The 113,427-nt window shown below is 72.4% G+C and carries 108 protein-coding genes and 2 pseudogenes (1 of these 110 only partly in view); 50 read left to right on the top strand and 60 right to left on the bottom strand.

Features of this window, described 5'->3' with window-relative positions:
• Positions 1-115: 115 nt before the first annotated feature.
• A pseudogene (locus O7620_RS12800) lies at positions 116-322 on the top strand (hypothetical protein); the annotation flags it as partial.
• 49 nt (positions 323-371) lie between these two features.
• Here the strand turns inward: O7620_RS12800 and O7620_RS12805 are convergent.
• From O7620_RS12805 to pgsA, 8 genes are all read right to left on the bottom strand, one after another.
• Positions 372-8,930: a hypothetical protein gene (locus O7620_RS12805; protein ID WP_278123191.1), complete on the bottom strand. Its 8,559-nt coding sequence runs from the start codon at positions 8,928-8,930 to the stop codon at positions 372-374.
• 566 nt (positions 8,931-9,496) lie between these two features.
• Positions 9,497-10,246, bottom strand: coding sequence for a YebC/PmpR family DNA-binding transcriptional regulator (locus tag O7620_RS12810; RefSeq protein ID WP_151488368.1), 750 nt, complete (start codon positions 10,244-10,246; stop codon positions 9,497-9,499).
• Between the two features lie 260 nt (positions 10,247-10,506).
• A complete protein-coding gene (gene pdxT, locus O7620_RS12815) occupies positions 10,507-11,109 on the bottom strand; it encodes a pyridoxal 5'-phosphate synthase glutaminase subunit PdxT (protein WP_278123192.1) in 603 nt (200 codons plus the stop codon).
• A gap of 2 nt (positions 11,110-11,111) precedes the next feature.
• A complete protein-coding gene (pdxS, locus tag O7620_RS12820; RefSeq protein WP_278123193.1) occupies positions 11,112-12,029 on the bottom strand; it encodes a pyridoxal 5'-phosphate synthase lyase subunit PdxS in 918 nt (305 codons plus the stop codon).
• Positions 12,030-12,165: 136 nt separating this feature from the next.
• On the bottom strand, positions 12,166-12,669 hold the full coding sequence (locus O7620_RS12825) for a hypothetical protein (RefSeq protein ID WP_151488365.1): 504 nt from the start codon (positions 12,667-12,669) through the stop codon (positions 12,166-12,168).
• An 83-nt stretch (positions 12,670-12,752) separates the two neighbouring features.
• Positions 12,753-13,913 carry a glycosyltransferase family 4 protein gene (locus tag O7620_RS12830; protein ID WP_278123194.1) on the bottom strand — a complete coding sequence of 387 codons (1,161 nt, stop codon included), beginning with the start codon at positions 13,911-13,913 and terminating at the stop codon, positions 12,753-12,755.
• Between the two features lie 170 nt (positions 13,914-14,083).
• Entirely contained in the window at positions 14,084-15,016 is a 933-nt protein-coding gene (locus O7620_RS12835; RefSeq protein ID WP_278123195.1) for a phosphatidylinositol mannoside acyltransferase, read from the bottom strand.
• A 49-nt stretch (positions 15,017-15,065) separates the two neighbouring features.
• Entirely contained in the window at positions 15,066-15,695 is a 630-nt protein-coding gene (pgsA, locus tag O7620_RS12840) for a phosphatidylinositol phosphate synthase (protein WP_278123196.1), read from the bottom strand.
• Positions 15,696-15,945: 250 nt separating this feature from the next.
• Between pgsA and O7620_RS12845 the strand changes: the two genes are divergently transcribed.
• A complete protein-coding gene (locus tag O7620_RS12845) occupies positions 15,946-18,102 on the top strand; it encodes an elongation factor G-like protein EF-G2 (RefSeq protein WP_278123197.1) in 2,157 nt (718 codons plus the stop codon).
• Positions 18,103-18,282: 180 nt separating this feature from the next.
• Here the strand turns inward: O7620_RS12845 and O7620_RS12850 are convergent, their stop codons facing one another.
• Positions 18,283-19,341, bottom strand: a complete 1,059-nt coding sequence (locus tag O7620_RS12850; protein ID WP_278123198.1) for an aldo/keto reductase — start codon at positions 19,339-19,341, stop codon at positions 18,283-18,285.
• A gap of 99 nt (positions 19,342-19,440) precedes the next feature.
• Here O7620_RS12850 and O7620_RS12855 point away from each other — a divergent pair, with 99 nt between their 5' ends.
• Positions 19,441-19,923, top strand: coding sequence for a hypothetical protein (locus tag O7620_RS12855; protein WP_278123199.1), 483 nt, complete (start codon positions 19,441-19,443; stop codon positions 19,921-19,923).
• A gap of 40 nt (positions 19,924-19,963) precedes the next feature.
• On the opposite strand, the gene O7620_RS12860 is transcribed toward O7620_RS12855, so the two are convergent.
• Together O7620_RS12860 and thrS are read right to left on the bottom strand one after the other, a co-directional pair.
• Positions 19,964-20,476, bottom strand: a complete 513-nt coding sequence (locus O7620_RS12860) for an HIT domain-containing protein (protein ID WP_278126984.1) — start codon at positions 20,474-20,476, stop codon at positions 19,964-19,966.
• Between the two features lie 1,583 nt (positions 20,477-22,059).
• Positions 22,060-24,069 (bottom strand): threonine--tRNA ligase, encoded by a 2,010-nt coding sequence (gene thrS / locus O7620_RS12865; protein ID WP_151491918.1) that lies wholly within the window; start codon positions 24,067-24,069, stop codon positions 22,060-22,062.
• 189 nt (positions 24,070-24,258) lie between these two features.
• On the opposite strand from thrS, the gene O7620_RS12870 reads away from it, so the two are divergent.
• Positions 24,259-25,269: a DUF1775 domain-containing protein gene (locus tag O7620_RS12870; RefSeq protein WP_278123200.1), complete on the top strand. Its 1,011-nt coding sequence runs from the start codon at positions 24,259-24,261 to the stop codon at positions 25,267-25,269.
• A 183-nt stretch (positions 25,270-25,452) separates the two neighbouring features.
• Here O7620_RS12870 and O7620_RS12875 read toward each other — a convergent pair whose 3' ends face one another.
• A complete protein-coding gene (locus O7620_RS12875; protein WP_278123201.1) occupies positions 25,453-26,373 on the bottom strand; it encodes an ADP-ribosylglycohydrolase family protein in 921 nt (306 codons plus the stop codon).
• A gap of 73 nt (positions 26,374-26,446) precedes the next feature.
• Here O7620_RS12875 and O7620_RS12880 point away from each other — a divergent pair, with 73 nt between their 5' ends.
• Together O7620_RS12880 and O7620_RS12885 are read left to right on the top strand one after the other, a co-directional pair.
• A complete protein-coding gene (locus O7620_RS12880) occupies positions 26,447-27,136 on the top strand; it encodes a response regulator transcription factor (RefSeq protein WP_278123202.1) in 690 nt (229 codons plus the stop codon).
• Between the two features lie 29 nt (positions 27,137-27,165).
• Positions 27,166-28,569 (top strand): HAMP domain-containing sensor histidine kinase, encoded by a 1,404-nt coding sequence (locus O7620_RS12885; protein WP_278123203.1) that lies wholly within the window; start codon positions 27,166-27,168, stop codon positions 28,567-28,569.
• 214 nt (positions 28,570-28,783) lie between these two features.
• Here the strand turns inward: O7620_RS12885 and O7620_RS12890 are convergent, their stop codons facing one another.
• The gene (locus O7620_RS12890) at positions 28,784-29,806 is read right to left on the bottom strand and encodes an adenosine deaminase (RefSeq protein ID WP_278123204.1); all 1,023 of its coding nucleotides are present in this window, start codon (positions 29,804-29,806) and stop codon (positions 28,784-28,786) included.
• Positions 29,803-30,597 (bottom strand): trans-aconitate 2-methyltransferase, encoded by a 795-nt coding sequence (locus O7620_RS12895; protein WP_278123205.1) that lies wholly within the window; start codon positions 30,595-30,597, stop codon positions 29,803-29,805. The genes O7620_RS12890 and O7620_RS12895 overlap by 4 nt, the downstream gene beginning before the upstream one ends.
• 83 nt (positions 30,598-30,680) lie before the next feature.
• On the opposite strand from O7620_RS12895, the gene O7620_RS12900 reads away from it, so the two are divergent.
• Both O7620_RS12900 and O7620_RS12905 read left to right on the top strand, forming a co-directional pair.
• A complete protein-coding gene (locus O7620_RS12900; protein WP_151491924.1) occupies positions 30,681-31,664 on the top strand; it encodes an aldo/keto reductase in 984 nt (327 codons plus the stop codon).
• Positions 31,665-31,668: 4 nt separating this feature from the next.
• Positions 31,669-31,863, top strand: coding sequence for a hypothetical protein (locus O7620_RS12905; RefSeq protein ID WP_151491925.1), 195 nt, complete (start codon positions 31,669-31,671; stop codon positions 31,861-31,863).
• Between the two features lie 700 nt (positions 31,864-32,563).
• Here O7620_RS12905 and O7620_RS12910 read toward each other — a convergent pair.
• The 7 genes from O7620_RS12910 to O7620_RS12940 all read right to left on the bottom strand — a co-directional run bounded on the left by O7620_RS12910 (position 32,564) and on the right by O7620_RS12940 (position 36,892).
• Complete coding sequence (locus O7620_RS12910) at positions 32,564-32,767, bottom strand: cold-shock protein (protein ID WP_007075740.1); 204 nt, start codon at positions 32,765-32,767, stop codon at positions 32,564-32,566.
• A 287-nt stretch (positions 32,768-33,054) separates the two neighbouring features.
• Complete coding sequence (locus O7620_RS12915; RefSeq protein ID WP_151491926.1) at positions 33,055-33,327, bottom strand: DUF4235 domain-containing protein; 273 nt, start codon at positions 33,325-33,327, stop codon at positions 33,055-33,057.
• Complete coding sequence (locus O7620_RS12920; RefSeq protein ID WP_151491927.1) at positions 33,324-33,665, bottom strand: DUF3618 domain-containing protein; 342 nt, start codon at positions 33,663-33,665, stop codon at positions 33,324-33,326. The genes O7620_RS12915 and O7620_RS12920 overlap by 4 nt, the downstream gene beginning before the upstream one ends.
• Positions 33,662-34,096 (bottom strand): phage holin family protein, encoded by a 435-nt coding sequence (locus tag O7620_RS12925; RefSeq protein ID WP_278123206.1) that lies wholly within the window; start codon positions 34,094-34,096, stop codon positions 33,662-33,664. Before O7620_RS12925 ends, O7620_RS12920 begins: the two co-directional genes overlap by 4 nt.
• 306 nt (positions 34,097-34,402) lie before the next feature.
• Positions 34,403-35,590, bottom strand: coding sequence for a mechanosensitive ion channel family protein (locus tag O7620_RS12930; RefSeq protein ID WP_278123207.1), 1,188 nt, complete (start codon positions 35,588-35,590; stop codon positions 34,403-34,405).
• 82 nt (positions 35,591-35,672) lie between these two features.
• Complete coding sequence (locus O7620_RS12935; RefSeq protein ID WP_278123208.1) at positions 35,673-36,494, bottom strand: DUF1206 domain-containing protein; 822 nt, start codon at positions 36,492-36,494, stop codon at positions 35,673-35,675.
• A gap of 59 nt (positions 36,495-36,553) precedes the next feature.
• The gene (locus tag O7620_RS12940; RefSeq protein ID WP_151490925.1) at positions 36,554-36,892 is read right to left on the bottom strand and encodes a hypothetical protein; all 339 of its coding nucleotides are present in this window, start codon (positions 36,890-36,892) and stop codon (positions 36,554-36,556) included.
• 109 nt (positions 36,893-37,001) lie between these two features.
• On the opposite strand from O7620_RS12940, the pseudogene O7620_RS12945 reads away from it, so the two are divergent.
• Positions 37,002-37,649 (top strand): annotated as a pseudogene (locus tag O7620_RS12945) (aminotransferase class V-fold PLP-dependent enzyme); the annotation flags it as partial.
• Positions 37,646-37,933 (top strand): GNAT family N-acetyltransferase, encoded by a 288-nt coding sequence (locus O7620_RS12950; protein ID WP_278123209.1) that lies wholly within the window; start codon positions 37,646-37,648, stop codon positions 37,931-37,933. The pseudogene O7620_RS12945 and the gene O7620_RS12950, both read left to right, overlap by 4 nt.
• Positions 37,934-37,967: 34 nt before the next feature.
• On the opposite strand, the gene O7620_RS12955 is transcribed toward O7620_RS12950, so the two are convergent.
• Positions 37,968-39,455 (bottom strand): glycoside hydrolase family 3 N-terminal domain-containing protein, encoded by a 1,488-nt coding sequence (locus O7620_RS12955; RefSeq protein WP_278123210.1) that lies wholly within the window; start codon positions 39,453-39,455, stop codon positions 37,968-37,970.
• A gap of 215 nt (positions 39,456-39,670) precedes the next feature.
• Between O7620_RS12955 and O7620_RS12960 the strand changes: the two genes are divergently transcribed.
• The 4 genes from O7620_RS12960 (at position 39,671) to O7620_RS12975 (ending at position 43,097) form a co-directional block, all read left to right on the top strand.
• Positions 39,671-39,796, top strand: coding sequence for a hypothetical protein (locus tag O7620_RS12960; protein ID WP_255421242.1), 126 nt, complete (start codon positions 39,671-39,673; stop codon positions 39,794-39,796).
• An 88-nt stretch (positions 39,797-39,884) separates the two neighbouring features.
• Positions 39,885-40,835 (top strand): TIGR03557 family F420-dependent LLM class oxidoreductase, encoded by a 951-nt coding sequence (locus O7620_RS12965; protein WP_278123211.1) that lies wholly within the window; start codon positions 39,885-39,887, stop codon positions 40,833-40,835.
• Positions 40,836-40,909: 74 nt separating this feature from the next.
• Positions 40,910-42,541 (top strand): RecQ family ATP-dependent DNA helicase, encoded by a 1,632-nt coding sequence (locus O7620_RS12970; RefSeq protein WP_151490910.1) that lies wholly within the window; start codon positions 40,910-40,912, stop codon positions 42,539-42,541.
• 52 nt (positions 42,542-42,593) lie between these two features.
• Entirely contained in the window at positions 42,594-43,097 is a 504-nt protein-coding gene (locus tag O7620_RS12975) for a hypothetical protein (RefSeq protein ID WP_151490911.1), read from the top strand.
• Here the strand turns inward: O7620_RS12975 and O7620_RS12980 are convergent.
• Positions 43,087-44,676, bottom strand: a complete 1,590-nt coding sequence (locus O7620_RS12980; protein WP_278123212.1) for an MFS transporter — start codon at positions 44,674-44,676, stop codon at positions 43,087-43,089. The two genes, O7620_RS12975 and O7620_RS12980, sit on opposite strands and share 11 nt — an antisense overlap.
• A gap of 81 nt (positions 44,677-44,757) precedes the next feature.
• On the opposite strand from O7620_RS12980, the gene O7620_RS12985 reads away from it, so the two are divergent.
• Both O7620_RS12985 and O7620_RS12990 read left to right on the top strand, forming a co-directional pair.
• Positions 44,758-45,519, top strand: coding sequence for a TetR/AcrR family transcriptional regulator (locus O7620_RS12985; protein WP_278123213.1), 762 nt, complete (start codon positions 44,758-44,760; stop codon positions 45,517-45,519).
• An 8-nt stretch (positions 45,520-45,527) separates the two neighbouring features.
• A complete protein-coding gene (locus O7620_RS12990) occupies positions 45,528-46,562 on the top strand; it encodes a helix-turn-helix domain-containing protein (protein WP_278123214.1) in 1,035 nt (344 codons plus the stop codon).
• Between the two features lie 171 nt (positions 46,563-46,733).
• Here the strand turns inward: O7620_RS12990 and O7620_RS12995 are convergent, their stop codons facing one another.
• Genes O7620_RS12995 through O7620_RS13030 form a run of 8 tightly spaced genes read right to left on the bottom strand, consistent with a single transcriptional unit; the run spans position 46,734 to position 55,190 of the window.
• A complete protein-coding gene (locus O7620_RS12995) occupies positions 46,734-47,717 on the bottom strand; it encodes a DNA topoisomerase IB (RefSeq protein WP_278123215.1) in 984 nt (327 codons plus the stop codon).
• The gene (locus tag O7620_RS13000; RefSeq protein WP_278123216.1) at positions 47,701-48,654 is read right to left on the bottom strand and encodes a glycosyltransferase family 9 protein; all 954 of its coding nucleotides are present in this window, start codon (positions 48,652-48,654) and stop codon (positions 47,701-47,703) included. The genes O7620_RS12995 and O7620_RS13000 overlap by 17 nt, the downstream gene beginning before the upstream one ends.
• A complete protein-coding gene (locus O7620_RS13005; protein ID WP_151490917.1) occupies positions 48,651-49,340 on the bottom strand; it encodes an SDR family oxidoreductase in 690 nt (229 codons plus the stop codon). Before O7620_RS13005 ends, O7620_RS13000 begins: the two co-directional genes overlap by 4 nt.
• Positions 49,337-50,785 (bottom strand): PfkB family carbohydrate kinase, encoded by a 1,449-nt coding sequence (locus tag O7620_RS13010; RefSeq protein ID WP_278123217.1) that lies wholly within the window; start codon positions 50,783-50,785, stop codon positions 49,337-49,339. The genes O7620_RS13005 and O7620_RS13010 overlap by 4 nt, the downstream gene beginning before the upstream one ends.
• 16 nt (positions 50,786-50,801) lie before the next feature.
• Positions 50,802-51,461 carry an SIS domain-containing protein gene (locus tag O7620_RS13015; RefSeq protein ID WP_151490926.1) on the bottom strand — a complete coding sequence of 220 codons (660 nt, stop codon included), beginning with the start codon at positions 51,459-51,461 and terminating at the stop codon, positions 50,802-50,804.
• Positions 51,458-52,675, bottom strand: a complete 1,218-nt coding sequence (locus tag O7620_RS13020) for a glycosyltransferase (protein ID WP_151490919.1) — start codon at positions 52,673-52,675, stop codon at positions 51,458-51,460. Before O7620_RS13020 ends, O7620_RS13015 begins: the two co-directional genes overlap by 4 nt.
• Positions 52,660-53,634, bottom strand: coding sequence for a glycosyltransferase (locus tag O7620_RS13025; protein WP_278123218.1), 975 nt, complete (start codon positions 53,632-53,634; stop codon positions 52,660-52,662). Before O7620_RS13025 ends, O7620_RS13020 begins: the two co-directional genes overlap by 16 nt.
• Positions 53,631-55,190 carry an HAD-IIIA family hydrolase gene (locus O7620_RS13030; RefSeq protein WP_278126987.1) on the bottom strand — a complete coding sequence of 520 codons (1,560 nt, stop codon included), beginning with the start codon at positions 55,188-55,190 and terminating at the stop codon, positions 53,631-53,633. The genes O7620_RS13025 and O7620_RS13030 overlap by 4 nt, the downstream gene beginning before the upstream one ends.
• 260 nt (positions 55,191-55,450) lie before the next feature.
• Here O7620_RS13030 and O7620_RS13035 point away from each other — a divergent pair, with 260 nt between their 5' ends.
• The 3 genes from O7620_RS13035 to O7620_RS13045 all read left to right on the top strand — a co-directional run bounded on the left by O7620_RS13035 (position 55,451) and on the right by O7620_RS13045 (position 57,798).
• The gene (locus tag O7620_RS13035; protein WP_151490922.1) at positions 55,451-55,891 is read left to right on the top strand and encodes an SRPBCC family protein; all 441 of its coding nucleotides are present in this window, start codon (positions 55,451-55,453) and stop codon (positions 55,889-55,891) included.
• A gap of 2 nt (positions 55,892-55,893) precedes the next feature.
• A complete protein-coding gene (locus O7620_RS13040; protein WP_278123219.1) occupies positions 55,894-56,895 on the top strand; it encodes an SDR family oxidoreductase in 1,002 nt (333 codons plus the stop codon).
• Positions 56,896-57,030: 135 nt separating this feature from the next.
• Positions 57,031-57,798 carry a polyprenol monophosphomannose synthase gene (locus tag O7620_RS13045; protein WP_139586273.1) on the top strand — a complete coding sequence of 256 codons (768 nt, stop codon included), beginning with the start codon at positions 57,031-57,033 and terminating at the stop codon, positions 57,796-57,798.
• 162 nt (positions 57,799-57,960) lie between these two features.
• Here O7620_RS13045 and O7620_RS13050 read toward each other — a convergent pair whose 3' ends face one another.
• On the bottom strand, positions 57,961-59,568 hold the full coding sequence (locus tag O7620_RS13050; RefSeq protein ID WP_278123220.1) for an NAD(P)/FAD-dependent oxidoreductase: 1,608 nt from the start codon (positions 59,566-59,568) through the stop codon (positions 57,961-57,963).
• Positions 59,569-59,640: 72 nt separating this feature from the next.
• On the opposite strand from O7620_RS13050, the gene O7620_RS13055 reads away from it, so the two are divergent.
• Entirely contained in the window at positions 59,641-61,074 is a 1,434-nt protein-coding gene (locus O7620_RS13055) for an aldehyde dehydrogenase family protein (RefSeq protein WP_278123221.1), read from the top strand.
• Between the two features lie 55 nt (positions 61,075-61,129).
• On the opposite strand, the gene O7620_RS13060 is transcribed toward O7620_RS13055, so the two are convergent.
• Positions 61,130-61,531, bottom strand: a complete 402-nt coding sequence (locus O7620_RS13060) for a ChaB family protein (RefSeq protein WP_151489738.1) — start codon at positions 61,529-61,531, stop codon at positions 61,130-61,132.
• Positions 61,532-61,701: 170 nt separating this feature from the next.
• On the opposite strand from O7620_RS13060, the gene O7620_RS13065 reads away from it, so the two are divergent.
• The 4 genes from O7620_RS13065 (at position 61,702) to O7620_RS13080 (ending at position 64,093) form a co-directional block, all read left to right on the top strand.
• The gene (locus O7620_RS13065; RefSeq protein ID WP_278123222.1) at positions 61,702-62,688 is read left to right on the top strand and encodes a YihY/virulence factor BrkB family protein; all 987 of its coding nucleotides are present in this window, start codon (positions 61,702-61,704) and stop codon (positions 62,686-62,688) included.
• A 100-nt stretch (positions 62,689-62,788) separates the two neighbouring features.
• Positions 62,789-63,205, top strand: a complete 417-nt coding sequence (locus O7620_RS13070) for a DUF2795 domain-containing protein (protein ID WP_151489740.1) — start codon at positions 62,789-62,791, stop codon at positions 63,203-63,205.
• Positions 63,206-63,254: 49 nt separating this feature from the next.
• The gene (locus tag O7620_RS13075) at positions 63,255-63,716 is read left to right on the top strand and encodes an SRPBCC family protein (protein WP_278123223.1); all 462 of its coding nucleotides are present in this window, start codon (positions 63,255-63,257) and stop codon (positions 63,714-63,716) included.
• Positions 63,717-63,829: 113 nt separating this feature from the next.
• Entirely contained in the window at positions 63,830-64,093 is a 264-nt protein-coding gene (locus O7620_RS13080; protein ID WP_151489742.1) for a hypothetical protein, read from the top strand.
• Here O7620_RS13080 and O7620_RS13085 read toward each other — a convergent pair.
• Together O7620_RS13085 and O7620_RS13090 are read right to left on the bottom strand one after the other, a co-directional pair.
• Positions 64,048-64,197 carry a hypothetical protein gene (locus O7620_RS13085; protein WP_278123224.1) on the bottom strand — a complete coding sequence of 50 codons (150 nt, stop codon included), beginning with the start codon at positions 64,195-64,197 and terminating at the stop codon, positions 64,048-64,050. The two genes, O7620_RS13080 and O7620_RS13085, sit on opposite strands and share 46 nt — an antisense overlap.
• A gap of 5 nt (positions 64,198-64,202) precedes the next feature.
• Positions 64,203-64,445 (bottom strand): hypothetical protein, encoded by a 243-nt coding sequence (locus tag O7620_RS13090; RefSeq protein ID WP_278123225.1) that lies wholly within the window; start codon positions 64,443-64,445, stop codon positions 64,203-64,205.
• A gap of 354 nt (positions 64,446-64,799) precedes the next feature.
• Here O7620_RS13090 and O7620_RS13095 point away from each other — a divergent pair, with 354 nt between their 5' ends.
• Positions 64,800-65,006 (top strand): hypothetical protein, encoded by a 207-nt coding sequence (locus O7620_RS13095; RefSeq protein ID WP_151489744.1) that lies wholly within the window; start codon positions 64,800-64,802, stop codon positions 65,004-65,006.
• On the opposite strand, the gene O7620_RS13100 is transcribed toward O7620_RS13095, so the two are convergent.
• The gene (locus tag O7620_RS13100; RefSeq protein WP_151489745.1) at positions 65,003-65,452 is read right to left on the bottom strand and encodes a hypothetical protein; all 450 of its coding nucleotides are present in this window, start codon (positions 65,450-65,452) and stop codon (positions 65,003-65,005) included. The two genes, O7620_RS13095 and O7620_RS13100, sit on opposite strands and share 4 nt — an antisense overlap.
• Positions 65,453-65,612: 160 nt before the next feature.
• Here O7620_RS13100 and O7620_RS13105 point away from each other — a divergent pair, with 160 nt between their 5' ends.
• Entirely contained in the window at positions 65,613-65,966 is a 354-nt protein-coding gene (locus tag O7620_RS13105) for a DUF6401 family natural product biosynthesis protein (protein WP_278123226.1), read from the top strand.
• Positions 65,967-66,035: 69 nt separating this feature from the next.
• Here O7620_RS13105 and O7620_RS13110 read toward each other — a convergent pair whose 3' ends face one another.
• Entirely contained in the window at positions 66,036-66,845 is an 810-nt protein-coding gene (locus O7620_RS13110; protein WP_151489747.1) for a hypothetical protein, read from the bottom strand.
• A 198-nt stretch (positions 66,846-67,043) separates the two neighbouring features.
• Here O7620_RS13110 and O7620_RS13115 point away from each other — a divergent pair, with 198 nt between their 5' ends.
• The 3 genes from O7620_RS13115 to O7620_RS13125 all read left to right on the top strand — a co-directional run bounded on the left by O7620_RS13115 (position 67,044) and on the right by O7620_RS13125 (position 71,311).
• Positions 67,044-69,173: a SpoIIE family protein phosphatase gene (locus tag O7620_RS13115; protein ID WP_278123227.1), complete on the top strand. Its 2,130-nt coding sequence runs from the start codon at positions 67,044-67,046 to the stop codon at positions 69,171-69,173.
• 58 nt (positions 69,174-69,231) lie between these two features.
• On the top strand, positions 69,232-69,909 hold the full coding sequence (locus O7620_RS13120; RefSeq protein ID WP_278123228.1) for an HAD family hydrolase: 678 nt from the start codon (positions 69,232-69,234) through the stop codon (positions 69,907-69,909).
• 106 nt (positions 69,910-70,015) lie between these two features.
• A complete protein-coding gene (locus tag O7620_RS13125; protein WP_278123229.1) occupies positions 70,016-71,311 on the top strand; it encodes a cation:proton antiporter in 1,296 nt (431 codons plus the stop codon).
• Positions 71,312-71,324: 13 nt separating this feature from the next.
• Here O7620_RS13125 and O7620_RS13130 read toward each other — a convergent pair whose 3' ends face one another.
• Complete coding sequence (locus tag O7620_RS13130; RefSeq protein ID WP_278123230.1) at positions 71,325-72,284, bottom strand: FAD-dependent oxidoreductase; 960 nt, start codon at positions 72,282-72,284, stop codon at positions 71,325-71,327.
• A 236-nt stretch (positions 72,285-72,520) separates the two neighbouring features.
• On the opposite strand from O7620_RS13130, the gene O7620_RS13135 reads away from it, so the two are divergent.
• Complete coding sequence (locus O7620_RS13135) at positions 72,521-73,852, top strand: hypothetical protein (protein WP_278123231.1); 1,332 nt, start codon at positions 72,521-72,523, stop codon at positions 73,850-73,852.
• Between the two features lie 96 nt (positions 73,853-73,948).
• On the top strand, positions 73,949-74,107 hold the full coding sequence (locus O7620_RS13140; RefSeq protein ID WP_278123232.1) for a hypothetical protein: 159 nt from the start codon (positions 73,949-73,951) through the stop codon (positions 74,105-74,107).
• A 58-nt stretch (positions 74,108-74,165) separates the two neighbouring features.
• Here the strand turns inward: O7620_RS13140 and O7620_RS13145 are convergent, their stop codons facing one another.
• The gene (locus O7620_RS13145) at positions 74,166-75,995 is read right to left on the bottom strand and encodes a glycoside hydrolase family 15 protein (protein WP_278123233.1); all 1,830 of its coding nucleotides are present in this window, start codon (positions 75,993-75,995) and stop codon (positions 74,166-74,168) included.
• A 121-nt stretch (positions 75,996-76,116) separates the two neighbouring features.
• On the opposite strand from O7620_RS13145, the gene O7620_RS13150 reads away from it, so the two are divergent.
• The gene (locus O7620_RS13150) at positions 76,117-76,704 is read left to right on the top strand and encodes a general stress protein (protein WP_278123234.1); all 588 of its coding nucleotides are present in this window, start codon (positions 76,117-76,119) and stop codon (positions 76,702-76,704) included.
• Positions 76,705-76,748: 44 nt separating this feature from the next.
• Here O7620_RS13150 and O7620_RS13155 read toward each other — a convergent pair whose 3' ends face one another.
• Positions 76,749-77,336, bottom strand: a complete 588-nt coding sequence (locus O7620_RS13155) for a DUF1684 domain-containing protein (protein WP_278126988.1) — start codon at positions 77,334-77,336, stop codon at positions 76,749-76,751.
• Between the two features lie 223 nt (positions 77,337-77,559).
• Positions 77,560-78,129 (bottom strand): TetR/AcrR family transcriptional regulator, encoded by a 570-nt coding sequence (locus O7620_RS13160; RefSeq protein WP_278123235.1) that lies wholly within the window; start codon positions 78,127-78,129, stop codon positions 77,560-77,562.
• Between the two features lie 60 nt (positions 78,130-78,189).
• On the opposite strand from O7620_RS13160, the gene O7620_RS13165 reads away from it, so the two are divergent.
• Positions 78,190-78,678 carry an FBP domain-containing protein gene (locus O7620_RS13165; protein WP_278123236.1) on the top strand — a complete coding sequence of 163 codons (489 nt, stop codon included), beginning with the start codon at positions 78,190-78,192 and terminating at the stop codon, positions 78,676-78,678.
• A gap of 11 nt (positions 78,679-78,689) precedes the next feature.
• On the opposite strand, the gene O7620_RS13170 is transcribed toward O7620_RS13165, so the two are convergent.
• A complete protein-coding gene (locus O7620_RS13170) occupies positions 78,690-79,220 on the bottom strand; it encodes a GNAT family N-acetyltransferase (RefSeq protein WP_278123237.1) in 531 nt (176 codons plus the stop codon).
• A gap of 158 nt (positions 79,221-79,378) precedes the next feature.
• On the opposite strand from O7620_RS13170, the gene O7620_RS13175 reads away from it, so the two are divergent.
• Entirely contained in the window at positions 79,379-79,861 is a 483-nt protein-coding gene (locus tag O7620_RS13175) for a MarR family transcriptional regulator (RefSeq protein WP_278123238.1), read from the top strand.
• Between the two features lie 9 nt (positions 79,862-79,870).
• Positions 79,871-80,857 (top strand): pirin family protein, encoded by a 987-nt coding sequence (locus tag O7620_RS13180; RefSeq protein ID WP_278123239.1) that lies wholly within the window; start codon positions 79,871-79,873, stop codon positions 80,855-80,857.
• Between the two features lie 55 nt (positions 80,858-80,912).
• Here O7620_RS13180 and O7620_RS13185 read toward each other — a convergent pair whose 3' ends face one another.
• Complete coding sequence (locus tag O7620_RS13185; protein WP_278123240.1) at positions 80,913-81,104, bottom strand: DUF397 domain-containing protein; 192 nt, start codon at positions 81,102-81,104, stop codon at positions 80,913-80,915.
• Complete coding sequence (locus O7620_RS13190; protein WP_278123241.1) at positions 81,101-81,862, bottom strand: DUF5753 domain-containing protein; 762 nt, start codon at positions 81,860-81,862, stop codon at positions 81,101-81,103. The genes O7620_RS13185 and O7620_RS13190 overlap by 4 nt, the downstream gene beginning before the upstream one ends.
• Positions 81,863-82,186: 324 nt before the next feature.
• Between O7620_RS13190 and O7620_RS13195 the strand changes: the two genes are divergently transcribed.
• Positions 82,187-82,561: a hypothetical protein gene (locus tag O7620_RS13195; protein WP_278123242.1), complete on the top strand. Its 375-nt coding sequence runs from the start codon at positions 82,187-82,189 to the stop codon at positions 82,559-82,561.
• 258 nt (positions 82,562-82,819) lie between these two features.
• Here O7620_RS13195 and O7620_RS13200 read toward each other — a convergent pair whose 3' ends face one another.
• Positions 82,820-83,905, bottom strand: a complete 1,086-nt coding sequence (locus O7620_RS13200) for a trypsin-like serine protease (protein WP_278123243.1) — start codon at positions 83,903-83,905, stop codon at positions 82,820-82,822.
• Positions 83,906-84,264: 359 nt separating this feature from the next.
• Here O7620_RS13200 and O7620_RS13205 point away from each other — a divergent pair, with 359 nt between their 5' ends.
• Positions 84,265-85,854: a phospholipase D-like domain-containing protein gene (locus O7620_RS13205; RefSeq protein ID WP_278123244.1), complete on the top strand. Its 1,590-nt coding sequence runs from the start codon at positions 84,265-84,267 to the stop codon at positions 85,852-85,854.
• Here O7620_RS13205 and O7620_RS13210 read toward each other — a convergent pair.
• A complete protein-coding gene (locus O7620_RS13210) occupies positions 85,803-86,558 on the bottom strand; it encodes a hypothetical protein (protein WP_151489764.1) in 756 nt (251 codons plus the stop codon). The genes O7620_RS13205 and O7620_RS13210 overlap by 52 nt on opposite strands.
• 379 nt (positions 86,559-86,937) lie before the next feature.
• On the opposite strand from O7620_RS13210, the gene O7620_RS13215 reads away from it, so the two are divergent.
• On the top strand, positions 86,938-87,762 hold the full coding sequence (locus O7620_RS13215; RefSeq protein ID WP_151489765.1) for a SigB/SigF/SigG family RNA polymerase sigma factor: 825 nt from the start codon (positions 86,938-86,940) through the stop codon (positions 87,760-87,762).
• 95 nt (positions 87,763-87,857) lie between these two features.
• On the opposite strand, the gene O7620_RS13220 is transcribed toward O7620_RS13215, so the two are convergent.
• Genes O7620_RS13220 through O7620_RS13230 form a run of 3 tightly spaced genes read right to left on the bottom strand, consistent with a single transcriptional unit; the run spans position 87,858 to position 90,630 of the window.
• Positions 87,858-88,448, bottom strand: coding sequence for a GNAT family N-acetyltransferase (locus O7620_RS13220; protein WP_278123245.1), 591 nt, complete (start codon positions 88,446-88,448; stop codon positions 87,858-87,860).
• The gene (locus tag O7620_RS13225; protein WP_278123246.1) at positions 88,445-89,956 is read right to left on the bottom strand and encodes an APC family permease; all 1,512 of its coding nucleotides are present in this window, start codon (positions 89,954-89,956) and stop codon (positions 88,445-88,447) included. The genes O7620_RS13220 and O7620_RS13225 overlap by 4 nt, the downstream gene beginning before the upstream one ends.
• A 47-nt stretch (positions 89,957-90,003) precedes the next feature.
• Entirely contained in the window at positions 90,004-90,630 is a 627-nt protein-coding gene (locus O7620_RS13230) for a GPP34 family phosphoprotein (RefSeq protein ID WP_278126991.1), read from the bottom strand.
• A 187-nt stretch (positions 90,631-90,817) separates the two neighbouring features.
• On the opposite strand from O7620_RS13230, the gene O7620_RS13235 reads away from it, so the two are divergent.
• From O7620_RS13235 to hrpB, 3 genes are read left to right on the top strand one after another with little or no spacing between them, the layout of a single operon-like run.
• Positions 90,818-91,642, top strand: coding sequence for a helix-turn-helix transcriptional regulator (locus O7620_RS13235; protein WP_278126993.1), 825 nt, complete (start codon positions 90,818-90,820; stop codon positions 91,640-91,642).
• A 41-nt stretch (positions 91,643-91,683) separates the two neighbouring features.
• Positions 91,684-91,884: a DUF397 domain-containing protein gene (locus tag O7620_RS13240; RefSeq protein WP_278123247.1), complete on the top strand. Its 201-nt coding sequence runs from the start codon at positions 91,684-91,686 to the stop codon at positions 91,882-91,884.
• Between the two features lie 28 nt (positions 91,885-91,912).
• Positions 91,913-94,477, top strand: a complete 2,565-nt coding sequence (hrpB, locus tag O7620_RS13245) for an ATP-dependent helicase HrpB (RefSeq protein ID WP_278126995.1) — start codon at positions 91,913-91,915, stop codon at positions 94,475-94,477.
• A 7-nt stretch (positions 94,478-94,484) separates the two neighbouring features.
• Here hrpB and O7620_RS13250 read toward each other — a convergent pair whose 3' ends face one another.
• The gene (locus O7620_RS13250; protein WP_151491890.1) at positions 94,485-95,210 is read right to left on the bottom strand and encodes a protein phosphatase 2C domain-containing protein; all 726 of its coding nucleotides are present in this window, start codon (positions 95,208-95,210) and stop codon (positions 94,485-94,487) included.
• Positions 95,211-95,461: 251 nt separating this feature from the next.
• Here O7620_RS13250 and O7620_RS13255 point away from each other — a divergent pair, with 251 nt between their 5' ends.
• Together O7620_RS13255 and O7620_RS13260 are read left to right on the top strand one after the other, a co-directional pair.
• The gene (locus O7620_RS13255) at positions 95,462-98,071 is read left to right on the top strand and encodes a glycoside hydrolase family 9 protein (RefSeq protein ID WP_278123248.1); all 2,610 of its coding nucleotides are present in this window, start codon (positions 95,462-95,464) and stop codon (positions 98,069-98,071) included.
• Positions 98,072-98,249: 178 nt separating this feature from the next.
• Positions 98,250-98,816 carry a hypothetical protein gene (locus tag O7620_RS13260; RefSeq protein ID WP_278123249.1) on the top strand — a complete coding sequence of 189 codons (567 nt, stop codon included), beginning with the start codon at positions 98,250-98,252 and terminating at the stop codon, positions 98,814-98,816.
• Here O7620_RS13260 and O7620_RS13265 read toward each other — a convergent pair.
• From O7620_RS13265 to O7620_RS13285, 5 genes are read right to left on the bottom strand one after another with little or no spacing between them, the layout of a single operon-like run.
• On the bottom strand, positions 98,792-99,049 hold the full coding sequence (locus tag O7620_RS13265; RefSeq protein WP_151491892.1) for a UBP-type zinc finger domain-containing protein: 258 nt from the start codon (positions 99,047-99,049) through the stop codon (positions 98,792-98,794). The two genes, O7620_RS13260 and O7620_RS13265, sit on opposite strands and share 25 nt — an antisense overlap.
• Entirely contained in the window at positions 99,046-100,620 is a 1,575-nt protein-coding gene (locus tag O7620_RS13270) for a Na+/H+ antiporter (protein ID WP_151491893.1), read from the bottom strand. The genes O7620_RS13265 and O7620_RS13270 overlap by 4 nt, the downstream gene beginning before the upstream one ends.
• A 37-nt stretch (positions 100,621-100,657) precedes the next feature.
• On the bottom strand, positions 100,658-101,623 hold the full coding sequence (locus O7620_RS13275) for a TIGR03885 family FMN-dependent LLM class oxidoreductase (RefSeq protein WP_278123250.1): 966 nt from the start codon (positions 101,621-101,623) through the stop codon (positions 100,658-100,660).
• A 47-nt stretch (positions 101,624-101,670) separates the two neighbouring features.
• Complete coding sequence (locus tag O7620_RS13280) at positions 101,671-103,086, bottom strand: NADP-dependent succinic semialdehyde dehydrogenase (protein WP_278123251.1); 1,416 nt, start codon at positions 103,084-103,086, stop codon at positions 101,671-101,673.
• Positions 103,087-103,098: 12 nt separating this feature from the next.
• Positions 103,099-103,362: a DUF6343 family protein gene (locus tag O7620_RS13285; protein ID WP_151491896.1), complete on the bottom strand. Its 264-nt coding sequence runs from the start codon at positions 103,360-103,362 to the stop codon at positions 103,099-103,101.
• 123 nt (positions 103,363-103,485) lie between these two features.
• Here O7620_RS13285 and O7620_RS13290 point away from each other — a divergent pair, with 123 nt between their 5' ends.
• Positions 103,486-104,079: an antibiotic biosynthesis monooxygenase gene (locus O7620_RS13290; RefSeq protein WP_151491897.1), complete on the top strand. Its 594-nt coding sequence runs from the start codon at positions 103,486-103,488 to the stop codon at positions 104,077-104,079.
• 119 nt (positions 104,080-104,198) lie between these two features.
• The gene (locus O7620_RS13295; RefSeq protein ID WP_151491898.1) at positions 104,199-105,050 is read left to right on the top strand and encodes a GDSL-type esterase/lipase family protein; all 852 of its coding nucleotides are present in this window, start codon (positions 104,199-104,201) and stop codon (positions 105,048-105,050) included.
• Between the two features lie 8 nt (positions 105,051-105,058).
• Here O7620_RS13295 and O7620_RS13300 read toward each other — a convergent pair whose 3' ends face one another.
• The 3 genes from O7620_RS13300 to O7620_RS13310 form a co-directional block, all read right to left on the bottom strand.
• Positions 105,059-105,814: an EcsC family protein gene (locus O7620_RS13300; RefSeq protein WP_151491899.1), complete on the bottom strand. Its 756-nt coding sequence runs from the start codon at positions 105,812-105,814 to the stop codon at positions 105,059-105,061.
• 49 nt (positions 105,815-105,863) lie between these two features.
• Positions 105,864-106,010, bottom strand: coding sequence for a hypothetical protein (locus tag O7620_RS13305; RefSeq protein ID WP_192580470.1), 147 nt, complete (start codon positions 106,008-106,010; stop codon positions 105,864-105,866).
• Positions 106,011-106,116: 106 nt separating this feature from the next.
• Positions 106,117-106,980 (bottom strand): peptidase M23, encoded by an 864-nt coding sequence (locus O7620_RS13310; protein ID WP_278123252.1) that lies wholly within the window; start codon positions 106,978-106,980, stop codon positions 106,117-106,119.
• A 422-nt stretch (positions 106,981-107,402) separates the two neighbouring features.
• Between O7620_RS13310 and O7620_RS13315 the strand changes: the two genes are divergently transcribed.
• The 3 genes from O7620_RS13315 to O7620_RS13325 are packed head-to-tail and all read left to right on the top strand — an operon-like array spanning position 107,403 to position 109,504.
• The gene (locus tag O7620_RS13315) at positions 107,403-108,323 is read left to right on the top strand and encodes a PAC2 family protein (protein ID WP_151492631.1); all 921 of its coding nucleotides are present in this window, start codon (positions 107,403-107,405) and stop codon (positions 108,321-108,323) included.
• A gap of 37 nt (positions 108,324-108,360) precedes the next feature.
• Positions 108,361-109,158, top strand: coding sequence for an exodeoxyribonuclease III (locus O7620_RS13320; RefSeq protein WP_151492630.1), 798 nt, complete (start codon positions 108,361-108,363; stop codon positions 109,156-109,158).
• 28 nt (positions 109,159-109,186) lie between these two features.
• A complete protein-coding gene (locus tag O7620_RS13325) occupies positions 109,187-109,504 on the top strand; it encodes an antibiotic biosynthesis monooxygenase (protein WP_151492629.1) in 318 nt (105 codons plus the stop codon).
• Between the two features lie 304 nt (positions 109,505-109,808).
• On the opposite strand, the gene O7620_RS13330 is transcribed toward O7620_RS13325, so the two are convergent.
• Both O7620_RS13330 and O7620_RS13335 read right to left on the bottom strand, forming a co-directional pair.
• Complete coding sequence (locus O7620_RS13330; RefSeq protein ID WP_278126997.1) at positions 109,809-110,486, bottom strand: class F sortase; 678 nt, start codon at positions 110,484-110,486, stop codon at positions 109,809-109,811.
• 274 nt (positions 110,487-110,760) lie between these two features.
• Complete coding sequence (locus O7620_RS13335) at positions 110,761-111,363, bottom strand: hypothetical protein (protein ID WP_278126998.1); 603 nt, start codon at positions 111,361-111,363, stop codon at positions 110,761-110,763.
• 208 nt (positions 111,364-111,571) lie between these two features.
• Between O7620_RS13335 and trmB the strand changes: the two genes are divergently transcribed.
• On the top strand, positions 111,572-112,192 hold the full coding sequence (gene trmB, locus O7620_RS13340) for a tRNA (guanosine(46)-N7)-methyltransferase TrmB (RefSeq protein WP_225854781.1): 621 nt from the start codon (positions 111,572-111,574) through the stop codon (positions 112,190-112,192).
• A 76-nt stretch (positions 112,193-112,268) separates the two neighbouring features.
• A protein-coding gene (locus tag O7620_RS13345; RefSeq protein WP_278123254.1) for a DEAD/DEAH box helicase crosses the window boundary here: on the top strand, positions 112,269-113,427 show its beginning. 1,355 nt of this gene lie beyond the right edge of the window; the window shows 1,159 of its 2,514 coding nt (coding positions 1-1,159); its start codon is at positions 112,269-112,271; its stop codon lies beyond the right edge, outside the window.

A 113,427-nucleotide genomic window follows, 5' to 3' on the forward strand; every position in this document is an offset into this window, starting at 1 on the left:
ACGTCGTTGACTTTCACCACCGGAACACCTGCCCCAGGTGTGCGCTGGACGGGAGTTGCCCTCGGCTTGAAAGGGCCGGGAAGACCCTGCGGGCATGGCGAGAGAGGAGAGACCGATGAATCCCCGGTCCGGTGACCTGCTCCACATCACCTCCGCCGCATCCGTTCAGTTCTCCCGACCGATCGTCTTTCGGGTCATCCGGGTTCTCGACTGGATCAGCTATGACCGGTGGATCTGGCTTGAGGGATACGAACTGAACGCCAAGGGTGAGGCCGTAGCCCGGCGCTCCATCTTCGTTCAGGCGCAGGGACTGCGGCGACTCACGTCCTCGGGGGCCGCCCCGCCGAGCTGCGATACGGGTCGAAAGATATCTACGCCACACGCCGGTTGGGCACGCCGCGCACCACTCCGTTGGTCGCCACCACGGGCCGGTACGTCCGCTGCGATGTGCTCGACATGTACTCCATACTCGACGTGGCGTCGCCTGCCGGCCTCTGCGGCTCACCGTACTGGGAGTTGAGTTGAGCCACCGCCGCAACGGTAAGCCGGTGCGGCTGACCCACGGCAGGTTGCGGCCGCGCTACATCACGTGTCCGCTCGTCCCGTATTGTCTCGTCGTCGCCCGATCCGCCTTCGAAGGACGGCACCAACGGGATGGTCGAGGGAGCGAAGGCCACCTCGGGCGCGCCGGAGGCTGCGGTTTGCGGCGCACCCTGTGGCTGCAGCGTCTCGCGCTGACCTGCGCCCCCGAGCCGCACGACCCGCCCCTCGGGGTCGATCCGATGTCGGGAAACGGTGCCGTCGACGGCGGTGTGCTCGATGTCGACGTAGGTCTCCAACTCGTGCGCTACCTGCCGGCCCACCTGCACCGGACTGAGGCCGACCGGGGGCAGCGTCCGTCGGCCGACGGCCTCCTGCCAGTTGTCGCCGTGCAGCGCGATAACCCGGTTGGTGATTCCGATGTCGATCTTCTGGGCTTCGGTCAGCCGGCGGGCCGCCACCGCGCTCGGCTGCCCGTCGGCCAGCCTCCGCAGCTCGGCCAGCTGCTGCTGCTCGTGTCGCACCGCGGCGAGCTCCGTGGCGGCCCCCAGGCCGGTCAGCTCCTGTTCCGCCCACGCGAGGGTGGCCTCGAAGGTGCGCACGATCGCATGGCCCTCCCGACTGGTCAGCACCAAGCCGGAGGGCGGGCGGCCGGACGACGATCGAGGCCCGCCGCCGACGTCGGCGCGTAGCCGTTGCGCCACCTCGCCCGCCGCCGCGAACTGGTCGTAGCCGTCTCGCCCTACCCTGTCGAGCTGGTCGATCAGGTCGCGTCGCGGGGTGCCCGCCCGAGGGCCCGGCCAGGTGGTCGGGTCGGTGGCGGAGGCCGCGCGCGGCGGCAGCTTCGCCATGCGCTGGCGCAGCTCGTGAACCTCGCCGGCGGTCAGCAGGGCGTAGACGTCGCCGCTGAACGGGTCGCTCCACTTCCAGTTGCCGGACTGGTCGGGCAGCACGATGTTGGCGACCGTACGGCGGGCCACCAGCCGGAACTTGCCGCGCATCTGCACCAGGTAGGTCGGGCCCTGCTGCTTGACGTGCTGCTCGCGGCGGTAGTTCTCGGTATGTGCGGTGCCCTGGTTGTGGGTGTGGTCGGCGCCGGTGCCGGCCTCGCCGGTCGCCGCGTCGCTGTTCCACGGACTGGTCTGGTGGGCGAAGTCCTTGATATGCGTGGCGCCGCCGCCGTCCGCCCCGAGACTCCAACCGGTCCGGGGCGAGTCGGTGGAGTGGGCGAACGACGTGCCGTCCTGGGTCTTGCGTAACGCGCCCGGGCCGTTGCCGCTGATCGGCGCGACGATCTGTAGGTTGGCCAGGTCTCCAACCAACGACATCCGCACCCGGTCGCTGCTGCGACCGGGCAGGAAGATGTCATTGCCGAGCGGATACTCCTTGCCGCCGATGGCCTCGTGCAGGTGCCCCTGCAGGTGCGTGCGGGACAACTCGATTGGCAGCGAGAGGCTGGACAGGAAGGCGGGGTCGTCGGCTTCGCTTCCGACCAGGTCGGCCAGCAGCTTGCGGGCCACGGCCGGTGCGTCATCGAGCAGCGACGCCTTCAGGTAGCCGTCGCCCGGCCAGTCCACGAGCGCCCGGTAGTCCGGCAGGTGCGGGCCCGCCATGGGCCGGGCGTCGCCGATGCTGCGCGGGATCTTCAGCACCGTGGTGCCGGTGAAGGAAGCCCGCACCGGCTGCGCGTGGCCGGCCAGCAGTCGGTAGGTGGCGGTGAGCGGTCTGTTCAGGAACTGCCCCGCCAGGTCGACCCGGCGGACTTCCACATCCAGGCGGTGTCGAACCTCTGCGCGGTAGTCCCCGTTCCAGTCGTAGACGGTCTGCTGGTTGCTCTCGGTCTGCGCGCGGGTCACGCTCGTGTGGCTGCCCGTGCCCACCCTCGCGCCGAGGCCGGCGCCCAGGTTGCCCCGGGGCAGATCGTTCGTCGGGTCGCTGGGATTGTGATGGCCGAGCGACCCCCGGCCGGTCAGCCCGGCGCTCGCCGAATAGCCGAACTCCCGCGACTTGCCCTCGCTGCGGCCGTTGTAGCCATGCGTGTAGTTCTCCAGGCCGGTCCCGGGCACGAAATCGTTCACTTCCGGCCGGGAGACCAACCGGTACTTCAGGTTCACCAGGACGGCGTCGTGCAGCACCCCGCCGATCCGGTTGGCCAGCACGAGGCTGACGCCGTCCTTGTGCAACATGTCCTCGACGAGCGGTTGCTCCCGCCCGCCGGAGAGCAGCGCCTGCAGGGCATCGATGCCGCCCTGTAGCCGTCCGAGGACGGGGCCGTCGTCGTCCCCCCACTCCTCGGACCGCTTTGCCAGCAGGCCGGGCGCGGCCCGTTCCACCATGGCGTGCACGAACGAGAATGCGCTCGAACCCGCCGGGATGCCACGGGCGGGATCGCCATCGAACTTCAGCTCCTGGATGCCGCTGTGCCCCAACGCCTTCGGGCCGGTTCGGGTCAGATAGGGCGGGATCCACCGGTCGGCGAACGGGTTGATACCATGTCCGACGGCAAACCTCGGGAACATTTCGTTGAAGCGCGCCGCGGCGTCTCCGGTGATGTACAGCTCGCCGTTGTCGTGCTTGGCCTTCACCATGCTCGCCCAGACGGCCAGCGGAACCCGGCTCCTCTCCTGGCGCCATGCGCCGAGCTCGGGACGTGACCACATGTCCGCGAACCGGCGGGCCAGCAGCCCTGCGACGGTGTTGCCGCTGAGCTGCAATGTGCCGTCGCCCCAGGACGTCAGGGCGTTGACCAGCAGTTCGTCAGGGACGGGCACCCTGTCCTTGGCATAGGCGGTCAACGCGTCGGGCTCGGAGAGGAGGTACAGCATCGCCTTGTCGGCGAGCGTGTCCTGGCCGGGTCTGCGGATCGACGCCCAGGCCAGCTTGCCGTGCTTCTCGTGCACGGCGTCAACGGTGAAGTCCAGTGTGGTGGCGAACGCGTAGGCACGGCGGAAGTCCAGCTCCAGGAACTCCTTCGCCGCGGCTCGGACGCTGGACTCAGACCGGGCCACGCCCCACCACATGGTGCCACCGGCCGACCCGCGCAGGTCGAGGTTGTCGCTGCGGCGCGACGAGCCGCCAGCGGCGAACGGCAGTGGGTCGAGGTTGTCGCTGTGAGGCGACGGCGACGAGCCGCCAGCGGCGAGCGACAGTGGGATGATGCGGAAGCCCTGGGAGCGGTTCGCCGTCTGGGTCGCCTGGGAAAGCCAGAGTTTGATCTTGCCAAGAGTGAACTGGTCGGCGGTGGAGCCGGCGAAGCGGCTCGACCGCATGGTGGCACCCAGCGCCGCCGACGCGGTGCCGTCGCGCCATATCCCCGGGTCGAACAGGTGGTCGGTGGTGTACTCGCCGTAGAGGATTTCCTTGAGGTGCGAGCGGATGAGTATGTTGCCGCCGAACTTGCTGATCGCGTCGTCGTTGATCTTACCTGGGCCGTGTAGATCCGGCAGGAGCGCGCGGAGCGCGCTGGTCACGCCAGAGCTGTCCACGTACAGGATGACCGCCTGATCGATGACGTCCCTGGCGGTCGGCTGGGCAAAGATGGCCTGGCCGCCCCGGGCAGGATTGTTGAAGGCGGACACGAGGTGCACGGTCGCCATCGCGTTCCTGACCTCGATGGTCCGTGGCATGGTGAGGCTGCTGCTGCTGTAGTCGATGGTGACCGTGTAGTGGCTGGGCAGCCGGAAAATGTCCGCTGGGCCGGGATGCGCCAGCAGCTCAGGCCGGTTGACCATGAGGAAGAGACCCTCGCTGGCGCTGACTTTGCGGAAGTACTCGATGCCCATGGTGTAGCCGCGGAACCACTTGTACCGTGGTTTGTCGCCGTTGTAGCCCACAGTGACTGTGAAACCGGTGCTGGCGCCCTTGCCGCCCCCAGCGCCAGGCGCCGCCCAGTCCATTCCCATGGCCAGGTTCACGCTGTCGTACTCGTTGGTGCGCCGCACGTGATACGGCGAGTGCCGGTTGCCCTCGTGGTCCTCGTAGCCCTGCAGACGCTGCCCCGCCTTGATCGTGATCCGGGCGTGGGAGGTGAAGCCACCCTTGTGGCGCAGAGTCAGGGTGAAGGCCATGCCGTCCTGATGGATCGGGTCGTAGTGGGAGTCGAAGCCGGCCTCCGAGACCTTCTTGTCCAGCAGGTGCGCGTTGTCGACACGGCTGTCCCGCTTGCCCTCACCCGCTGCGAACGGGTGCTCCTTGTCAGGTGCCAGAAATCCGGTGCGCCGCAGTTCGGCCTCTAACCTGGCCTTGATGTCGTTGATCACGGCCTCGTCCACCTTGATCAAGCCGTGGCCCACGCCCTTGCCGTTGAGCACGTGCAACGGCAGCGGCGCCGCGACCGGGTCGTCCGGCTGTGGCGCGGTCCCGCGGACAGCGCCCGGGGCCGGAACGGTGGCGGACTTATCGGTCAGCGCATCCTCGTCGACTGGGAAGCCGTGTGTGAAGGCGTCCGGCTCGGCCATTCGTAGCAGCGCGCTGCCGCTGACCTCCCGTACCGGCCGAGGGGCGGCCTGCGGGCTGTTGGCGACACTGACCGTAGCCTTGTGCTTCAGCCGTACCTGATAGCCGTTCGTGAAACCGGTGTAGCGGCTGACGAGAACCCACAGGCCGGTGCGACCCGAGCCGAGGCTCGTCGAGGTCGACGAGCTGAATGAGGCGTGCGCCATGGCGGTCATCTTCAGCAGCGTCGTCGGCACCAGGTCGGCACCGCCGCTGACGCTCCCCTTCGTCTCCTGGGAGATCGCCTGGTTGCCGCTGACTCCCTCAATGGCGGTGCGAACCTCCTCGATGGGGGCCTCGTTGGTGGTCGCGCCGACCTGCTCGATCGCGGTGTCCCGAGTGGTGCGGACGGTGACCTCGGCGAGTTCGTGCCCGCGGTCGGCGATCGTGAAGCGGTAGCCGTCCTTGTGGTTGACGGCCTTTTTCAGGTTCGTGTCGAGATTCGACAGCTTCTGCCACAGTTGGCTGCGCTGTGGACTGCCGATCGGCAGGGCGAGCCCGGCCTCGCGCAACTCCGCGACGATGTTGTCGAACAGCTTCGGCAAGTCGGTGAGCCCGGCGGCGGCGAGGGTGTCGGGCAGCCGCCCCTGGCGCGCGACGTGGTTCTTCAGCAGGTCGAGGTGCTCGTTGTGCCGATGCAGGTCGGCATGGTGGCGGCCGAGCTGTTCGTAGTACCGGCGCTGCGCGTCGTTCCAGGCCCGGAGGTCGGTCTCGTGCTGCATGGTCTGCTGGGGCGTCGGGTTGTCGGGCAGTGCCGGCCTCGGCGCCGCAGGTCTACCCGGTGCCACCGGCGCCGGCCCAGCGTCGTCGCCAGCCGAGGGCGACCGCACGGTCACCGTTTTGTCCGGCGCGGCGCTCAGGTAGTGGTCGTTGACCCACAGCAGCAGCTTTTCCTGCGCCGGGCCGTCGACCGCGTGGTGCGGGACGTCCTCCCAGCGCACGGTGGGGTCGGTGCGCAGCTGCACCCGCCAGTTCGGCACGTAGGCCAGCAGCGTGGAGGAACCCCGGTTGATCTCCACCATTCCGGTCTCGGCGTCCTCCACGGTGGTGAGGGACTTCGACACCTTGTTCATTGTCGCGTTGAGCGCCACGCTGACCTTGGCTACCTGCGCCGGGCCCGGGCCGACGCCGAAGCCACCGCTGATTGCGGCGTTGGCGTTGGTGACGCCCATCGTGCCGGAGTGCGTGGTGCTGTGGGTGCCGGTGAGGAAGCGGCCGTTGATCGTCTCGTTGCTGTGGAAGCCGCCGTCAGGCTTGGCCGGTGCTCCACCGGCGCCTTGCGCCCCGCCTCCGGTGGCCGATTCCTCGGTGCCGCCGGGAAAGGCGCCGCTCTGCGACGAGGGACGATCGAAGGAGCCCGAGGGGTTGGCGACCTTCCACGGGTGCGTCGGGTCTATGGTGATGAGCGCCTCGGCCCGACCCAGTCCGATTATCGCCCCGCCGACCAACTGCGGATAGTTGTTGAGCAGTTCCTGGCCCAGGATGCGCAGCCGCTCGGGCGGCACGGTAACCCCCGCAGCCGCGCCCAGGTTCTTGACCATCTCGTTGACCTGCGCCAGATGTGGCAGGCCGGCCTTCGGCACTCCGAGGGCACGCACCGCGGAATGCGCCTGCACCGGCTCGGCCAGGCCCACCATGACCTGGTCGCCACCATGGACGAGCACCGAGGCGAGCACCGCCGGGGCCGCCCGCCCGGGCGACGCCACGGCTGCCGCTGCCGGTTCGACGGCATGCCGGATCGCCTCGCCGGCGCCCATGCGCATCCGGACTGGGATCGGGAATGCCATCCTGTATGTACTGCGGCCACCGGGGCCAAGCGGCTGATGCTTCCCGTCGACGCGCTGGATCTCCAACCGGACCCGGGTGTCGTAGACGCCGTACCGGCCGGAGTCGTCGCGCATCAGCGTGTCGCCCGAGCGGAACAGGTTGCTGAACACCGAACCGGCCCACCCGCTCACGTCACCGCTCGGGGCGGTGGTGGGGGCCTGCGGGCGGACCGGAGGCTGCTCGCTGGCATGTGCGAGCCGGCCACTCTCGGCGATCGCACGGATCCGCACACCGGGTGGGTTGGTCCCCGGCACGTCCGTCCAGCCGGCCAGCATCTGCGGCAGATGCTCGGTGAGCCGGTGGGCGAAAAAGTCGTACAGGTTCTGGTAAGTCGGGCTCGCCGCGGTGAAGTCCGGGAAGACCGACTGGACCAGTTCGGCGGCGCCGTGCAGCGGCGCGCCGGCGCCCTCGACCTCCACGACGCCGAGCGGCTGCTGCTCGGTGAAGACCAGATCCGTCGGTAGGCCGCGGCGGTTGTGCGGAGCCGTGTAATCGTCGGAGAGGTGCCATTGCAGGCCATTACGCACGGTGAACCGGGCGCCCGGAGTGCCCGTCGACGGGTTGTGCACGTCGGTGACGTCGGTGACCGAGAAATGCACATCGTCGATGTGCCGGACCTTCGGCTGCACCGGCCGGTGCAGGGTGAGCGCCTCCCTGGCAAACGCGCTGATGGTCGTCCCGAGCTGCGGACGCTGCGTCGGCGCGAGCGAATAGCGGCTCCAGTCGCCGTAGTTGACGGCCCGCACGATGATCTCGCGCGGTACACCGTTGCGGGTGAACCGCAGCCAGTAACCCTCGCCGAAGAACTGCTCCGGCTGGTTTCGCAGCGCCGCGGCGAGCGCGTCGAGCGCAGGGCGGGGCAGCCCGCCCTGCTCGCCGATGTGCCGGGCGATCGCGTCCACCAGCTTGAACGCGGGCCGGTCGCGTCCGGGCGTGACCGGCATCGCCTTCGGCAGCATGCGCTGATCGCCGAACCTGACGGTGCCCGTCGGCACGGGCGGCCGCGACGTGTCCTTCTCCAGCCACGGGCGGCGGTCCTGGCTGGCCAGCCTCGACTCGCGCACGGGTGTCGGCAGGTCCGCGTTCTGCTCCGGTGGGTTTGGGATGGCCCGGTTGCGCTGCTCCAATCGGCGCAGGTAAGCCCACTTCTCCGCCGTGGTCGGCCTGGGGTTGCCCGGCAGCGCGGTGCTGCTTTCGGCCCAGACGCGTGCCTCGTCCAGGGTCAGCGGCCGGGTCCGCTGCCCGGTGAGGTCGCGCAGCGGACCCGCGAACTGCTCCTGCTCCATCCGGGTAACCAGCTCGGTGACCCGGCCCACAGCCGGCATGCGCGGCTCGGGCAGTCGCTCGACGACGGGTTCCGACGGCCGGGGCGCCGGCCCGGCGTCGCGGCGAGCCTCGATCAGGCTCTCGACCAGGTCGAGGTAGCGCTGCCGGAGCCCGCCACGCGGCTCGGCGGCGGCCTCCGCCGGAACTGGGTCGTCGAACGTGCCCATCAGCGAGCCGGGGATGTGCAAGAGCCCTTCCGGCTCGCCGGGGTGGCGGTTCTCCTCGCGTAGACCTAGCTGGTGGCCGAGCTCGTGCGCGTAGGCCTGGCCGGTCAGGCCGGGCCGCCATCGACTCTGCGTTACCTGCTCGTGCCGGTGCGACAGGTCGACCTGCAGGTGCGCCGGCCCCTCGGTGACCGGTTCGACGCTGACCTTCAGCGTGCCGTGCCTGCGGAAGCGGTGCTCGGGCCGATTGAAGTGCTCCTCCACGCCGTTGCGCACCGACCGCCAGGTCTCGGCCAGCTCCGCCGCGCTGACGGTCGCGTCCGGCACCATCCGCACCTTCACCGTCAGCTCGCTGACCGGCCGGCCGTGCTCCGTACGAAACACCGCGTCGAACGCCGCGCGGGTCCGTACGCCGGTAAGCGGGTGCACCCACACGGCATCGACGTCGAGCACCTCGGTCGGTTGCTCCTTCTGCCGCCCGGCCAGGGTGTCGGCCACGGCGCCCTCGGCGATGACTCGCTCGACGGTCGGGTCTGATGGGGGCGGAGACAGCCCCAGCGTCGGTCGATAGTCAGTCATGAGTGCGACGGGGGCGGGGGCTCACCTGATCCACTCTGGTTCCTAAGGTCGCACCGACAATGTTTCGCCTATGTTACGCCTATGTTCCTCAGCAAATAAGTACCCTTCAGGAGGTCAATGGCGAGCATGAGGTGCCGACCAGGCGGCGGACCCGTCGACGCTCACCGGTCTACGCGGTGCTGGTCGGGGGGCGTGCCCGTTCGCCGCGATCGCGACTGGGCCTGGAAGCTGGAAGCTGGAAGCTGGAAGCTGGAAGCTGGAAGCTGGAAGCTGGAAGGGCAGGTCAGCGCCCGGGCACCCGATCGAGAGCCCCACGCCCCACGCCCGCTCAGCGCGAGGCAGACGCGCCACGTGCCGCACGAGTTCTCCGGGCACGGGGGAGCCCTCTCGGAGACTGATTCCGTAGCAAGAACCTGTCTACCGAGAGCTCCGCGTCCTCACACCACGCTGTCCGCTGTGGACGCTGCCCGCGCCATCCCGTACCGCGTTCGCATCCTCGAACACACCGCACTGCCCGACCATCTGTCGCAGCTCGGTCGCAGTCGTGCCGGGCAGGTCGCAGTCACTCAGCCGATTTGTGCGAGCGTCTCGTCGGAGACGTCGAAGTTCGCGTAGACGTTCTGCACGTCGTCGCAGTCCTCCAGGACGTCGATCAGCTTGAAGATCTTGCGCGCGCCCTCCTCGTCCAGCGGCACGTTCATGCTGGGGATCAGGGAGGACTCGGCCGACTCGTACTCGATGCCGGCGTCCTGCAGGGCGGTACGAACCCCGATCAGGTCGGTCGGCTCGGAAACCACCTCGTACGCCTCACCGAGGTCGTTGACCTCCTCGGCGCCGGCGTCGAGGACGGCCAGCATCACGTCGTCCTCGGTGGTGCCCTCCTTGGGGACGATCACCACGCCCTTGCGGGAGAACATGTACGACACCGAGCCGGCGTCGGCGAGCGACCCGCCGTTGCGGGTGAGCGCGGTGCGCACCTCGGTCGCCGCGCGGTTGCGGTTGTCGGTGAGGCACTCGATGAGCATGGCCACGCCGTTCGGGCCGTACCCCTCGTACATGATCGTCTGCCAGTCGGCGCCGCCGGCCTCCAGGCCGGAGCCGCGCTTGACGGCGCGGTCGATGTTGTCGTTCGGCACCGAGCTCTTCTTCGCCTTCTGGATGGCGTCGTAGAGCGTGGGGTTACCGGACGGGTCTCCGCCGCCGGTCCGCGCGGCCACCTCGACGTTCTTGATCAGCTTGGCGAACATCTTGCCGCGCTTGGCGTCGATGACGGCCTTCTTGTGCTTGGTCGTCGCCCACTTTGAGTGGCCGGACATCTTCTACCTCCGTCTGTCATTCCACGCCTGCGTCGACTGCCGCACCGATTCCGCGCCTAATCCGGCGATCCGGCGGCCGGTCGGTCCCGCGGGAGATGCCCGCGCCGGGCCACGGCCCTGCCGAACCGCGGCAATCTTACCGAGGTCGGACCCCGGCATGTCACACCCGGGACCCGCCCGGGGCGGCGGCACGGCGCCAGGGCACCCTCAGACCAACGGCCCAGGCGCCCGATCCATGCCCGCTGGCCGGAGTCGGCCGCTCAGGCGGCGCGGACCAGCTCCGCGAAGTACGCGTGCACGCGCAGGTCGCCGGTCAGCTCGGGGTGGAACGAGGTGGCCAGCAGATTGCCCTGCCGTACCGCCACGATCCGGTCGGCGGCCGGGCCGCCGGTCACCGTGCCGATCACCTCGACACCGGCGCCGACCCGCTCGACCCACGGCGCCCGGATGAACACCGCGTGGAACGGCTCGCCTGGCACCCCGTCGATCCGCACCGGCGCCTCGAACGAGTCGACCTGGCGACCGAACGCGTTGCGTCGCACCGTCATCTCGATGCCGGCGAAGCCGCGCTGGTCGGGGCGGCCGTCCAGCACCTCGGAGGCCAGCATGATCATGCCGGCGCAGGACCCGTAGACCGGCATCCCGTCGGCGATCCGCTTGTCGATCGGCTCGCGCAGCTCGAAGATGTCGGCGAGTTTGCTGATCGTGGTGGACTCGCCCCCGGGGATCACCAGGCCGTCTACCGCGTCCAGCTCCCCCGGACGGCGGACCGGGCGGGCGTCCGCACCCACCGCGGTCAGCGCCGCCAGATGCTCGCGGACGTCCCCCTGAAGCGCGAGCACACCGATGGTGGGACTGCCCATGCTCACCAACCCCGTTCGGCCAGGCGGTGCGGCTGCGGGATCTCGTCCACGTTGATGCCGACCATCGCCTCGCCCAGACCACGCGACACCTTCGCCAGCACGTCCGGGTCGTCGTGGAAGGTGGTGGCCTTGACGATCGCGGCGGCCCGCTGGGCCGGGTTGCCGGCCTTGAAGATGCCGGAGCCGACGAACACGCCCTCCGCGCCGAGCTGCATCATCATGGCCGCGTCGGCCGGGGTGGCGATCCCGCCCGCGGTGAACAGCACCACCGGCAGCTTGCCGCTCTCGGCGACCTCCTTGACCAGCTCGTACGGCGCCTGCAGCTCCTTGGCCGCGACGTACAGCTCGTCGGCCGGCAGTGCGGAGAGCCGGCGGATCTCCTGACGGATCTTGCGCATGTGGGTGGTGGCGTTGGAGACGTCACCGGTGCCGGCCTCGCCCTTGGAGCGGATCATCGCCGCGCCCTCGGTGATCCGCCGCAGCGCCTCACCGAGGTTGGTCGCGCCACAGACGAAGGGGACCGTGAACGCCCACTTGTCGATGTGGTTGGCGTAGTCGGCCGGGGTCAGCACCTCGGACTCGTCCACGTAGTCGACGCCCAGCGACTGGAGGATCTGCGCCTCCACGAAGTGCCCGATGCGGGCCTTGGCCATCACCGGGATGGAGACCGCCTCGATGATCCCGTCGATCATGTCGGGGTCGCTCATCCGCGACACGCCGCCCTGCGCGCGGATGTCCGCGGGCACCCGCTCCAGGGCCATCACCGCGACCGCGCCGGCGTCCTCAGCGATCTTGGCCTGTTCGGCGTTGACGACATCCATGATCACGCCACCCTTGAGCATTTCGGCCATGCCGCGCTTCACACGAGCGGTGCCGACGACGGGGGTGGTGCCGGTGGTCGGTGCGGTGTTTTCGGGCACGGGTCATCGCTCCTCGAACGCGCTGTGGGGGTGGCAGCGAAAATGCTACGCGTGGCGCAACGCCGCGCCGACAGCCAATCAGACCCCCGGTGGCCTGCGGTGTGGCACTGCTCACCGGTCCGCCGCGACCGCCGGGTCAGCTCGCGGGCACGTCCGTGGGCACCGTCAGGGTCGGGTCGTCGATGTCGAAGTACCGCGGCCACTCCCGGCCCCGCCCCATCCGCAACAACCGCACCAGCGGGCGGCTGCGCGCCGAACGGGCGTCGCGGACCAGGTCGGTGTGCACCTGCCGGGACAGCGCCAGCCGGCGACTGGCGGCGATGACGGCCCCGCAGTCCGGATCGGCCGGGTCCAGCCGTACCGAGCGCAACTGGCGGGTCAGGTCGTTCTCCGCCGCCTCCCGCTCGTCCGGGTGGGCGTCCAGGGCGATCCGGGCCGCCGCGTACAACTCGACCCCGAAGCGCCGCTCAGCCAGCACGGCGGCCGCCGCCGCCCGGCGCAACAGGTGGGCGTCGAGAGCCCGCGCCGCCAGCTCCGCGCGGCCCTGCAGCCGCTCGACCCGCCCGGCAGTCCAGATGAGGTACGCCGCGACCAGCCCCACGACCACGCTCGCGGCCACCACCCACCACATGTGCGGCATCGTAGTGCTGCTCCGTTTCGCCTCCGATTGGGCGCGGCCCCGCCGGTCCCCCGGTCACCGTCCGCACCATGCGTCACACCGGCTCAGCTCAGCCCCACCCATTCCTGGTCGATGACCCGCCCGTCGGTTGCCTCGATCGCCGCTGCGTATACCTCCATCACGCGGCGGGCAACCACCGGCCAGTCGAAATTCGCCACCACCTGATCACCGCAGGCGCTCAGGGTGGCCCGGCCGGCCGGATCGTCGAGCAACTCGGTCAACGCGTCGCGCAACCCCACCGCATCCCCGGTCGGGAAGAGCCGCCCGGCCCGGCCGCCGTCGAGCACCCGCCGGAACGCGTCCAGGTCACTGGCGACCACCGTCGTACCGGCCGCCAGGGCCTCGGTGAGGATCATGCCGAACGACTCGCCGCCGGTGTTCGGCGCCACGTAGAGGTGCACGCTGCGCAGCATGCGCGCCTTGTCCGGTTCGGTGACCAGGCCGAGGAACGTCACCCGCTCGTGCAGCTCCACCGGGAACTGGTCGTACAGATCGTCGGGGTCGCCCGGGCCGGCGACCAGCAGCCGCAGCCCGGGGCGGCTGTCGGCCAGCGCCACGAACGCATCCCGCAGCACCGGGAAACCCTTGCGGGCCTCGGTGAACCGGCCCAGGAAACCCACCGTGCCGCCGGCACCCGGTGCGCACTCCCCCGGCCAGCCCGGCAGCGGCTCGGCGTCGGCGAACTTGGCCACCGCCACCCCGTTGGGGATCTCCACCGCGCCGCCGTCCATGTGCTCGACCTGGACCTTGCGGGCCAGCGCGCTCACCGCGATGCGGGCGGTAATCCGCTCCAGCACGATCTGGAGTACGCCCTGCGCGGCGGCCAGCACCCGCGAACGGGTCATCGCGGTGTGGAACGTGGCCACCACCGGCCCCCGGGCGGAGAGCACGGCCAGCAGCGACAGGCTCAACGTGAGCGGCTCGTGTACGTGCAACACGTCGAAGTCGCCGTTGGTGATCCACCGCCGCACCCGGGCCGTGGAGACCGGCCCGAACGCGATCCGGGCCACCGAACCGTTGTACGGCAGCGGCACGGCCCGCCCGGCGGACACCACGTACTCCGGCAACGGGGAGTCCTCGTCGGCCGGGGCGAGCACGCTGACCTCGTGGCCGAGGGTGATCAACGCCTCGGCGAGATCCATCACGTGGTTCTGCACGCCGCCGGGGACGTCGAAGGAGTACGGACACACGATGCCGATCCGCATGCGTCAGCGACCCCCGTCCGCGACAGCGGGACACCACCTCACGGCGCCCACCTCGCTCGCGACCGTGGGGCTCCGCCGCGCTGCGCTCCTCGCGCTCACCGTGCCAACCTCGCTCGCGACCGCGGGGCTCCGCTGCGCCGCGTTCCTCGCGCTCACCGTGCCCACCCCCTCTAGGCCCGACCGGAGGACGGCGTGGGCGACCCCGTGCCGCCGGCCGGCGCCCGCTGGTCCAGCCACATCCGCTGCAACATGTGCCAGTCTTCCGGATGGCGGGCGATACCCGCCGCCAGACGGTCGGCGATCAGCTGCGTCAATGATCGGACGCGCTGGTCCAAAGGCCCCACCTCGGGACTCTGAACCGGCAGCGGACCGGCCAGCGACGCGCACGCCGCGTCCGGTTCGTACCACATCGAGGCCACGTAGAGCGGCGCGCCGGTGTGCAGCGCCAACAGGGCCGGACCGGCGGGCATCCGGGTCTTCCCACCGAAGAAATCCACCTCCACGCCCCGGGCGGAGAGGTCACGGTCGGCCAGCAACGGCACCACCGCACCGGCACGGAGGCGGTCCAGCAACACGTCGAACGCCGGCCGCGGTCCCCCGTGGGTCGGCAGGATCTCCATCCCGAGGACCTCTCGGAAGGCCGTGAACCGCTTGTAGACGCCCTCCGGTTTCAGCCGCTCCATGACCGTGGTGATCGGCCAACCGGTGGCCGCCACCCAGGCACCCGCGGCATCCCAGTTGCCGGCGTGCGGCAGCGCCACCACCGCGCCCCGGCCGGCGGCGACGTCGGCGGCGAGCAGGTCGGCGCCGTCGAGCCGGAACCCGGACAGGATCTGCGACCGGCTCAGGGCGGGCAGCCGGAACGCCTCCATCCAGTACCGGGCGTACGAGCGCAGGCCGCGCTTGACGAGATCGTCCAACTCGGCCTCGGGCAGCTCCGGGCCGACCACCCGGCGCAGGTTCGCGCGCAGTCGAGCCGTACCCTTGCCGCCGCCGCGATGGGCGCGGTCCGCGCCCGCCTGGAACGCCGCCGCCACCAACGGCCGGGGTAGCGCGCGGACCACCCGCCACCCGGCGACGTAACCCAGCTCGGTGAGGTTCACGCGACCGGGCCGCCGGTCGCGCGCCGAGGCGCCGTGTGCGCCCGTCCCCTCACGCCTGGCCGTCCGGCTGGAGCTGCTGCGCCTGGCGGTAGACGTGTGCCATCCGCTGCCCCACCGTGAAGATCGACACCGCGGCGAGCAGCCAGAGCGCGATCTCCAGCGCCGGCTTCACGCCCACGCCGGTGAGGATTCCGCCGACGCCGACGATCAGCAGCCGCTCGGTGCGCTCGGCGATGCCCACGTTGCAGGTCATGCCGAGCCCCTCCGCGCGGGCCTTCACGTAGGAGACCAGGCTGCCGGCGGCCAGGCAGACCAGCGCGGCGGCCACCCCGGAGTGGTCACCCTCGGTGGCCAGCCAGTACGCGACCGCGCCGAAGACGGCACTGTCGGCGACCCGGTCCATGCTCGAGTCGAGGAACGCCCCGAACCTGGTGGAGCCGCCGCTCATCCGGGCCATCGTCCCGTCGAGCAGGTCGGTGAGCGCGAAAACGGTCACAATCAACGCGCCCGCGAGCAGGTGGCCGCGAGCACCGAAGCCGAGCGCGCCGACGAGCACACCAACGGTGCCCGCGACGGTGACGGCATTGGGGGTGACGCCCGCGCGCAGAAGGGCACGGGCAATCGGCTCGACGACGCGGGTCATCCCCGCGCGGGCCGACACTTGGAAGATCTTCGCCATGGCGGTCCCCACGATAACGGTCTGCCCAGGTCCGGCGATACGGCCGCCCCTCCGACCCGCCCGGGGCAGGCTTGTGCCTACCCGACAACGGGTGTGAGATCGAGCCGGGTGGGTGAGCCAGCTCACCCACCCGCCCGTTGAGTTCTCGCTGTGCAGCAGACCACCGGAGGATATCGCCGCGCACTCGCCCCGGGCCGCACCCCGTCGCGCGGCGGTCGCCACCCACCACCGGCTGAGGGAGGTGCGCCCCATGGCGCAGAAAAATCAGGAAAAGGGGTCCACCGGCGGCACGCCGGTGGTGACCGAACCCGACCGGGTACGCAACGTGGTGCTCGTCGGGCACTCCGGAGCGGGCAAGACCACCCTGGTCGAGGCGCTGCTCGCCGCCACCGGCACCATCGGCCGGGCGGGCAGCGTGGTCGACGGCACCACCGTCGGCGACCACGACCCGGCAGCGGTACGCCAGCAGCGCTCCGTGAGCCTGTCCTGCGCGCCCCTGCTGCACAACGGCATCAAGGTCAACCTGCTGGACACCCCCGGGTACGCCGACTTCGTCGGCGAACTGCGCGCCGGGCTGCGGGCCGCCGACGCCGCGCTGTTCGTCGTGTCCGCCGCCGGTGGCATGGACGCGGCCACCGTGGCCCTGTGGGAGGAGTGCGCGGCGGTCGACATGCCCCGCGCCGTCGCGGTGGCCCGACTGGACCAGCCCCGCGCCGACTTCGACGAGACCGTGGCGCTGTGCCAGCGGGTCTTCGGCGACAACGTCATGCCCCTGTACCTGCCGATGCTCGGCGACGACGGCGTCTCCACCGAAGGTCTGCTCGGCCTGGTCACCCGCCGCGTCTTCGACTACACCGCCGGGCTCCCCGCCGACGTGCGCGACCCCGACCCGGAGCACCAGCCCGCCATCGACGAGTCCCGCAACGAGCTGATCGAGGGAATCATCGCCGAGAGCGAGGACGAGACCCTCATGGATCGCTACCTCGACGGCGAGGAGATCAGCACCGACGTGCTCATCGACGACCTGGAGAAGGCCGTCGCCCGCGGCCACTTCTACCCCGTCGTACCGGTCTGCGCCGAGACCGGCGTCGGCCTGGACGCGCTGCTGGAGGTGCTGACCGCCGCGTTCCCGTCGCCGCTGGAACACGAACTGCCGGCGGTCACCGGTGTGGACGGCTCACCCCGGCCCCCGCTGACCTGCGACCCGGACGGGCCGCTCGTCGCCGAGGTGGTCAAGACCACCGTCGACCGGCACGTCGGCCGGGTCTCACTGGTCCGGGTCTTCTCCGGCACGCTGCGCCCCGACCAGACCGTACACATCTGCGGGCACGGCATGGCCGAGCGCGGTCACCCCGACCACGACGCCGACGAGCGGGTCGGGCACCTCTACACCCCGCTGGGCGCCACCCTGCGCGAGGTGTCGCTCTGCGTCGCCGGCGACATCTGCGCGATCACCAAATCGGGCAGCGCCGAGACCGGCGACACCGTCTCCGCCAAGGACGACCCGCTGCTGATCGCACCGTGGGAGATGCCGGAGCCTCTGCTGCCGGTCGCGATCGTCGCCCACAGCCGCGCCGACGAGGACGCGCTCGCCCGCAACCTCGCCCGACTCGTCGCCGGCGACCCCACCCTGCGACTCGAACGCAACTCGGAAACCCACCAGCTGGTGCTCTGGTGCATGGGCGAAGCCCACGCCGACGTGGTACTCGACCGGCTCCGCGCCGGCGGTGTCGAACTGGACACCGAACCGGTCAAGGTGTCACTGCGCGAGACCCTCACCGCCCCCGCGAAGGGCCACGGCCGGCACGTCAAGCAGTCCGGCGGCCACGGCCAGTACGCGGTCTGCGACATCGAGGTCGAGCCGCTGCCCCGCGGCGGCGGCTTCGAATTCGTCGACCGGGTCGTCGGCGGCGCCGTGCCGCACAACTACATCCCGTCGGTGGAGAAGGGCGTCCGCGCCCAACTGGAACGCGGCCTGGTCGCCGGCCACCCCGTGGTCGACCTGCGGGTCACCCTCGTCGACGGAAAGGCGCACAGCGTCGACTCGTCCGACGCCGCCTTCCAGACCGCCGGCGCGCTCGCGCTACGCGACGCCGCCGAACGCGGCCAACCGGCACTGCTGGAGCCGATCGACGAGGTCACCATCCGAATCGCGGACGGCTCGGTAGGCACCGTGATGGGCGACCTGTCCGGCCGGCGCGGCCGGGTGCTCGGCACCGAACCCGACCCGGACACCGAGGGTCGCACCCTCGTCCGCGCCGAGGTGCCGGCCATCGAACTGCTCCGGTACGCCGTCGAGCTGCGCTCGATGACCGCCGGCACCGGCACCTTCCGCCGCCACTTCGTCCGCCACGACCCCATGCCCACCCACCTGGCCGACCAGGCCCGCAAAGAACAACTCCCCTAAATCCCACAGCCCCGCCCGCAACCCCGGCTCGGCCCGGCGCGGGTCGGGTCGGGTGAAGCACGCGTCGATCATGGAATCGTGGTGGGCGGAATGTTCATCTGAGCCCTATTTGTGAGGCACCACAACTCCATGATCGACGCGGACGGGCGTAGGGCGCGGGCGGGCTTGCGGCGGGTTGGGTTACGGGTGGGTCAGGGGGTGGGTGGGGCGCGGCCAGTGGGGGCGGTCGGCGTCGCGCAGGGCTGCGGTGCGCAGGGCGGCGAGTTGACGTTCCACCTCGACGAACTGGTCCGCCGGCAGCGGGCCGCGGTGAAGAGCGGCGGCATTCTCCTCGACCTGGGCGACAGTACGGCAGCCCGGGATCGGGATGGTGCGCCCGCTGCGCGCCCAGATCCAGCCCAACGCTCCCTGGGCGAGGGTGCGCCCGTCGGCGGTGAGCGCGGCGCGGACCGCGCCGACGCGGCGCAGCCACTCGGGTGCCGGTCGGCCACCACGGAACCACTCCAGCCAGCCCGGCGCCAGCCCGCGTACGTCGTCTCGGGGAAGCGTCGACGCGGCCGTGTACTTGCCGGTGAGCAGGCCCATCCCGAGTGGCCCCCGGTTGATGCTGGCCAGGTCGTACTTGTCGCAGACCGCGAGCAGGTCGGGGGCGTCGCGGAGCACCGACAGGGTGTGCTGCACGGCGGTGGCGCCGGTCGCGCCGTGCCCGAACGCGGTGGCCCGGTCGGGGCGGTCGGTGCTCCAGCCGTACGCCCGGATGAGGCCCTCGGTGATCAGGTCCTCGCAGGTGCCGACCAGCGCTTGCGCCCGGGGGACCGACAGGTCGGCGAGGTGCAGCTGGTAGAGGTCGATGTGGTCGGTGTCCAGCCGGCGCAGCGAGTCGGTCACGGCACGCCGCAGGTACGCGGGTGACGCGTCCTCCCCGGTGGCCTGGCGGCTCGTCTCGTCGAACGTGTACCCCCACTTGGTGGCGATCACGGCCTCGTCGCGGCGGCCGGCGAGGGCACGGCCGAGCACCCGCTCGCCGTGCCCGGCACCGTACGTGTCGGCGGTGTCGAACAGGGTCACGCCCATGTCGAGCGCTCGGCGTACGGCCCGTACCGACTCGTCGTCGTCGACCGCGCCCCACCCGAGCGGCTGGGTCCCCTCCGCCCAGGGGCCACCGATCGCCCAGCACCCCATGCCGAGGGCGCTGACCTCGATGCCGCTGCGCCCCAACGTCCGTGTCGTGACTGCCATCGGCCGATCGTGCCACCTTCACGGGGTTGGGGCGTAGCAACTCCCGGGGGCGGAAACGCGGGTGCCCGTGAGCGGTCACGGTGCGGCATGATCGGCGGCATGCGACGGCTGGGTGTGGACATCGGCGGCGTGATCATCGAGTCGGCCGACGAGGACGCCGACACGTCCTTCTTCGGCGCGCACTACCTGCGCACGCCGGCCGTCGACGGCGCGTTCGACGCGCTCGCGGCGCTCGGTCCGGCCTTCGACGAGGTGCACCTGGTCTCGAAGTGCGGCGAGGCCACCGAACAGCGGACCAGGGAGTGGCTCGCCCACCACGACTTCGCGGCCCGCACCGGCATCCCGGTCGAGCGGGTGCACTTCTGCCGCACCCGGCCGGACAAGGCGCCGATCGCCCGGCGACTCGGCTTGACCCACTTCGTGGACGACAAGTTGGAGGTGCTCGGCTACCTCGAATCGGTGCCGCACCGCTACCTGTTCCGGCCCCGTCCGGCGCAGGTCGCCACGTACGCCGCGGTGCTTCCACGCGTACACCGGGTGGAGAGCTGGCCGGAGCTGACCCCACTGCTGCTCGCCGACTGACGCCGACCGGCGCGGACGCCGCGCGGGCCGGGCCCGCGGGTCAGGACGGCCAGGCGCGGGCGAGCAGGTCGCGGGTATCGTGCAGTAGCTGCGGCAGAACCTTGGTGCGGCCGATCACCGGCATGAAGTTCGCGTCGCCGCCCCAGCGAGGCACGACGTGCTGGTGCAGGTGCGCGGCGATGCCTGCGCCGGCGACTCCGCCCTGGTTCATGCCCAGGTTGAAGCCGTGCGCGTTGCTCACCTTGCGGATCACCCGCATGGCGTTCTGGGTGTACGAGGCCAGTTCGATGGTCTCCGGCACGTCCAGGTCGGTGTAGTCGGCCACGTGGCGGTACGGGCAGACGAGCAGGTGGCCCGGGTTGTACGGGTAGAGGTTGAGCACCACGAACACGTGCTCGCCGCGGGCCACCACGAGGCTCTCCTCCGGAGGCAGGCCCGGAGCGAGGCAGAACGGGCAGCCGGTGGGCTTCTCGTAGCCGCCCTCGGGCCGGTCCTCCCCGGAGATGTAGGTCATCCGGTGCGGCGTCCAGAGCCGCTCCAGGCCGTCGGCCATGCCACCGCTGTCCGTGTCCCGATGTGCCCCAGTCACGAGCCGATCCTACGGAGCCGCCCGGGCGGGCCGCGACTCCGCCGTCGGGAAACTCCTAGCTACACGTGTTGATGGATTGCTGGTGGACCACGAAAATTGCGGTGGACGGCGACATGATCCGACGGCTCGGCACGTTTCCTCGCGGCACGCCTGCGGCGACGTTCCCATCACGATCAGCAGCAGCTTCCGCAGCTACGCCTGCAGCAGCGCGGTCGGCGGGGCGTCGAACAGTCGGCACCTGCACGGCGCCGCGTGGACCTGATCGGATCCCATCGTTGCGCCGGCTGGCCCAGCAGGCCCGCAACCACGGCTTCGGGCAGTTCCTCGGCTCTGACCGTGAACCTACGGAAGAGCCCTCTCGTTGTATTGCTGTAAGCCTCACCAGCAGCATCGGTAGTCGCGATGACTATTCGCCGAGGAGTTGTAGTGCCCGAAAACAAATTTTCCGAATCGCAGCCCGCCGTCCCGCGGACGAACTTGCCGCAGTCGGCGAGGGCGCAGCGACAGCAGTCGCTGACAGCGCCGGAGTGGGAGTGGATGAGGCGGGGGTCGTACCCGGAGCCGCCGCCGCACCAAGATCCGGCTCCGAGCCAGCGCCCCCGGGAGCTGGCGGCGGGGCAGCCAAACGGGGAGCGGCAACCGCCGCCGCCGCAGCGACAGCAGTCGCTGCCAGAGCCGGAGTGGGAGTGGAGGAGGCGGGGGTCGTACCCGGAGCCGCCGCCGCACCAAGATCCGGCTCTGAGCCAGCGCCTCCGGGAGCTGCCGCCGGAGCAGCCGCTAACGGTGTGGGACCGGGAGCCGCCGCAGCCAAACGGGGAGCGGCAACCGCAGCCGCCGCAGGCGCAGCCACGGCAGTCGCAGTGGCAGTCGCTGCAGACGCTGTCGGGGCAGCGGCAGCAGCCAGTGCGGGGGCGGACGGCGCCGCCGCCGCCGCCGACGCTGCCGCCGCCGCCGCCGCCGCCGACGCCGACGCTGCCGACGCCGCCGCTGACGCCGCCGCTGCGTCAGGCTGCTGCGGCCATGCGTTCGCCCGCCCTAAGAGGGAGGCCGCAACCGGATCAGCGCGGGTTTGGAGGGGAGAGTTCGGGGCGGTACCCGACGAGTTCCGCGCCCCAGCTGGGGGGTAGCGGGTACGCCAAGGGCCCTGGTGCAGCTCCTGGGCGCTGATCCTTCAGGGGTCAGGTCCAGGCGTTGGATCGCCGAGGTACAAGCCGCAGGCGCAGTCGATAGCCCCTTCCGGGGTGCCGACGGGTTGGCCCCTGGGTAGGACGGAGTTTCGTAGCGGTCGTGGCTGGCGAGTTGGCAGTTGTTCGCCCAGGCCGGCCGCGGCTCAGACGTGCCGTCGTCTGCGGATCGTACGGTCCGAACACTGTGGGGTGGCTGCCCGTTGGTAGCCCGATCCGTGGACCAGAGCGGCGAACTGGACGAAGACCGGTTCGAGCAACGACGACGAGGTGGTGGCCTCCCGCGCCGGGGAGGCCACCACCTCCTGGTTCGCACGATCTTGCCGGGCGCGACGGCCCGCGGGCCGCGCGGGCACTTCCGCGCTACTCCGCGGCGGCCGAGGGGCCGATGTTGGTCCGGGTGGTCACCACGTCGAGGACGTGGGTCACCGCCTCAGCGATCGGGACTCCGTTGCGCTGGGAGCCGTCGCGGTAGCGGAAGGAGACCGTGCCGGCGGCCACGTCGTCGTCGCCGGCGATCACCATGAACGGGATCTTCTGCTGCTGGGCGGTGCGGATCTTCTTCTGCATCCGGTCGTCCCCCGCGTCCACCTGCGCGCGGATGCCCTCGGCGCGCAGCGCCGCGACGAAACCGTGCAGGTAGTCGGTGTGGTCCTCGCGGATCGGGATGCCGACCACCTGCACCGGCGCCAGCCAGGCCGGGAAGGCGCCCGCGTAGTGCTCGGTGAGCACCCCGAAGAACCGCTCGATCGACCCGAACAGCGCCCGGTGGATCATGACGGGTCGCTGCCGGGTGCCGTCGGCGGCCTGGTACTCCAGACCGAACCGCTCCGGCTGGTTGAAGTCGACCTGGAGGGTGGACAACTGCCACGTCCGGCCGATCGCGTCGCGCGCCTGCACGGAGATCTTCGGCCCGTAGAACGCCGCGCCGCCCGGGTCGGGCACCAGGTCCAGGCCGGAGGTCTCGGCGGCGGTCCGCAGCGCCTCGGTCGCCTCGGCCCAGTCCTCGTCCGCGCCGATGAACTTGGGCGAGTCGTCGCGGGTCGACAGCTCCAGGTAGAAGTCGTCCAGGCCGTAGTCGCGCAGCAGGTCCAGCACGAAGCTGAGCAGCGTGGTCAGCTCGCCGGCCATCTGCTCGCGGGTGCAGTAGATGTGCGAGTCGTCCTGGGTCAGGCCCCGGACCCGGGTCAGGCCGTGCACCACGCCGGACTTCTCGTACCGGTAGACCGTGCCGAACTCGAACATCCGCAGCGGCAGCTCCCGGTACGACCGCCCGCGCGCCCGGAAGATCAGGTTGTGCATCGGGCAGTTCATGGCCTTGAGGTAGTAGTCCGCGCCCTCCAGCTGCATGGGCGGGAACATGGTGTCCGCGTAGTACGGCAGATGACCGGAGGTCTGGAACAGCTGCGCCTTGGTGATGTGCGGGCTGTTGACGAACTCGTACCCCGCCTCCTCGTGCCGCCGCCGCGAGTAGTGCTCCATCTCCCGGCGGATGATGCCGCCCTTGGGGTGGAACACCGCCAGGCCGGAGCCGATCTCGTCGGGGAAGCTGAACAGGTCCAGGTCCGCACCGAGCTTGCGGTGGTCGCGCCGGGCGGCCTCCTCCAACAGCTTCAGGTACGCCTTGAGCTCGTCGCGGGTCGGCCACGCGGTGCCGTACACCCGCTGCAGTTGGGGGTTCTTCTCCGACCCGCGCCAGTACGCGGCGGCCGAGCGCATCAGCTTGAACGCGCCGATCAGCCGGGTGGTCGGCAGGTGCGGGCCACGGCACAGGTCCGACCAGCAGACCTTGTCCTCCTTGGCGTCGAGGTTGTCGTAGATGGTCAGCTCGCCGCCGCCGACCTCCATCACCTCGTCGGTGTCCAGGCCCTCGCCCTTGACCTCGATCAACTCCAGCTTGAACGGCTCGTCGGCCAGCTCGGCGCGCGCCTCGTCCAGGCTGCCGAAACGGCGACGGCGGAACCGCTGCCCGCTCTTGATGATCTCCTGCATGCGCTTCTCGAGCTTGCTCAGGTCGTCGGGCTGGAACGGCTTGTCGACGTCGAAGTCGTAGTAGAAGCCGTTCTCGATCGGCGGACCGATGCCCAGCTTGGCCTCGGGGAAGACGTCCTGCACGGCCTGCGCCAGCACGTGCGCGGTGGAGTGGCGCAGCACGTTGAGCCCGTCGGGCGAGTCCAGACTGACCGGCTCGACGACGGTCTCCTCGGTCGGCGTCCAGTCCAGGTCGCGCAGCTGACCCTGCGGGTCGCGGACCACGACGATCGCCTTGGGGCCGTTCGCGGGCAGTCCGGCCGCGGCCACCGCGTCGGCCGCCGTGGTCCCGGCGGCGACGACGACGGGGTCGGCCACGGCGGGGGTACGGGGTGCGGACACGGTGACTCCTCCAAGCGGTACGAAACGGTGCCGATCCTCGGCTCCTGCCGATGCTATCGGTCGCCCCGCCGCCGATCGGGAACGGCACCTTCCCAACGACCGACGTTGAACCTTTCGCGCCTCGCAGCCGAACTAGAAGGTGTGGCCGGAAACCGGTGCCGGCCGCGTCGACACGGATGGGGGCACGAGATGGCGAGCACGTACGGCGGTGGCCGCCGGCGGCGGATCGTGGCGGCGACCGCGTTGACGGCCGCTGGGCTGCTGCTCTGGCCCGCGACGGCGTACGCGGCGGACGTGACGACCACCCCGACCGAGGCCCGGCAGGGCGACGCCGTACGGCTGGAGTTCAGCGTGCCGGAGGAGCGGGCCGGGACGAGGACCACGCAGGTCGAGGTCCGGTTGCCGGCCGACGCGCCGGTCGCCGAGGTCTACCCGATGTCGGTGGACGGCTGGGCGCCCCGGATCAGCTCGCGCACCCTGGACAAGCCGGTGGCCGGCATCCACTCCTCCGGGGTGAGCACAGTGACCACCGCGGTGACCTGGGTCCGCGTCGGTGCGGGCGCGCCCGGCCCGGCCCGGCTGGCGCTGTCCATGGGGCCGCTGCCGCAGGCCGAGAAGCTCACCTTCGAGGTCGTCCAGACGTACGCCGACGGCACCGTGGTCCGCTGGGCGGACCCGGGCGGCGCGCACCGGGCCCCGGTGCTCACCCTGCTGCCGGCGGCGGCCGGTGCGCCCGGCCCGGCGGCGCACGGCGGCGGGCACGGCGGCCCGGCGGCCGGTGCGGCGCCCGACGCCGTGGGTGATGCCGGTGCCGCGCAGGCGGACGGCGCTAACGGGGAGTCCGGCAGCGCCGACGCGATGCTCGCCGCCGGGCTGCTGGCCGGCCTGGGCGGCGGCGCGGCGATCGGCTGGCTGGTCAGCCGGTGGCGCCGACGCGACCCGGCCGAGGACGCCGCCCTCGCCGAGGTGACCGGCGACCCGGCCAAGGACACAGCGCCCGCCGAGGTGACCGGTGACCCGGCCGAGGACACAGTGCCGGGCGAAGTGAATGCCAACCCGCACAAGCCCACGACGCCCGCCGAGGTGACCAGCAACGCCGACGAGCGGGCGACCCCCGCCGACCCGACGCCCGCCGACCCGGCGCCCGCCGACCCGGCGCCCGCCGACCCGGCGCCCGCCGTTTCCGCGGCGGCTCGGTGATCCACTCGGGTTCCTGGAAACCGCGGCATCCCCGCCCCAGCCGGACAGCCCGGTGTCCAGGAACCCGAGTCGATCATGCCCAGCGCCGCCGCCAGGACAGGGCCGCTGCGGTCAGAGCCGCCAGGGCCGGGCCGCAGCCAGGGCCGGGCCGCCGCCAGGGCCGGGCCGCCAGGGCCGCCGCGGTCAGGGGGCCCAGGTGGGTAGCGGCTCGCGGGCGGCCAGCCACGACTCGGGCACGCCGCCCGGAGTTCCGACGCCGGTGTACGCCGCCACCACCGCCCCCGCGATGGCGGCCGTGGTGTCCACGTCCCCACCGGCCCGCACGCACGTCCGGATCGCCGCCGGATAGTCGTCGAGGTGGGTGGCGGCGACCCAGAGGGTGAACCCGACGGTGTCCTGGGCGGTCACCCGGGAGCCGTTGCCGAGCGCCGCCACCACGTGCGGCAGCGGTCGGCCGAGCAGTCCGGCTGCCCGGGTCACCCCGCGGTGCACCTCGGTGCCCGGGTCGACCGCGGCGGCGATCCCGGCGAGCAGCCGCTCGGGGGCGGGCCGGTGCCCGTCGAGGCGGGCACGGGCGGCCAGCGCGGCGGCGACCGCCACGGCGACCGCGCCGGCGATTCCCTCCGGGTGCGCGTGGGTCACCTCGGCCGACGCGCGGGCCTGCGCGGCGGCGCGGCCGGTCGAGTCGGCGAAGTAGGCGCCCAGGGGGCCCACCCGCATCGCCGCGCCGTTGCCGCACGAGCCCTGGCCGTCGAAGGCGGACGCGGCGGCCAACGGCCACGGCGTTCCGGTACGGATCAGCCGCAGGATCATCATCGCGCCGGCGCCGTAGCCCCGCTGCGGGGCGCAGCGCTCGGCGAAGGCCAGCGCCAGCCGGTCCCGGTCGATGCCGCCGGACTCGGCCAGCTCGGCGAGGACCGAGCAGGCCATCTCGGTGTCGTCGGTCCACTCCCAGGGTGCCGGGGGCAGCGCGTCCGCGTCGAGATCGGCCGGGGGCGCGCCGGGCAGGAAGTACCGCGCGCCGAGCGCGTCGCCGGTGGAGAGGCCGGCGAGGCTGTCCCGGGCGAGCGCCAGGCGGGCATCGACGAACAGGGTGAACGACATCGTCGTTCCAGCTTGCCCGCTTCCCAGGTACGTCGCAACGCGATCAACTTGCCAGGCCAAGTACGGTCTTGTCGTGGCCTCCGTGCTCCTGGTCGAAGACGATCACGTCGTACGCGGCGCGATGCTGCGGTCCCTCACCGACCGAGGGCACGCCGTGCACGCCGTGGGTACGGCGCTGGACGCCCTGCGCCGGGTCGCCGCGGAGACACCCGACCTGGTGGTGTTGGACCTGGGTCTGCCCGACCTGGACGGCTCGGATGCGCTGCGGATGCTGCGCGGCATCACCGATGTGCCGATCATCATCGCCACCGCCCGTGACGACGAGCAGTCGGTGGTGAAGCTGCTGCGCGCCGGCGCCGACGACTACATGGTGAAGCCGTTCACCGGCGCGCACCTGGACGCGCGGATCACCACCGTGCTGCGGCGGGCCGGGCGGGCGAGCCGTACGGTGCAGCCCGCGGTGCACGTCGTCGGCGGTCTACGGGTGGACGTCGGTGAGCGCAGCGCACAGCTCGACGGGGAGCCGCTGGCGCTGACCCGCAAGGAATTCGACCTGCTGGCGTATCTCGCCGCACGACCCGGGCGGGTAGTGTCCCGCCGGGAGCTCTTGGAGGAGGTATGGCGTCAGCCATCGGTCGGCGAGGATCAGACCATCGACGTTCACCTGTACTGGCTGCGCCGAAAGATGGGCGAGTCCGCGGCGAAGCCACGCTACCTGCGCACCGTGCGGGGGGTCGGGTTCCGGCTGGTGGCGCCGGACTGAGGTCGGCGCTGGCCCTGCTCACGGCCGGCATGTGCAGTCTCGTCGCGCTCGCCTTCCTGATCCCCCTGGGGCTCAGCCTGCGTGAGCAGAGCCGCCAGGAGGCGATCGCCGAGGCGGCCCGACGCAGCGCGCTGGTGACCGGTGCGCTGGCGGTGAGCATCGACCCGGCGGTCGTCGAGCGGGCCGTGGTGGCCAGCGCCGAGGGCGCGCCGACCCGGCCGGTGGTGCACGGGTTGGGGCTGGACGAGTCCGCTGGCCGGGCCGACGGCACCGACCTGGACCAGGCCCGCGCCGACCGGCGTTCGCTGGTCGCCGACGTCGACGGCGGGGTGGTCCGGCTCGACCCGGTGGTGCTGGGTGACCGGACGGCGGTGGTCGAGGTGTTCGTGCCCGACTCGACGCTGGACGAGGGTGCCGGCGGCACCTGGCTGTTGTTGTTCGCGGTGGGTGCGGCGATGGCCGGCGCGGCGGTGCTGGTGGTCGACCGGGTCGCCGCCCGTGCGGTGGACTCGACCCGTGGGCTGGTGAAGGCCGCCCTGTCGATCGGCGACGGCGACCTCGGGGTACGCGTGGAGCCGACCGGCCCACGGGAGCTGGCCGAGGCCGGGCACGCCTTCAACCGGATGGCCGACCGGCTGGACGCGGCGCGCACCGACGAGCGGGAGCTGGTGGCCGACCTGTCGCACCGGCTGCGTACCCCGTTGACCGTGCTGCGGCTGGACGCGGAGGCGTTGGAGTCCGACGACACGAGCGTGGGTTCGTTCTCCGAGGCCGAGCTGGACCGGCGGCGCGGGATCCGGCGGATCCGGCAGGCGATCGTCACCCTGGAGGGTGAGATCGACGTGCTGATCAAGACCACCCGCAAGGCGGTGGCGCACGAGGCCGGGCCGGCGATGTGCGACGTCAGCGAGGTGGTCCGGGACCGGATGGTGTTCTGGGCGGCCCTGGCCGGTGACCAGAACCGGCCGCAGCGGGTGACCGGCGCGCAGCTGCGTATTCCGGCGCCGGTGCCGCGCGCCGAGCTGGCCGCCGCGCTGGACGCGGTGATCGGCAACGTGTTCCGCTACACGCCGCAGGGCACCGCGTTCGAGGTGGCGGTGTCCCGCCGCGACGGGTACGTGGCGATCCGGATCGACGATGCCGGCCCCGGCATCGCCAACCCGGACCGCGCGCTGCGGCGGGGGGCCAGCGACCAGGGTTCGACCGGGCTCGGGCTGGACATCGCCAAACGGGTGGCGTTGCAGGCCAACGGATCGGTGAGCATCGACCGGGCCCGCCTCGGCGGGGCGAGCGTGGTGATGCTGCTCGCCGACCCGGAGGCGACACCACGGCAGGTCAGCCGCTTCGGCCTGGTGGGTCGGATGGCGCGGGACGTTCGGGAGCAGAAGGCCAGTGGCCGACGCTGGCCCCGGCAGCGCCCCACCGACGGCTGAACCCCCGGGCTGTGCCCCGGCGCAAGTCTTCCTTAGATCGCGGTTAACGACCGAGGTGGATCAGCCGCGAGCTGACAGGATCAACGCACGAACCCACCAGTTCCACCGACCACCGCACCGTGCACCCACCGGTCGGTGGAGCCGCGCGCGCGGCGGGAGTCACAGGTCCCCCCACACCCATGCTCCCGCCGCGCGCCCTGCTCCCTCGACCCGCTCAGCCGGCGGTGGTGAGGTACGCGTCGATCTCGTCGGTGATCCGCTGCTTACCGGCCGGGTCCAGGAAGGACGCGGTCACCGCGTTGCGGGCCAGCCCGGCCAGCCCCTGCGGGCCCGCGCCGAGCAGCCGGGCCGCCACCGCGTACTCGTCGTTGAGGGTGGTGCCGAACATCGGCGGGTCGTCGGAGTTGATGGTGACCAGCAGGCCGGCCTCGACGAGTCGGGGCAGCGGGTGCTCGTCGAGGCTGGCCACGGCCCGGGTCCGCACGTTGGAGGTCGGGCAGATCTCCATCCCGATCTGCCGCTCCGCGAGGTACGCGAGCAGCTCCGGATCCTGGGCGGCGGAGATGCCGTGGCCGATCCGCTCGGCGCCCAGCTCGCGCAGCGCGTCCCAGACGGTCTGCGGGCCGGTGGTCTCCCCGGCGTGCGGCACCGAGCGCAGGCCGGCCGCCCTGGCCTGGTCGAAGTAGGGCCGGAACTGCGGCCGGGGTACGCCGATCTCCGGGCCGCCCAGTCCGAAGCTGATCAGCCCGTCCGGGCGCTCCTCCAGCGCGATGCGCAGCGTCTCCTCGGCCGCCGGCAGGCCGGCCTCGCCGGGGATGTCGAAGCACCAGCGCAGCTCGATGCCGAAGTCGTCCAGGGCGCGCTTGCGGGCGTCCTCGATCGCCTCGCAGAACGCCGGTGCGGGGATGCCCCGACGCACGTGCGAGTACGGGGTGATGGTCAGCTCCGCGTACCGGACCTGCTGGCGGGCCAGCTCCCGGGCGACCTCGTGGGTGAGGATCCAGACGTCGTCGGGGTCGCGGATGAGGTCGACGACGCTGAGGTAGACCTCGATGAAGTGCGCGAAGTCGCGGAACTCGAAGTAGTCGACGAGCGCCGCCGGGTCGGCCGGCACCGGGGTGCGGCCCTCGTGCCGGGCGGCCAGCTCGGCGACGATGCGGGGCGAGGCGGAGCCGACGTGGTGCACGTGCAGCTCCACCTTGGGCAGGCCGGCGATGAAGGTGGGCAGGTCGGTCACAGATTCTCCTCGGCACGGTCGCCGGTGTGCGCGACGACGAAGACGCGGCGGAACGGGAAGTACACCTGACCCTGCCGTACCGGGTAGGCGGCGGTGAGCCGTACCCCCAGCTCGGCGCGGAAGGCCGACCAGCCGGCGGCGTCCAGCGCGGCCCGGACCGGGCGCAGCGCGGTGCCCTCCATCCAGGCCAGCACCGGGTGGTCGGCGGCAGGCGGGGCCGGCAGCAGGTGCACGTAGGTAGTCTCCCAGGCGTCCACGGAGCAGCCGGCGGCGGTCAGGAGCGCGGCGTAGTCGGCCGGGTCGTCGACCGGGTCGGCGCGCTGCAGCGGGGCCAGCTCGGCGCGCCAGGCGGGGAGGTCGGCGACCTCGCGCAGCGCCCGGTGGGAGGGGGCGTCGAAGTTGCCGGGGACCTGCATGGCGAGCCACGCGCCGGAGGGTAGCTCGGCGGCCCAGCGGCGGAGCAGCTCCTGATGGCCGGGCACCCACTGGAGCACGGCATTGGTGAGCAGCACGTCCTCGTCGCCGGCCGGCCGCCAGTCGCGCACGTCGGCGACGGCGAAGTCGACCGGGGTGTCCAGGGCGGCGGCCCGGTCGATCATCTCGGGCGAGGAGTCGAGGCCGATCACCCGGCTCGCCGGCCAGCGCTCGGCGAGGGTGGCGGTGAGCTGGCCGGGGCCGCAGCCGAGGTCGACGACGCTGCGGGGTCGTTCGGCCGGGATCCGGGCGACCAGGTCGTGAAACGGTCGGGAGCGCTCGTCCGCGTAGCGCAGGTACGTCGTCGGATCCCACATCGTCGCCTCCCAAACCGTACGTCCGTCTTGCTTAAGGTACGGCTCACGTGGCAGCCCGGCAAGGTGATGTCTAGGCTCGGGGAATGGAACAGCGCAGCTTCAACCGGCTCGGCCGGACCGTCGGAGTGGTCGGCCTGGGCGCCTGGCAGCTCGGCGCCGACTGGGGCACCGTCAGCGAGGCCGACGCGATGGCGGTGCTCAGCGCCGCCGTCGACGCCGGAGTCACCTTCCTCGACACCGCCGACGTGTACGGCGACGGCCGCAGCGAGCAGCTCATCGGCCGTTTCCTGCGCTCCCGCCCGGACGCCGGACTGACCGTCGCCACCAAGATGGGCCGCCGCGTCGAACAGCGGCCGGAGGCGTACACCCTGGCCAACTTCCGGCAGTGGACCGACCGGTCCCGGGCCAACCTCGGGATGGACACACTGGACCTGGTCCAGCTGCACTGCCCGCCCACCGCCGTCTTCGCCTCCGACGAGGTCTTCGACGCCCTGGACACCCTCGTCGCCGAGAAGGCCATCGCCGGGTACGGGGTCAGCGTCGAGACCTGCGACCAGGCGCTCACCGCCATCGCCCGACCGGGCGTGGCCAGCGTCCAGATCATTCTGAACGCGGTGCGCCACAAGCCGCTGGAGCGTGTCCTGCCGGCGGCCTCGGCGGCCGGGGTCGGCATCATCGCCCGGGTGCCGTTGGCCAGCGGCCTGCTCTCCGGCCGCTACGACGAGCACACCGAGTTCCCCGCCGACGACCACCGCAACTACAACCGGCACGGTGCGGCGTTCGACGTGGGCGAGACGTTCTCCGGCGTCGACTACGACCGGGGCCTGGCCGCCGTACGCCGGCTCGCGCCGCTGGTCGACGCGGACCGCACGATGGCGCAGTTCGCCCTCCGCTGGGTGCTGGACCAGGCCGGGGTCACCGTCGTCATCCCCGGCGCCCGCGACGCCGACCAGGCGCGACGCAACGCCGCCACGGCGGCCCAGTCGCCGCTCACACCCGCTCAACTGGCCGGGGTACGCGAGGTCTACGACGAGCTGATCCGCCCGCAGGTGCACGACCGGTGGTGACGCGATGAGGGGTTGGCTGACGCTCACCCTCGGCCTGCTGGCGGTCGTGATCGGTGCGGTGTGGACGGTGCAGGGTCTCGGCTACGTCAGCGGCAGCGTGATGACCGACGAGCGGCTCTGGGCGCTGCTCGGCCCGGCCGTGGCGCTGGCCGGGTTCGTGGTGATCTGGCTCGGCCTGCGGTCACGCCGTCGAGGCTGACGTCGCGCCGTCGAGGCTGACCTGGGCCGGCGGGCTCGGCGAGCGCGACCGGTGAGGGCTCGTTCGGTGCCTGTCGAGCTGCCCCGGATGTGGGGCACCGGCGGCGCGTGCGGCAGGGCCGGCACGGTCCCGCCGCCGGGAGGCGGTGGGGTTGCGATACTTCGGCACGGGCGACGCGGCAGCACGGGCGACGCGGCAGCACGGGCGACGCGGCAGCACGGGCAGCGCGAGCAGCACGGGCGACGCGGCAGCACGGGCAGCGCGAGCAGCACGGGCAGCGCGAGCAGCACGGGCAGCGCGAGCAGCACGGGCAGCGCGAGCAGCACGGGCAGCGCGAGCAGCACGGGCAGCGCGAGCAGCACGGGCAGCGCGAGCAGCACGGGCAGCGCGAGCAGCACGGGCAGCGCGAGCAGCACGGGCAGCGCGAGCAGCACGGGCAGCAAACGGCACGGGGCGACGCTTCGGCACGGGCGACGCGGGCAGCGGGGGTGTCCGCTGTCCGGCCGACGATGGGGTGCCTGCCGTGTCCGCCCGGTCCCGCCCCACCTGCGGGGCAGCTCGACAGGCACCGAGGGACACCTTGGCTACCCGGGGCACGACGGCGGACGTGGAACAGCCCCGCATCCCTCACGGGATGCGGGGCTGCACAACGACCCCTGGCCGGATCGTCCCACTGGCCGGCGGGGGCCGGCCACACTACTCAGATGGGACGGACCTGCTCAGCCTGCGGGCCCTTCTGACCCTGAGCGATCTCGAACTCCACCCGCTGGTTCTCCTCCAGCGTGCGGTAGCCGCTGGTCTGGATGGCCGAGAAGTGGACGAACACGTCAGCACCCCCGCCGTCGACGGTGATGAAGCCGAAGCCCTTGTCAGCGTTGAACCACTTCACGGTTCCCTGCGCCATGTGTATCTCCTTCTAAAACTGGCGGCCGTGCACGCCGTGCGGCCGATTGGCCGTTTTCCGAGCAGCGGTGTCTGAGGCGGCCCCACAAAGGAGACTTCTCTCAACCCACGCCATCTCGCAACAGCGGGGACAGCAAATCACGTACGCAAAAACTCTGCACGACCTCTCCGACGAATTTCTCCGACATGTGACCTGACGGATGCCCGAGATCGCTGGGCGTCGTGCTGCGCCGTGCGAAAGGCCCCCTTCCCGTCGATGCGGGAAGGGGGCCGATGTCGATGCGTTGGTCAGTCCGGCCACTGGCCGGTCATCCGGCGGACGCCGACCGCTCCGCCCCGGTCCACGGCTGCCCGGACCACCGCGAAGATGGCGCCCTGCAGTGCCGCGGCGGCCAGGATCTCGCCCCAACCGCGGTCCTCGTCAGTGGCGTTGGGTGCCTCACCATCGCCCGCGGTCACCTTCCAGACCTGCCGGAAGATCGCGCCCGCCACCGTACCCGCGGCGATGCCCAACAGGACGCCGACCGGCCGGTACGCGACCCTGCCGATGCTCTTGCTCACCTACGCCTCCCCCGCACGATCATCAGCACCACCACGGCGGCCACCGCTCCGGCGGCGATCGTCGCCCACGGCACCGGGTTACGCCGAACCATCCCGCCCTTGTCGTACGCCTGCGCCCGCACATCCTCGGCGTGGCGCACGGCCTGCCCGCGGACCCGGGCCACGGTCTGCGCCGCCTGCTCGCGCACCCGCTCCCGTGCCTGACCGGCGGACTCCTTCAGGCGCGCCTTGACATCCGCCTTGGCGGCCAGCGCCTCCATCGTCTCGCCCAACTCCACCCGGGTACGACGGATCTCCTCACGGAGCGCCTCCGTGTCGCCGGTCCCGTTGCCCGTCATGCCCGACCCCTGTCCTTCACCGCGGCAGCGACAGTGTCCACGTCTGCCCGCAGGCTGCGCACCGTCGCCGCCGGGACCGGCGGGACCGCGCGGCTGACCTGCTTCTTGCCCACCAGGGCGAGGATGCCGGCGACCAGGAAACAGGCCACCGCCACGATCAGCGCGGCGGCCCAGGCGGGCAGCACCAGGTCGAGCAGCAGGATCGCCGTGGCGACCAGCGCGCCCAGGCCGAAGAACGCCAGCGCTCCGCCGCCGCCGAACAGGCCGATGCCGATGCCGGCGTGCTTGCCCTTCTGGGTCAACTCCGCACGGGCCAGCGTCAGTTCGTCCCGGATCAGGCGGGAGACCTGCTCGGTGGCTCGCTGCACCAGCTCGGCGGTGGAGGGCTCGCTCCCGTTGCGGGATGTGCGGGCGTTCGCCACGTCAGCCATGCTGTCCTCCTTTCCTCATCACCGCGCTGTATGCCCGGAGTCGCCGCCCGTCAATCCTAAAGCGCGCCGAGCAGCTCGCCGTCCCTGTCGTCCGGTCGCCGCGCCGCCAATCCGACGGCGGCCTCCCGACCGGAGAAGAGATGACCGGCAGCAGATCCCCCGCCCAAGCGAGCCCAAACCTCCCACCCCACCTCGACCAGGGCGGTTGATCATGAGGTTGGCGGGCGTGACACGCCGAGGCGGACCTCGTCAACCTCATGATCAACGCGGGCCCGGGGGCGGGGTGGGGTGGGGTGGGGTGGGGGGTTAGGGGCGGGTTTCTTCGGGGCCTACGAAGGCTTCGCTGCGGGCGTCGCCGTCGTCGCTGCCGCCGAAGACGCGGGCGTCGTCGGGGGCCTCGGTGTCGGTCGGGCGGCGTGCCGGCAGCCTCGGCTGCACCCACTGCCAGGGCAGGTTGCTGCTGGCGTCGCCGAGTTCGGTACGCATCCGGGGCATCGCGGTGGGACGGTTGTCCCGGATCCAGCCCACCAGGTGCTCGCGGACGAGGGCGCGCAGGTCCCACAGGCTGCCCGCGTCGGCGGCGCTGACCAGCGCGCGCATCCGCACCATCCCGCCGGTGGCGTCGGTGACCTGCAGGACGCAGACCCGGCCGTCCCACAGCTCGGTGCCCTCCACCAGGCGGCGCAGTTCCTCCCGCATGGCCTGCACCGGCACCGCCCAGTCGACGTCGAACTCGGCGGTGCCGAGCACTGCCGCCTCGGTACGCGTCCAGTTCTGGAACGGCTTGCTGGTGAAGTACGAGGTGGGCAGGATCAGCCGCCGGTCGTCCCAGATCTGCACGACCACGTAGCTGAGGGTCAGCTCCTCGATGCGACCCCACTCCCCCTCGACGACCACCACGTCGTCGAGGCGGACCGCGTCGCTGAAGGCGAGTTGCAGGCCGGCGAAGACGTTGCCGAGCAGGCTCTGCGCGGCGAGGGCGGCCACCACACCGACCACACCGGCGGAGGTCAGCACGCCGGCGCCGATGCCGCGCACACTCGGGAACGTCATCAGCATCACGCCGACGGTCAGGATGACGATCACCGCGATGGTGAGTCGGCGCAGCATCACCACCTGGGTGCGTACGCGCCGGGCGTGCCGGTTGTCCGGTACGTCGACCCGGAACCGGGCCAGCGCGGTGTCCTCCACGACGATCAGCAGCGAGGCGACCAGCCAGGCCGTGGTGGCGATGACGGCGAGGATGAGCAGGTGCAGCGTCAGCCGGCGCCAGCTGTGGCCGACCGCGTACCCGGTGCTGAAACGGACGGCGAACTGGACGGCCAGGACCGTCGCGGCGACCTGGAACGGGCGGTGCGCGTGGTCGGTCAGCTCGGTCATCAACAACGACCGGCGGCCGAACCGGCGGGTGAGCCGGTGGACGACCTCGACCAGGAAGAGCGCGACCGCCGCCGCGGCGAGCGCGGCGACGGCCGTCGTCAGGTAACTCTGCACGGGTTCGGTGCTTCCCTTCGACCAGGCGGCGGCGCTTCGGGCAAAAGCCCAATAGTGCCCCGCGCCCGCGGAATCGACCAGCTCAGACCTTGCGGTACCGGGACTGGAGGAAGCAGAAGAGGCCGAAGGCGGCGATGCCCAGGGCGACCAGGGTCAGCAGGAACGTGCCGTACGACTGCTCGCGCAGCGTGTGCAGCGCGGCGTCCAGACCACGGGCCTTCTCCGGGTCGTAGTTCACCGCCGCCACGATGATCAGCAGGCCGGAGATGCCGTACGCGATGCCCTTGGCCACGTACCCCGCCATGCCGAGGCGGCGGGCGAGCGTGCGGGTCTTCGGGCTCATCTCGCCGGTCTTGAGGTGCTTCTCGAACCGCTTGACGATGCCGTAGATCACCAGACCGACGCCGATCGCGGCGAGCACCAGCCCGGCCAGGCCGACCAGCCAGCGGCCACCGCTGGAGGTCATCAGCTTGCCGGTCAGCGCCTCCTGCTGGTCCGCGCTGTTCGACCCGGCGTCGGAGAAGACCTTGAACGCGGTCCAGGCGAAGTAGAGGTAGACGATGGTGCGGCCGGCCGAGGCGAGCCGCTCGACGACCCGCTCCCTGCCCCGCTCGGCGCGGTGCCCGACCGCCGCCTCCAGCGCCTGCCAGATCGCCATGGCGAGCAGGCCCACCGCAGTGGCGATGACCAGGAACTTGCCGAGCGGTTGTTCGGAGAGGGTCCGCAGCGCGCCGGACTGGTCGCCGTCGTCGGACGACGTGCCGAACGCGATCTGCAACGCCAGCCAGGCGAAGAGCAGGTGGACGATGCCGTAGCCGATGAAGCCGGCCCGGGCGAGAAATTCCAGCCACCGGCTGTCCGCCGTACGGGAGGCGGTGGCTTCGGCGCTACGGGTGAGTGACATGGCGCCACAATCTCCGAATTTGTTGATCCCCAAACGTCGGCCACCGCCGCCCGACCAGGTCAGTTGCCCGGATTGCGGGAAACGCGGATCTTGACCTGCTGGTCGGTGACGCTGTCCAGCGTGACCGCGAAGCCGCCGGCCTCGGTGGCCTGCTGCCCGGTGGTGAGGGTGAGCTGCTCGCCGGCGACCTCGACGGTCACCTGGTCACCCTCGGCGCCGACCAGCTTGGCCTCGACGCCGAGAATGGTGGCGCTCGCGTCGACACCCCGCTCGAAGGTGACCGTGCAGGCGTCCAGCCCGCAGTCGGTGGAGGCGCCCTGGGAGCTGCAGCCGGCCAGCACGGCGAGGCCGAGCGCCAGACCGGCGAACAGGCCGGCGGCGCGGCGGGCGGGGGGCATCGGGATGGTGGCGGGTCGGTTCGTCACCTCGCCAAGGGTACGAGACGTCCGCGACGCCCAGCCACCAGTGAGCGCCGAGCAGCGGACGCGAACCACCGGCTAGGGTCCGGGGGTGCACTCGGTGCCGCACGGACCGACCGATCTGGCCTCGCTCGGCGCCGACGTGCTGGTCACGAGTGCCTACAAGTGGTCCGGGCCGCACCTGGCGGCGATGGTGGCCGACCCGGCCCGCTGGGCGGCATTGCGGCCGGCGAAGCTGGTGCCGTCGTCCGACGCGGTGCCGGACCGGTTCGAGTACGGCACGCCGAGCTTTCCGCTGCTGGCCGGTGTGACCGCCGCCGTGGACCACCTGGCCGGGCTGGACCCGGACGCGGTCGGGGACCGGCGGGCGCGCCTGCGGGCCGGGCTGGCCGCCGCCCAGGCGCACGAGGAGGCGCTGCTGCGGCGGTTGCTCGCCGGGCTGGCGGAGCGGCCCTACGTCACCGTCTACGGTTCACCGGCCCGCCGCTGCCCGACGGTCTCGTTCCGGGTCGCCGGGATGTCGCCGGCGGCCACCCAGGAGGCGTTGGGCGCCGCCGGGTTCTGCCTCTCGGCCGGCGACTACTACGCCTACGAGTACTTTCAGCTGATGGGGCTGCGCGACAGCGGCGGCGCGGTGCGGGCCAGCATCTACCACTACAACACGGCCGACGAGGTGGACCGGTTGCTCGCCGAACTGGACGCGGTCGCCGACCGGCGAGGGAGAATGGCCCGGTGAGCACCCTGGTCGAGGACAACCCCGCGAAGCACCGCTTCGAGATCCTGGTCGACGACGCGTTGGCCGGCTTCACCGCGTACGTGCCCCGGGGGGAGGTGCTGGTCTTCACCCACACCGAGGTGGACCCGGCCTTCCAGGGCAAGGGCGTGGCCAGCGCGTTGATCCGGGGCACCCTGGACGAGATCCGGGCCCGTGGTGGCCGGCTGGTTCCGCAGTGCCCGTTCGTGTCCGCGTTCATCGACAAGCACCCCGAGTACGCCGACCTGGTCGCCGAGCAGCCGTAGCGCGCGCAGGGCGCTCAGCGCGTTCGCGGGGCGGTCAGCGCACCCGGCCGGTGAGCGCCTCGGCGGCTGCCCACCCGCTGGCCCGGGTGGCGCCGTGGGTCGCCACGTGCACCGCCCCGGTGACCAGCTCGGGCACGCCCAGCTCGACGACGACGGCGTCCGGGCGGGCAGCGACGGCCCGCCGCACGGCGGCACGCATCCAGTCGTGCCGGTGCAGGTCGCGGACGACCAGCACCAGTGGACGGTCGCCCGCGGCGGCGCCCGGGTCGGCCGGCACGTCCGGCTCGGCGTAGCGGACCGTGCTGGTGCCGGGCAGCAGCTCGCCCAGCGGCTCCCCGAGGCCCCATGGCGTCTCCGCGCCGATGGCGATGTTGCGGGGCGGCTCGAACTCGACCACGTACGCCGGGCGGGTCAGCGGCAGCACGGTCTCCGGCCGCGCGGTGGTGACCCGCACGGCGCGGCGGGCGGCGACGAGCCCGACGTCGGTGGCGTCGCGCGCCGTCGACCGGGCGGTACGGGTGGCCACCGTCCAGGCGGCGAGCTGACCGACCCGCTTGGCGGCCTCGGCGAGGCGTTCCTCGGGCAGTTCACCGGAGATCACGGCGGCCACGATGGCGTCGCGCAGCTCGCGGGCGTCCTGCTCGCCGGCGCGTTCGCCGCCGATGCAGATCGCGTCGGCCCCGGCGGCGAGGGCACGGACCGCCGCCTGCGCGAAGCCGTACCGGTCGGCGACGGCACGCATCTCCACCGCGTCGGTCACCACCACGCCGGAGAAGCCCAACTCGTCGCGGAGCAGGCCGCCCAGGATGCGCTGGCTCAGCGTGGCCGGCAGGTGCGGATCCAGGGCGGGGACCAGCAGGTGGCCGGTCATCACCGCCTGCACCCCGGCGGCCACGGCGGCCCGGAACGGGGCCAGTTCGCAGGCGTCGAGCCGGTCCCGGTCGGCGGTGATCCGGGGCAGGTCGTGGTGGGAGTCGACCCGGGTGTCGCCGTGGCCGGGGAAGTGCTTGGCGCAGGCGGCCACGCCGCCGGCCTGGAGTCCGCGTACCCAGGCGGCGGTGTGCCGGGCGACCAGGTCCGGGTCGGCCCCGAAGGAGCGGACGCCGATCACCGGGTTCGCCGGGTTGGAGTTGACGTCGGCGTCCGGGGCGTAGTCGAGGGTGACCCCGGCGGCGGCCAGTTCGGCGCCGAGATCACGGGCGACCGCCTCGGTCAGCGCCGGATCGTCGACCGCCCCGAGGGCGAAGTTGCCGGGTCGGGAGCTGCCCCGGCCGGATTCGATCCGGGTGACGTCACCGGCCTCCTCGTCGATCGCCACGATGACGTCCGGGCGTTCGGCGCGCAGCGTCGCCGTGAGGGTCGCCACCTGCTCGGTGTCGACGACGTTGCGGGCGAAGAGGACCACCGAGCCGAGCCCCTCGCCGAGCCAGCGACACACCCACGGCGGCGGGGTGGTGCCGACGAATCCGGGTTGCAGGACGGCGGCGGCGAGCGCCGGAAGGTGCCCGACGGGCGCGGTCACGCGTTCTCCTCGCGGTGCTGGGCGTCGGTTCCCGGCGTCGGCGCGTTCACGCCGACCCGCTGGTTGCGCTCGCTCATGCGGCCCCCGTACCCCATCTCTCGCGCGCCTGGGGCGCACCGCCCGGGCAGGCGGTGCTGCCATGGTCACACCGAGCGATTGAATAGTCAATAAACCTTACAGTTGCCCGACGGCCCGGTCCCGGGGAGAGTTCGGGGATGGATCCCGCCCTGCTGGCCGACGCCACGAGCCCGGCCGACATCCCCGGCGTACGCCTGCTCGGCCTGGTGGTCGGCGCCCTGCTGCTGCTCGCCGCGATCCGGGCCATGTTCGGCCGCCGCTGACACCGGCTCCGGCACCGGCAACCGGTGTGACCGACGGCGGCCGGGGTACCGCAGTCCCCATCAGCAGGTACGCGCCGAAGGGGACCTCATGAAGATCGGTTACTTTCTGTCCAGTGAGGAGTACACGCCCGCCGAGCTGCTGGAGCAGGCGCGCGGTGCGGAACAGGCCGGCTTCGAGGCGCTGTGGATCTCCGACCACTACCACCCGTGGGTGGACGCCCAGGGTCAGAGCCCGTTCGTCTGGTCGATGATCGGCGCGCTCAGCCAGGTCTGTTCGCTGCCGGTGACCACCGCGGTGACCTGCCCGACGGTGCGCATCCATCCGGCGGTGATCGCGCAGGCGACGGCGACCAGCGCGGTGCTGCACGGCGGGCGGTTCGTGCTCGGCGTCGGCACCGGCGAGGCCCTCAACGAGCACATCTTCGGCGACGCGTGGCCGCAGGCCGACGTCCGGCTGGAGATGCTCGAAGAGGCCGTCGAGGTGATGCGCGAGCTGTGGCGCGGTGACTTCGTCAACCACCACGGCAAGCACTACACCGTGGAGAACGCCCGGATCTACACGCTGCCGGACACTCCCCCGTCGGTCTACGTCTCCGGTTTCGGCCCGAAGGCCGTCGACCTGGCCGCCCGCATCGGCGACGGCTACGTGAGCACGATGCCGGACGCCGAACTGGTCCGCCGTTTCCGGGAGAACGGCGGCGGCGACAAGCCGTGCCAGGCCGGCTTCAAGGCGGCGTACGCGGACAGCGAGGACGAGGGCATGCGGATCGCGTACGAGCGGTGGCCCAACGCCGGGGTGCCGGGTGAGCTGTCCCAGGTGCTCCCCTCGCCGCGACACTTCGAGCAGGCCGCCGAGTTGGTCAAGCCGGAGATGATGAAGGAGGCGTTCGTGTGCGGCAACAGCGCCGACGCGCACCTGGAGATGATCGACCAGCACGCCAAGGCCGGCTTCGACGAGGTGTACGTGGCCAACACCGGCCCGCACTACCAGGGCCTCTTCGACCTGTACCAGCGTGAGGTCCTGCCCCGCCTGCGCTGACCCGCCGACCCGACGAGCCCATGATCGTCCGAACGCGTTTCGGCGGTCATGGGCTCGGGTACCTCCGGCCCTCGATGAAACTGTCCACGCACTCGATGTCGTTGCGCCGCGCGGCGCGCAGCCTGTTCGGCTGGAACGCGCTGCGGCCCAACCAACTCGCCGCCATGCGCGCCGTCATGAAGCGACGCGACGCCCTGGTGGTGCTGCCCACCGGTGCCGGCAAGTCGGCGATCTACCAGATCCCGGCGAGCCTGATCCCCGGCCCCACCGTGGTGATCTCCCCGCTGCTGGCCCTGCAACAGGACCAGATCGCGGCCCTCAACGAGCGCCAACGCCCCGAGTTGCGGGCGGTGCGGATCAGCTCGAACGAGTCACCCACCCAGCAGGCCCAGGCGATCACCGAGATCCGCGAGGGTCGGGCGGAGTTCCTGTTCATCACCCCGGAGCAGCTGAGCAACCCCGACCGGATGGCCGAGGTCGCCGCGCTGAAGCCGGCGCTGGTGGCGATCGACGAGGCGCACTGCATCTCGGCGTGGGGGCACGACTTCCGCCCCGACTACCTGGCGCTCGGGCACCTCATCGAGGGCATCGGCCGCCCGCCCGTGGTCGCGCTGACCGCCACCGCCTCCCCGCCGGTACGCGACGACATCATCGCTCGGCTGCGGCTGCGCAAGCCGGAGGTGGTGGTGTCCGGACTGGACCGGCCCAACCTCTTCCTCGAGGTGGCGCACTGCCCCACCGAGGACTACCGGTGGCGGCGTCTGGTCGCGTTGCTGCGCGACGACGAGCGGCCGGGGATCATCTACGTGCCGACCCGCCGCGCCGCCGAGGAGCTGGCCACCCGGCTGACCGACGCCGGCTTCCCGGCGCAGTTCTACCACGGCGGGATGGCGGCCGGGGCGCGCGCCGAACTGCACGAGGCGTTCCTCGCCGACCAGGTGCCGATCATGGTGGCGACCTCGGCGTTCGGCATGGGCATCGACAAGCCGAACATCGCCTGGGTGGTGCACATGGCGCTGCCCGACTCGCCGGACAGCTACTTCCAGGAGATCGGCCGGGCCGGGCGCGACGGACAGCCCGCGCGGGTGCTGTTGCTGTGGCAGGCCGAGGACGTGGGCCTGCAACGCTTCTTCAGCGGCGGCCTGCCCGACGAGACCGAACTGCGTGACCTCGCCGCGCTGCTGCGCCGCAAGCCGGCCACCAAGACCGAGCTGCGCGAGGCCACCGGCCTCGGGCCGCGCAAGCTGGGCCAGTACCTCTCCCTGCTGGAGCAGGTCGGTGCCGCCGAACCGCGGGCCCGGCAGCGCATCGGCGCGCCCCGCTACTCGCCCACCCCGACCGACGCCGCCGCCGCCGCGCTGGCCGAGGCGGAACGGCAGCAGACGGTGACCCGTTCCCGGACCGACATGATGCGGGCCTTCGCCGAGACCAACGCCTGCCGGGGGCAGACCCTGCTGGCCTACTTCGGCGAGCAGATGACCAAGGTCTGCGCGCACTGCGACAACTGCCACAACGGCACCAGCGTCGCCGACCAGGGGGCGGTCGGTCCGTTCCCGGTGCACAGCCAGGTGCGCCACCCGGAGTGGGGCAACGGCATGGTGCTCTCGTACGAGGACGACAAGATGACGGTTCTCTTCGATGAGGTCGGGTACAAGACGTTGTCGGTGCGCGTGGTGTCCGAACAGGGCCTGTTGACGCTGGACTAGCCTGACCCGGGCACCGATTGACCACACCAAGCAGGGCGGAAGGGGCGTTGCCGTGATCGAGCAACCGGCGTACACCGGTTTTGGTTTCTCCGACGGGGAGTGGGGGCTGCTCGCCGGCCTGCCGCAGTCGGTGCTGACCGCGGCGAGCGCCGCCGAGTCCGACGGCACCCGCCGGACCATGGCGGAGAACGCGGCCGGGTTGGAGACCATCGCGGCCGGACGGGAGTCGGCCAGCCCGCTGGTCGCCGCCGTGGCCGGCGAGATCGTGACCCGGGTCGGCGACCCCGAGACCGGCGAGGAACTGCCGGTCATCGCGCCCGCCGACCCGCGGGCGTACATCGACGACGTGTTGCTGCGGGCCGGTGAGGCCGCCGCGCTGCTGGCGGCCCGGGTCGACGAGGGCGAGGCCGGCGCGTACAAGCACTGGCTGGTCACCATCGCTGAGCAGGTGGTGGGTGCCGCCTCCAGCGGTGGCCTGCTCGGCCTCGGCGGTGAGGCGGTCAGCGACTCCGAGCGGCGCTTCCGCGACCGCCTCGCGCACGTGCTCAACGACTGACCGACGGCATCGGCGTACCGGCCGGTCCGGTCGGCTCCGCGACCACCACCGCGGGGTCGGCCGGACGGACGCCGCGCAGCGCCATCAGCGCGGTCACCGCCCCCAGCAGCATCGCCACCATGGCGGCGTACGCGGCGAGGTGCAGCCCGTCGGTGAACGCGTACCGGGCGGCGTGCAGCACCGCGTCGCCGAGTTCCGCCGGCAGCCCCTTCGCCACGGCGAGGGCGCCGCCCAACGTCTCCTGGGCCGCGTCGCGGGCGTCCACCGGCAGGTCGGCGGGCAGGCCGTCGACGACCTCGCGGTGGTAGACCGCCGCGCCCACGCTGCCCAGGATCGCCATCCCGAGCGCGCCGCCCAGCTCGCTGCTGGACTCGGTCAGCGCGGAGGCGACACCGGCCTGCTCCGGCGGTGCCGCGCCGAGCACCAGCTCGGTGACGAGCGACATCACCATGACCAGGCCGCCCGCGTAGACGCTGGCACCGGCCAGCAGGAGCCACAGCGGCGAGTCCGGCGTGACCCGGGTCAGCGTCAGGAAACCGAGCACGGCGATCCCGAAGCCCGCGCCGATCAGGTACGCCCGCTCGACGCGCTGGGCGAGCGCGGCCGCGGCCGGGGCGACGCCGCCCACCGCGAGCGACGGGACGAGGCTCCACAGTGCCGCCCGCAGAGGGCTCATCCCGAGCACCAGCTGGAGGTGCTGGGTGGTGAAGATGGCGAAGCCGACCAGCACGAACATCGCCAGCAGGTTGACCGCGAGCGATCCGGCGAAGCCGCGGCGGCGGAACAGCGCCAGGTCGATCATCGGGTACGCCCGGGTGCGCTGGCGGTGCAGGAACAGCGCTCCGATCAGCACGCCGGCGACGACGGCCAGCACCCGGGCCACGTCGACGCCGTCGCGGGCCATCTCCTTGATGCCGTAGATCACCGGCAGCAGCGCGCCGAGCGACAGCACCGCGCTCACCAGGTCGAACCGCCCGGCGGCCGGGTTGCGGAACTCGGGCACCAGGACCGGGGCGAGCAGGAGCAGCATCAGCATCGCCGGGATGTTGATCAGGAAGATGGAACCCCACCAGAAATGCTCCAGCAGGACGCCGCTGAGCACCGGGCCGATCGCGATGCCGCCGGTGAGCGTGGCGGTCCAGATGCCGATCGCGGTGCCGCGTTGCCGCGCGTCGTGGAACATGTTGCGCACCAGGGCGAGGGTGGAGGGCATCAGGGTGGCCCCGCCGATGCCGAGCACGGCGCGCGCGGCGATCAGCGTCGCGGCGCTGTCGGCGTACGCGGCCAGCAGGGACGCCGCGCCGAACGCGGTGGCGCCGAGCAGCAGCAGCCGGCGCCGGCCGATCCGGTCGCCCAGCGCGCCCATCGTGATCAGCAGCCCGGCCAGCACGAAGCCGTAGATGTCGAAGATCCAGAGCTGTTGGGTGGCGCTGGGGCGCAGCTCCTCGCTGATGAAGGGGACGGCGAAGTAGAGCACCGACACGTCCATCGAGACCAGGAGCAACGGCAGCATCAGCACCGTGAACCCGATCCACTCCCGTCGGCCCGCCCGCGGTACCGGTGTGATCGTCGTCGTCATGATCAGATCCTTTCTGCGTAGGGCGTACGCTGTGATGCGTAGACCATACGCAGAACTAAGATGGCGAGGTAAGGAGGAAAAGTGGCGGCGAAGACGGACGACAGCGGCCCGGTGATCCCACCGGCCATCGAGAGCGCCTGGGGGCTGCGCGAGCGCCCACCCAAGGGGCCCCGGCCGGGGCTCACCGTGCCCGGCATCGTGGACGCCGCCGTCCGGGTGGCCGACGCCGACGGGCTGAGCGCCGTCTCGATGAGCCGGGTGGCGAAGGAGCTGGGCGCCGCCACCATGGCCCTCTACCGCTACGTCGGCTCGAAGGACGAGCTGCTCCTGCTCATGGTCGACACGGGCTACGGGCCACCGCCCGGGCCACCCTCCCCCGGCGACGGCTGGCGGGCCGGGCTGACCCGCTGGGCCCGGGCCGAACACGACGTGCTGCGGCACCGGACCTGGCTGCTGCACGTGCCGATCACCGGCCCACCGATCACCCCGCAGCAGCTCGGCTGGCTGGAGGACGGGCTGCGCTGCCTCGACGACACCGGGCTGGCCGAGGCCGAGAAGATGTCGGTGATCCTGCTGATCACCGGCTACGTCCGCAACGAGGCCACGCTCACCGCCCAGATCGCCGAGGGCAGCCGGGCCGCCGGCATCGACCCCGGCGAGCTGATGCCCGCGTACGGCCGCACCGTGGCCCGGCTCATCGACCCGGCCCGGTACCCGGCGCTGCACCGGGTGCTGACCTCCGGCGTCCTCAACCAGGACGACGACCCGGACGACGAGTTCACCTTCGGCCTCGACCGGATCCTCGACGGCATCGAGACACTCGTTCGTCGACGGGCGTCGTAAGGAGTCGGATGCTGCACCACAACGCCATCGACACCACCGTCCTGCCGCCGGGCGAGCGGTTCGGCATGTGGCTGGACCTGGTCGCGCGCACCTCGGCGCCGCTGCGGATCCAGTCCGCGCACGCCGACGACTTCGCCGCCCGGGCCGACTTCTTCGACCTCGGCCCGATCCAGCTGGTCGGATACCAGTACCCGTCGCTGGACGCCACCCGCACCCGCAAGCTGGTCCGCCAGTCGGACCCGGAGCTGTACGTGCTGGCCCTCACCACCGGCGGCATCGGCACGTCCAGTCAGGACGGTCGCCGCAGCGAGATCCTGAGCGGGGAGTTCACCTTCTACGACGCCTCCCGGCCGCACGACGTCTGCCATCACGCGACCGAGCCCGAGCGAACCCAGGCGACCTCGATCATCACGCTGATCCCGCACGCCGCGCTGCCGCTGCCACCACAGCGGATGGCCACGCTCTACGGGGGCCGCATGTCCGGCACCGAGGGCATCGGGGCGCTGCTGGCGCAGTTCCTGCTCCGGGTCGCCGGGCATCCCGAGCAGTATCATGCCGCCGACGCCGGTCGCCTCGGCGCGGTGGGACTGGACCTGGCCACCACCATGCTCGGCCGACACCTGGTCGCCGAGGACGCGGTGCCGACCGAGGTACGACGTCGTGCGCTGGTCACCCAGGTGCAGGCGTACGTGCACCGACACATTGGCGACCCGACGCTCACCCCGCAGGTCGTCGCGGACGCCCACCACATCTCGCTGCGTTCGCTGCACCGGTTGTTCGAGGCCGAGGAGACCACGGTGGCGTCGTACATCCGCGACACGCGGCTGGCCGGGTGCCGGCGCGACCTCAGCGAGGCGGCCCTGCGAGCCCAGCCCGTGCAGGCCATCGCCGCACGGTGGGGGTTTGCCGACAAGGCCCACTTCAGCCGGGTGTTCCGGGCCGCGTACGGCACCAGCCCCCAGGCGTACCGGGAATCCACCTCGGATCCGGCACGGATCGTCAACCGCCCGGCGTCCACGGTCAACTCCCGGCGGGCAGACTGACACCAACGCGACCGACCACCGCCCGCACAGCGGGCCCGTGCGAGGCCGCCAACGGGGGCCGTGGCGAGGCGCCCGCCGCCAGCGGCGGCGGGCGGCCGCCCGGTGCCAGCCTCGACCGGCCGAGACCCCGGTCCCGTCAGTCTCCCCCCCCAGGATCGTTGGCGGGGCCGGTCAGGCTTTCTCCAGCAACGCCAGCACGATCCGCTCGGCCTCCTCGCGCGGCGCCCCCGGCTCGACCGGCACCACCACCCCGTCGTGGTAGAGGTCGACGACCCGCGGGTCCACGTACGACGTCCGGGCCACCGTGGGGGTGTTGCCCAGCAGGTCGGCGACCTCGCGCATCACGGCCGCCACGGCCCTACGACGCGCGGTCACCGAGCGGGCCAGACCGACGGTCGCCAACTCGGTCGCGGCGAGCACGGTGGCGTGCCAGGTGCGGAAGTCCTTGGCGGTCATCTCCCCGCCGCTGGCATCGCGCAGGTAGCCGTTGACCTCGTCGCTGCGCACGTCACGCCACTCCCGGCCGTCCCAGTAGCCGAACAACCGGTCCGCCTGCCGTCGGCGACGCCGCAGATTGACCAGCACCCGGCACAGCTCCGGGTCCTCGATGCGGCGCACCTGCTCGATGCCGCCCTTGGCGGGGAACACGAAGACCACACAACCGCCCCGCGACCGGGCGTGCTCGGGACGCAGGGTGGACACCCCGAACGTCGGGTCGTCGCCGGCCGCGTACTGGTCGCTGCCGACCCGGAACATCCCCATGTCCAGCAGCCGGGCCACCGTGGCCAGCACCCGGTCCCGACCGAGTCCCCGGCCGTCCAGGTCCCGCCCCACCCGCTCCCGCAGCGCCGGCAGCCGCCGGGCCACCTCCAGCAAGCGGTCGAACTTCGCCTCGTCCTGCTTCTCCCGCCACAGTGGGTGGTAGACGTACTGCTTGCGCCCGGCCGCGTCGATGCCGGTCGCCTGGATGTGCCCGTTCGGGTACGGCGAGATCCAGACGTTCTGCCAGGCCGGCGGGATGACCAGCTCGCGCAGCCGGGCCAGGACGTCGGCGTCGCGGACCGGCGCGCCGCTCGGGTCGAGAAAGAGCCAACCCCTGCCGCGCCGGCGACGCCCGTATCCCGGCCGGCCCGGATCACTACGCCGCAATCGCACCGGAGACCCGCACCACCCGTTCCACCTCAGCCACGGCCGCCAGCACCTCGTCAAGGTGCAGAGCGGCCAACGTCGGATGGCTTCCTACCCCGTCCCACCTGGGCCAATCCCCCTCGCCGGCCCAGAGCACCCGATGCCGGGGACGGTCCGGCGGCGGCCCCCAACGCGCCGGCGGCACCGGCCCGAACAGCACCACCGACGCGGTGCCGTACGCGGTGGCGAGGTGCGCCACGCCGGTGTCCCCGCTGACCACCAGCCGGGCGTCGGCTACCAGCGCGGCGAGCGCGCCGAGGTCGGTCCGGCCGGCCAGCACCGCGCCGGAGGGCAGTCCGGCGTCGTCGGCCACCCGCACGGCCAGAGCCCGTTCGTCGGCCGACCCGGTGAGCAGTACCCGGTGCCCCTGGTCGGTGAGCGCACGGGCCAGCGCCGCGAACCGCTCGGCCGGCCACCGCTTCGCCGGGATCTTGCTGCCCGGATGGAGCAGCGTGGCGCCGGTGGGCAGGCCCCTCGGCGCGGGCCGGCGCAGGCCGAGGTCGGCGCGGTCGGCCGGGATGTCGTACCAGGACAGCAGCCGGCACCACCGGTCCACCTCGTGCTCCTGCTCGACCCAGCGGGGGCCGTCGGAGAAGCCGGCGTCGCCGCTGGCGAAGGCGAGCAGCCGGGCGGGTCGGGTGGCGGCCAGCAGCCGGTGTGACCGTGGGCCGCGCCCGTGCAGGTTGACGGCGACCCGCGGCGCCGACCCGACCCGGACCGGCCGGTCCAACCCCGACGTGTCCACCAGCCGGTCGACGCCGCCGACCAGGTCGACCAGCGGGGCCAGCCAGGCCGGCGCGGCCAGCGCCAACTCCCGACCGGGGTACGCGGCCCGCAGCGCCCGCACCGCGGGCACGGCGGTGACCAGGTCACCGACGCCGAGCGCGCGCAGGACCAGGATCACGGGTACGAGGTCTCCTGCTCGGCGCAGACCACCAGTTCACGAACCGCGCAGCCGGCCGGCTGGCTGAGCGCGAACATGATCGCGGCCGCGGTGTCGGCCGGGTCGTTGAGGATGGCGTCCGGCCCCGGCTTGTACGCCGGGTCGCGCTCGTCGAAGAACGCGGTCCGCATCCCGCCGGGAATGAGCAGGGTCACGCCCACCTGGCCGGCGAGTTCGGCGGCGAGGGCGCGGGTGAAGCCGACAACGCCGAACTTCGCCGCGCAGTACGCGGTGGCGTCGCTGACCGCCTTGACACCCAGGGTGGAGGCGACCGTGACGACCCGCCCCCGGGAGATGAGCAGGAACGGCAGCGCGGCCCGGATCACGGCGGCGGTCGCGAGCAGGTCGACGGTCACGATCCGTTCCCAGGTCTCCCCCGGCACGTCGGCGAGCCGCCCCGGCACGTCCATGCCGGCGGCCGTGACCACCGCGTCCAGGCCCCCGGCCTGCTCGGCGAGGTGCCGGGTGGCGACCTCGGCGGCCCGGGTGTCGGCCAGGTCGCACTCGGTCCAGGACACCCCGTCGGCCGGCGGCTGCCGGTCCAGCACGAGCGGCCGGCCACCGGACGCGGCCACCGCGGCGACCACCGCCGCGCCGAGCCCGCTGGAGCCGCCGGTGACCAGGACGCTCGGACCGGTGCCGGTCATCGGACCCCCTCCCGCGTCGGCGTCGGCGCGACGGAACGGGCGATCATGTCGGTGGTCGACCGACCGTCCAGGTAGGGCACCACCACGGTGTTCCCGCCCCACCGGCGCAGGACCTCCGCCTCGGGCAGGCTCGTGGTGTCCCCGCCGCCGGTGGCGTAGTCCCCGCCCTTGACCCAGATGTCCGGCCGCAGCCAGGACAACGCCGCCTCGGGGGTCGGCTCGTCGAAGATCATGACCGCGTCCACGCAGCTCAGCGCGGCGAGCAGGCGAGCGCGGTCACCCTCGGACATCACCGGCCGGTCCGGCCCCTTCAACCCGGCCACACTGGCGTCGGAGTTGAGGCAGACGATCAGGCAGTCACCGAGCTGCCGGGCGGCCTGCAGGGTGGCCACGTGGCCGGCGTGCAGGAGGTCGAAGCAACCGCCGGTCGCCACCACCGTGCCGCCCGCGGCGCGTACCTCGGCGAGCAGCGCGGCGACCGGGGCGATGCCGACCCGGTCACCGCCGGGGCCGGCCAGACCGGCGCGTACCGGTTCGCGGCGCGTCCCCACCGGCGGCGGCAGGGCCGCGGCCACTCCCCCGCCGGCCACGTACGCGGACGCCTCGGCGACCGCCACCTGCACCGCCTCGGAGACCAGCGCGCCCTGGGCCAGCGCGAGGCTGGCGGCCGCCGCGAACCGGTCGCCGGCGCCGCAGGTGTCCCCCTCGGCGCTGCCCGGCGTGGGCACCACCAGCGGCGTCGACCCGGCGTGGCAGAGCAGCGCGCCGTCCCCGCCCAGGGTCACCGCGACCGCCCCGGCCCGCCAGCGTCGGCGCAGTCCCTGTGCGCCCCGGGACGCGGCGGCCAGCCGGGACGTCCCGGGCAGCGCCGGGACCAGTTCCCGCACCTCGGACTCGTTCGGGGTGGCCAGGTGCACGCCGGGCACCGCGGCCGGGCCGCGCGGGTGCGGATCCCACACCACCGGTGCGCGGGTGGCGGCCAACGCGTCGCGCAGCGCCGGCTGCCGGGCCACTCCCCGGCCGTAGTCGCTGACCAGCACCGCCGACGCCGCGCCGATCACCCGCAACACCTCGTCGGAGGGCTGGCCCGGTTCGCCGGGCACACCGCCCCGGTCGTGGCGCAGCAGCACCCGGCCCCGGGCCCGCAGCCGGATCTTCTCCGGAGTCGCCCCGGACAGCGGCAGCGGGTACACCAGCACACCCGCGGCGGCGAGCAACGCGCTCAGCCGGGCACCGCCGGCGTCGTCGGCGAGCGCGGTCACCAGCACCACCTCGGCGCCCTGCGCGGCGGCGAAGACGGCCGCCAGGCCGGCGCCACCGGGCCGGTCGGTGGCCGCCGTCTCGTCCAGCACCGGCACCGGTGAATCCGGGCAGAGCCGGTTCACCACCCCTTCCACGTCCCGGTCGAGCAGGGTGTCCCCGACCACCACCACGGGTCCCCTCACGCTGTCCTCCTCGTCCTCACGCGTCGACCTGCTGTCCGGTCCCGCCGTCGAGCACCACCTCGACCCCGGTCCGGACCGGGGACGGCGTGACGGCGGCAGCCGGCGCGGGCAGTTCCTGTTCGAGGTACTCGCAGATCAGGTGACTCGTGACGAGGTGCAACTCCTGGACGACCTGGGTGTCGGCCGACGGCACGGCGAGCACCTCGTCGCACGCGTCGGCCAGCGCGTTGGGGGCCGGTCCGGTGAGCGCCCACGTGGTGAGGCCGGCGTCGCGGCCGGCCAGCGCGGCGGCGAGCAGGTTCTCGCTGGCGCCGCTGGTGCTCAGCAGGAGCAGCACGTCACCCGGCCGTCCGTGGGCACGGACCTGCCGGGCGTAGACGTCGGTGTAGCCGTAGTCGTTGGCGATGGCGGTGACCGCGCTCGTCTCGGCGTGCAGGGCGATTGCCGAGAACGGCTGCCGGTCGTCGTGCAGCTTGCCGACCAACTCGGCGGTGAGGTGCTGGGCCTCGGCGGCGCTGCCACCGTTGCCGGCGACCAGCAGCCGGCCGCCGGCCGCCAGGCGGTGGGCCAGCTCGGCACCCCAGCGCGCCACCAGCGGCTCACATTGCCGGTACGGCACCAGCGCCGCGGCGAGGTTCGTCAGGTGGGTGTCGAGCAGGCTGCCCGCCGGCATCAGGCCACCACCCGGGTGGGCCGGCGCACCGCGGCCACCTCGCCGTAGACCTCCGCCAGCCGCTCCGCGGTCGCCGCCCACGAGTACCGCGACCGGGCCCGCTCCCGCGCCGCCGTGGCGTACGCGAAGCGCCGGATCCGGTCGTCGAGCAGCCCCTGGATGGCGGCGGCCAGCGCCCGCGGATCCCGCGCCGGCACGAGGTCGCCGGTCGTCCCGTCGACCACGGTGTCCCGGATGCCACCCACGGCGGTGCCGACGACCGGCACCCCGCAGGCCATCGCCTCCAGCGGGGTCAGACCGAACGGCTCGTACCAGGGGGCGGCGACGAGCAGGTCCGCCGAGCGGTACCAGCGGCCCATCTCCTCCCGGGGCACCGCGCCGACCAGGTGCACCCGGTCGGCCACCCCGCACGACTCGGCCAGGGCCCGCAGCCGCCGGGCGTACGGGTCGGTCTCCAGCAGCCCCTCGGGCGGGCCGCCGACCACCACACACTCGGCGTCACCGACCAGCGCCATCGCGCGGACCACCGTCTGGAAGCCCTTGCGCTCGACCAGCCGACCCACGGTCAGGATCCGGGCCCGGCCGGGCTCCCGGTCGGCGGCCGGCCCGAGCGGGGCGAACGTGGAGAGGTTGACGCCGGAGGGCACGACCGTCATCCGGGACCGGGGAACCCCCATCCGGACCAGCTCACCCACCTCGTCGCGGCACTGCGCGACCACCTTGTCCACCGAGCGGCCCAACTCCCGCTCGTAGGCGATCCGCCGGGCCGGGCTGGTGTCCTGCACGCCCTGGTAGCGGCGCTTCACGGTGCCCAACGCGTGGTACGTCTGCACCACCGGCACCCCGGTCTGCCGGCCGGCGGTCAACGCGGCGAGGCCACTCATCCAGAAGTGCGCGTGGATGACCTCGGGCGTCCAGTCGCCGCCACGCCACCGCTCGACCAGCCACCGGCTGAACTCCCGCATATGCGGCAGCAGCGCGTCCTTCGCCACCGGCTCGGCCGGGCCGGCCGGTACGTGCACCACGTCGTACCCGTCCGGGCTGCGGACCGTCACCGGCAGGTCGAGCGCGTCGCGGCGGGTGTAGACCCGCACCTCGTGCCCGGCGGCGGCGAGCGCGGCGGACAGCTCCGCGACGTGCGTGTTCTGGCCGCCGGCGTCCTCCCCTCCGAGGATGGCGAGCGGGCTGGCGTGCTCCGAGATCATCGCGATCCGCATACTTCCTCCTCCAGCAGCCGGTCCCAGTCAGCGAGGAAACGGTCGAGGCCGTATCTGTCCCGTACGGCGGTCCGTGCCGCCACGCCGGCCTGACGCGCGGCCTCCGGTTCGGCGATGAACCGGCGGGCGGCGGCGAGCAGGGTGTCGGTCCGGGTGGCCAGCGCCCCCGCCTCCGGGGGGACGGCCGTCACCGCCTCGGTGGTGGCGAGCGCGACGACCGGCATGCCGATCGCCATCGCCTCGATGAGGCTGAGCCCCAGCGAGGTCCAGCGGCACAGGTGCAGGTACGCGCGCCGACGCGCCAGCTCGGCGTGCATCCGGTCCTGGGGTACGTCGTCGTGGCTGGTGAGCCGGTCGGCGGGCAGGCCGAGGTGGTCGGCGAGGCCGGCGACGCCCATGCCGAACACGTCCAGCGGCGCGATCTCGGCGAAGCGGGGCAGCAGGTCCGTGCCGGTGACCCGGCCCCGCCGGACCGGCTCGTTGATCACCACGGCGAGCCGGTCCAGCTCACCGGTGTAGGACACGGCGGGAGCGACGATGCCGTGGTCGACGACGGTGGTGCGGGTGGTGCCGGTGTCCCAGAAGATCTGGTTGAACCCGGTGACGTGGGCGATGAGCAGGTCGTCGCGGTCGGCCATCGGGTGGCGGGTGTTCGGCACGTCGCCCTTCGGCGTGTTGTGCTCGACGTAGATGGCGGGCACGTCGCGGCCCGGACGGCGGCCCAGCCACCGCGCGGCGAGGTCGATCTCCTCGGGCCGTTGCAGGATGACCAGGTCGATGTCGGTGGTGGGCAACTCCTCGGGGGTGACCTCGACGGCGCTGTCCGGCCAGGGGTAGGTGCGGGCCCGACCGAGGCCGTCGGGACCGCGATCGGGTGTGGTGGGGATCAGGTAGCGGTGCCGGCCGTGCACGAACGACGTGGTCCACGAGCCGTGCACGTGCCAGAGAAGGACGTTCATCGGCCGCCACCACCGGGGACGGCGAGCACCCGCAGCGCCTCGACCACCTCGGCCGGCTGGACGCCGCTCAGGCACGGATGCCCGGGGACCGGGCAGCTGGCGGCCCGGGTGTCGCGGCAGAGCGCGGCGGCGTCACCGAGCCGCACCGTGGGCACCCGGTACGGCCCCCACTGTCCGAACGGGACGGTCGGCGCGAAGAGGCTCACCACCGGCACCCCGGCGGCGGCGGCCAGGTGCGCGGGCCCGGTGTTGCCGACCACCACCGCACCGGCGTCCGCCACGATCGCGGCCAGCCCGGCCAGGTCGGTCCGGCCACCCAGGTCGGTGCCGCCCGCCGCCGCGACCCGGGCGGTGACCGCACGCTCGTCGGGGCCACCGGTGACCAGCACCCGGTGCCCGGCGGCGGACAGCGCACCGGCGATCCGGGTCGCCAGCTCGGGCGGGCAGGCCCGGCTCGACGCGGCCGAGCCGGGGTGCAGCACCACGTACCCGGGGTCACCGAGATCCGCCGGGCGCGGCGGCACGGCGTCCGACCGGAGCCGGAGAACGGGTTCGTCGCCGTCGGGCAACCGGTGGCCGGCGGCGGCGGCGAGGGAGAGCGCGCGTTCGGGTTCGGGGACGCCCACCGGCACCCGGTGCCGAATGTCCAGCAGGGAGCCCGGATAGTCGTCGCTGATCGCCGCGATCCGGCCGATCCCGGCCATCCGCAGCAGCAACGCCAGCGGCAACGCCGACTGGTGAAACGAGGTGAACACCACCGCCTGGTCCGCGCCGACGGCGGCGAGGCGCGCGGTCAGGCCACGCACGGCGGCCGGGTCGACCGGCGCCGGAGTCGGGTCGATCCACGGCAGCGGATGCTCGATGATCTCGTCGACGCCGGGCAGCAGCTCGGCGGCGGCCCGTCCGCGCGGGCCGCACAACAGCACCACCCGCTGCGCGCCGGCCGCGACAGCGCGGATCGCCGGGCCGGTGACCAGCACGTCCCCGGCCGAGTCCGAACGCACCACCAGCGCCGTCCCCACCCGCTGATCGACCGGCGCGGGCCGTACCGCCTGCTGGCGGCGCAGGATCTCCTGGACCGCCGAGGGCAGATCAGTGGCCACCCATCCGGCGGCGGCGATCTCCTCCGGCCGGGTCACCGGCGTGGGCACCAGCACTCCCGCCGCACCGGCGGCCAGAGCGGCGGCGACGTCCCGGCCGATGTCGCCGATCATGACGCACCGCGACGCGCTCGTGCCCAGCTTCCGGGCGGCGGCGTGCACCAGGCCGGGAGCCGGTTTGCGGCAGTCGCACCCGTCGGCGTCGTCGTGCGGGCACACCAGCCACGCGTCGAAGCGGCCCAGCAGCTCCTCGACGCGGGCGTGCACCGCCCGCATCTGCTCGTCACTGAAGTAGCCGCGGGCCAGGCCCGACTGGTTGGTCACCACCGCCAGGCGCAGGCCGGCCGCCCGCAACCGGTCCAGCGCCGCCCGCGCGCCCGGCACCGGCCGCACCTTCTCCGGGTCACCGTTGTACGGCACGTCCTCGATCAGGGTGCCGTCCCGGTCGAGCAGCACCGCGTCGTACAGGGCCCCCCGAGGATGCCCGGACAAGGCCCGGTCAGCACCGGCGTACACCCGGGCTGACCTGCGCTGATCCGGATCCTCCTGGTCCTGTCGCACAGCCGGCGGGTTCCCTGCGCCCCGAGGAGTAAACGTCGGCGCCGGCGCGGTGGGCCAGCACCGCCAGCGGTGCCCCGGATCGGCCTTACCCGCCACTCCGAAGAAGCTAACCCGCGGGTCGTTAGGCCCCAGCATGGCGCGGGTATGTGAGCCCAGTGGCGATTGTGGAGAAAGTGATCGACGCTCCCCCGCAGCAGGTCTTCGCCGTCCTGGCCGACGGGTGGACGTACAGCGACTGGGTGGTGGGCACCGCGCACGTGCGGGACGTCGACGACGCGTGGCCGCGGGTGGGCAGTCAGCTGCACCACCGGGCCGGCCCGTGGCCGTTCTCGTTGCAGGACGCCTCGACCGTGCTGGTCTGCGAACCGCCACACCGGCTCGTGCTGCGGGCCGGTCTGTGGCCGGCCGGCGAGGCCGTCGTGGCCTTCACCCTGGAACCGGTCGGCGACGGCGCCACCCGGGTCCGGCTCGGGGAGGACTTTGCCGCCGGCCCGCTGCGCTGGGTGCGCAACAAGGTCAACGACCTGGTGCTGCACATGCGCAACAGGGAGACCCTCGAACGGCTCTCCGACATCGCCAAGCGGCAGAAGGGGTGACCGTGGCGCAGACCGTGGTGGTGACCGGCGCGAGCGCCGGCGTGGGCCGGGCGGTGGCGCACGCGTACGCGGCCCGGGGCGCCCGGTTGGCCCTGCTGGCCCGGGGCGAGGCGGGCCTGGCCGCCGCCGAGCGGGACTGTCGGCTGCGCGGCGCCGCCGACGTGCGCGTCTACCGGGTCGACGTGGCGGACGCCGGCGCGGTGCAGCAGGCCGCCGACGACGTGGTGCACCGGTGGGGTGGCATCGACGTGTGGATCAACAACGCGATGGTGTCGGTGTTCGCACCGGCGTGGGAGATCCCGGCACGCGAGTTCCGCCGGGTCACCGAGGTCACCTACCTGGGCACCGTGCATGGCACCCTGGCCGCGCTGCGACACATGCGCGCGCACGGGCGGGGTGCGATCGTGCAGGTGGGCTCCGCGCTGGCCTACCGGGGCATCCCGCTCCAGTCGGCCTACTGCGCGAGCAAGCACGCCGTTCAGGGGTTCAACGACTCGCTGCGGGCCGAACTGCTGCACGACTGCCCGGGGGTGAAGCTGTCGATGGTGCAGCTGCCCGCGGTGAACACGCCGCAGTTCTCCTGGGTCCGTACCCGGCTGCCTCGGCATCCGCAGCCGGTGCCGCCGATCTTCGCACCGGAGCTGGCGGCCCGTGCGATCGTCTGGGCCGCCGACCACGGCACCCGGGAGCTCAACGTCGGCGGCCCGACCTTGCGGGCCCGACTCGGCGACATCCTGATCCCCGGCCTGCTCGACCGGAAGCTGGCCCGCGACGGGTTCGACAGCCAGCAGACCGGCGAGAAGATCGACCTCACCGCCTGGCGAGACAACCTCGACCACCCCGGCGACGAGGACCGGGACCGGGGTGCGGCAGGCGTGTTCGCGGACCGGGCGCGGGACCGCTCGGCAGCGTTGTGGGTCGGCACCCACAAGCCGGCGCTGTCCGGTCTCGCGCTCGCCGGTGTGGCGGTGGCCCTGACCGCCGTGGCCCGGCGTCTGCGCTGACCCGACCCGGGTGCGGGCGGTCGTCGGCATGGGACGACCTCGTCCGCAACGCCCGGAAGGGGAGCGTTTTCCACTCCGACGGGGCAACTGGATACCCTCTCAGGTAGCCCTGTCCGCAAACCGAGGATGTCCGACATGATCGAGCCCGTGCAGCTGCCGTCGCCGTGGCGGGACGCACGCCTGACCGTCGTGGTGCCCACCTACAACGAGGCGGGCAACCTCCCGGCGTTGGTCGAGCGGCTGCTCGCGCTGCCGCTGCCGGGGCTGCGCATCCTCGTCGCCGACGACAACTCTCCCGACGGCACCGGCGAGGTGGCCGACAAGCTGGCCATCGAGCACCCGGACCGCATCGAGGTGGTGCACCGGGCCGGCAAGGAGGGCCTGGGCCGGGCCTACGTGGACGGGATCGGGCGTGCGCTCGACGGTGGCGCCGAGTACGTGGCGCAGATGGACGCCGACCTGTCGCACCCGCCGGAGGCGCTGCCGGGCATGTTGGGTGCCCTGCTCTCCACCCAGGCCGGCGTGGTCATCGGCTCCCGGTACGTGCCCGGTGGCGAGCTGGACGAGAACTGGCCGCTGTACCGGCGTGCGCTCAGCGGCTGGGCGAACCTCTACGTGCACACCCTGCTGCGGGTCCGCATCCGCGACCTGACCGCCGGCTTCAAGATCTGGCGCGCCGACGCTCTGCGCGACATCGGCCTGGACCGGGTGCAGTCCAACGGCTACAGCTTCCAGGTGGAGATGCACTACCTGGCCACCAAGCTCGGGCACACGATCCTGGAGGTGCCGATCCGCTTCGAGGAGCGGCGCGACGGCGAGTCCAAGATGACCACCGCCACCAAGATCGAAAGCGCCCTGATGCCGTTCCGCCTCCGCAACAAACACCGCAACATCACCCGCTAAAACCCACCCCCACCCCCACTCTCCCCCTCCCCTCCCACCGACCTCCCACCCCGGTGATCAAGAGCTTTGCGTCAAAATTCGGCCCGCCGATGACGCAAACCTCTTGATCACCGGGGGCAGTGCGGGGGGCGGCGCGGGGGGTGGGGGCGGTAAGGGGGGCGGTTAGGTGGGGTAGACGGTTTGGTGGGCTTTGGCGATGGCTGCCGCGTAGGCGCGGCCGGTGAGGGCGCGGTCGCGGGCGAGGGCCGCGCGAGCCGCGTTCGCGCCGGGTGCGCCGTGCACGCCGCCGCCGGGGTGCGCCGACGCGCTGGCCAGGAAGAGCCGGTCCACCGGGGTGTCCGCCCGCCCCAGGCCGGGGATCGGGCGCAGGAACAGCTGCTGGTACGCCGCGGCGGTGCCACCGCCGAGCGCGCCGCCGACCAGGCTCGGGTTCGCCTTCTCCAGCTCGGCCGGCCCGGCCACGTGCCGACCGACGATCAGTCGCCGGAAGCCCGGGGCGGCCGCCTCCAGCACGTCCTCCATCCGCTGCACGTGCCCGGCGACGTCCTCGGCACGCCAGTCCCGCCGGAACGGCAGGTGGGTGTACGCCCAGAGCGACTCGGTGCCCGGCGGGGAGTGGCTCGGGTCGGCCACCGACATCTGCCCGACCAGCAGGAACGGGTCGCGGGGCAGCTCGCCACGGGCCAGCTCCCCGGCATAGTGGGTGAGCCCGTTCAGGTCCGCGCCGAGGTGCACGGTGCCGGCACCGGCCACCTCCCGGTTCGTCCACGGCACCGGCGCGGAGAGCGCCCAGTCCACCTTCAGCGTCGAACCGTCCCACCGGAAGTGCGCCAGGTCCTCGACCAGCCGGGACGGCAGCGCGGCAGCGCCGACCAGGTCGAGGTAGAGGGCCGGCGCCGGCACGTCGGCGAGCACGGCCCGCCGGGCCCGCCACAGCGTGCCGCCGACGGTGCGCACGCCCATCGCCCGGCCCCGGGCGGTGAGCACCCGGTCGACCTGGGCGCCGTAGAGGATCGTCCCGCCGCGTTGTTGCAACCGGTCGACGAGCGCGTTGGTGATCTGCTGCGCGCCGCCGTCGGGCACCGGCCAGCCGACCTGCTGGCCGAGCATGGCCAGCAGCCACCCGTACACTCCGGAGCCGGCCTCCTCCGGGGACAGGTCGGTGTGCAGGGCGCAGCCGGCCAGCAGCGCCGGTCCGCCGGGGCCGTCGAACAGTTCGTCACCGAGCTTGCGCACCGGCACGACGAGCCGCCGGGCCAGCCGTAGCGCGCCGGCGATCCGCAGCCGGCGCAGCAGACCCAGCCCGCCGCGAATCGGCGGGAACGGCGTGGTGATCGTGTCCAGCATCGGCTCGGCCACCTCGAGCCAGTCGGCGTACGCGTTGAGCCAGCGTCTGCCGTCACCGGGAGCGAACTGCTCCAGGGAGGCGGCGGTGACGTCCGGATCCCGGTTGATCACCGCGGCCCGACCGTCGGGCAGCAGGTGCGCCAGGACGTCCGGGGAGTGCCGCCAGGACAGGCCGTGCCGACCCAGGTCGAGCCCGCGCAGCACCGGCGAGGCGTACCCCAGGGGGTAGAACGAGCTGTAGAGGTCGCTGAGGTAGCCGGGCGCGGTCACCTCGGCGGAACGGACGGCGCCGCCGGGCACGGCGGTCGCCTCCAGTACGACCACGTCCCACCCGGCGTCGGCCAGCAGGTTCGCCGCGACGAGGCCGTTGTGACCGGCGCCGACGACGACGGCGTCCGCGCTCTGGGCGCCGGTGGTGTTCATCCGATCCGGCTACCCGGCGCGCAACCGGGCGAAACGCGTTTGCCGCGCCGGGGCCGGGGCATCCAGCGCCGCATGTACACGGTTGCGCAGCTGGTGGGCGGGGTGTGGGGTGCGGGCGGCGACGGCGGTGAGCTGGTCGTCCACGACCCGGCGGACGGTTCGCCGGTCAGCACGGTGCCGGTGGCCACGGCCGACGAGGTCGGCAAGGCGGCCCAGGCGGCGCGCGGTGCGGCCGCGGAGTGGGCGGCGACCGCGCCGGCCGCGCGGGCTGCGGCGCTGCACCGGGCCGCGGACGCGGTGTCGGCGGTCACCGACGAGCTGGCCGCGGCGGTCACCGCGGAGATGGGCAAACCCCTGGCGGACGCCCGTGGGGGCGTCGAGGCGGGCATCGGCACCCTGCGACAGTACGCGGAGCTGGCCCCGCTGCGCGGCGGGCGGACGCTCAACGGTGCGGGGGACGCGCTGGACTTCATGACCCCGCAGCCCCGGGGCGTGGTGGCCGCGATCACCCCGTGGAACGACCCGGTGGCGGTGTCCTGCGGGCTGCTCGGGGCGGCTCTGGTCACCGGCAACGTGGTGCTCTACAAGCCCAGCGAACGCACCCCGGCGACGGGTTGGCTGCTGGCGCGTGCGCTGGACGGGGCACTGCCGCCCGGTGTGCTGTCGTTGCTCACCGGCGGAGCCGAGGTCGGGGCGGCGCTGGCCGCCCAGGAGGTCGACGTGGTGGCCCACGTGGGCGCCACAGCGAGCGGGCGGGCCATCGCCGCCGCGGCGGCCCGCACCGGAGCGAAGGTGCTGTTGGAGAACGGCGGCAGCGACCCGCTGGTCGTCGACGCCGGCGTCGACCCGGAGTGGGCGGCGGAGCAGGCCGCGCTCGGGGCGTTCGCCAACGCGGGGCAGATCTGCGTCGCGGTGGAGCGGATCTACGTGCACCGGGACGTGGCCGAGGACTTCGTGGCGGCGCTGGTGCGACGGGCCGGCACGCTACGGATGGGGCCGGGCCGGGAGCCGGGCACCGAGCTGGGTCCGCTGGTGGACCGGCGGCACCGGGACCACGTGCACGGGCAGGTGGCGGCCGCCGTGGCGGCGGGGGCGCGGGTGCGTACCGGTGGGGAGGTGCCGGACGGGCCGGGAGCGTTCTACCCGGCCACCGTGGTCACCGACTGCCGGCACGACATGCCGCTGGTGCGGGAGGAGACGTTCGGGCCGGTCGCCCCCGTGGTGGTCGTCGACTCGTTCGACGAGGGTCTGCGCTGCGCGGCGGACTCCCCGTACGGGCTGGCCGCCACGGTGCTGACCGCGTCGATGAGCCACGCGCAACGGGCCTGGCGGGACCTGCCGGTGGGCACCGTCAAAATCAACGCCGTGTTCGGCGGGGCACCGGGCGGCGCCGCGCACCCGCGGGGCGCGAGCGGGCAGGGCTTCGGGTACGGCCCGGAGCTGCTGGACGAGTTCACCGCCACGAAGGCGGTGCACATCGAGGCGCCGGCTGGCGGGCACTGGTGACACGGAACGGGCGGGCGCCGGGGTGCCGCGTCCGCCCGTACCGTCGTCTGCTGGGTCAGTCGCCGCGAGCCTTGCGGGTGGCGCGGTCGTTGGCCTTCTCGATGGCCGTGACCAGCTCCGGCTTGGTCATGCTGGAGCGACCGGGTACGTCCAGCTTGCGGGCCACCGACATCAGATGGTCCTTCGTGGCGTTGGCGTCCACCCCACCGGCGGTGGGTGCGCGCCGCTCCGGCCCGCCTCCGGCGGCCTGGGCGTCGCTCGGACCCTTGCGGCCCTTCGGCTCCCAGTGGTCGCCCACCTTCTCGAACTGGTGCTTCACCGCGGCGAAGGCGGTGCGGTGCGACCGCTCCCCCTCGCCGTAGGTCTCCACCGCCGAGTCGTGCGTCTTCTCCCAGGTGCGCTGCGCCTTGTCCGGGGAGCGTCGCAGCGTGCTGGGCATGTCCTCGCGCGCGGGCATTCTCGTCCTCCTCCGCGTCGACAGGGTTGTCGGTGAGCGTTCCCCGGCAGCGGGCCGGCAAACCATCCGCGCCGGACGGACGGGTTTGTCGATTTCGCGGCGCGGGTACCGGCCGGGCAAGGCCCGACCGGACGACCGGTCATCCGGCGGCCGGGGCACAGGGAGCGGGCATGACGACCACGGAGCCCGGTACGACGCTCGACGGCACGCCGGGCGCCCGGCTGCCCCGGCGGGTACGGCAGCTGAACTGGCGGACCTGGCGGGGCGTGCTGGTCCGCAGCGTACAGAACTTCGTCACCGACAACTGCTCGGACTGGGCTGCCGCGCTGACCTACTACGGGGTCCTGGCGCTCTTCCCGTCCGCCATCGTGGTGGTGGCCCTGGTCGGCCTGGTGTCCTCCGGCGAACAGACCGTCGACACGGTGGTCGACCTCGCCAACCAGGTGGGCGCCGGTTCGGTGCTGACCGACGACGAGGGTGGCGTGGTCGGGGTGATCCGTTCGGTGGTGCTCGAGCAGAGCAATCCCAAGCTGCTGCTGAGTTTCGGTCTGCTCGGTGCGCTGTGGTCGGCGTCGGGCTTCATCGGGGCGTTCACCCGGGCCTCCAACGCCATCTACGGGGTGACCGAGGGTCGGCCGGTGTGGAGGCTGCGGCCGTTGCAGATCGGTCTGGCCGCGATCACGCTGGTGCTGCTCGCGGTGGTCGCCCTCGGGCTGATCGTCAGCGGCCCGGTCACCGACGCGGTCGGCGATCTGGTCAACGCCGGCGGCCTGGCCCGTACGGTGTGGAGCGTGGCGAAGTGGCCGGTGCTCGCCATGATCATGATGGTGCTGTTGTCGCTGCTGTTCTGGATCGCCCCGAACGTGCGTCAGCCCCGGTTCCGCTGGCTCACCCCCGGCGGCGCGGTGGCCCTGCTCGCCTGGGCGGTGGTCTCCTTCGGCTTCGGTCTGTACGTGGCCAACTTCGGCTCGTACGACGCCACCTACGGCAGTCTGGGCGCGGCCATCGCGTTTCTCGTCTGGCTCTACCTGTCCAACTCGGCGCTGATGCTGGGCGTGCAGATCAACGCCGAGGTACAGCGCGGACGGCAGTTGCAGGCCGGCGACCCGGACCCGGAGGAGCCGGTGTTGCCGCCCCGCAAGCCCGCCGACACCTGAGCACCGCCGTGGGCCGGATGTCCGGTCCCGGGGCCGGCCGAGGGCCGGTTCGTGGTCCGGTGCCGGTTTACCGGCCCTGCCCTCGGGTAGCGCAGAAGACATGGAGCGTGGCAACAGCAAGCACGGACCGAGGATCGACGAGCAGATGAGCCAGGAGGTCAGCGGCCTCGTACAGGGGCCGGGGACCGGTGGCTCCCGCGTCGAGGAGTCGCGCGTGCCGGAACCGGCAGGCGAGGACCAGCCGGAGACGACGACCGCGCCGGCCGGCGACCTGCGCACCGGCACTCCGCAGGGGATGAGCTCCACGGATGTCGAGCAGCGCAGCCGGCTCGGCCGGTTCATCTCGATGAGCGCGCTGCCCGGCGACCGCCTGGTGCTCATCGCCAGCGCCCGGGAGAACGAGGCACCGGACGACATCCTCGCGGCGCTGGAACGCCTGCCGGAGGGCACCGAATACCAGACGGTGTCCGAGGTGTGGGCCGCGCTCGGCCACAAGAACGAGACAACCCGCTGGTGAGCGGATCGCCCCCCGATCCGATCCATCACCGGCCGAAGGAGGTTCCCACATGAGTGGCGTTACCGAACACGTCGACGTTGCCGTACCCGTCCGCACCGCCTACGACCAGTGGACGCAGTTCGAGGAGTTCCCCCAGTTCATGGAGGGCGTGCAGGAGGTCCGGCAGCTCTCCGAGACGATGACCCACTGGACGGTGGACATCGCCGGGGTGAAGCGGGAGTTCGACGCCGAGATCACCGAGCAGCTGCCCGACGAGCGGGTGGCCTGGCGGTCCACCGGTGGCACGCAGCAGGCCGGCGTGGTGACCTTCCACCGCCTGGACACGGACAAGACCCGGGTCACCCTCCAGCTCGAGTTCGAGCCGCACGGGGTGGTCGAGCAGGCCGGCGACAAGCTCGGCATCGTCGACCGGCGGGCCAAGGGCGACCTGGAGCGCTTCAAGACCTTCATCGAGCGGCGCGGTCAGGAGACCGGTGCCTGGCGCGGGACGGTGGACCGCCCGCAGCCGTGATCCGGAGAGCACCGCACCACGGATGGCCGCCGGAGTTCCGGCGGCCATCGCCGTGTCCGAGCCCGCCCGCGCGGCGTCGTTTGCGATCATCGCGCCCGGGTACGGCTGAAGACATGACCGACGACAAGATCAGGGTGTGGCGGGACGAGGAACGGCTTCCGTTGGAGGAACTGGAACGCGCCGTGTCGGGTTCCAGCCTCGACGGGCAGTCCGACGACGTGACCGGCAACGACGCCGGTGAGGAAGCCGCGTTCGGCCACGGGCCGGCGGCGGCCGACCGCGCCGGGCAGGCCCGGGGTACCGGCCGGGAGCCGACCGACCCGGAGCGCGCCTACCGCCCGTCGACGACCGGCCGGACCGGGCCGGACAACGGCTGAGCGGGGTCGCGCCGGACGGGCCGGCGGGCACCCAGCTCGTACAGCACGATCAGCGCCAGCGCGAGCACGACCAGGGCCGGGCCGAGCACCTGCACCGACAGCATGTCGATCAGGACGCCGAGCCCACCCGGGACGAGCGCCGCGCCCAGTCCGGCGGCACCGATCTGCAGGCCGATGGCGCGGTCCGCGTGGGCCGCGCCGACCCTCCGGCGACCGCGGCGCCGAGGCCGCGCCCCTCGGTGAGCAGCAGGAACGCCCACAGCCCGGCGGACACCTCGATCGCCACGTACAGCGCGAAGCCGGCCGCACCCGACCAGACCGCCGGCAGCAGCAGCGTGCTCCGGACCGGCACCGGTGGCGTGCTCGGTGCGGGCGGCCGACGGTGCCGGCGGTGAGCAGCAGTCCGACCGCCTTGGTCGGTACGTCGAAGTCCGCCCGGATCGAGGGCCAGGCGACGCCGAGCAGGCCGTCGGGCAGGCCGAGACTGACGAACGCGAGATAGGCCAGCAGGAGCAGTGCTGCGCGGGGCGGCGCGGTCGGGGTGGACACCAGACAGATCCTGCCGCAGCCGCACCTTACCGTCGTCGCCGGCCGTTCGCCCGCCGCGACAAGAAGTGGTGTCCGGACGGTCGAGAAAACGGACAGCTCATCCAGAATCGGCCGATCGGAGGACGGCAAGCCGGCCAGTTCGCGTAAGAATTTCGGAATGCATCATGGCTCCGGAATCCTCTCCACGCGTCAGCGCCGGCTCGCCTGGCTCGGCTTCCTGCTCGCCGCGCTGCAGGCGCCGGTCTCCGCCCGGCTCGTCTCCGACGAGTCCTGGCTGTTCAGCCTCTGCGTCGCGCTGATGGTGGCCACCGTGATCATCGCGGACGACGCGGCCCGACGGCGGCCCGCCGACGCGACCGACTAGCTGCCGCTGGCCGGCCGGGCCTCGTGCCCCGGCCGGCCCCGGCTGCGGCGGCGCTCCTTCATCTCCGCCTCGTAGAGGTGCCGCCGCCCACCCACCAACTCGTCACGGGCCCGCTGGTCCAGCTCCCGGAACAGCGCGTGGTAGCCGTCGTCGAAGTCCTCGACGATCTGGAAGGTCCACCGCCCGGCGATGACGTTGCGACCCACCAGTTCGGTGTCGATCCGATCGGCGAGCTGCTGGTGCCCGGCCGCGCGGAACTGCTCCACGGCGTCGCCGAGCATCAGGTCGGCGTGCCCGATCAGCTGGTGCAGCGAGTACAGGTGCCCCCGGGCCCGTTCCACGCACTCCAGCGCCTCGCTGAGCTTGCCCAGCGCGGCGACCGTCGCGTCGCTCACCCCGTCCGGCCGGCGGTGCTGCTCGTCCGGCCCGTCCAGCTGCTGTCCCATCGCTCCTCCGTGCTCTGTGCCTGCGTGTGCCGCGATTCTCCTGCTGCCCCGTCTGTGCCGGATCAACCCTCGCGGTCAGCCCCGGGTCGTCCGGTGGCGCAGCTGACACCCCCGAGCGGCCGAGGCCGGCCCGGTCACCGGTCGGTTAGCCTCGGTCACCATGCGTGTGCCGTTCACCCGGGTCGCCCCCCGTACCGCCGTCGACTCGACGCGGTCCACCCTGGCCGCCCTCACCGTCTCCGTCGGCACCGTCGGGCTCGCCGCCGCCGCGACGCGACCCGGGCTGCTCGCCCTCGTCGACCAGCACGCCGCCGCCGTACGGGACAGCCTCGACGGCGACCGACGGCCCCTGACGGCCGCCACCCTCGCCGGCTACGCCGAGGGGCTGCGCGAGGCGGCCCTGGAACACGGGTGGGCGCCGCCGCGTGGCCCGGTGGACTGGGACGCGCCGGAATGGCCGCACGCCCGGCTGCTCGCCGTCTGCGCGCTGGCCCGCACGCTCGACGAGACCTGACCCGCGCACGAGGGCGCCCGCGCCGAAGCGCGAGCACCCTCTTTCCGTACGACCCTGTCGTCCCGCCCGCTACGCGCGGTACTGCGGGGCCTCGTCCACCCGGGGCATGGCCTGGGTGCGTTCGCCGCCACGGTCGGCCATCTGCCGCTCCATGTCGCCGCGCCCGGCCGCGGTGGCCCGCCGGTGCTCCTGCACCGCCCGGGCTTCCTGGGCCGCCCGGTCCAGCCAGCCGTCCCAGCGCCTCTGCATCGGCTTCACCAGACCGCCACCGACACCGACGATCAGGATGCCGGCCACCGTGGCGAGCACCGCGATCAGCACCGGTGTGGTCACCGTCGTGGCGATACCCACCTGGTTCAGCGCGGCGATCACGCCGAGCGCGATGATGAAGATCGCGGTCAGGTCGGCCAGGACCTTGCCGTACGAGAGACCGCCCAGCGCCCCGGTGACCAGATCCCGGACGGCGTTGGCGATCGCGGCCGCCACCACCACGATGACGATCGCGACGAACGCACGCGGCAGCCAGGCCACCACGCCGCTGATCAGGTCACTGATGGCGTTGGGTCCCCAGACCCCGAACGCGAACTGCAGCGTGAACAGCAGTACCGCGTAGTACGCCAGTCTGGCCAGGATGTCGCTTGCGTCGTACTTCGTTCTCTCCAGCGCGCGTTTGATGCCGCCGCGTTCGACGGCCTGGTCGAAGTGCACCCGTTCCAGGACCGCATCCACGATCTTGAGGACCGCTCTGGCGATGAGCCAGCCGACCACGAGGATGACGATGAAGGCCACTGCCTTCGGGATGAAGAGCAGCACCGACCTCCACGTGTCGGCGATGGCATCACCAATGTCGGCCTGCCGGACCGCGAGGGTTTTCAGCATGACGTCCCTCCTGTCGCATGGACTGCGTCGGGCGCATACCCGGCCGACGGTGCGGCAGTCCGCGCGGCTCGCGGAGTTTTTTCCGACAAGCCGCCGAAGATGGGCCGTGAACTGCCCGAACAGTCACCGCCACGATGCCGGCGGCGACCCGCCGCCATGATCGGATGCCGATGTCGGGGGGCCGGATAGGCTGCGGACATGCCAGGAACGGTCGGGCGAGTCCCCACGCCAGCAACCCCGGTGCCCGGCGCATCCACCGGGGCGGAGCCGGACGCCGCCGCCGTGCTCGCCCACGACTGGGCCAACACCTCGCTCGGCCCGCCCGAGGCGTGGGATCCGGCGATCCGTGCCGTGGTCGAGCTGATCCTCGCCTCGCCGATGCCGATGGCGCTGGCGTACGGCGACGACCTGGTGCTGCTCTACAACGCCGGGTACGCCGAAATGCTCGGCAGCAAACACCCGGACGCCCTCGGTCGACCGGCCGCCGAGGTGTACGCGGAGATCTGGACGCTGCCCGGCGTCGGTGAGGTGATCGAGCGGACCTACCGGCAGGGCGTGCCGTTCCTGGAGAAGGAGTCCACCCTCCCCCTGGTCCGTGAGCAGTCCGCCGTGGTGGAGCAGGCGGTCTTCACCCGGGGTTACTCGCCGGTGCGCGACAGCGCCGGTCAGATCGTCGGCATGCTGACGGTCGCCGCCGAGACCACCCACGTCACCGAGCAGTTGCAGAGCCTCAGCGAGGTCGCCGCCGCGCTGGCCGGCACGCTCACTCTCGACGACGTGGCCCGGGTGGCGCTGCGGCACACGATCACCACGTTCGACGCCGACCAGGTGGCGTTCTCGGTCGACGAGGGCGGCGGCGGTTGGCGGACGGTACGCCGGGTCCGCGGCGAGTTGATGGACGAGGCCGACGAGCGCCTCCCGCCGTTGTGGCGACGCGTTCCGGCGGACTGGTCGGCCCCGGTGGTGCGGGTGGCCCGGTCGGGCGATCCGTCGTTCACCCGCGACGGCCAGCCGCTGCGGGACGCCGCGGTCGACCGCCACGATCAGAAGATCCGTTCGATGGCGGCCCTGCCACTGGGCACCTCGGTGGTACGCGGCGGGCTGGCGGTCGGCTTCCAGACGCCGCACGCCTGGTCGGCCGCCGAGCGGGCGTTGCTGGCCGCGTCGGGTGAGCTGATCGGCCAGGCGGCGGAGCGGGCCCGCCGTTTCGAGACCCAGCACGGCACCGCCCAGCTGCTGCAACGCAGCATGTTGCCGGAGCATCTGCCCGACCTGCCCCGGCTGCGCGTCGCGGCCCGCTACGACCCCGGGGTGGACGGTAACGCCGCCGGTGGAGACTTCTACGACGCGTTCCTGCTGCCCACCGGCGGGCTCGGCGTGGTGTTGGGCGACGTTGCCGGGCACGACGTGCAGGCGGCGGCGCGGATGGGGCAGGTCCGTGCGGCGCTGCGGGCGCTGGCGCTGACCGACCCCACCCCGGACGCGGTGCTGGCCGGCCTGGACCGGCTGGTCACCAGCCTGGGCGCGGAGGCCGGTACGCACGAACTGTTCGTCACGGTGGTGTTCGGGCTGGTCGACGCGGACCGCCGGGAGGTGACCCTCGCCAGTGCCGGTCACCCGGCTCCGCTGATCCGGCGCAGCGGCCCCGACGGTCGTTCCCACGCCGAGTACGTGGACCTGCCGGCCGGCCCTCCGCTGGGGCTCGGCGGGCGGGCGGTCACCACCACCGTCGCGTTCCGTCCCGGCGACACCCTGCTGCTCTTCAGTGACGGCGTGGTGGAGCGCCGGCGGCAGAGCCTCACCGCCGGGCTGGACGCCCTCGTCGACGCGGTCGCCAAGGCCAGCAGCAGTGACCCCCGCGCGCTCTGCGCGGTGGCCACCGCGGCCGTGTCCGGCGGCACCGAGGACGACGTGGCCGTCCTGGCGGTCGAGCACGCGCTCAAGCCGAGCCGTTCGGCGAGCATGGAGGTGCCGGCGGAGCCGACCGCGCCCAGCCGGGTCCGGCACTGGATGACCGGCCAGCTCACCGAGTGGCAGGTGCCCGAGTCGGTGATCGGCGCGGCGGTGCTGTGCACGAGCGAGTTGACCACCAACGCCCTCCTGCACGCCGGCACCGCCGCCCGGGTGGAGATCGACCTCAGCCCCGAGCGGCTGCTGGTGTCGGTCGCCGACTCCGGCACCCGCGGCACCGTGACCCGTACCCGGACCGACACGTTGAGCAGTCGTGGGCGCGGGCTCGGGCTGATCGAGCAGCTCAGCGACGCCTGGGGCACCGATCCGACGGTTCGCGGCTCCACCGTCTGGTTCGAGATCCTCGTGCCGTCCTGACGCCTTTCGCCCGCGCCGGCACGAATCAGTCGACCGCACAGCGGGTAGGAGGACGCGCATGGCCACCGACCGACCCGCTGGGATCCTGTTCGACGTCGACGGCACCCTCGTCGACACCACGTACCTGCACACGGTGTGCTGGTGGGAGGCGTTACGCCAGACCGACCAGCCGGTCCCGATGGCGACCGTGCACCGGTCGATCGGCATGGGCGCGGACAAGCTCCTCGACCACCTGCTCGGCCCGGAACGGGACCGTGACGCCGACCAGCGGCTGCGCGACGCGCACGACACCCTGTACGGCGAGTACTGGGAACGCCTGACGCCGCTGCCCGGGGCGGCCGACCTGCTGCGCGCCTGCGCCGAGCGGGGCCTGCGGGTGGTGCTCGCCACCAGCGCGTCGGAGCAGGAGGTCGGCGCACTGCGCCGGGCGTTGGGCGCCGACGACGTCGTCGACACGGTCACCTCCTCGGCGGACGCCGAGCAGAGCAAGCCGGCCCCGGACATCCTGGTCGCCGCGCTGGAGCAGTCCGGACTGGACGCCGAGCGGGTGGTCTTCGTCGGCGACTCGGTCTGGGACGTCGTGGCGGCCGGCAAACTCGCCATCCCCTGTGTCGGCCTGACCTGCGGCGGCACCAGCCGCGGTGAGCTGGCCGGCGCCGGCGCGGTGGCGGTCTACGACGACCCGGCGGCCCTGCTGGCGGAGCTGTCCGACTCGCCACTCGCCCGCGTGGGGTGAAGCCCACTCCGGTTGGTCGACACGTGTACGCATAGCCGGAGCCCTCCCGGGGCATGGACTGTCACCACCTGCCCGCAACCCGTGGGCGCGGCCGGAAGGTGGCACGGTGGAGCCGGTAGACGTGGCGTTCGCGCTGGTGGGCCTGGGCGCCCTACTCGCAGGCATCCTGCCCCGGGTGCTGGAACGGCGTCCGCTGTCCATGCCGATCGCCTTCCTGGCCCTCGGCATGCTGGTCTTCCTGCTGCCGGTGGGTCTGCCGACACCGGATCCGCTGGCCCACCCGGAGCTGACCACCCACCTCACCGAGATCGGGGTGATCGTCGCCCTGATGGGTGCCGGCCTCAAGATCGACCGACCGTTGAGCTGGGCCCGCTGGTCGTCGACCTGGCGGCTGCTGGCCATCGCGATGCCGCTGAGCATCGCGGCGGTGGCGCTGCTCGGCTGGTGGTGGGCCGGGCTGGTGCCAGCAGCCGCGCTGCTGCTGGGCGCCGCGCTGGCTCCGACCGACCCGGTGCTCGCCGCGGACGTGCAGGTCGGCGAGCCGACCGATGTGGAGGACTCCGAGGACGAGGTCCGCTTCGCGTTGACCTCCGAGGCCGGCCTCAACGACGGCCTGGCGTTCCCGTTCGTCTACGCGGCCATCGCCATCGCCTCGACGAGTCTCGCCCCGCGCGACTGGCTGGCCGAGTGGTTCACCGTGGACGTGCTGTGGAAGGTGTCCGTCGGCGTCGGCGGCGGTCTGCTCATCGGCTGGCTGCTCGGCAAGCTGTTCTTCCGGGCGCCCAGCAAGCTGCGGCTGGCCCGGCACGCCGAGGGTTTCCTGGCCCTGGCCGCCACCTTCCTGGCGTACGGGCTGGTGGAGGTGGTCGGCGGGTACGGCTTCCTGGCGGTGTTCGTGGCCGCCCGGGCGATCCGCGCGGCCGAACGGACCCACGAGTTCCACGCGGTGCTGCATGATTTCGCCGAGCAGATCGAACGACTGCTCACCCTGGTGTTGTTGCTGCTGCTCGGCGGCGCGATCGTGGGCGGCCTGCTCTCCTCGCTGACCTGGTCGGCGGCGGCCGTCGGGCTGGCGCTGGTGTTCCTGATCAGGCCGTTGATGGGCTGGGTGTCGCTGCGCGGGGCACCCGGCCGGCCGGCCGAGCACTGGGTGATCGCGTTGTTCGGCATCCGCGGGGTGGGCTCGTTCTACTACCTCGCGTACGCCACCACGAAGGCGGACTTTCCGCAGGCGGAACTGCTCTGGGCCACCGTCGGCCTGGTGGTGCTCGTGTCGGTGGTGGTACACGGCATCACGGCGACGCCGGTCATGCAACTGCTGGACCGCGAGGGCGAACGGACCTCCGACCCGGCCGAACGCGACGCCTCCGCCCAGCCCGTGGCCGTCGCCGGCCACGCCTGAGCGCGCGTACTCCTCAAGCGAGGCGGGCGGCCAGCGCGTGGCCGAGGTCCCGTCCGGAACGCCAGGCGCTCTGCACCCGGGGCTTGCCGAACGCGTCACCGGCCAGGCCGATCCCGTCGGCATCCAGGTGATAGGTGTCGCCGCCCGCGCCGCCCGTCGGCTTCGCGTACGTCCAGCGGTGCACGTGCACGTCGGCGGCCTGCTCGGGCAGGCCCAGCAGATCCTGGACGGCCTGCGCGATGGCCGGGCCGGCCCCGGTGGGCTGGGCCAGGTGAGCACCGGCGAACTCCGGCACGGTGTGCGCGACCAGCACCGGTGCGGCGTCCCCGCGCCGGTCACCGTCGTCGCAGACGAGGTTGAGCACCGGATGGTCGTTGACGAACGCGCCGCCGAAGTCCGGCCAGCGCCGGTTCGGAAAGCGCAGTACGCCGGCAAGCGACGGCGCCCAGTTCTGCGCCTGCACGACACCGGTGGCGGCGGCCAGGGCCGGGTCGAGCAGCAGGGCGGCCTGCGGGCCGGGCATGGCCAGGACGACAGCCGCGCACGGCTCACCGTCGACGATCGGCCCCGGTTCGACGGTGAGCACCAACCGGTCGACGGTCAGCGGCAGCGGGGCGGCCAGGTGTTCGACCAGCGAGCGGAGTCCGCGCGGCGCGGCGAAGCGCATCGGGCCGGGCACCTCGTGGCGCCCCTCCCGGTCGTACGACTGGAACGTGTCGGTCCACTCGCGGACCAGGCCGGCGGCGCGCCACCGCTCGACCACGACGGCGAAGTCCGGGTCGCTGACGGTGAAGTACGCGGCGCCGATGTCCGCGGGGCGACCCGCGAAGCGTTTGCTGGCCATCCGGCCGCCGCACACGTGCCCCCGCTCGCGGACCTGCACCGGCACCCCGGCCCTCGTCAACTCGACCGCACAGGCGACCCCGGCGATGCCCGCCCCGACCACGACGACACTTGACGAGTCCACGCTCATCCGGTGATCGTAGGCGGCGGCCTGGCGCTTCGGTGGTTGCTCCCAGGACCGCGGCGATGGAATTGCCGAACGCCGTGGCTGAACCTTTCGTTGTTCGCGAACGTTCCCATCGGTGAGCGGGTGTATCAACTGATTGAGGTGCCCCTACGCTCCGTGAATCATCCGAGAAAGGTTCTTCCGTCCGGGATGCTTTTGTCCGAATAGGAGTTGACATGCAAAATTCTACAAGCCGAAACATGCCAGAAACTCTGGCTCCTACAATCGAACGGCCGACTGACACCGACTCCCTTCGCCGTCTGGAGGAGGGTGACAGCGGGTGGACGGGCCTCGATCCGGCGGAGAGCCGAAGGATCGGCGCACGGCTGAAAAGTGTGTTCAGCGACCCTCAGCCGCTCGCCAACGCGCTCTACTTCGGCGCGCTCTTGAGCGACGGCATCGGGCGTAAGGCTGTATCCAGAGACGCCCTCGCGGCGGGCGCGATAATCATGTTTGCCACCGACGGCGTGCAGGCATTGTGGGAGCCTGCGGCTAAGCAGTTGGAGAACATCCGGACGAAACAGCCCCTAGAGTACGCGAAAATACTTTCGGGCCTGTACGACATGGCCAGCGCCGTTATTCCGGTGGGAATGCCTCTTCAGACGATCAAATCGATCGATAGAAGTAATCATGACCCGAAGATTGTCAAGCTGAACCGAGAGGAACTGGGATACGGGGGCTACTACGCGTTAGCGGGCAGTGCGACCAATCTGGCCGCTTTCGCCCGGAGCGCATGGGAGCGGACGCCCGTGCCGAGCGATGGCGAATCGCGAAGCGCTTTCCGTCGAGGACTCGAGGGGGCTCGACGGGCTTTTGGAGATGACGAGAGCCGCAACAAGATCGTGGATTCGCTAGCATTATTCACCGAATATTACGGGCGAAAGCATCAGCTTCCTTGGCACGTAATCGTGGGCACTGGCGTGCTGTTGGGGCACCGCGCCCTCTCGGCATGCTGGGCCAACTACAAACAGAAGGACGTGCCTTACGAAAGCTATGTCCTTTCTGCCATGAAAGTGGTCGGGGCAGCCGCATATACGACGACGGTCGGCTTTACGTGGACCTCACTCAAAGAAATCGCGCATGATCCGCACACTCTCGTGGCGGCCCGCGCCGACATCAAGCGCGGACACATGTCCTCCTGGACCGCCGCCGGCGCCTCTTTCATCGCCGCGGCTGCCTCGACTGTCAGCGGGTGGCGGTCGACGCCTCCACCTCCTGCGGCTACGCCCGCGCTGGGGAGTACGACGAATTCCCCTCGGGCCGTTCCCGGCCCAGGACTGGCGGCGGCCCCCGAGGTCGCCAACCCAACGGCTTCCCTCGCCAGCCTCGCCAGCCGGCGCGACATCTCACCCATCATCGCCCCGACCACCCCGCAGTCAGGACAGGCAGTGGCCCCAGGAGCCGCCAACTCAACGGCTTCCCTCGCCAGCCTCGCCACCCAGCACGACATCTCACCCATCATCGCCCCGACCACCCCGCAGCGCACCACATCCGGAACTCCTGGCGCACCGAGCCACGCCAGGGCTCGCTGATGCCGCACCGGAACCCCGGGCCTTGAAAGCGGCGGTGGACCGGCATGAACCACCACTGATCGGGGGGTACTGGCACACCTGTTCGAAGAGAGGGCGATGACGATGACGGACCGCAGCAACGAGCAGGTCGGCCCGCGTGGCGCGATCAAGGACCCCGACGGGTGGAGGGTGATGCGAGGGCCGCACCGCCCCGGGCGGGGCGAGGCAGAGTGCGGTGAGGACGGCGAGCAGGGTGGCGGGTGGTGGCACCGATGACCGATAGAGCGTCGATTCAGGCAAGCGCCAGTTGTCACGATTCCGATAAAAGTGCGGCTCAGGGACGTACCGGGCTGAGGTGCGCCGGGGGCATACCGAGGCCGCGCAACTCCGGGTCCTGCTCGACGTCGGTCAGCACACCGGCGGCGTTGATCAGGCCGATGTGCGAGAACGCCTGGGGAAAGTTGCCCAACTGCTCACCGGTCAGCGGATCGATCTGCTCGGCGAACAGGCCGAGGTCGTTGACCCTCCCCGCCAGCGCCCGGAACAGCTCGTGCGCCCGGTCCCGCTCACCGGCCAGCGCCAGGCAGCACACCAGCCAGAACGAGCAGATGACGAACCCGGCCGGGTCGCCGTCCCAGCGCCGCAGCAGGCCGTCGTGCGACAGCCGCCGCTGCACGGCGCTGATCGTCGAGCGCATCCGCGGATCGCCGGCTGGGAGAAACCCGACCAGCGGCATCACCAGCACCGACGCGTCCAGCTCGTCGGATTCGAAACTGCCGGTGTACGACTGCAGCCGGTCGCTCCACCCCCGTTCGAGCACCTGGGCGCGCACCTCGTCGCGGGCGGCCGCCCAGCGGGCCAGGTCCCGCGGTTCACCGAGCCGGTCACCGAAACGGACCGCCCGATCCAGAGCCACCCAGCACTGCACCTTCGACGACACGTGGTGGTGCTGGACGCCGCGCTCCTCCCACATCCCCGCGTCGGGCAGCGTCCAGTCCCGCACAGCCTGGTCGGCGAGCACCCGGAGGACGTGGTGCACCTCCGGATCCAGCGGCTCCAGCTTGTCGCGCATCAACCAGGCGGCATCCATCGCCTCGCCGAAGATGTCGGTCTGCCGCTGTTGCCAGGCGTTGTTGCCGATCACCACCGGCGGGTTGTCGCGGTATCCGCCGAGCTGATCCAGGCGGTGCTCGGTGAGGTCGCGTTCCCCGAGCACGCCGTACATGATGGGCACGGGTTTGTCGTCGACGCGGCCCATCGCCCGGCCCAGCCAGGCGAACTGCCGCTTCACCTCGTCGAGGCACGCCGTCCGCCACAGCGCGCGCAGGGTGAGGCTGAAGTCGCGCACCCAGACGTAGCGGTAGTCGTAGTTGCGGTCCCCGCCGAGTTCCTCGGGCAGGGAGGTGGTCACCGAGGCCACCACCGCCCCGCTGGGCCGATAGGTCATGCCCTGGACCACCAGCCGGCTGCGCCGCACCTGCTCGGCGTAGAGCCCCTGGTAGTCGTGCTCGGAGGTCCAGGACCGCCAGCCGGCGACGGTGTCGGCGATGGTCTGGTCGGCGTCCGGCACCTCCGGCAGGGGGGCGTCGTAGGTCGGGGCGTACCCGAGGGTGAAGTTGTGGGTCGTGCCGGCGCGGGCGGTGAACGACGTGTGGGCCTCGCCGTCGCCGCACCGCAACCGCACGCTGCCGCGCAGCGTGAGGCGAGCGGCCCCGGCGATGGCCTCCAGCCGGTCGCCCCGCTCGATCATGTACGCGATGGTGCGCCCGTACTCGAAGCGGGGCCGGTAGAGCAACCGCATCGGCACCTCACCGGACAGCCCCTGCACGCTGCGGACCAGGACCTGCGGGGAGTGCATACCGATGTCGTGTCCACGGGCGCCCGGCTCGAAGGCGAGCGCGTCGGTCAGCGCCACCTCCCCGTGCGCCGTGCGGAACACGGTCCGCAACACCAGGGTGTCCTCAAGGTAGGAGCGGTCGACGGTGAAGTCGCCCTCCGGTTGGATCGACCAGTGTCCCGCGCTGTCGTCGAGCAGCCGCCCGAACACCGACGGGGCGTCGAACCGACCCGGACACCACCAGTTCACCGAGCCGGCGCGGTCCACCAGCGCCGCGCTGCGGCCATCGGCGAGGAAACCGTAGTCGCTGATCTGTCCGCTCTCCACCTGACTGTCTACCCGACCCGCCCGTGCGCATGCCCCCGCAGCGGGAGGGCACCTGCCACGGCGACGGGCGTTACCGGCCGGCGTGGGCGGGAACCCGGGAAGCCGACGAGGGAGGATGCTCATGACGTCAGCTTCGGGGCCGACCGCCGCCTGGCGGCCCGGCACACAGGGTGGCGACCTGCTTCCATCCGGACCGGCCGGCCGCATGTCGACACCGGCCGGGGACGGGCACGGGCCGGAGTCCGGCCCACCCACCGTGACCATCGGCTCGTATCCGGACTATCCGTCCGCGCAGCGGGTGGTGGACCATCTCGCCGACAACCGCTTCCCGGTGGAGCACAGCGCCATCATCGGCACCAACCTCACCCTGGTGGAGACGGTGCTGGGGCGGATGACCACCGGTCGGGCCGCCCTGCTCGGCGCCGGGACAGGCGCCTGGTTCGGGCTCTTCACCGGCCTGTTGTTCGGCATCTTCACGGTCGGCAACTGGCTGGCGGTGATTCTGGTCGGGCTGGTCATCGGCGCGATCTGGGGTGCCGTGTTCGGTGCGGTCGCGCACGCGATGACCGGCGGGAGGCGGGACTTCACCTCCGCCAGTTCCCTGCAGGCCGGCCAGTACGCGGTGACCGTCGACGCGCAGCTCGCCGACCAGGCCCGGCAGTTGCTGGGCCGGATGCAGATGGGCGGTCCGGCCACCAACGCCGGCTGAGCCACCGGCCGACCGGCCGTCCCGGCAGCACGCCGGGGCGGCCGTCAGCCGTGGTACGCCAGCTCGCCGGCGCGCAGCGGCACGTCGACGCGGTTCTCCGGCGGCGCGAGCGGGCAGGCCCAGCGATCGTCGTAGGCACAGCTCGGGTTGTAGAGATAGTTCGCGTCGAGGCGGACCCGGTCGCCGGGCAGCAGCTCGACGCCCCGGCCGAAGGTGCCCTTCACGGTGTCGGTGAGGTAGCGGCCTCCCCCGTAGCTCTCGCGCCCGCAGGTGCCGTCGCGCAGCGGGACGAACAGCCCACCTCCGTACGCCTCGATCCACCACAGGGTCAGCGGCCCCCACGGCGTCTCGGCCACCGCCACCCGCCGGTACGCGACGACCCCGTCCGGGCCGCCGGTGTCGATGCGCAGCTCGCCGTCGGCCGCCCGCAGCGGCGCCTCCACCACGGCATCCGGGTTGGCGGGGAAGTACCGCACCCCGGTGAAGCCGGACCGCTGCGCCGCCGGGATCGGGCTCTGCGGGTGGGCGGCGAAGAGGTCGTCGCGGCCGGCGCGGAACCCGGCCAGGTCGACGTCGGACAGGTACAGCCGGGCCACCCGCTCCCGCCAGTCGGCCAGCTCCAGGTCGGTCAGCATGCCGGGGACTCCTCATCGAACGACAGCTCGCCGGACCGGACCGGCTCACCACAGGCGCGACAGCGCACGTCGGCGACGAACCCACACTACGCCGCCTGGTTCCTGTCGGGCCTCGCGCTCGTTCTGCTGCGACAGCGGACCACGCGGCGACGCCCGCTCGCGCACGAGACGGGACGATGACCGCCTCGTGGGTACGGACAGGACGGACGCCGTCCTTGAGTCAGCGCTGCGGCCAGTTGCTCAGGACGGCGTCGAGGGCGTCCAGGGTCCGCGCCCACGACTCGTCCGCCGGGCGCGGGGTGTGCCGGAAGCCGCCGGTACGCTCCAGGCTCACAAATCCGTGGAACGTGCTGTGCATCATCCGCACCGCGTCGGTCTGGTCCGGCTCGGCCAGCCGGTAGCCGCGCAGGATGGCCCGGGTCATCTCGGCGTGCCGGACGCCGGCGCTCGCGGCCGCCGTCTCCGGGTCGAGGTCGACCTGCATGGCCGCGTACCGGCCCGGGTGTGCCTTGGCGTAGTCCCGGTACGCGGTGGCGAAGGCCACCAGGGCGTCCTTGCCGGCGCGGCCGGCGAGTGCCGACGCGACCCGGTCGGCGAGTTCGGCCAGCGCCAACAGCGCCACCCGGACCCGCAGGTCGTGGGCGTTCCTGATGTGGAAGTACAGGCTGGCGTCCTTGACCCCGAAGTGGCGGGCGAGCGCGGCGACGGTGACGTTCTCCATCCCGATCTCGTCGGCCAGCTCGGCCGCGGCCAGGGTCAGGCGTTCGGCGGTCACCCCTGCACGTGCCACGCGGCACACTCCAAATCTAATCGTGTTAATTGCTTGCCTAGGGTGGCTAGGCTAATACCTATGTTAGTCGCAACCGAACCCGCCATCCGGGCGTCCTTCGTCAACTGCACCCAGGGCGAGACCAAACGGATGGCCGTACCCAACGATCTTGAGATGCGCCTCTGGCACGACCTCGACTTCTTCGGCTGGCGCGACCCGGCGGCGCCGCAGCGGGCCTACCTGGTCGCCGAGTCCGGCGGCGGGCTGATCGGGGTGGCGCTGCGTGCCGCACCGCAGCAGACCGGACGCGTCCGCCGCAGCATGTGCTCCCTCTGCCTGACCACGCACACCGGCGAAGGCGTCTCACTGATGACCGCCCGCAAGGCCGGCCCGGGTGGTCGGCAGGGCAACTCCGTGGGCCTGTACATCTGCTCCGACCTGGCCTGCTCGCTCTACGTGCGGGGCAAGAAGCACGCCGGCCCGCGCATGCACGAGACCCTGACCCTGGCGGAGAAGATCGACCGCACCACGACCGCCCTCACGGCGTTTCTCCGCCGGGTCACCGAGTAGCAGCGCGCGCGTCAGCGGTCGGTGGCCAGGCGGGCGTGCAGGTGCTCGTCGTAGCGGCGGCCGTCGCCGTACTGGTACGACTCGCGCAGCGTGCCCTCGGCGGCGTAGCCGGCCCGGTCGGCGACCCGGCAGGAGGCCGGGTTGGCCACCGCGTGGCACAGCTCCACCCGGTGCAGCCGCAGGTCGGTGAACGCCCAGTCGGTGAGCCGGACGACGGCGCGTACCGCCACCCCGCGCCCGCGCGCCGCCGGCACCGTCCAGTAGCCGATCGAGGCGTCACCGTGGTGGATGTGGTGCAGCGACACCGAGCCCAGCAGCTCACCGCCGGCGTCGGTGATCGCCAGGGAGACGTGGTCACCGCCGGACCAGTCGGCGCGGCGGCGGACCCAGAGCAAGGCGTACTCGTCGTCGACCGGGCCACCGGACTGCGGGTTCCACTGGGCGATGGCCGGGTCGCGCAGGGCGCCACGGACCGCGGGGGCGTCCGCGTCCCGCCAGGGGCGCAGCAGCAGGTCGGCGGCGGCCAGCTCCACGTGTTCCACGAGGGCGGAGTCTGGCACATCGCCGCCGGCACCCGCCGCCGGATTACGGTCCGCTTCCTTCAAAACTGGACGAAGTCGACTCGTCGACCGCTCTGACGTGATCCAGACGACGTTCAGAGACACTAGTTAAATTTTTAAAGAGTGCTATCGTCGTGGACGTGACAGAGAGCCTGGACAGCACCCGAGAGGCCGCCTGGCGCGCCTACATCGAGGCCAGCCAGCGTCTCTACACACAGTTGGAAGAGGACCTGCGGGCCGACAGCGACCTCAGCTTCGCCGACTACCACGTCCTGGTCGTGCTCTCCGAGGCCCCGGGCCAGCGACTGCGGATGGGCGAGCTGGCCAGCCGACTGATCTTCTCGCCCAGCCGACTGACCTACCAGATCTCCTCCATGCAACGCCGCGGCCTGGTCAGCAAGGAGCCCTGCCCGGACGACCGACGCGGCAGCGAGGCGGTGCTCACCGCCGCCGGGCTGCTCGCCCTGTCCGAGGCCGCACCCCACCATCTGGCGTCGGTGCGTACCCACCTGATGGACGACCTCGACGACGCCGAGGTCGCCTGCCTCACCCGGGTCTTCGGACGGCTCGGCGACCGCCTGCGGGCGGCCCGGTCCGCGTCGACCACCAACGCCACGAGTTAGGAGCCCCCGATGCCCGCGATCACCGTTGACAACGTCCTCGTCCTGCCCCGCCTCCCGCGCCTCGACGAGACCGCCACCATCCGCCCGGTCCGCACCGTGACCACGGCGCCCAGCGGTTTCGAGGGCGAGGGCTTCCCGGTCCGCCGGGCCTTCGCGGGCGTCTCGACGACCGACCTGGACCCGTTCATCCACCTCGACCAGATGGGCGAGGTGGACTACGCGCCGGGCGAGCCGAAGGGCACCCCGTGGCACCCGCACCGCGGGTTCGAGACCGTCACCTACATCATCGACGGCGTCTTCGACCACCAGGACTCGCAGGGCGGCGGCGGCACCATCACCGACGGCGACACCCAGTGGATGACCGCCGGCAGCGGACTGCTGCACATCGAGGCGCCGCCGGAGCACCTGGTGATGAGCGGCGGCCTCTTCCACGGCACCCAGCTCTGGGTCAACCTGCCCCGCTCGGCCAAGATGAACCCGCCCCGCTACCAGGACATCCGGGGCCGGGAGTCGGCACTGCTCAGCACGCCCGACGGTGGCGCGCTGATCCGGGTCATCGCCGGTGAGATCGCCGGACACCGTGGCCCGGGGTCGACCTTCACCCCGATCACCATCACGCACGTCACCGTCCAGCCGGGCGCCCAGGTGGACCTGCCCTGGCGGCCGGAGTTCAACGCCCTCGTCTACGTGCTGGGCGGGCGCGGCACCGTCGGCACCGACCGGCGGCCGGTGCGTACCGGTCAGCTCGCGGTACACGGTCCGGGTGACGCGCTGCGCTTCAGCGCGAACCCCACGCAGGACAGCAACACCCCGGCTCTGGACCTCTACATCATGGGCGGGCAGCCGATCCGGGAACCGGTGGCACAGTACGGCCCGTTCGTGATGAACACCCGCGACGAGCTGGTCCAGGCGTTCGACGACTTCAAGGCCGGTCGGCTCGGCGTGATCCCGACCGAGCGGCTGCCGCACACCGGTGGCCAGGGCTCCCGGCCCTGACCCTGACCATGCGAAAGGCCCCCGGTGCGAGCCGGGGGCCGTTGCGTAGTACTGGTCAGGCCGCTTGGTGGGCCTTCACCATGTCGACGAAGCCCTGCCACTGCGCCGGCCCGAAGACGAGCGTCCCGCCGTCGCGGTCCTTCGTGTCGCGGACAAGGACGACACCGGCAAGGTTGTCGGCGACCTCGACGCACGCGCCGCCGTTGCTGCCGCTCTTCGTGCTCTTGCGCCACTGCGCGCCGATCATGTCCATGATGATGCCGCTTCCCTGATGAGGTCGAGAGACTGCGTCCTGGGTAGAGCATCGCCAACTATGCGCGCCCACCGCCGTTCGAGGGTAGCAATTTCCGCCGCGTCGTCTGTGATGTGCGCCTTGACCTGGCCATCTTGGTGCCCCACTCGCGTGCCGTCGGGCACGTCGGCGAGGATGAACGGGCCGCCCATTCCGAGGTACATCGGGTTGTCACGCGGAATCACATGGACCTGCACCAGCTCGGCGCACACGGCGATGTGCTCACACTGCTCGCGCATGACGACACCGTTGAGTCCGACCCGCCGACGTAGAGCGGCCTCGTCCATCAGCACCACCACGAGTGGGGGCCGCGACCGGCGGAGGATGGCCTGTCGCTGCATACGTGCCGCCGTCAGGTCGTCGACCTCGTCAGGGCTGAAGGATTCGATCTCAAGCGTGGCCCTGGCGTAAGCCTCCGTCTGTAGTAGACCGGGGACCCATGCCAGCTCGAACCATCGAATGACGGTGGCCTCGTGTTCGATCTCGGCCCATTGACGGAACCACGACGGTTCACGACGCTTGAGTACGTCCGGCCAAAGGTCCCCTACGTCCCGGACGAGAAGCGTTGCTATCTGGGAGCGGTGGCGCGGACGCGGCACGCGTCCCGGGTTGACCCACCGCTGCGCCGTCTTTGGGTCGACACCTACCTGAGCAGCGAGAGATTCCGCTGTCTCGCCCGCCTCGGCCATGGCCGCGATGAGTCCGTGGTTCACCGCACACCTCCCATGTGGACGTCCGGTACGCCCACAACACCTTAACCAACGCTGTGTATAAGTCCCAATACTCTCGGCAGGGTTAGGTCAGACGGCGCGGCCGGTAGGGACCCGAACCCGGCGGGCGCGTTCGTACCGGGGCCGCCCCTGACGGGCGAGCACTCGCGGGGGCGGCCCCTTCCCACGACAGCGCCAAGGAGGCACCGTGCGCTTCACGTTCTGGCACAGCGAACCCGTCCCGCATCGTCCCGCTTGGGCGACAGCTCCCACCGAGGCGTTGCGGGTGAAGGTCGGCCGGGCAGGTCACCTGATCCAGTCAGAGGAGTGTCGGACGATCGGGGGTCGGGCGTGATCTCCGCGCAGGTCGCCGTACCCGACCACGGGCCGGTCGCGGACCGACCGCGCCGGCACGGCCAGGCCCCGCCGCACACGCCCCTACGGCCGCACTGGACGTGCCGCGCCGACGGCCGGCCGTGGCCGTGCCCGACCGCGCGCCTCATGCTCAAGGCCGAGTACGAGAGCAAGATGCCGAGCCTGTCGATCTACCTGGCGGGGCTCCTGTACGAGGCGATGCGCGACCTGTACCACCTGAACCCCCACGACGGTCCGAGCCCGCGAGCGCTGTACGACCGGTTCGTGGGCTGGGGGCCGTTCCGCAGGCCGATCGTCGAGCCCGCGACCCCGCATCGCGATACCTAGATTTCCGCTGGCCGCCACCCCTTCCGGCCGGCGGAGCCGGGCGCAGAGGGGGCAACCAGCGCGGGGAACGAAGCCTCCGGCGTCCACAGCCACTCAGGGTGCCGGGCACGTACCTGCCGCACGGCGCGGCCAGCCACGACGGTCCCGGCCGGTGGACGAGATCCACGGACTCCCGCGGGCCGACCGCCGGGCGACTCACGATCAGCGCCGCCTCGCCGGTCGACCCTACCCGGGTCAGCCCCTGGTCCCACGCGAGATTCAGGCGCCTACCCGGGCTCGCTGGGCGCGGTCATAGAGTGGCTTGGTGATCGCCGAGGTGAACTGAGGGCCGACGAGGTGACGGGCACAATTCTCGTCATCGTGCTCACACACCCGGCGCGTCACACCATCCATGTATTCGGCCCAGGTGTTGACGCCCACCACGGTTCCCAGGCCGGACAGGGGGTCGAACGCGGCGATACGCGGGCCGCCGCTGGAGCCACCGCCCATGACGCAGGCAGCGCCCCACTGGCCCTTGGGAGTGGGCCAGTCGGCAGAGCCACGAGCCTCCCGGGCCTGACCCGTACAGTAGGCGAGCTGTCGCCCGGTGTACTCCGGAAGGCCAGCCCTGGCCTGGTCTGACGAGCCGCGTGGGTATCCGAACTGGAAGACAAGCTGCGCGCCAGGCAGGTCGAAGCCGACATTCTGCGCCGCCCCGACTACCTCCTGGACCGTCCGGCCTCGTTCATTCTTGTTGAGGACCACAAATGCCTGGTCATACGAGTCGAATTTCGTATCTTGAGCATTATTCTGCAACCAGGTCGAGTCGGCGACGCCCATGCGTCCGACGAACTTGCCGTAGGGTGCCCGACCGTCAGTGTAGCCAGGTACGAACATCACATTCGTCGCCCATTGGCCATCCTCGCCGAGCAGATCGGTGCTGAACACACAGTGCCCGGCCGTCACCACGGTGCTCAGATTGGCACTGCCGACTACCGTCGCCGTGCAACTGGAGTCGTCTCCTTGGTTGGTGAAGAAGAGCCGGCCCACTGTCGGTGCCAGGGCGTTGGACCGGGTCCAGGGAGCACCGTCCGGGCCACTCGTCGGGGCGTTGCCGGACAAGGGCTCGTTCAGCGCCGCGATCCGCTCCGCTGTCCAGTAGTCGAGGACCGCCTGCCGCTCGCCGACGCTGACCGCCTGCTCATGGGTCGCCACATTTGGTGCCTTGCCGACCGCTGGAGAAACCGTCGCAGCGGCGGCCGCGCCCGGTAGGGATATCGCGGTTCCGAGAACAAGCATCGCCGACGTCAGCATGATCGAGGCACGTCGACTCTCGCCCCACCAGCGGCGTTTCGTTGTCGTCATACGCGACAACCTAGCGATCGAGTGTTAGGAACCTGTCAGAATGCTCTGTTGATGTTCCAGCGTGAATGTCCGAATAGCTGGATGGCAGCTCCGTCGCCTCAGGAGACCGCAAAGATCCCAGCCACCCCCAAAATCACCATCACCAACACCGCTACCAGCGCACCCCGTTCGCTCTCCACCGCCGGCTCGCGGTACTCGGTCACGGGGTTCGTCGTTTCGCGGGGCATAGTGCGGCCTCCTCGTTGGTGTCACGTCGCCGTCGATGGCGTTGGCCAGGTCACCGGTCTGCCGGGCTGGCGTGCGGACCCGCGTCGGGGGTCCTACCGTGAGGACGTTGTCGACCTCCGGGGGGCTGGACGTTGCCGTTGCAGGACTGGTTCCTCACCGCACAGGAACGGGCCAACCCGGTCTCTGGGTTACCCGTCTGGACCAGCGGAAACCTCGCCGAGCCGTTGATTCACGGCGCGGCGTACTTCGACCGCCTGGTCGACGAGGTGCAGGCGCTCAGCGCCGGTGATCACCTCTTCTTCACCGACTGGCGGGGTGACCCCGATCAGCGGTTGCGCCCGGACGGCCCGACCGTCGCCCAGCTCTTCGCCCAGGCCGCGCAGCGCGGCGTGGTGGTCAAGGGGCTGATCTGGCGCTCACACCTCGACGTGTTGGCCTACAGCGAGGCGGAGAACCGCGACCTCAGCGAGACGATCTCCGCCGCCGGTGGCGAGGTGCTGCTCGACCAGCGGGTCCGCCGCGGCGGCTCGCACCACCAGAAGCTCGTCGTGCTGCGCCACCCGGACGCACCGGAGCGGGACATCGCGTTCGCCGGTGGGATCGACCTGTGCCACAGCCGCCGCGACGACGCCGCACACCACGGGGACCCGCAGCCGGTGCAGATGTCACCCCGCTACGGCCCTCACCCGCCGTGGCACGACGTGCAGCTCGCGGTGCGCGGCCCGGTGGTCGGCGCGCTGGACACCCTGTTCCGGGAGCGCTGGACCGACCCGATGCCACTGGACTCGGAAAACCCGATGGCCTACCTGCGGGACCGGCTGCGCGGCGCGGACCTGCGCCCCGATCCGCTGCCCGAGCAGCCCGCCGACCCGCCGGCCTGCGGGCCGCACCAGATCCAGGTGCTGCGCACCTACCCGGCCGTCCGGCCCCGCTACTCTTTCGCACCCGACGGCGAGCGGACCGTCGCCCGCGGTTACACCAAGGCGGTGCACCGGGCGCGCCGGCTCATCTACCTGGAGGACCAGTACCTCTGGTCGACCGAGGTGGCGGACCTGTTCGCGCGGGCACTGCGGGACAACCCCGAGCTGCACCTGGTTGCCGTCGTACCCCGGCATCCGGACGTGGACGGCCGGCTCGCTCTGCCGCCGAACATGGTCGGCCGCGAGCAGGCGCTGTCGTTGTGCGAACGGGCCGCACCGGACCGGGTGCACGTGTTCGACGTGGAGAACCACGCGGGTGACCCGGTCTATGTGCACGCGAAGGTCTGCGTGGTCGACGACGTCTGGGCCAGCGTGGGCAGCGACAACTTCAACCGCCGGTCCTGGACCCACGACAGCGAGCTGTCCTGCGCCGTCCTGGACGAGACCCGCGACGAGCGGGAGCCCGTCGACCCCGCCGGGCGCGGCGACGGGGCGCGGGTCTACGCCCGGGACCTGCGGCTGCGGCTGTGGCGTGAGCACCTGGACCGCGACCCGGACGGTGGCGACGACGCCGACCTGCTCGACCCGGCCGACGCCGTCGCGGCGGTCACGGCCGCCGCCGACGCCCTGCAACAGTGGTACGACGACGGCCAGGTCGGGAAACGCCCGCCCGGTCGGCTGCGCCCGCACCACCCCGAGCGGCTGCCGTGGTACACCCGTGCCTGGGCGTCGCCGGTGTACCGGCTGGTCTACGACCCGGACGGCAGGCCGCTGCGGGCGAGGCTGTCGGGCACCTGGTGAACCGATCGGGCCGGCTCCGGCATGCTGGACGAACCCGGATGCACGGCCAGCCCACCGGGGTAGGCGAACGAGGAGCGTGGGGAGAAGTAGCCGAAGCCGATGGTCAGCGGGTTGGCCGGCCGCAGCGCGTACAGCGGGTGCCGAGGCTGGAGGAACTCCACCGACTCGATCTCGAACGGCGCGACCGGCTCCGCCACGAACGGGTAGACCGAGCTGAGGAGTTGATCGTCGCGGCGGGTGAAGTAGCGGTGGTGCCCGCTGCTGATCACGTGCCCGGTCTCGCCCACCCGACATCGGGCCCGCACCAGCGGCACCCCGTCGATCTCGGTCTCCGAGAGCAGGTTTTCGCCGTCGACCTCGATGCGGGTGCGTCCGGTGAGCGCCGGGGCGCCACGCGCGGCGGCGTACTCGCGTACGCGCCGGCTGGAGGTCACGTAGTGGGTCCACCAGCCACCCGGGTTGAGCCCTCCGGGCGCGTCCACGCCGGTCAGTGACACGCCGAGGTAGGTCAGTGAGTACGCGCCGAAGCCGGAGGTCTGCGTCTCGTCGTCGACGACGTACTGGTTGAGGAACACCTGGCGGTCCGGGCGGGGGCAGAGCCCGACCGGGACGAGGGCGGCCACCGCATCCGGGTCGGCCGGCAACCAGCTGAAGTAGAGCGTGCGACTGTTCACGACGAGCTGGGGAGCGGCTGGATCGAGCACGGTGCCTCCGAACCGGGTACGTACAAGCGACGCTACGGCCGGTCCCACCGGCGGGACAACGACGGATAGTCGACACTGCTGCCCTGATGTCGGATTTCATGTTGACCGCTCGGCGGCCCCGGTCGACCGTCCGGCCCGGGGTCGGATGGGGCGACCGGATCGCGGGGCATGGGCCGGAAGACAGGTAAGACGCCTCACACCCGGTACAACTCCCGCCCGATTTAGGTGTTTCATGACTTGAAATACCTTAAGTGCATCAGCCTTTCGGCTAGATTTCCTCAAGACGATCAGGCTAAGGTGAGTCCCGAACGGCCCATACGAAGCTAAACCAAAAAGCGTCACGTCTTTTGTCCGCGGACGAGGTGCAGGGAGGACCACCATGACCGCGCCAACGATCACCGAGCAGCCGGACACCACGGCCAAGACCACCACGAAGCTGGACCCGCGCGCGCTCACCGACAGCGCTGCCGACCTGCTCAACGCCATGGCGGCGCTGCCGGCCAACCACCCGTCGCGCGCCGCGCTGCGTGATCGGGCGATCGAGGCCTGGCTGCCGCTGGCGAACCACCTCGCCCACCGCTACAGCGGGCGGGGCGAGCCGACCGACGACCTGGCCCAGACCGCCGCCGTCGGCCTGATCAAGGCCATCGACAAGTTCGACCCCACGCGTGGCGTCGACTTCGCCGGTTACGCGATCCCCACCATCATCGGCGAGCTCAAGCGGCACTTCCGCGACCGCACCTGGGACATCCGGGTGCCGCGTCGCCTCCAGGAGCTGCGGCTGGCCATCTCGGACGCCAACAGCTCGCTCCTGCAGACTCTCGGCCGCTCGCCGACGGTCGCCGACATCGCCGCCCACCTCAAGCTCACCGAGGAAGAGGTCCTGGAGGGCCTGGAGGGTGCCCGCGCGTACAACGCGGTGTCGCTGTCCACCCCGACCGGCGACGGTGACCGGGCCACCGAGCTGGGCGACATGCTCGGCGGCGAGGACAACGAGTTCGAGCTGGCCGAGCTGCGGGTCGCCCTCGGCCCCGCGCTGGCCACCCTCGACGAGCGCGAGCAGAAGATCCTCACCCTGCGGTTCTACGGCAACCTGACCCAGTCGCAGATCGCCGACCAGATCGGCGTCTCGCAGATGCACGTCTCCCGGCTGCTCGCCCGGGCGCTGACCAAGCTGCGCGGCCAGCTCGACGGCACGTACTAGGTCGTCTCACGACAGCGGGGCCGGGTCCGTGGACCCGGCCCCGCTTCATATGAGATGTGACCGTCCGTCACGCGAACGTGACAGTTCCGGTCTCGTCAGCCAGCCGCCGGCTCGCGCCACATCGGCCAGAACGGCGTGCCGTCGGGCACCCGGAACGGCTCCCCGGCGCGGTAACCGTGCTTCGCGTACAGGTCCCGGCTGCGCGGACTGCTCGCCTCCAGGTACGCCGGCATCCCGTTGGCGTCCAGCCACGCGTTGTGGTGCTCCAGCAGCGCGGTGCCCAGTCCCTGCCCCTGACGCTCCGGCTGGGTCGCCAGGAACGCCAGGTGGTGGTGATCGGAATGCGGGTGGTTCGCCGCGAACAACTCGTCGAGATGGCGGAACCGGTCGGTCCACTCGCCACACGCGGCGGCGAGCCGGGCGTCGTAGTCCGCCGGCGGCGGAGGCTGCTCGCCGACCGACGGGAACCAGACCGCCACCGAGGCCCGGTCCGCGGTGGCGTACACCATGCCGTGCCGCATCGCGTGCTTGACCAGGATCTCGAAGTCCCCGGCCAGGACGGCCTCCCGCTTGCTCGCGTCCGGCACCAACCAGTACGTCACCCTCAACTCGGTGAACGCCTCGGCGATGCGGCCGGCCACCAGGGCGGTGTCCTCCGGCCCGAGCCGGTCGATCCGCACGCTCATCGCGTCGCCTCCACGCTGGCCGGCGCCTCCGCCCGGACGGCGGCGGCGGCGCTCGCCGCGCCGAGCCCGATCCGGGCGTACGTGTCCGGCCGGCTGTTGCGCAGCACCAGTCCCCAGATCACGCCCAGCGCGGCCGCCACCGGGTACACGGCGGGCAGCGCCCAGCGCAGGGTGGAGTCCGGCGCCACGCCGAGCAGGTTGGCGAAGTTCGACACGGCCAGCCAGATGATCACGACGAGGGCGATGGTGGCCAGGCCGGGTGCGATGGCCCGCCGCCAGAGGTTCTCCCCGCCGCCGGAGCGGGCGAAGTAGGCGATCACCGCGACCGAGGTGGTGGCGATCAGCAGCAGCACGCCGAACCCGCCGGTGGTGCCACCCCAGAAGAACAGCTGGACCACCGGATCCCAGCCGTTGACCGCGTACAGCAGGATGACCAGCAGACCGAGCACGCTCTGCGCCAGCGAGGCGGCCCGCGGCGCGCCGGAGCGTGGCGAGGTCTGCCCGAACACCGCCGGCAGCACCCGCTCGCGGCCCAGGGCGAACGTGTAGCGCGCCGTCGTGTTGTGGAACGAGATCATCGCGGCCAGCACCGAGGTCAGGAAGAGCACCTGGCCGATGGAGACGGCAGTGTCGCCGAGGTGCGCGGCGGCCAGGTTGAAGATCAGCCCGACGCTCTGCTCGCCCGCCTCGGCGACGATCCGGTCCGGCCCGACGGCGACCGTCATCGTCCAGGACGACAGCGCGTACAGCGCGGCGATGATCGCCACCGACAGGTAGGTGGCCAGCGGCACGGTCCGCTTCGGGTCCTTGCTCTCCTCGCTGAAGACCACCGCGGACTCGAAGCCCACGAACCCGAGGATCGCCAGCACCAGGACCGCGCCCACGCCCGGCACGAAGAGGTTGTCCGGTGCGAACGTGGCGAAGCTGACCTGACCGTCGGCCGGGTTGCCGAGCTGACCGAGGTCGAAGACGAGGATCACCACGATCTCGGCGACCAGCAGCGCGGCCAGCACGAGGCCGTTGACGTCCACCCGGAGCAGGCCGAGCAGGCCGACCAGCGCCCACGCCACCAGGGCGACGATGGACCAGTGCGGGTGGCCGCCGAAGAGCCGGTCGAGCACCGGCTCGGCGGCGACGCCGATGGTGCCGTAGAGCCCGACCTGCAACGCGTTGTACGCGACGAGCGCCACCCAGGCCGCGCCCACACCGGCCGGTCGGCCGAGGCCCCGGGAGATGTATGCGTAGAAGGCGCCGGCGTTCTCGACCTGGCGCGACATGGCCACGTAGCCGACCGAGAACAGGGCGAGCACCGCGGCGACGACCAGGAAGGCCAGCGGGATGCCGGTCACCCCGATGACGCCGTAGCCGGTGGTGACCACACCGGCGACCACGGTCAGCGGCGCGGCGGCGGAGAGCACGAAGAAGATGACCGAGGGGATGCCCAGGCGACCCCGGGCGAGGGCTTCGGAGACGTTGCTGGGTCGGTCGACTGTCGATGTCGGGGGCATTCGACTACTCCGGTTGTCGAGGGGGGTGTAGGGGGTTACCGGGTGGTTCAGGGGATGCCGCGCAGCACGGCGGCGCCGACGGCGGCCTCGGTGTGCCCGACGAGTTCCTTCAGGGGGGCCGGCAGCGCGGGGATGAGGACGTTCAACCGGTGGTGGGCGCGGGGGCCGGCGCTCCACAGGACCTCGCGGGTCAGCCCGGCGGCCACGACCAGGCCGAGCAGCAGCGCGTCCGGCACGCTCGGCGGGTCGGGCCGGTCCAGCAACGCCCGCAGCCGGGTGGCCGGCCAGGCCACCGCGTTGAGGTCGATCGGCAGGTAGGTGACCGAGGTACGCAGCAGTCGGCGGCTCTCCTGGCGGCGGAGCACCCCGGCGCGGGCCAGCCGCTCCCCCACCGAGGTCGTCGCGCTCTGCGCCAGGAAGCTGAGCCAGGTGTTGACCGCCTGGTGCTGGGACTCCCCGATCAACTGATCGAGGACGGTGTGCGCCAGCGCGTCGGCCGGGGGACGCCGGTCGATGACGGTCACCTGTCCGCCCAGAACGGTGATGTGTCCATACAGGATCAGCTCGCCCAGGAGGCCGCCGGCCAGCCCGAGCCCGGTCGCCGCCGGGTGCAGTTTGGCCTTGCCGCGGCTGTCGTTGTGAGCGATCAGGAAGAACTCGTCGGCGATGAGCAAACGGTCCTCCCGTACGGGTGTGTCCACAGTGATCGCAACAACCGGGAAAGGATGCACCGACAGCTACTGCAATGCAACTCCCAGATTTGAAAGTTGCACTCCGTGCAGGCGCGACCTGCGAATCTCCTCATGCCAGACTCGGACGGTGACCGCCACCCCCGCCATCCGACCCACCGCCAGCCCGACCGTGCGCCGTCGCCGCATCGCCAGAGAGCTCCGCCAGCTCCGGGAACGGGCGGGCATGACCCTCGATGTGGCCGCCCGCCAGCTCGACATGTCCAAGAGCAACCTCTCCCGGATCGAGACCGCGCAGATCGGCATCAAACCCCGGGACGTCCGCGCGGCGCTCGCCCTGTACGAGGTGACCGGGGCCGACGCCGAGGCGTTGATCGAGATCGCCCGGGGCGCCCAGCAGCGCGGCTGGTGGCAGAACTACAGCGACGTGCTGCCCGAGTGGTTCGAGTTCTACGTGGGACTCGAGGCCGAGGCGGCGGCGCTGCGCACGTACGAGGCCGAGTCGGTGCCCGGGCTCCTACAGACCGAGGCGTACGCGCGGGAGATCTACCGACGCACCGCGGGCGAGGACGGCCTGGAGCGCAAGGTAGCCGCCCGGCTGCACCGGCAGGAGGTGCTGCGCCGCGACGACCCCGTCCACCTGTCGGTCGTGCTCAACGAGGCGGTGCTGCTGCGCCCGGTCGGCGGCATCGCCGTGATGGCCGAACAGGTGGACCACATGAGCCGGGTCGCTCAACTACCCAACGTGACAATCCAGGTACTTCCGTTCGCGGCCGGCGGGCACCCCGCGATGAGCACCCCGTACGTGATCCTCAACTTCGCCGACGCCGCCGACGCCTCCGTGGTTTACCTGGATAACCTCACGATGGGATTGGCTCTGGAGGATGCCGACCAGGTGCTCGGGTATAGCCTTCTGCACGAGGAGCTGTGCCGGATGGCGCTCGATCCGGCGGCGTCGATGACCCGTCTGGAGCAGGCTTCTCGTAACTTTGCGTGACCGCGTCTGCGGCACGCCGACGCAGACGAGAGGTTCCGCGGATGACGGCGCACGACCGGACCGGGGCGGACTGGCGCACCAGCACGCGCAGCAGTGGCAACGGCAACTGCGTGGAGGTCGCGACAGTCGACGGTCAGGTCGCCGTCCGGGACAGCAAGGACCGCTCCGGCCCGGTGCTCGCCTTCGCGGCGTCGTCCTGGCGGAGCTTCGTGCACGGCGTGAGTGACGTCCGCCGCCGGTGAGGCGTCCGGGCCGGTGCGAGACTGGGCCGTGCTCTCCGACGTAACCCTGGACCTGCCGGTCCGTCCGGTGCTGCCGGCGCTTGTCGCGGCGCTCGACGCGGCCGGCGCCGGGGTGCTGGTGGCCCCGCCCGGCACCGGCAAGACCACCCTGGCGCCGCTGGCCGTGGCCGACCGGGTGACCGGCCGGGTGGTGATCGCGCAACCCCGTCGGGTGGCGGCACGCGCCGCCGCCCGTCGGATGGCCGAACTGCTCGGCGAACGGGTCGGCGAACGCGTCGGCTACGCGGTCCGCGGCGAACGACGGGTCGGCCCGTCCACCCGCGTCGAGGTGGTGACCACCGGCCTGCTGGTCCGTCGGCTGCACCGCGACCCGGAGCTGCCCGGCACGGGTGCCGTGCTGCTCGACGAGTGCCACGAACGGCACCTCGACGCCGATCTGGCCCTGGCGTTCACAGTGGAGGCGCGGGCCACCCTCCGGCCCGACCTGTGGTTGCTGGCGATGTCCGCCACCCCGGACACCGACCGGTTCGCCGCGCTGCTCGGCGGCGACACCCCGGCCCCGGTCGTCCGGGCCGAGTCGGCGCTGCACCCGGTGCGGCGGATCTGGGCGCCACCACCGCGGCCGGTCGCACCGCCCGGAGCGGGACCGGTCGACCGGGCTCTGCTCGACCACGTGGCGGCCACCGTCCGGCGGGCGTTGCGCGAGCACGACGGCGACGTGCTGGTCTTCCTGCCCGGCGCCGGCGAGATCGCGGCCGTCACCGGTCGGCTCGCCGATCTGCGGGACACCGTCGCGCTGCTGCCGCTGCACGGTCGCCAGCGCGGCAGCGAGCAGGACGCCGCCCTGCGGCCCGCGGACCGACGGCGGGTCGTGCTGGCCACCGCGTTGGCCGAGACCAGCCTGACCGTCCCGGGCGTGCGGGTCGTGGTGGACGCCGGGCTGTCCCGGGTGCCCCGCATCGACCTGGCGCGTGGGCTCGGTGCGCTGGTCACCGTGCCGGTCTCCCGGGCCGCCGCCACCCAGCGGGCCGGCCGGGCCGGCCGGGAGGCCGCCGGTGCCGTCTACCGGTGCTGGTCCGCCGCGACGCATGAGCGGCTGCCCGCCCGCGCCGAGCCGGAGATCGCCACCGCCGACCTGACCGGCTTCGCGCTGGAGCTGGCCGCGTGGGGCCGGCCGGACGGCGTGGGGCTCGCGTTGCCCGACGCGCCACCGGCCGCCGCGCTGACCGTGGCCCGGGACACCCTGAAGACGCTGGGCGCGGTCGACGCCGACGGTCGGATCACCGCGCGGGGGCGGGCGATCGCCGCCGCCGGCGCGCACCCACGGCTGGCGCGGGCGCTGCTCGACGGCGCGGTCCGGGTCGGCGCGGACCGGGCGGCCGAAGTGGTGGCCCTGCTCGCCGAGGAGAGCGCGGTCGGCCCGGGCGACGACCTGGTCGCCGGGTGGCGCCGCCTGCGCACCGGCGTCGACGCGGGAGCGACCGCCCGCTGGCGCACCGAGGTACGCCGGCTGCGCGCCGTCCTGCCCGTCGACGCCCCGTCCGAGGGGCGCGGCGGAGCCGATGCGGCGGCCGGCCCGGGAACCGCGGGACGGGCGGGATCCGCCGAACTCACCGACGATCTCGCCGCCGGGCTGCTGGTCGGCCTGGCGTACCCGGAACGGCTGGCGCGGGTGCGACGACCGGGCGGGTCGGCGTACCTGATGACCGGCGGGACCGCCGGGGAGCTGGCGGCCGGGTCGGGGCTGGCCGGTTCCGACTGGCTGGCGGTCGCCGTCGCGGACCGCAGGCCCGGCGCGCCGTCGGCGCGGATCCGCCGGGCCACCCCGGTGGACGAGGCGACGGCCCGGGAGGCGGCCGGCCCCCTGCTGTCGACCCGCCGGGAGGTCGGCTGGGCCGATGGGGACGTGGTGGCCCGGGAGGTGACCCGGCTGGGTGCGATCGAGCTGCTCCAGCGCCGGCTGGACCGCCCGGACCGCGCGGAGGTGGCCGAGGCGCTGCTGACCGGCCTGCGCCAGGAAGGGCTGACGCTGCTGCCCTGGACGCCGGCCGCCCGGTCCCTGCGGGAGCGACTGGCGTTCAGCCGGCAGCACCTCGGCGCCGAGTGGCCGGACGTCGGCGACGACGCGCTGCTCGACGCCGCACCGACCTGGCTCGGCCCGGAGCTGGCCAGCGCCCGACGCCGCGCCGACCTGGCCCGGGTGGACGTGGCCTCGGCGCTGCGCCGGCTGCTGCCGTGGCGGCAGGCCGCCCGCCTCGACGAGCTGGCCCCGGAGCGGATCGAGGTGCCCAGCGGCTCACGGATCCGGGTCGACTACACCGATCCGGCGGCGCCGGTGCTGGCGGTGAAACTCCAGGAGACGTTCGGCTGGCCGGCGGCTCCGCGCATCGCCGACGGTCGGGTGCCGGTGCTGCTGCACCTGCTCTCCCCCGCCGGGCGGCCGGTCGCGGTCACCGCCGACCTGGCGTCGTTCTGGCGCACCGGCTACCCGCAGGTGCGCTCGGAGCTACGCGGACGCTATCCGCGGCACCCGTGGCCGGAGGACCCGGGCACCGCGACACCCACCCGCAGGGTCACGCCGCGCCGGCGCTGAGCGCCGGTCACTCCTCCACCACGTCGGCCACCACCACGGTCACGTTGTCCGGTGCGCCCGCGTGCAACGCCAGGTCGATGAGCTTACCCGCGCAGGCGGCCCGGTCCGGGTAATCGGTGAGCACCTCGGTGAGGGTGTCCGGACGGACCACGTTGGAGAGACCGTCGCTGCACAGCAGCCACCGGTCGCCGGCGCGGGGCACCATCGTCGCGTACGACGGGGAGACGTCCTCGCCCTGCAACGCCTGGGTGACGACCGCCCGGCGGGGATGGCTGCTGGCCTGGTCCGCGGTGATCACGCCCTGGTCGACCAGCAGCTGGACGAAGGTGTCGTCGCGGGTGACCTGCTTGAGCACACCCTCGCGGAACAGGTAGGCCCGGGAGTCGCCGACGTGGGCGAGGGCCAGGCAGCTGCCGGTACGGGCGAAGAGCAGGGCGGTCAGTGTGGTGCCCATGCCCTGGCGCTCGGGATCCTCGTTGACCGCCTGCCGGATCCGGGTGGTGGCCAGGGCGATGCCGCCCTGGAGCGCGGCCACCAGGGCGTCCTCGGGTGTCTCCACGTCCAACGGTGCGACCGCGTCGATGGTGAGCGCGCTGGCCAGGTCGCCGGCGGCCATCCCGCCCATGCCGTCGGCGACGGCGACGAGCCAGGTCCCGGCGTGCAGGGCGTCCTGGTTTCCGCTGCGGATCAGCCCACGGTCGCTCGTTCCCACGGAACGCAGCTTCAGGGTCATGGGAGGCAGCCTGCCAGGCGGAGGGCGCAGTTGTCTCTAGGAGATCAGGACGACGGTGCGTGGCGCGGCGAATCTCACGTCTCGCACTCGGCCGTGTCGCGGGCCTCCCGGCCTCGTCGCACGGCACATCCCATCCAACCAGATCAATTGACAGGACGTACCGTCACTGGAAATATCGGGTCCATCTCTGGGAGCGCTCCCAGCATTCGGTCACCACCACCGTCCCACTTCCCGTCCCGGAAGGACTCCCCGTGACGACATCCCGACGCCGCCTCCTCCTGGCCGCGGCGACCGCCCTGGCCCTCACCGGCGCGGGCGCCGGCGCGGCCCACGCCGACCCACCACCGGACGCCCCCGAACAGATCGACAACGGCGACTTCAGCGCGGGCGTGAGCCCCTGGTTCTCCTACGGCACGGGCGCACTCGCGGTCACCGACGGGCGGCTCTGCACCACCGTTGCCGGCGGGCTCGCCAACCCGTGGGACGCCGGCATCGGCCAGGACGCGGTGCCGCTGGTCGCCGGCGCCGAGTACACCCTCGGGTTCAGCGTCTCCGCCACACCCGGCACCGCCGTCAAGGCCGTGCTCCAGCTGGGCAGCGCCCCGTACACCACGTACGCCGCCGTGGACGCCGCCGCCACCGGCACCGCCCAGCGCGTCGAGCAGACCTTCACCGTCCCGGACGACAACCCCGGCGCCCAGCTGATCTTCCAGGTCGGCGGCTCCCCCGACACGCAGACGATCTGCCTCGACGACGTCTCGCTGCGCGGCGGCGAGCCGCCCGAGCCGTACGAGCCGGACACCGGGCCACGGGTGCGCGTCAACCAGGTCGGGTACCTGCCCGGCGGGCCGAAGAACGCCACCGTGGTCACCGACGCCACCGAGCCGCTGCCCTGGCAGCTGCGTACGGGCGCCGGCGCCGTCGTGGCCAGCGGCACCACCACCACGCGCGGTGTCGACGCCGCCTCCGGGCAGAACGTGCACTCGGTCGACTTCTCCGGCTACCGCACCCCGGGCACCGGGTTGACGCTCACCGTCGACGGCGAGACCAGCCACCCGTTCGACATCTCCGGCACCCTCTACGACCAGCTGCGCTCCGACTCGTTGCAGTTCTTCTACGCGCAGCGCAGCGGCATCGCCATCGACGGGGACCTGATCGGCGACGAGTACGCGCGCCCCGCCGGGCACCTCGGCGTGGCACCCAACCAGGGCGACACCAGCGTGCCCTGCCAGCCGGGCGTCTGCGACTACTCGTTGGACGTGCGCGGCGGCTGGTACGACGCCGGCGACCACGGCAAGTACGTGGTCAACGGCGGCATCGCCACCTACCAACTGTTGAACACCTTCGAGCGGACCAGGACGGCGGCCACCGCCGACGGAGGCGCCGGGCTCGCCGACGGCACGCTGCGGGTGCCCGAACGCGACAACGGCGTGCCGGACATCCTCGACGAGGCCCGCTGGGAGCTGGAGTTCCTGCTGCGTATGCAGGTGCCGGCCGGCAAGCCGCTCGCCGGCATGGTCCACCACAAGATCCACGATCGGAACTGGACCGGGCTGCCGCTCGCCCCCCACGAGGACCCGCAGCCGCGCGAGCTGCACCCCCCGTCGACCGCGGCCACCCTCAACCTGGCCGCCACCGCCGCCCAGTGCGCGCGGCTCTTCGCACCGTACGACGCGGCGTTCGCGGCCCGCTGCGGCACCGCCGCGAGCACCGCCTACGCCGCGGCGAAGGCCCACCCCGCGGTGTACGCCAGCCCGGCCGACAGCACCGGCGGCGGCGCGTACGACGACACCAACGTCACCGACGAGTTCTACTGGGCGGCAGCCGAGCTGTACCTCAGCACCGGGGCGCAGACCTACCTGACCGACCTGACGGCCTCACCGCACCACACCGGCGACGTGTTCGACCCGCGGGGCTTCGGCTGGCAGAGCACCGCCGCACTGGGCCGCCTCGACCTGGCCGCCGTGCCGAACGGGCTGCCCGCCGCCGACCTGGCCCGCGTCCGCGCCTCGGTCACCTCCGCCGCCGACGCGTACCTCGCCGAGCTGCGACGACAGGCGTACGGGCTGCCGATGCCCGGGGACGCCAACAGCTACTTCTGGGGCGGCAACAGCAACATCATCAACAACGCCGTGGTGCTGGCCACCGCGTTCGACCTGACCCGCGACCCCGTCTACCGCGACGGCGCCGTGCAGGCGATGGACTACGTGCTCGGTCGCAACGCCCTGAACATCTCCTACGTCACCGGGTGGGGCGAGCACGCGGCGCAGAACCAGCACAGCCGCATCTTCGGCCACCAGCTCGACCCGAGCCTGCCCCGCCCGCCGGCCGGCTCGCTCGCCGGTGGCGCGAACGCCGCCCTCCAGGACCCGTTCGCGGCACAGTTGCTGGCCGGCTGCGCGCCGATGTTCTGCTACGTCGACGACATCAACTCGTACGCGACGAACGAGGTGGCGATCAACTGGAACTCGGCGCTGGCCTGGATCTCGTCGTTCCTGGCCGACCAGGGTGACGCCGGCGCGGTGCCGGCCAGCACCTGCTCGGTGGACTACACCAACTACGGCGCCTGGCAGGGTGGCACCGGGTTCACCGCCCAGTTGACCATCCGCAACACCGGCGCCACGGCCGTCAGCGGCTGGAGCGTGCGGTTCGCGTTCATCGGCGACCAGCGGGTACGCGAGGCGTGGCTCGCGAAGGTCACCCAGTCCGGCGCGACGGTGACCGCGCGCAACGAGTCGTACAACGCCCGGATCGCACCCGGCGGCACCGTGACGTTCGGCTTCAACGCGACGACCACCGGCGGCGCCAACCCCGACCCGGGCCTGGTCACCGTCAACGGCGCGGCCTGCTCGCTGAGCTGACCGCAGCGGCTGGTGGCCGCCCCTCACGCGGGCGGCCACCAGCCCGTCATGATCGGCGTCCGCACCGCGCACCGCACCTCCCGCGCGCACCGCTGCGGGCGCTTTCGAGCTGATGACGTGAACGAATCACCGCCCCGACCCCGTGGACTCCGGCCGCCGCGCGAGCCGTGGTGAGGCCGTGGAGGGCGGCGAACTGGCGGGCACGGAGCGTCCCGAGGGCCGGGTGCACGCCGTCGCCACCCTGCGCGCGGTGGCCAACGTGGGCGTGGCGTTCGGGGCGGGGCTGGCCGGGTTCGCGCTGGTGGCGGACACCGGATGGGCGTACCGGATGCTGGTGGTCGGCAACGTCGTCACCTATCTGGTGTCGGCGGCGCTCATCATGCGACTGCCGGCGTATCCACCCACCGCCCTGGCGACCGTCCTGCTGCTCGGCGCAACCGTGATCTACACCGTCGGCGACCTGTGGCACGGCACGGCCGGGGCGGCACTGGCCTACGACCTTGCCGCCCCGGATGCCCTCGGCGCCTACCAGGGTGTCGACGCGCTGCTGACCGGGCTGGCCCGCGCGGCGGGGCCGGCGTTACTGACCTGGCTGGTCCTCGACGGCGGCCCGATCGGTTGGCTGGCCCTGGCCGGGCTGCTCGCCGGCACCGGCCTGGCCGTGCCGGCGCTCACCCGACGAGCCGTGGCGAACCGCGCCGAACGCAGCCCGGCCAGCGGTCAGCCGATCTCCTCGTCGACGTAGCACCACCGCCAGTCCTCGCCCGGCTGCGCCGAGCGGATCACCGGGTGCCCGGTGGACGCGAAGTGCTTGCTCGCGTGCTGGTTCGGCGACGAGTCGCAGCAGCCGACCTGCCCGCAGCTCAGGCAGGTACGCAGGTGCACCCAGTAGGTGTCGCCGATGGCGACGCAGTCCGCGCACTCGTCGGGGGTGCGCGGCTCGGCGACACCGGCCTCGATCAGATGCTGACAGCTCACTTCTCGACCTCCTGCCGCAGCAACGACTCCTCCAGGTCCAGGTCACGATAGGCCTGCACCAGCACCTCCTCAGGGATCCGACCGGAGTCCCGGGCAGCCCGGAACACATCCCGCTCGGCGTCGATCATTTCTTGTCGCAGCCGACCGTACGCCTGCGACGGGGTTTCCCGCTCGGTGCCTCCGAGCCGTTCCCACGCCATGTTGGTGCGGTCCTCCAGTGCGCGGCGCAGCCGGTCCACCACCGCCTCCGGGGCGCTGTCCGCCAGCTCGTCGAGACGCTCCTGAGCTGCCCGGCTGGCCTGCTGCTGCACGCCGGCCGCGGACAGGGCGTCCTGCACCGGGTCGTCCTGCGGCAGCGTCAACCGGCGCGCGACGAGCGGCAGCGTGGCGCCCTGACCGACCAACGTGAAAACGATCACCGCGAAGGCCAGCCAGATGAACAGCGCCCGGGGGTACGGCTTGTCGTCGGCCAGGGTCAGTGGCAGGGCGAGCGCGGCGGCCAGGGTCACCACGCCGCGCATTCCGGCCCAGCCGATGATGATCGGGAACTTCGGTGAGGGCCGGGCGTCACGGCGACGGACCCGGGGCACCAACCGGGCCAGGTAGGTGGCCGGGAAGAGCCAGATGAACCGGGTCAGGAAGACGGTGGCGAGCACCGCGAAGGTGATCAGGACGAGCGAGCCGAACGGTTCGTCGAGGTCGCGCAGCACCTCCCGCAACTGGAGCCCGACCAGCAGGAAGACCAGGCCCTCCAGCAGGAACCGGACCAGCCGCCAGAACGCGCCGACCTGCAACCGGGACGCCGCCGACAGCAACTGGGGCAGCTTGTGGCCGAGCACCAGACCGGTGACGACCACCGCCACCACACCGGAGGCGTGCACGTGCTCGGCGGTGAACACCACCGCGAACGGGATGATCAGCGACAGGGCGTTGTCCAGCAGAGGGTCGCTGATCCGCCGGTGCACGAAGCCGAAGACCAACGCGCCGAGCGCACCGATCAGGATGCCGCCGCCGGTGGCCCGCAGCACCTCGACGGCGACCTCGGCGGTGCCGACCGCCGAGCCGATGGTGGCCAGCGTCGCGACCCGCAGCAGCACCAGCGCGGTCGCGTCGTTGATCAGGCTCTCGCCCTCCAGGATCGTGACGACCCGGCGGGGCAGTCCGACCCGCCGGGCGACCGCAGTGGCGGCCACCGCGTCCGGCGGGGCGACCACCGCGCCGAGGGCGAGGCAGATCGCGAACGGCAGCTGCGGCAGCAGCAGGTGCAGCACGAACCCGACCACGAACGCGGTGAACAGCACCAGACCGACGGCGAGCAGCAGGATCGGCCGGATGTTGTTCTTGAACGCCGGCACCGAGGTTTCCAGCGCGGCGACGTAGAGCAGCGGCGGCAAGATGCCGACGAGCACCAACTCGGGGTCGAGTTCCACCTGCGGGAAGCCCGGTACGTAGGACAGCGCCAGGCCGAGGACGACCAGCACGATCGGCGCGAGCAGGCCGAGCCGGCGGGCCAGCGCGGCGCCCAGGGTGGCGATCGCCAGGAACACGACGACCGGAAACAGGCTTTCCATGGGGTACGAGCCTAGGGGTACGCCGATCCGGCCTCGATCAGCCGCCCGGGCGCAACTTCGGCAGCACCTCGGCGCCGAACGCGTCGAGGAACCCGCGCTGCTCCTGCCCGACGTGGTGCAGGGCGATCTGGTCGAAGCCGAGCTGCACGTACTCCTCCAGCCAACCGACGTGCCGCCCCAGGTCGGCCGACACGTTCACCACCTCGGCGACCCGCTGGGCCGGCACGTCGGCGGACACCACGTCGAAGTGCTCGACGGTCTCCAGGTCCCAGCAGACCGGCGGGGCGAAGACGTTGCTGCGCCACTGGTCGTACGCGATCGCCTCGGCCTGCGCCTGCTCCGGTGCCCACGAGACGTGCACCTGCAGGTGCAGGGGGCCGCGCCCACCGGCGTCCCGGTACGCGTCGATCATCTCGCGCAGGTGCGCCACCGGGGCGTTGACGGTGATCAGGCCGTCCGCCCACTCGGCGCACCAGCGGGCGGTGGCCACGCTGACGGCGGCGCCGACGAGCGCGGGCGGCTGCTCGGGGCGGGTCCACAGCCGGGCCCGGTCCACCCGGACGAGGCCGTCGTGGCTGACCTCCTCGCCGGCGAGCAGCGCCCGGATCACGTCCACGCACTCGCGCAGACGGGCGGCGCGGACGTCCTTGCGCGGCCAGGGGTCGCCGGTGATGTGCTCGTTGCTGGCCTCGCCGGTGCCCAGCGCGGCCCAGAACCGGCCCGGGTACATGGCCCCGAGGGTGCCGATCGCCTGGGCGATGATCGCCGGGTGGTAGCGCTGGCCGGGCGCGTTGACCACACCGAAGGGCATGCCGGTGGCCTGCAGGGCGGCACCCAGCCAGGACCAGGCGAAGCCGGATTCGCCCTGCCGGGCGCTCCACGGTGAGAAGTGGTCGGAGCACATGGCGGCGTCGAAGCCGGCCCGCTCGGCGTGCCGCACCGCCTCCAGGAGGGCGCGCGGACCGATCTGCTCATGTGAGGCGTGGAACCCGAACTGCGTCATGGGCGCACTTCCTACCCACGACGGCACGGGCTGATGCCTGCCGCGACCTACTCGGCGTGCGCGCCGGCACCGGCGGAGGCCGCGCCCTCACCCACCCAGACCGTCTTGGTGTTGCAGAACTCCCGCATGCCCAGCGCGGACAACTCCCGCCCGTAGCCGGAGTTCTTCACACCGCCGAACGGCAGCTCCGGAAAGGACGTGGTCATCCCGTTGATGAAGACGTTGCCGGCCACCAGGTCGGTGGCGAAGCGCTCCTGCTCGGCCGGGTCCCGCGTCCAGGCGTTCGAGCCGAGCCCGAAGCTGGTGCCGTTGGCGACCTCGATCGCCTCCTCGTACGAGGACACCCGGAACAGGCCGGCGACCGGCCCGAAGACCTCCTCGGCCCACATCCGCATCTGCGGGGTGAGGTCGGTGACCACGGTCGGCGGGTAGAACCAGCCGTCACCGCTGGGCGGCTCGCCGCCGCAGAGCACCCTCGCGCCGTTGTCCACCGCGTCGCGGACCTGGGCGTGCACCTCGTCGCGACCCCGCTCACTGGCCAGCGGCCCCACGTCGGTGTCCGGGTCCATCGGGTCGCCGACGCGCAGCGCCGCCATGTTCGCGGCGAACTTCTCGGCGAACGCGTCGAAGACGTCGGTGTGCACGATGAAGCGCTTGGCGGCGATGCAGGACTGGCCGTTGTTCTGGCAGCGGGCCGTGGTGGCCACCTCGGCGGCCCGGTCCAGGTCGGCCGACGGCATCACCACGAACGGGTCGCTGCCGCCGAGTTCGAGGACGGTCTTCTTCAGCTCCCGCCCGGCGATCTGGGCGATCGACCGGCCGGCGGGTTCGCTGCCGGTGAGCGTGGCGGCGCGTACCCGGGGGTCGCCGAGGATCTCCTCGACGGCCTCCGAGCCGACCAGCACGGTGGTGAAGGCCCCCTCGGGGAAGCCGGCGCGGCGGAACACGTCCTCCAGCAGCAGCGCGGTCTGCGGCACGTTCGAGGCGTGCTTGAGCAGGCCGGTGTTGCCGGCCATGAGCGCCGGCGCGGCGAAGCGCATCACCTGCCAGAGCGGGAAGTTCCACGGCATCACCGCGAGCACCACGCCGATCGGCTGGTAGCGGATGAACGCACGGGTCGCCTTGACGGCGGCGGCGTCGGCCGGCTCGTCGGCGAGGAATTCCGGGGCCTTGTCGGCGTAGAAGCGGGCGGCGGTGGCGCACTTGGTCACCTCGGCCTGCGCGGCGACGTACGTCTTGCCCATCTCCGTGGTCATGATCCGGGCGATCTCGTCGCGCTCGGCGTCGAGCAGGTCGGCGGCGGCGTTCATCCACCGGGCGCGCTGGTCGACGGTGGTCGCGCGGAGCTGCTGGTACGCCAGGTCGGTGCGTCCGATGGCGGCGTCGAGTTGCTCGCTGGACATCGCCTCGTAGGTCTTGAGCACCTGACCGGTGGCGGGGTTGGTGGTGGCGATGTGGGGCATCTCGTCCTCCTGTCACTCGAACAGCGAGTGTCGTACGCCCGGCTCCTCGCGGCGGCGGGCGGCGCGGCGGCGTTGGATCACGACCAGGTCGACCACGGCGACCACCGCCAGGATCGCGCAGACCACGCCGAGCCAGGCGATGCCGGCCCAGAACGCCAGCACCGCGAAGATCACCATGATCACCAGGCCGAAGGTGGCGAGGGTGAGCCGGAGGTTCAGCGCGCTGTTCGCGTGGCCGACCGTGCCGCGGGCACGCCGGGGCTGCGATCTCGTCATGCCTCCCGATCTACCCCCGATCGGGGGTGTTAACCGGTGCGGCGCCCTCGCGCCGCACCGGCCGGTCGGTGTGCTCGGTTACATTGGTTCGCCCCGCGGGGCCGTAGACCGCAGGATGGACGCATGTCCATGACCCAGACCGTGCCGGTGACCGTCGCCATCGCCCGGCGTGCCGATCCGGCCCGGGCCAGCGAGATGGTGGCCTGGATGCGGGCCGGCACCGCGCTGGCCGAGGCGTTTCCCGGGTTCCTCGGCGCGGGATGGGTGCAGAGCGCCCCGGACTCACCGGAGTGGCACATGCTCTACCGTTTCGCCGACGCCGAGACGCTGCACCGGTGGGAGGAGTCGCCCCAGCGGCACTGGTGGCTCAGTTCGGCGCAGGGCATCGTCGAGCACACCCGCGTCGAGCGGCGTACCGGAATCGAGGGGTGGTTCGACCCGCCGCTGGAGCACTGGGTGGATCCGGTCGAGCCGATCCCGCCGACGTCGCCGCCGCGCTGGAAGCAGGCGGTGACCATCTGGCTGGCGTTCTTCCCGCTGAGCCTGACCGCCACCCTGCTGACCAGCCAATTTCTCGACGCCGTGCCGCTGACCGCCCGGGTGCTGCTGATGACGCTCTGCCTGACCCCGTTGATGACCTACCTGGTGCTGCCCAGGATCACGCGGGCGCTGCACTGGTGGCTGCACGGCCAGACGGCCCCCTGGCGGCGCGTATAGCACTGCGGGTGGCAGCGGCGGCACGCTCTGCCGCATACCCGACAGCAACTTCCCGCCAAACCACGTCCTACGCATAGAGTTACCGCGCTGTCGCTCTGTGCTGCGGAACGGGGGACGTCATGCCTCGACGGTGGGTCGCCGCACTGGCCTGTCTCGCGGCTCTGGTCGCCCTCGCCTGCGAGGGCGGCGGCTCGGCGGCACCGCGTCCGACCAGGAGCGCGCCGCAGTCCGGCGGGCCGGGCGGCATCGCGGCGCTGGGAGACTCGATCAGCACCGGCTTCGCCTCCTGCCTGGTGCTCACGTCCTGCGAGCGCAACTCCTGGTCGACCGGCGACGGCCTGCGGGTGCGCAGCCACTACCGCCGGCTGCTCGACCAGGACCCGGCGATCCGCGACCGGGCGTACAACCATGCCCGTCCCGGCGCCCGCGCGGACGCCCTGGAGGGACAGGCGAAGGCAGCGGTACGCGACCACGCCGACTACGTCACCGTGCTGATCGGCGCCAACGACGTCTGCCGGGGCGGGGTGGACGCGATGACGCCGGTGGCCGAGTTCCGGGCCGACGTCGACCGCGGCCTGCGGGCACTGCGCACCGGCCGGCCGAAGGCCCGGGTGCTGGTGGTGAGCATTCCCGACCTGTACCGGCTCTGGGAGGTCGGGCACGGCGACGCGCGGGCGGCACGCGCCTGGCGGCGCGGCGTCTGCCCGGCCCTGCTGGCCAACGCGACGTCGACCGCGCCCGCCGACCGGAGCCGTCGGGTCGCCGTCCGGGACCGGATCGACGCCTACAACGCCGAGTTGGTGGCGGCGTGCCGGGCGTACGGATCACGGTGCCGGCACGACGGCGGCGCGGTGCACCGGGTGCGGTTCACCCTCGACATGCTGAACCCACTGGACTGGTTCCACCCCAACGTCAACGGGCAGGGCCGCCTCGCCGAGGTGACCTGGCGCTCCTCCGGCCTGGCCGACTGACGCCCGCCTCAGGGGCGGCGCGGGGCGGGGAGGGCGGTGCCCCGCGAGCGGTACAGCGCCCGGGACCGTTCGGCGAGATCCTTGGTGGCCGACGAGTTGGCCCAGGTGCCCAGCACGATCGCGGCACCGGGCACGATCTTGGCGACCATCCGCTTCGCCGCCCGTACGCCGGCCATCCGGGCCAGCCGGACGCTGAGCTGCAACATGACCCGGCCGAGCGGGCGGTGCCCACCCAGGCCGAAAAGCGCGTCGGCGCGTTCCCGGCCGGCGGCGACGCCGAGGGCCAGCCGGGCGCTCTCGGCGACCTTGTGCACCCGCTGGAGCACCAGCAGGTCGGTGGCCCGGTCGGTGTGCAGGGGATCGACGTCGTACGCGGCGGCGATGTGCAGCACCATCCGCGCCTGGGTCCAGGCCAGCACGCCCACGTCGAGGACGGCGCCGGGCAGGCCGGCCGCGCCGGAGACCGCGCCGGACAGCCGGGCCAGGTTGACGAACTTGCGGGTCGCCTGGTCGGCCAGGACGTCGGCGGAGACGCCGGGCTGCTCGGCCCGGGCGCGCCCGACCCACTGCGCGGCCTCGGGGCCGAGCCGGCGCACCGCCTCCAGGGCGAGGTGCTCCGGCGCGTACTGCGGGTCGTCGCGCATCCGGTCCCACAGGCGGGCCGGCGGACCTTCGACGGCGTCCGCCGGCCCGACCGGCAGGCTGGCGGACGGCTGGGGGGTGGACGCGGCGGGTTGGCCGCCGACGGGCGGGGTGTCGGTCACCGGGGCTCCCCAGGGGTGGGTACGGCGGGCAGGACGGCCGATGGAGTGCTCAGCGGCGGCGGTTGGACAGCCGCGACGCCAACCCCTTCAGCTTCTGCTGGTTGGCGGGCTTGGCCATCTCGCGTCGACCGCGGTCGACCAACTGCTGCCCCTTGGGTGATCTGAGAAAAGCGCTGATCCGCTGCATCAGTGACATAACGTCCTCCTGTCGGTGTTCCCCTGGTCATGTGTACCCCGAACCCGCAACACATGTACCCGGGACGCGACAGGCTCAACCCTGACCGTCCATAGTGGCCGGTAGGTTACCGCTCGCTGGGCAGGATGGCGTCGACGACCCGGGTGGCCCGCCACTCGTGCTGCTGGTAGTGCTCGGGGTACGCGGAGACCTGCACCGCCTGGGCCGCGTCGGTGAGGCGCATCTGCTGCCAGCCGGGCACCTGCTCGAGCGCGGTGAGGAACTGCCGGGTGGCGAACTCCGGGTCCATCAGGCGACCCACCGGGCCCCAGCCGCTGCTGGAACGCTGCTGGAACAGCCCGACCGAGTCGTGGTCCCAGCCGACGCCCTGGTGCGGGAAGTCCTGCGACTCGGGCAGCACGCCGCTGGCCACGTTGTACAGGTTGCTCTCCTGCATCGCGGTGGCGACCGCGATCACCAGGCCACGGCGGGGGACGCCCATCCCCCGGCCGGTACGGACGATCGCCTCGGCGTTTTCCATCTGGTCCTCGTCCAGCCCGGCGACAGGGGCCGGGTCGGTCGGCCGAGCCGGGGCGACCTTGCGGGCCCGCGGGCTGACGTCCGGGTCCGCGGTGGTCGCGACGGCGGACGGGGTGGCGGACGGGGTGGCGGACGGGACGGCGGCACGATCGAGATCACGGGACGCGCGCTGCTGCTCGGCACGCTGCGCCAGCTCGGTGCTGCTGGCGGGATCGACCCGAGCCGCCGCACCGGCGGAGTCGTCGCGGACCTGCGCGACCGCGGCCAGGCCGAGGCAGCACACCACGCCTGCGGCGAGGGCCATCCGCGCCCGGCGTCGACCGGTCAGGTCCCGGGCGTACGCCCGGAGCCGACTCGCGGCGGTTGTCCGTTCGGTTGAGGTGCCATCCTCCGTATCGGTAGTGGAGCTGCTCGGGGCGTACGGGTCGTCGAGAGTGCCGTCGTCACGCATCAACCGAGGCTAGGCAGGTGGATACGCCGATCACGCACGGTGATCACGTGGCGCTGGCCACAGATCGGGGGCGTCCTGGTGGACGACCCGGACGGCTCGACCCGCCCGGGGAACGTACCTCGCGTACCGGATGAAGCAGGCGGCGCACGCAGGCCGGCACGGCCGGCGACAGGCCGGGACATCGGACCCCGCGCACCCACATGATCGACAAACTCGGCCTTTGGGCCGAACCACCCCTCCACCGTTCGGGGGCACGGACCCACCTGGCAGCGGAATCGGGTGATTAGTCCGGTCGTGCCCAGCCGGCGGGCGACGGATCGCCCGACGCAGGAATGCACCAGGATGGCGGGTACGTTGCCCGAACCGGGTGCCGTCCGTCGCGTCGGCGTCCGAGTAGGCACATTCCAGGGAGGTCCGCACCGGTGCTCGACCCACACGAGCTCTACCAGCTCACCGACGATCTGCCCGACCTCGGGCAACCGGTCCTGATCCAGGCCCTCACCGGGTTCGTGGACGCCGGCAACGCGAGCCGGCTGGCCCGCGAGCAGCTGCTCACCTCGTTGGAGGGCCGGCCGATCGCCACCTTCGACGTGGACCAGCTCTTCGACTACCGCTCCCGCCGACCGGTGATGACCTTCGTCGAGGACCACTGGGAGAGCTTCGACGCCCCCAAGCTGGAGCTGCACCTGCTGCACGACGACGACGAGACCCCCTTCCTGCTGCTCACCGGCCCCGAGCCGGATTTGCAGTGGGAACGGTTCACCGCCGCCGTCGCCGGCCTCGCCGCCCGGCTGGACGTCCGGCTCACCGTCGGGCTCAACTCGATCCCGATGGCGGTGCCGCACACCCGGCCCACCGGCGTGACCGCCCACGCGACCCGGCCCGAGCTGATCGCCGGGTACGAGCCCTGGCTGCAACGCGTCCAGGTGCCCGGCAGCGTCGGTCACCTGCTGGAGTTCCGCCTCGGCGAGCAGGGCCGCGACGCGCTCGGCTTCGCCGCCCACGTGCCGCACTACGTGGCGCAGACCGAATACCCGGCCGCCGCCGAGGTGCTGCTCACCTCCGTGTCGCGCAGCACCGGACTGCTGCTGCCCGGCGACGGGCTGCGCTCCGCCGCCGAGGTCGTCCGGGTGGAGATCGACCGGCAGGTCGCCCAGACCGAGGACGCCGCCGCGCTGGTCCAGGCCCTGGAGGAGCAGTACGACGCGTTCGCTCGGGGTCGCGGCGAGAAGAACCTGCTCGCCCCCGACGCCGGCCCCCTGCCCACCGCCGACGAACTCGGCGCGGAGCTGGAACGGTTCCTGGCCGAACAGACCCGTCCCGGCGACACCCCGGGCAGCTGACCCGGCGACGGGGCGGCGGATACGGCAGGGTGGAGGCATGCGCCTGGCGACCTGGAACGTGAACTCGGTGAAGGCCCGGCTGCCCCGGCTGCTGGAGTGGCTGGCCGGCACCGGCCCGGACGTCGTCTGCCTCCAGGAGACCAAGTGCCCGGACGGCGCCTTCCCGGTCGCCGAGGTGGGCGAGCTGGGCTACACGGTGGCCAGCCACAGCGACGGCCGGTGGAACGGCGTCGCCATCCTGTCCCGGGTCGGTCTCGACGACGTCCGGGTCGGGTTCGCCGGCGAGCCAGGCTTCCCCGAGCCGGAGGCCCGGGCCATCTCCGCCACCTGCGACGGGGTGCGGGTCTGGTCGGTGTACGTGCCCAACGGGCGGACACCCGACGACCCGCACTACGCGTACAAGCTGGCCTGGTTCGCGGCCCTGCGCGACGCGTTGGACGCGGAACTGGCCGGTGGGCTGCCGCTGGTCGTCAGCGGCGACTTCAACGTCGCCCCGACCGACGCCGACGTCTGGGATCCGGCCGTCTTCACCCACTCCACCCACGTCACCCCGGCCGAGCGGGCGGCCCTCGCGGCACTGCGCGACCTCGGCCTCGACGACGTGGTGCCGACCCCGATGAAGGGGCCGCACCCGTTCACCTACTGGGACTACCGGGCCGGCATGTTCCACCAGAACAAGGGCATGCGGATCGACCTCGTGTACGCCTCCGCGCCGTTCGCCCGGGCGGTGCGCTCCGCGTACGTGGACCGGGAGGCCCGCAAGGGCAAGGGCCCGTCCGACCACGCCCCGATCGTGGTGGACGCGGACCTCGTCCCGGCGGTCGAGGCGTTCTGACCCGGCCCGCGCTGGCTAGGGTGGGCAGATGGCAGTCGTGAAGATCAACGCAATCGACGTTCCGCCGGGCGCCGGCGCCGAGCTGGAGAAGCGGTTCGCCGCGCGGGCCGGCACGGTGGAGAACTCCCCCGGCTTCCTCGGCTTCGAGCTGCTCCGGCCGGTGGCCGGCGAGACCCGCTACTTCGTCTACACGAAGTGGGAGAGCGAGGAGGCGTACCAGGCGTGGGCCGCCGGCCCGTCGCGCGCCGCGCACGCCGCCGCACCCGGCGACACGCCCCGCCCGCCGGTCTCCAGCGGCGCCAGCCTGCTGGAGTTCGAGGTGGCTCTGACCGTCCCCCAGCCCTAGCCACCTCCCCCGCCGGACGCTGAGACAGGGACGAGGCCCTGCCTCGACCCGAGAGTGCGCGGACCTCGTGCTCGAACCTGGATCTGGTCCCCTCCGCGCAGCGCGAAGCCACTACATCCATGTTCGAGCACGACCAGGACCGCGGACGCCCGAGGACGCCGCACCACGGCCGAACCGCACCGGGCCGGACGTGTGCGTTGATAGCGTCGAAGCGGCCCGTCGCCGCCGCGTCGTCCGTGGATCCGGGCACACCCCGAGTTCAGTGATCCCGAGTCGATCAAAGCAGGACGGTGGCCGAGCCGGCTCAGGGCGTACGGGACGACTGGAGGCTGGCGAAGGCGATCACGTTGTCGGCGTAGCCGGTGCGGCCCCCGATGAACTGGCCGCCGCAGGTGATCAACCGCAGCCCGGCCGGCCCGTCGTGGCCGTAGATGCGTTCGGCGGGCAGCTGGTCCTTCGGGAAGTGCTCGACGGTGTCGACCCGGAACACCACCACCGACTTGTCCGCCCGGGCCACCTCGATCAGGTCGCCGGGCTTCAGCTTGCCCAGGTCGTAGAAGACCGACGGACCGGTCTTGGTGTCCACGTGCCCGACGATCACCGCCGGACCCGGCTCGCCGGGCGTGGGCCCCCGGTCGTACCAGCCGGTCTCGTTGTGCCGCTCCAACGGCGGTACGGCGATCGAGCCGTCCCGCGCCTGCCCGACGGGTGCCACCGGTGCGGCCACCTTGATCGTCGGGACCGTGAGGCGTACCGGTCGACTGGCCGACAACCCGACCGTCTCACTGCGGGCCGGCCGGTCACCGCCGGCCGGGGTCAGGTCGAACGGGCCGGCCGAGCGGCCCAGCCCCGCCCCGGTGGCGAAGACCCCCGCCAGCACCAGCACCACGGCCAACGGCACCGACCAGGGGCTACGGCCGGAGGGACGCCCGGACGGACGGCTGCGCCGGGGGGCGACGGCGGTCGGCGGTCGCGCGGCCACCGACGGGCGAGCGACCCCCGCCGGACGGTCGGCCACCGACCGGCGACCCGGATCCGGCGGGCCGTCGGAATCCGGCCAGCCGTCGTCCACGGGCAGGCGTACCCCATCGGGCGGCGACCCGGGACGACCCGCAGCCGGCGGGCGTACCCCATCGGGCGGCGCGGGACGATCCGCAGCCGACGGGCGTACCCCATCGGGCGGCGCGGGACGACCCGCAGCCGGCGGGCGGGAACCGGCCGGCGGCGGGGTGGGGTGAAAGATCTCCATGGCGGGCTCAGCGGCGGGCGGCGGCTCGGCGGGTTCGTGGCCGGCGCAGCGCCACCACGGCGAGGATCAGCCCGGTGATCGTCAACGCCGCGCCACCGGGCAGCAGCAGCTTGCCGGTCGTGCCGCCGGCGCCACCGCCGAAGCCGGTGGCCGGGCCGCGACTCGGCTGCACCGGGACCTTCTTGACCACCTGGAGCATCGTCGAGGCGGTCTCGCCGTCGCGGCACTCCAGCTTGACCCGGTAGTTGCCGGGACGGGTGCGATCCCGCACCATCGGCGCGGCGGTGAGCAGGCCGTGCTGAGGCTGGACGCCGACCGCGCCGAAGGCGTCGGACACGACGGTGGCGCCGACCGAGTTGTCGCGGCAGCTGGCCCGGATCCCGACCAGGTAGCCGGGCTGCACGGTGCTGGGGCTCACCTCGACGAAGATGTCCACCGGAGGGTTGGGCTGCGGCGCGCCACTCGGCGAGCCGGGCTGCGGCGCGGCCGCCACCGGCACGGCGAGCGCGGGCGCGGGCAGCACAGCGGACGCGGGTGTGGCGGCCAGCAGGGGGCCGGCGAGGACGGTCAGCACCGACAGGGTCACGCCGCCGCGGGTCACTGTCACGATGCCCCCTCTCGACGCCGTGTGGGCGTGCCGGGCAGCGGACCGCCCGCCCTGCCGTACCAGTTGGATCCTCTCATTTCCGGTCGCACATCACATCCGATCCGCCGACGGCGTCGCGTACGCTCGGGTCGCTGTGACCGCCACCGACCATGACCCCGCCGTCCCGCCCGCGAGCCGGACGATCCGCACGTTCCACCCCCGAAGGGGCCGGATGAGCGGCCGGCAGACCGACGCGCTGGACCGGCTGTGGCCCCGCTACGGCCTGGACGTGTCGGACGAGCCCGTCGACCTGGCCGACCTGTTCGGTCGCCGAGCGCCCGTGGTGCTGGAGATCGGCTCGGGGATGGGCGACAGCACCGCCGTGATGGCCGCCGCTGACCCGGATCGAGATTATCTGGCGGTGGAGGTGCACACGCCGGGAATCGCGAACCTCCTCGACCTGGTGGACCGGGGCGGGCTGGGCAACGTCCGAGTGGCTCAGGGTGACGCGTTGGAGCTGGTCAGCGGCCTGCCCGAGGGCGTGCTGGACGCCGTACACGTCTATTTTCCCGACCCGTGGCCGAAGGCCCGCCACCACAAGCGGCGGATCATCCAGCCGTCGCACGTGGCGTTGTTGCGCTCCCGGCTGGCCCCCGGCGGCACGCTGCACTGCGCGACCGACTGGGCGGAGTACGCCGAGGCGATGCGGGAGACGCTGGACGCGGACCCGGAGCTGGTGGACGCGTACGGCGGCTTCGCGCCCCGTCCGGCGCACCGTCCGGTGACGAAGTTCGAACGGCGGGCGATCACCGCCGGCCGACCGGTGGCCGACCTGATCTACCGCCGCCGGTGACGAGCCGGCCCGGACGGGGGTCCGGCGGACGCCGGGTTGGCGTACCGGGGCATGATCCAGGCACCATGGACAGGCTATGACGCTCACCGCCGCGCTGCCGACAAGCGCCGACCCCGACACCCTCTTCGACGCGTTCGCCGGCTGGGCGAAGGAGCGCGGCCTCGACCTCTATCCCCATCAGGAGGAGGCGGTCATCGAGATCGTCTCCGGCGCCAACCTGATCATGAATACGCCCACCGGCTCGGGCAAGAGCCTGGTGGCGATCGCCGCGCACTTCGCGGCCCTCGCCGACAGCCGGACCACCTTCTACACCGCGCCGATCAAGGCACTGGTGTCGGAGAAGTTCTTCGCCCTGTGCGAGGTCTTCGGCGCCGAGAACGTCGGCATGCTGACCGGTGACGCCAGCGTCAACGCCGACGCCCCGATCATCTGCTGCACCGCGGAGATCCTGGCCAACCTGGCCCTGCGCGAGGGCGGCCGGGCCGACGTCGGCCAGGTGATCATGGATGAGTTCCACTTCTACGCCGAGCCCGACCGGGGCTGGGCCTGGCAGGTGCCGATCATCGAGCTGCCGCAGGCGCAGTTCATCCTGATGTCCGCCACCCTGGGGGACACCACCCGGTTCGTCGACGACCTCACCCGGCGCACCGGTCGGCCGACCGCCGTCGTGCGCTCGGCCGAGCGGCCCGTCCCGCTGATCTTCTCGTACGCGATGACGCCGCTGCACGAGACGCTCGAGGAGCTGCTGGAGACCAAGCAGGCCCCGGTGTACGTCGTGCACTTCACCCAGGCCGCCGCACTGGAACGCGCCCAGGCGCTGATGAGCGTCAACGTGTGCTCCCGCGCCGAGAAGGACATGATCGCCGAGGCGATCGGTGGGTTCCGGTTCACGTCCGGCTTCGGCAAGACGCTGTCCCGGCTGGTCCGGCACGGCATCGGTGTGCACCACGCCGGCATGCTGCCCAAGTACCGCCGACTGGTCGAGACCCTGGCTCAGGCCGGCCTACTCAAGGTCATCTGCGGCACCGACACCCTGGGCGTCGGTATCAACGTGCCGATCCGCACCGTGCTGTTCACCGGCCTGTCCAAGTACGACGGGGTCCGTACCCGCCTGCTCAAGAACCGGGAGTTCCACCAGATCGCCGGGCGCGCCGGCCGGGCCGGCTACGACACCATCGGTCGGGTCGTGGTGCAGGCCCCCGAGCACGTCATCGACAACGAGAAGGCCCTCGCCA

Source organism: Micromonospora sp. WMMD710 (assembly GCF_029626045.1).
Taxonomy (GTDB): domain Bacteria; phylum Actinomycetota; class Actinomycetes; order Mycobacteriales; family Micromonosporaceae; genus Micromonospora.

Bases quoted from the DNA above. Each gene is read 5' to 3' on its own strand.
- O7620_RS12805 (WP_278123191.1), bottom strand. From the start codon at position 8,930: ATGACTGACTATCGACCGACGCTGGGGCTGTCTCCGCCCCCATCAGAC.
- O7620_RS12810 (WP_151488368.1), bottom strand. From the start codon at position 10,246: ATGTCCGGCCACTCAAAGTGGGCGACGACCAAGCACAAGAAGGCCGTC.
- pdxT (WP_278123192.1), bottom strand. From the start codon at position 11,109: ATGGGCAGTCCCACCATCGGTGTGCTCGCGCTTCAGGGGGACGTCCGC.
- O7620_RS12825 (WP_151488365.1), bottom strand. From the start codon at position 12,669: ATGCCGCACATGTGGTGGGTGGTGGCCGCGAGCGTGGTCGTGGGGCTG.
- O7620_RS12830 (WP_278123194.1), bottom strand. From the start codon at position 13,913: ATGCGGATCGGCATCGTGTGTCCGTACTCCTTCGACGTCCCCGGCGGC.
- pgsA (WP_278123196.1), bottom strand. From the start codon at position 15,695: ATGGCGAAGATCTTCCAAGTGTCGGCCCGCGCGGGGATGACCCGCGTC.
- O7620_RS12845 (WP_278123197.1), top strand. From the start codon at position 15,946: ATGGCGCAGAAAAATCAGGAAAAGGGGTCCACCGGCGGCACGCCGGTG.
- O7620_RS12850 (WP_278123198.1), bottom strand. From the start codon at position 19,341: ATGGCAGTCACGACACGGACGTTGGGGCGCAGCGGCATCGAGGTCAGC.
- O7620_RS12855 (WP_278123199.1), top strand. From the start codon at position 19,441: ATGCGACGGCTGGGTGTGGACATCGGCGGCGTGATCATCGAGTCGGCC.
- O7620_RS12860 (WP_278126984.1), bottom strand. From the start codon at position 20,476: ATGGCCGACGGCCTGGAGCGGCTCTGGACGCCGCACCGGATGACCTAC.
- O7620_RS12870 (WP_278123200.1), top strand. From the start codon at position 24,259: ATGGCGAGCACGTACGGCGGTGGCCGCCGGCGGCGGATCGTGGCGGCG.
- O7620_RS12875 (WP_278123201.1), bottom strand. From the start codon at position 26,373: ATGTCGTTCACCCTGTTCGTCGATGCCCGCCTGGCGCTCGCCCGGGAC.
- O7620_RS12885 (WP_278123203.1), top strand. From the start codon at position 27,166: ATGTGCAGTCTCGTCGCGCTCGCCTTCCTGATCCCCCTGGGGCTCAGC.
- O7620_RS12895 (WP_278123205.1), bottom strand. From the start codon at position 30,597: ATGTGGGATCCGACGACGTACCTGCGCTACGCGGACGAGCGCTCCCGA.
- O7620_RS12900 (WP_151491924.1), top strand. From the start codon at position 30,681: ATGGAACAGCGCAGCTTCAACCGGCTCGGCCGGACCGTCGGAGTGGTC.
- O7620_RS12905 (WP_151491925.1), top strand. From the start codon at position 31,669: ATGAGGGGTTGGCTGACGCTCACCCTCGGCCTGCTGGCGGTCGTGATC.
- O7620_RS12910 (WP_007075740.1), bottom strand. From the start codon at position 32,767: ATGGCGCAGGGAACCGTGAAGTGGTTCAACGCTGACAAGGGCTTCGGC.
- O7620_RS12920 (WP_151491927.1), bottom strand. From the start codon at position 33,665: ATGACGGGCAACGGGACCGGCGACACGGAGGCGCTCCGTGAGGAGATC.
- O7620_RS12925 (WP_278123206.1), bottom strand. From the start codon at position 34,096: ATGGCTGACGTGGCGAACGCCCGCACATCCCGCAACGGGAGCGAGCCC.
- O7620_RS12935 (WP_278123208.1), bottom strand. From the start codon at position 36,494: ATGTCACTCACCCGTAGCGCCGAAGCCACCGCCTCCCGTACGGCGGAC.
- O7620_RS12940 (WP_151490925.1), bottom strand. From the start codon at position 36,892: ATGCCCCCCGCCCGCCGCGCCGCCGGCCTGTTCGCCGGTCTGGCGCTC.
- O7620_RS12960 (WP_255421242.1), top strand. From the start codon at position 39,671: ATGGATCCCGCCCTGCTGGCCGACGCCACGAGCCCGGCCGACATCCCC.
- O7620_RS12965 (WP_278123211.1), top strand. From the start codon at position 39,885: ATGAAGATCGGTTACTTTCTGTCCAGTGAGGAGTACACGCCCGCCGAG.
- O7620_RS12970 (WP_151490910.1), top strand. From the start codon at position 40,910: ATGAAACTGTCCACGCACTCGATGTCGTTGCGCCGCGCGGCGCGCAGC.
- O7620_RS12980 (WP_278123212.1), bottom strand. From the start codon at position 44,676: ATGACGACGACGATCACACCGGTACCGCGGGCGGGCCGACGGGAGTGG.
- O7620_RS12990 (WP_278123214.1), top strand. From the start codon at position 45,528: ATGCTGCACCACAACGCCATCGACACCACCGTCCTGCCGCCGGGCGAG.
- O7620_RS13005 (WP_151490917.1), bottom strand. From the start codon at position 49,340: ATGACCGGCACCGGTCCGAGCGTCCTGGTCACCGGCGGCTCCAGCGGG.
- O7620_RS13020 (WP_151490919.1), bottom strand. From the start codon at position 52,675: ATGCGGATCGCGATGATCTCGGAGCACGCCAGCCCGCTCGCCATCCTC.
- O7620_RS13025 (WP_278123218.1), bottom strand. From the start codon at position 53,634: ATGAACGTCCTTCTCTGGCACGTGCACGGCTCGTGGACCACGTCGTTC.
- O7620_RS13045 (WP_139586273.1), top strand. From the start codon at position 57,031: ATGATCGAGCCCGTGCAGCTGCCGTCGCCGTGGCGGGACGCACGCCTG.
- O7620_RS13050 (WP_278123220.1), bottom strand. From the start codon at position 59,568: ATGAACACCACCGGCGCCCAGAGCGCGGACGCCGTCGTCGTCGGCGCC.
- O7620_RS13055 (WP_278123221.1), top strand. From the start codon at position 59,641: ATGTACACGGTTGCGCAGCTGGTGGGCGGGGTGTGGGGTGCGGGCGGC.
- O7620_RS13060 (WP_151489738.1), bottom strand. From the start codon at position 61,531: ATGCCCGCGCGCGAGGACATGCCCAGCACGCTGCGACGCTCCCCGGAC.
- O7620_RS13065 (WP_278123222.1), top strand. From the start codon at position 61,702: ATGACGACCACGGAGCCCGGTACGACGCTCGACGGCACGCCGGGCGCC.
- O7620_RS13070 (WP_151489740.1), top strand. From the start codon at position 62,789: ATGGAGCGTGGCAACAGCAAGCACGGACCGAGGATCGACGAGCAGATG.
- O7620_RS13075 (WP_278123223.1), top strand. From the start codon at position 63,255: ATGAGTGGCGTTACCGAACACGTCGACGTTGCCGTACCCGTCCGCACC.
- O7620_RS13080 (WP_151489742.1), top strand. From the start codon at position 63,830: ATGACCGACGACAAGATCAGGGTGTGGCGGGACGAGGAACGGCTTCCG.
- O7620_RS13085 (WP_278123224.1), bottom strand. From the start codon at position 64,197: ATGCTGTCGGTGCAGGTGCTCGGCCCGGCCCTGGTCGTGCTCGCGCTG.
- O7620_RS13095 (WP_151489744.1), top strand. From the start codon at position 64,800: ATGCATCATGGCTCCGGAATCCTCTCCACGCGTCAGCGCCGGCTCGCC.
- O7620_RS13100 (WP_151489745.1), bottom strand. From the start codon at position 65,452: ATGGGACAGCAGCTGGACGGGCCGGACGAGCAGCACCGCCGGCCGGAC.
- O7620_RS13105 (WP_278123226.1), top strand. From the start codon at position 65,613: ATGCGTGTGCCGTTCACCCGGGTCGCCCCCCGTACCGCCGTCGACTCG.
- O7620_RS13110 (WP_151489747.1), bottom strand. From the start codon at position 66,845: ATGCTGAAAACCCTCGCGGTCCGGCAGGCCGACATTGGTGATGCCATC.
- O7620_RS13115 (WP_278123227.1), top strand. From the start codon at position 67,044: ATGCCAGGAACGGTCGGGCGAGTCCCCACGCCAGCAACCCCGGTGCCC.
- O7620_RS13120 (WP_278123228.1), top strand. From the start codon at position 69,232: ATGGCCACCGACCGACCCGCTGGGATCCTGTTCGACGTCGACGGCACC.
- O7620_RS13130 (WP_278123230.1), bottom strand. From the start codon at position 72,284: ATGAGCGTGGACTCGTCAAGTGTCGTCGTGGTCGGGGCGGGCATCGCC.
- O7620_RS13135 (WP_278123231.1), top strand. From the start codon at position 72,521: ATGCCAGAAACTCTGGCTCCTACAATCGAACGGCCGACTGACACCGAC.
- O7620_RS13140 (WP_278123232.1), top strand. From the start codon at position 73,949: ATGACGATGACGGACCGCAGCAACGAGCAGGTCGGCCCGCGTGGCGCG.
- O7620_RS13150 (WP_278123234.1), top strand. From the start codon at position 76,117: ATGACGTCAGCTTCGGGGCCGACCGCCGCCTGGCGGCCCGGCACACAG.
- O7620_RS13165 (WP_278123236.1), top strand. From the start codon at position 78,190: ATGTTAGTCGCAACCGAACCCGCCATCCGGGCGTCCTTCGTCAACTGC.
- O7620_RS13180 (WP_278123239.1), top strand. From the start codon at position 79,871: ATGCCCGCGATCACCGTTGACAACGTCCTCGTCCTGCCCCGCCTCCCG.
- O7620_RS13185 (WP_278123240.1), bottom strand. From the start codon at position 81,104: ATGATCGGCGCGCAGTGGCGCAAGAGCACGAAGAGCGGCAGCAACGGC.
- O7620_RS13200 (WP_278123243.1), bottom strand. From the start codon at position 83,905: ATGACGACAACGAAACGCCGCTGGTGGGGCGAGAGTCGACGTGCCTCG.
- O7620_RS13215 (WP_151489765.1), top strand. From the start codon at position 86,938: ATGACCGCGCCAACGATCACCGAGCAGCCGGACACCACGGCCAAGACC.
- O7620_RS13220 (WP_278123245.1), bottom strand. From the start codon at position 88,448: ATGAGCGTGCGGATCGACCGGCTCGGGCCGGAGGACACCGCCCTGGTG.
- O7620_RS13225 (WP_278123246.1), bottom strand. From the start codon at position 89,956: ATGCCCCCGACATCGACAGTCGACCGACCCAGCAACGTCTCCGAAGCC.
- O7620_RS13240 (WP_278123247.1), top strand. From the start codon at position 91,684: ATGACGGCGCACGACCGGACCGGGGCGGACTGGCGCACCAGCACGCGC.
- O7620_RS13250 (WP_151491890.1), bottom strand. From the start codon at position 95,210: ATGACCCTGAAGCTGCGTTCCGTGGGAACGAGCGACCGTGGGCTGATC.
- O7620_RS13270 (WP_151491893.1), bottom strand. From the start codon at position 100,620: ATGGAAAGCCTGTTTCCGGTCGTCGTGTTCCTGGCGATCGCCACCCTG.
- O7620_RS13275 (WP_278123250.1), bottom strand. From the start codon at position 101,623: ATGACGCAGTTCGGGTTCCACGCCTCACATGAGCAGATCGGTCCGCGC.
- O7620_RS13280 (WP_278123251.1), bottom strand. From the start codon at position 103,086: ATGCCCCACATCGCCACCACCAACCCCGCCACCGGTCAGGTGCTCAAG.
- O7620_RS13285 (WP_151491896.1), bottom strand. From the start codon at position 103,362: ATGACGAGATCGCAGCCCCGGCGTGCCCGCGGCACGGTCGGCCACGCG.
- O7620_RS13290 (WP_151491897.1), top strand. From the start codon at position 103,486: ATGTCCATGACCCAGACCGTGCCGGTGACCGTCGCCATCGCCCGGCGT.
- O7620_RS13295 (WP_151491898.1), top strand. From the start codon at position 104,199: ATGCCTCGACGGTGGGTCGCCGCACTGGCCTGTCTCGCGGCTCTGGTC.
- O7620_RS13305 (WP_192580470.1), bottom strand. From the start codon at position 106,010: ATGTCACTGATGCAGCGGATCAGCGCTTTTCTCAGATCACCCAAGGGG.
- O7620_RS13310 (WP_278123252.1), bottom strand. From the start codon at position 106,980: ATGCGTGACGACGGCACTCTCGACGACCCGTACGCCCCGAGCAGCTCC.
- O7620_RS13320 (WP_151492630.1), top strand. From the start codon at position 108,361: ATGCGCCTGGCGACCTGGAACGTGAACTCGGTGAAGGCCCGGCTGCCC.
- O7620_RS13325 (WP_151492629.1), top strand. From the start codon at position 109,187: ATGGCAGTCGTGAAGATCAACGCAATCGACGTTCCGCCGGGCGCCGGC.
- trmB (WP_225854781.1), top strand. From the start codon at position 111,572: ATGAGCGGCCGGCAGACCGACGCGCTGGACCGGCTGTGGCCCCGCTAC.